The sequence below is a fragment of the Lacrimispora sp. genome (assembly GCF_031982545.1).
Taxonomy (GTDB): Bacteria; Bacillota; Clostridia; order Lachnospirales; family Lachnospiraceae; genus Lacrimispora.
Genome location: NZ_DALYXB010000007.1, coordinates 171,848 through 287,190, shown reverse-complemented (window position 1 = coordinate 287,190; position 115,343 = coordinate 171,848). Strand labels below are relative to the sequence as shown.

Annotated in this window: 99 protein-coding genes, 2 pseudogenes and 3 riboswitches (1 of these 104 cut by a window edge); of the genes and pseudogenes, 84 read left to right on the top strand and 17 right to left on the bottom strand. The window is 42.1% G+C overall.

Annotated elements, in window-relative coordinates:
• The 6 genes from ABS301_RS14000 to ABS301_RS13975 form a co-directional block, all read right to left on the bottom strand.
• Nucleotides 1-202, bottom strand: the beginning of a protein-coding gene (locus ABS301_RS14000; protein ID WP_349672794.1) for a potassium channel family protein. It extends 464 nt beyond the left edge of the window; only the first 202 of its 666 coding nucleotides appear in the window; its start codon is at nucleotides 200-202; the stop codon falls past the left edge of the window.
• Nucleotides 199-645 (bottom strand): potassium channel family protein, encoded by a 447-nt coding sequence (locus ABS301_RS13995; protein WP_349672793.1) that lies wholly within the window; start codon nucleotides 643-645, stop codon nucleotides 199-201. The genes ABS301_RS14000 and ABS301_RS13995 overlap by 4 nt, the downstream gene beginning before the upstream one ends.
• 12 nt (nucleotides 646-657) lie before the next feature.
• Nucleotides 658-999: a hypothetical protein gene (locus ABS301_RS13990; protein ID WP_349672792.1), complete on the bottom strand. Its 342-nt coding sequence runs from the start codon at nucleotides 997-999 to the stop codon at nucleotides 658-660.
• 161 nt (nucleotides 1,000-1,160) lie between these two features.
• A complete protein-coding gene (locus ABS301_RS13985) occupies nucleotides 1,161-1,859 on the bottom strand; it encodes a response regulator (protein ID WP_349672791.1) in 699 nt (232 codons plus the stop codon).
• On the bottom strand, nucleotides 1,843-3,375 hold the full coding sequence (locus tag ABS301_RS13980; protein WP_349672790.1) for a sensor histidine kinase: 1,533 nt from the start codon (nucleotides 3,373-3,375) through the stop codon (nucleotides 1,843-1,845). Before ABS301_RS13980 ends, ABS301_RS13985 begins: the two co-directional genes overlap by 17 nt.
• A 17-nt stretch (nucleotides 3,376-3,392) precedes the next feature.
• Complete coding sequence (locus ABS301_RS13975) at nucleotides 3,393-3,806, bottom strand: GNAT family N-acetyltransferase (RefSeq protein ID WP_349672789.1); 414 nt, start codon at nucleotides 3,804-3,806, stop codon at nucleotides 3,393-3,395.
• 148 nt (nucleotides 3,807-3,954) lie between these two features.
• A riboswitch (Fluoride riboswitch) is annotated at nucleotides 3,955-4,028 on the top strand.
• A 52-nt stretch (nucleotides 4,029-4,080) separates the two neighbouring features.
• Between ABS301_RS13975 and ABS301_RS13970 the strand changes: the two genes are divergently transcribed.
• The 9 genes from ABS301_RS13970 to ABS301_RS13930 all read left to right on the top strand — a co-directional run bounded on the left by ABS301_RS13970 (nucleotide 4,081) and on the right by ABS301_RS13930 (nucleotide 15,875).
• Complete coding sequence (locus ABS301_RS13970; protein WP_349672788.1) at nucleotides 4,081-5,295, top strand: chloride channel protein; 1,215 nt, start codon at nucleotides 4,081-4,083, stop codon at nucleotides 5,293-5,295.
• Nucleotides 5,296-5,565: 270 nt separating this feature from the next.
• Nucleotides 5,566-7,251, top strand: coding sequence for a potassium-transporting ATPase subunit KdpA (kdpA, locus tag ABS301_RS13965; RefSeq protein WP_349672787.1), 1,686 nt, complete (start codon nucleotides 5,566-5,568; stop codon nucleotides 7,249-7,251).
• Between the two features lie 15 nt (nucleotides 7,252-7,266).
• On the top strand, nucleotides 7,267-9,324 hold the full coding sequence (gene kdpB / locus ABS301_RS13960) for a potassium-transporting ATPase subunit KdpB (protein WP_349672786.1): 2,058 nt from the start codon (nucleotides 7,267-7,269) through the stop codon (nucleotides 9,322-9,324).
• A gap of 12 nt (nucleotides 9,325-9,336) precedes the next feature.
• Nucleotides 9,337-9,894 carry a K(+)-transporting ATPase subunit C gene (kdpC, locus tag ABS301_RS13955; protein WP_349672785.1) on the top strand — a complete coding sequence of 186 codons (558 nt, stop codon included), beginning with the start codon at nucleotides 9,337-9,339 and terminating at the stop codon, nucleotides 9,892-9,894.
• A 67-nt stretch (nucleotides 9,895-9,961) separates the two neighbouring features.
• The gene (locus ABS301_RS13950; RefSeq protein ID WP_349672784.1) at nucleotides 9,962-12,667 is read left to right on the top strand and encodes a DUF4118 domain-containing protein; all 2,706 of its coding nucleotides are present in this window, start codon (nucleotides 9,962-9,964) and stop codon (nucleotides 12,665-12,667) included.
• Nucleotides 12,657-13,361: a response regulator gene (locus ABS301_RS13945; protein WP_349672783.1), complete on the top strand. Its 705-nt coding sequence runs from the start codon at nucleotides 12,657-12,659 to the stop codon at nucleotides 13,359-13,361. The genes ABS301_RS13950 and ABS301_RS13945 overlap by 11 nt, the downstream gene beginning before the upstream one ends.
• A gap of 23 nt (nucleotides 13,362-13,384) precedes the next feature.
• The gene (locus ABS301_RS13940) at nucleotides 13,385-13,972 is read left to right on the top strand and encodes a P-loop nucleotide/nucleoside kinase family protein (RefSeq protein ID WP_349672782.1); all 588 of its coding nucleotides are present in this window, start codon (nucleotides 13,385-13,387) and stop codon (nucleotides 13,970-13,972) included.
• Between the two features lie 201 nt (nucleotides 13,973-14,173).
• The gene (locus tag ABS301_RS13935; protein WP_349672781.1) at nucleotides 14,174-14,884 is read left to right on the top strand and encodes a 4Fe-4S binding protein; all 711 of its coding nucleotides are present in this window, start codon (nucleotides 14,174-14,176) and stop codon (nucleotides 14,882-14,884) included.
• Nucleotides 14,885-14,978: 94 nt separating this feature from the next.
• Complete coding sequence (locus ABS301_RS13930) at nucleotides 14,979-15,875, top strand: metallophosphoesterase (RefSeq protein ID WP_349672780.1); 897 nt, start codon at nucleotides 14,979-14,981, stop codon at nucleotides 15,873-15,875.
• A 10-nt stretch (nucleotides 15,876-15,885) separates the two neighbouring features.
• Here the strand turns inward: ABS301_RS13930 and ABS301_RS13925 are convergent, their stop codons facing one another.
• Together ABS301_RS13925 and ABS301_RS13920 are read right to left on the bottom strand one after the other, a co-directional pair.
• Nucleotides 15,886-17,277: a sensor histidine kinase gene (locus ABS301_RS13925; protein ID WP_349672779.1), complete on the bottom strand. Its 1,392-nt coding sequence runs from the start codon at nucleotides 17,275-17,277 to the stop codon at nucleotides 15,886-15,888.
• A complete protein-coding gene (locus tag ABS301_RS13920; RefSeq protein WP_349672778.1) occupies nucleotides 17,258-17,971 on the bottom strand; it encodes a response regulator transcription factor in 714 nt (237 codons plus the stop codon). The genes ABS301_RS13925 and ABS301_RS13920 overlap by 20 nt, the downstream gene beginning before the upstream one ends.
• 169 nt (nucleotides 17,972-18,140) lie before the next feature.
• On the opposite strand from ABS301_RS13920, the gene ABS301_RS13915 reads away from it, so the two are divergent.
• The 3 genes from ABS301_RS13915 to ABS301_RS13905 all read left to right on the top strand — a co-directional run bounded on the left by ABS301_RS13915 (nucleotide 18,141) and on the right by ABS301_RS13905 (nucleotide 20,261).
• The gene (locus tag ABS301_RS13915) at nucleotides 18,141-18,599 is read left to right on the top strand and encodes a hypothetical protein (protein WP_349672777.1); all 459 of its coding nucleotides are present in this window, start codon (nucleotides 18,141-18,143) and stop codon (nucleotides 18,597-18,599) included.
• Between the two features lie 327 nt (nucleotides 18,600-18,926).
• Entirely contained in the window at nucleotides 18,927-19,763 is an 837-nt protein-coding gene (locus ABS301_RS13910; protein ID WP_349672776.1) for a PRD domain-containing protein, read from the top strand.
• 9 nt (nucleotides 19,764-19,772) lie between these two features.
• Nucleotides 19,773-20,261 (top strand): PTS sugar transporter subunit IIA, encoded by a 489-nt coding sequence (locus tag ABS301_RS13905; RefSeq protein WP_349672775.1) that lies wholly within the window; start codon nucleotides 19,773-19,775, stop codon nucleotides 20,259-20,261.
• Between the two features lie 60 nt (nucleotides 20,262-20,321).
• On the opposite strand, the gene ABS301_RS13900 is transcribed toward ABS301_RS13905, so the two are convergent.
• Nucleotides 20,322-22,871: a cation-translocating P-type ATPase gene (locus ABS301_RS13900; RefSeq protein ID WP_349672774.1), complete on the bottom strand. Its 2,550-nt coding sequence runs from the start codon at nucleotides 22,869-22,871 to the stop codon at nucleotides 20,322-20,324.
• Between the two features lie 116 nt (nucleotides 22,872-22,987).
• A riboswitch (NiCo riboswitch) is annotated at nucleotides 22,988-23,085 on the bottom strand.
• 214 nt (nucleotides 23,086-23,299) lie between these two features.
• Between ABS301_RS13900 and ABS301_RS13895 the strand changes: the two genes are divergently transcribed.
• The 18 genes and pseudogenes from ABS301_RS13895 to ABS301_RS13810 all read left to right on the top strand — a co-directional run bounded on the left by ABS301_RS13895 (nucleotide 23,300) and on the right by ABS301_RS13810 (nucleotide 41,177).
• Nucleotides 23,300-25,219 (top strand): BglG family transcription antiterminator, encoded by a 1,920-nt coding sequence (locus tag ABS301_RS13895; RefSeq protein ID WP_349672773.1) that lies wholly within the window; start codon nucleotides 23,300-23,302, stop codon nucleotides 25,217-25,219.
• Nucleotides 25,220-25,236: 17 nt separating this feature from the next.
• Nucleotides 25,237-25,566 (top strand): PTS sugar transporter subunit IIA, encoded by a 330-nt coding sequence (locus ABS301_RS13890; protein ID WP_349672772.1) that lies wholly within the window; start codon nucleotides 25,237-25,239, stop codon nucleotides 25,564-25,566.
• Nucleotides 25,567-25,594: 28 nt separating this feature from the next.
• Nucleotides 25,595-25,900, top strand: a complete 306-nt coding sequence (locus ABS301_RS13885; RefSeq protein WP_349672771.1) for a PTS sugar transporter subunit IIB — start codon at nucleotides 25,595-25,597, stop codon at nucleotides 25,898-25,900.
• A 45-nt stretch (nucleotides 25,901-25,945) separates the two neighbouring features.
• A complete protein-coding gene (locus ABS301_RS13880) occupies nucleotides 25,946-27,259 on the top strand; it encodes a PTS sugar transporter subunit IIC (protein ID WP_349672770.1) in 1,314 nt (437 codons plus the stop codon).
• A gap of 23 nt (nucleotides 27,260-27,282) precedes the next feature.
• A complete protein-coding gene (locus tag ABS301_RS13875; RefSeq protein ID WP_349672769.1) occupies nucleotides 27,283-28,761 on the top strand; it encodes a sulfatase family protein in 1,479 nt (492 codons plus the stop codon).
• Between the two features lie 135 nt (nucleotides 28,762-28,896).
• Nucleotides 28,897-29,259, top strand: a complete 363-nt coding sequence (locus ABS301_RS13870; protein ID WP_277407076.1) for an ArsR/SmtB family transcription factor — start codon at nucleotides 28,897-28,899, stop codon at nucleotides 29,257-29,259.
• 51 nt (nucleotides 29,260-29,310) lie between these two features.
• Nucleotides 29,311-29,703: pseudogene (locus ABS301_RS13865) on the top strand (C40 family peptidase); the annotation flags it as partial.
• 7 nt (nucleotides 29,704-29,710) lie between these two features.
• Nucleotides 29,711-29,974: pseudogene (locus ABS301_RS13860) on the top strand (family 1 glycosylhydrolase); the annotation flags it as partial.
• Nucleotides 29,975-30,123: 149 nt separating this feature from the next.
• On the top strand, nucleotides 30,124-30,405 hold the full coding sequence (locus ABS301_RS13855) for an autorepressor SdpR family transcription factor (RefSeq protein ID WP_349672768.1): 282 nt from the start codon (nucleotides 30,124-30,126) through the stop codon (nucleotides 30,403-30,405).
• Nucleotides 30,395-31,042 (top strand): SdpI family protein, encoded by a 648-nt coding sequence (locus ABS301_RS13850; RefSeq protein ID WP_349672767.1) that lies wholly within the window; start codon nucleotides 30,395-30,397, stop codon nucleotides 31,040-31,042. Before ABS301_RS13855 ends, ABS301_RS13850 begins: the two co-directional genes overlap by 11 nt.
• 66 nt (nucleotides 31,043-31,108) lie before the next feature.
• On the top strand, nucleotides 31,109-31,783 hold the full coding sequence (locus ABS301_RS13845) for a response regulator transcription factor (protein WP_349672766.1): 675 nt from the start codon (nucleotides 31,109-31,111) through the stop codon (nucleotides 31,781-31,783).
• On the top strand, nucleotides 31,773-32,813 hold the full coding sequence (locus tag ABS301_RS13840) for a HAMP domain-containing sensor histidine kinase (RefSeq protein ID WP_349672765.1): 1,041 nt from the start codon (nucleotides 31,773-31,775) through the stop codon (nucleotides 32,811-32,813). The genes ABS301_RS13845 and ABS301_RS13840 overlap by 11 nt, the downstream gene beginning before the upstream one ends.
• Before the next feature lie 153 nt (nucleotides 32,814-32,966).
• The gene (locus ABS301_RS13835; protein WP_349672764.1) at nucleotides 32,967-33,767 is read left to right on the top strand and encodes an SDR family NAD(P)-dependent oxidoreductase; all 801 of its coding nucleotides are present in this window, start codon (nucleotides 32,967-32,969) and stop codon (nucleotides 33,765-33,767) included.
• A 23-nt stretch (nucleotides 33,768-33,790) separates the two neighbouring features.
• Nucleotides 33,791-34,621, top strand: coding sequence for an SDR family oxidoreductase (locus ABS301_RS13830; RefSeq protein ID WP_349672763.1), 831 nt, complete (start codon nucleotides 33,791-33,793; stop codon nucleotides 34,619-34,621).
• Between the two features lie 64 nt (nucleotides 34,622-34,685).
• Nucleotides 34,686-35,765: an efflux RND transporter periplasmic adaptor subunit gene (locus tag ABS301_RS13825; protein WP_349672762.1), complete on the top strand. Its 1,080-nt coding sequence runs from the start codon at nucleotides 34,686-34,688 to the stop codon at nucleotides 35,763-35,765.
• A complete protein-coding gene (locus ABS301_RS13820) occupies nucleotides 35,762-38,824 on the top strand; it encodes an efflux RND transporter permease subunit (protein ID WP_349672761.1) in 3,063 nt (1,020 codons plus the stop codon). Before ABS301_RS13825 ends, ABS301_RS13820 begins: the two co-directional genes overlap by 4 nt.
• 3 nt (nucleotides 38,825-38,827) lie before the next feature.
• Nucleotides 38,828-39,976, top strand: a complete 1,149-nt coding sequence (locus ABS301_RS13815; protein WP_349672760.1) for a TolC family protein — start codon at nucleotides 38,828-38,830, stop codon at nucleotides 39,974-39,976.
• A 4-nt stretch (nucleotides 39,977-39,980) separates the two neighbouring features.
• Nucleotides 39,981-41,177: a TolC family protein gene (locus ABS301_RS13810; RefSeq protein WP_349672759.1), complete on the top strand. Its 1,197-nt coding sequence runs from the start codon at nucleotides 39,981-39,983 to the stop codon at nucleotides 41,175-41,177.
• Nucleotides 41,178-41,253: 76 nt separating this feature from the next.
• On the opposite strand, the gene ABS301_RS13805 is transcribed toward ABS301_RS13810, so the two are convergent.
• Nucleotides 41,254-42,156, bottom strand: coding sequence for a LysR family transcriptional regulator (locus ABS301_RS13805; protein ID WP_349672758.1), 903 nt, complete (start codon nucleotides 42,154-42,156; stop codon nucleotides 41,254-41,256).
• 204 nt (nucleotides 42,157-42,360) lie between these two features.
• Between ABS301_RS13805 and ABS301_RS13800 the strand changes: the two genes are divergently transcribed.
• The 5 genes from ABS301_RS13800 to ABS301_RS13780 all read left to right on the top strand — a co-directional run bounded on the left by ABS301_RS13800 (nucleotide 42,361) and on the right by ABS301_RS13780 (nucleotide 46,769).
• A complete protein-coding gene (locus tag ABS301_RS13800) occupies nucleotides 42,361-42,822 on the top strand; it encodes a RidA family protein (RefSeq protein ID WP_349672757.1) in 462 nt (153 codons plus the stop codon).
• A gap of 36 nt (nucleotides 42,823-42,858) precedes the next feature.
• A complete protein-coding gene (locus tag ABS301_RS13795; RefSeq protein ID WP_349672756.1) occupies nucleotides 42,859-43,833 on the top strand; it encodes an aminopeptidase in 975 nt (324 codons plus the stop codon).
• Nucleotides 43,834-43,948: 115 nt separating this feature from the next.
• On the top strand, nucleotides 43,949-44,959 hold the full coding sequence (gene dctP, locus ABS301_RS13790) for a TRAP transporter substrate-binding protein DctP (protein WP_349672755.1): 1,011 nt from the start codon (nucleotides 43,949-43,951) through the stop codon (nucleotides 44,957-44,959).
• Nucleotides 44,960-44,962: 3 nt separating this feature from the next.
• Entirely contained in the window at nucleotides 44,963-45,457 is a 495-nt protein-coding gene (locus tag ABS301_RS13785) for a TRAP transporter small permease (RefSeq protein ID WP_349672754.1), read from the top strand.
• A gap of 4 nt (nucleotides 45,458-45,461) precedes the next feature.
• Nucleotides 45,462-46,769: a TRAP transporter large permease gene (locus ABS301_RS13780; RefSeq protein ID WP_349672753.1), complete on the top strand. Its 1,308-nt coding sequence runs from the start codon at nucleotides 45,462-45,464 to the stop codon at nucleotides 46,767-46,769.
• Between the two features lie 87 nt (nucleotides 46,770-46,856).
• On the opposite strand, the gene ABS301_RS13775 is transcribed toward ABS301_RS13780, so the two are convergent.
• Nucleotides 46,857-48,203 carry an FAD-binding oxidoreductase gene (locus ABS301_RS13775; RefSeq protein WP_349672752.1) on the bottom strand — a complete coding sequence of 449 codons (1,347 nt, stop codon included), beginning with the start codon at nucleotides 48,201-48,203 and terminating at the stop codon, nucleotides 46,857-46,859.
• Between the two features lie 213 nt (nucleotides 48,204-48,416).
• Between ABS301_RS13775 and ABS301_RS13770 the strand changes: the two genes are divergently transcribed.
• Both ABS301_RS13770 and hcp read left to right on the top strand, forming a co-directional pair.
• Nucleotides 48,417-49,070, top strand: a complete 654-nt coding sequence (locus ABS301_RS13770) for a Crp/Fnr family transcriptional regulator (RefSeq protein WP_349672751.1) — start codon at nucleotides 48,417-48,419, stop codon at nucleotides 49,068-49,070.
• Between the two features lie 153 nt (nucleotides 49,071-49,223).
• The gene (gene hcp / locus ABS301_RS13765; protein ID WP_349672750.1) at nucleotides 49,224-50,855 is read left to right on the top strand and encodes a hydroxylamine reductase; all 1,632 of its coding nucleotides are present in this window, start codon (nucleotides 49,224-49,226) and stop codon (nucleotides 50,853-50,855) included.
• A 98-nt stretch (nucleotides 50,856-50,953) separates the two neighbouring features.
• On the opposite strand, the gene ABS301_RS13760 is transcribed toward hcp, so the two are convergent.
• Nucleotides 50,954-52,543 (bottom strand): N-acetylmuramoyl-L-alanine amidase family protein, encoded by a 1,590-nt coding sequence (locus ABS301_RS13760; protein ID WP_349672749.1) that lies wholly within the window; start codon nucleotides 52,541-52,543, stop codon nucleotides 50,954-50,956.
• Between the two features lie 549 nt (nucleotides 52,544-53,092).
• Here ABS301_RS13760 and ABS301_RS13755 point away from each other — a divergent pair.
• The 6 genes from ABS301_RS13755 to ABS301_RS13730 all read left to right on the top strand — a co-directional run bounded on the left by ABS301_RS13755 (nucleotide 53,093) and on the right by ABS301_RS13730 (nucleotide 60,053).
• Entirely contained in the window at nucleotides 53,093-54,427 is a 1,335-nt protein-coding gene (locus ABS301_RS13755; protein WP_349672748.1) for a phosphoglucose isomerase-related protein, read from the top strand.
• Nucleotides 54,428-54,485: 58 nt separating this feature from the next.
• The gene (locus tag ABS301_RS13750; RefSeq protein WP_349672747.1) at nucleotides 54,486-56,126 is read left to right on the top strand and encodes an ABC transporter substrate-binding protein; all 1,641 of its coding nucleotides are present in this window, start codon (nucleotides 54,486-54,488) and stop codon (nucleotides 56,124-56,126) included.
• A gap of 100 nt (nucleotides 56,127-56,226) precedes the next feature.
• On the top strand, nucleotides 56,227-57,204 hold the full coding sequence (locus ABS301_RS13745) for an ABC transporter permease (protein WP_349672746.1): 978 nt from the start codon (nucleotides 56,227-56,229) through the stop codon (nucleotides 57,202-57,204).
• Complete coding sequence (locus tag ABS301_RS13740) at nucleotides 57,197-58,066, top strand: ABC transporter permease (protein ID WP_349672745.1); 870 nt, start codon at nucleotides 57,197-57,199, stop codon at nucleotides 58,064-58,066. The genes ABS301_RS13745 and ABS301_RS13740 overlap by 8 nt, the downstream gene beginning before the upstream one ends.
• Before the next feature lie 16 nt (nucleotides 58,067-58,082).
• Nucleotides 58,083-59,090, top strand: a complete 1,008-nt coding sequence (locus tag ABS301_RS13735; protein ID WP_502877966.1) for an ABC transporter ATP-binding protein — start codon at nucleotides 58,083-58,085, stop codon at nucleotides 59,088-59,090.
• Nucleotides 59,091-60,053: an ABC transporter ATP-binding protein gene (locus ABS301_RS13730; RefSeq protein ID WP_349672744.1), complete on the top strand. Its 963-nt coding sequence runs from the start codon at nucleotides 59,091-59,093 to the stop codon at nucleotides 60,051-60,053.
• A gap of 60 nt (nucleotides 60,054-60,113) precedes the next feature.
• Here ABS301_RS13730 and ABS301_RS13725 read toward each other — a convergent pair whose 3' ends face one another.
• On the bottom strand, nucleotides 60,114-60,602 hold the full coding sequence (locus ABS301_RS13725) for a hypothetical protein (protein WP_349672743.1): 489 nt from the start codon (nucleotides 60,600-60,602) through the stop codon (nucleotides 60,114-60,116).
• A gap of 121 nt (nucleotides 60,603-60,723) precedes the next feature.
• On the opposite strand from ABS301_RS13725, the gene ABS301_RS13720 reads away from it, so the two are divergent.
• The 3 genes from ABS301_RS13720 (at nucleotide 60,724) to ABS301_RS13710 (ending at nucleotide 66,254) form a co-directional block, all read left to right on the top strand.
• On the top strand, nucleotides 60,724-63,159 hold the full coding sequence (locus tag ABS301_RS13720) for a glycoside hydrolase family 3 N-terminal domain-containing protein (RefSeq protein WP_349672742.1): 2,436 nt from the start codon (nucleotides 60,724-60,726) through the stop codon (nucleotides 63,157-63,159).
• A 19-nt stretch (nucleotides 63,160-63,178) separates the two neighbouring features.
• Nucleotides 63,179-64,789 carry a sulfatase family protein gene (locus tag ABS301_RS13715; RefSeq protein ID WP_349672741.1) on the top strand — a complete coding sequence of 537 codons (1,611 nt, stop codon included), beginning with the start codon at nucleotides 63,179-63,181 and terminating at the stop codon, nucleotides 64,787-64,789.
• Between the two features lie 88 nt (nucleotides 64,790-64,877).
• A complete protein-coding gene (locus tag ABS301_RS13710) occupies nucleotides 64,878-66,254 on the top strand; it encodes an MATE family efflux transporter (protein WP_349672740.1) in 1,377 nt (458 codons plus the stop codon).
• On the opposite strand, the gene ABS301_RS13705 is transcribed toward ABS301_RS13710, so the two are convergent.
• On the bottom strand, nucleotides 66,244-67,473 hold the full coding sequence (locus tag ABS301_RS13705) for an ROK family transcriptional regulator (protein WP_349672739.1): 1,230 nt from the start codon (nucleotides 67,471-67,473) through the stop codon (nucleotides 66,244-66,246). The two genes, ABS301_RS13710 and ABS301_RS13705, sit on opposite strands and share 11 nt — an antisense overlap.
• 41 nt (nucleotides 67,474-67,514) lie before the next feature.
• A complete protein-coding gene (locus ABS301_RS13700) occupies nucleotides 67,515-68,363 on the bottom strand; it encodes a creatininase family protein (RefSeq protein WP_349672738.1) in 849 nt (282 codons plus the stop codon).
• Between the two features lie 177 nt (nucleotides 68,364-68,540).
• Here ABS301_RS13700 and ABS301_RS13695 point away from each other — a divergent pair, with 177 nt between their 5' ends.
• From ABS301_RS13695 to ABS301_RS13670, 6 genes are all read left to right on the top strand, one after another.
• Nucleotides 68,541-70,028, top strand: a complete 1,488-nt coding sequence (locus ABS301_RS13695; RefSeq protein ID WP_349672737.1) for a sulfatase-like hydrolase/transferase — start codon at nucleotides 68,541-68,543, stop codon at nucleotides 70,026-70,028.
• 26 nt (nucleotides 70,029-70,054) lie between these two features.
• On the top strand, nucleotides 70,055-70,291 hold the full coding sequence (locus tag ABS301_RS13690) for a polya polymerase (protein WP_349669356.1): 237 nt from the start codon (nucleotides 70,055-70,057) through the stop codon (nucleotides 70,289-70,291).
• A 125-nt stretch (nucleotides 70,292-70,416) separates the two neighbouring features.
• A complete protein-coding gene (locus ABS301_RS13685; protein ID WP_349672736.1) occupies nucleotides 70,417-71,565 on the top strand; it encodes a class II fructose-bisphosphate aldolase in 1,149 nt (382 codons plus the stop codon).
• A 15-nt stretch (nucleotides 71,566-71,580) separates the two neighbouring features.
• Nucleotides 71,581-72,414: a triose-phosphate isomerase family protein gene (locus ABS301_RS13680; protein ID WP_349672735.1), complete on the top strand. Its 834-nt coding sequence runs from the start codon at nucleotides 71,581-71,583 to the stop codon at nucleotides 72,412-72,414.
• A gap of 19 nt (nucleotides 72,415-72,433) precedes the next feature.
• Entirely contained in the window at nucleotides 72,434-73,906 is a 1,473-nt protein-coding gene (locus ABS301_RS13675) for a lactate racemase domain-containing protein (RefSeq protein WP_349672734.1), read from the top strand.
• Between the two features lie 34 nt (nucleotides 73,907-73,940).
• On the top strand, nucleotides 73,941-75,059 hold the full coding sequence (locus ABS301_RS13670; protein ID WP_349672733.1) for a PfkB family carbohydrate kinase: 1,119 nt from the start codon (nucleotides 73,941-73,943) through the stop codon (nucleotides 75,057-75,059).
• A gap of 67 nt (nucleotides 75,060-75,126) precedes the next feature.
• Here the strand turns inward: ABS301_RS13670 and ABS301_RS13665 are convergent, their stop codons facing one another.
• Nucleotides 75,127-76,170 (bottom strand): LacI family DNA-binding transcriptional regulator, encoded by a 1,044-nt coding sequence (locus tag ABS301_RS13665; protein WP_349672732.1) that lies wholly within the window; start codon nucleotides 76,168-76,170, stop codon nucleotides 75,127-75,129.
• Nucleotides 76,171-76,312: 142 nt separating this feature from the next.
• Between ABS301_RS13665 and larC the strand changes: the two genes are divergently transcribed.
• The 26 genes from larC (at nucleotide 76,313) to ABS301_RS13535 (ending at nucleotide 107,214) form a co-directional block, all read left to right on the top strand.
• Nucleotides 76,313-77,119: a nickel pincer cofactor biosynthesis protein LarC gene (gene larC, locus ABS301_RS13660; RefSeq protein ID WP_349672731.1), complete on the top strand. Its 807-nt coding sequence runs from the start codon at nucleotides 76,313-76,315 to the stop codon at nucleotides 77,117-77,119.
• 68 nt (nucleotides 77,120-77,187) lie between these two features.
• Nucleotides 77,188-77,982: a sulfite exporter TauE/SafE family protein gene (locus ABS301_RS13655; RefSeq protein ID WP_349672730.1), complete on the top strand. Its 795-nt coding sequence runs from the start codon at nucleotides 77,188-77,190 to the stop codon at nucleotides 77,980-77,982.
• A gap of 22 nt (nucleotides 77,983-78,004) precedes the next feature.
• Entirely contained in the window at nucleotides 78,005-79,114 is a 1,110-nt protein-coding gene (locus ABS301_RS13650; RefSeq protein WP_349672729.1) for an anaerobic sulfatase maturase, read from the top strand.
• Nucleotides 79,115-79,230: 116 nt separating this feature from the next.
• Nucleotides 79,231-79,767, top strand: a complete 537-nt coding sequence (locus tag ABS301_RS13645; RefSeq protein ID WP_349672728.1) for a flavin reductase family protein — start codon at nucleotides 79,231-79,233, stop codon at nucleotides 79,765-79,767.
• Nucleotides 79,768-79,830: 63 nt separating this feature from the next.
• Nucleotides 79,831-80,043, top strand: coding sequence for a hypothetical protein (locus tag ABS301_RS13640; RefSeq protein ID WP_349672727.1), 213 nt, complete (start codon nucleotides 79,831-79,833; stop codon nucleotides 80,041-80,043).
• Between the two features lie 199 nt (nucleotides 80,044-80,242).
• Nucleotides 80,243-81,250 (top strand): LacI family DNA-binding transcriptional regulator, encoded by a 1,008-nt coding sequence (locus tag ABS301_RS13635; RefSeq protein WP_349672726.1) that lies wholly within the window; start codon nucleotides 80,243-80,245, stop codon nucleotides 81,248-81,250.
• Nucleotides 81,251-81,520: 270 nt separating this feature from the next.
• Nucleotides 81,521-82,834, top strand: a complete 1,314-nt coding sequence (locus ABS301_RS13630; RefSeq protein ID WP_349672725.1) for an ABC transporter substrate-binding protein — start codon at nucleotides 81,521-81,523, stop codon at nucleotides 82,832-82,834.
• 90 nt (nucleotides 82,835-82,924) lie between these two features.
• The gene (locus ABS301_RS13625) at nucleotides 82,925-83,797 is read left to right on the top strand and encodes a carbohydrate ABC transporter permease (RefSeq protein ID WP_349672724.1); all 873 of its coding nucleotides are present in this window, start codon (nucleotides 82,925-82,927) and stop codon (nucleotides 83,795-83,797) included.
• Nucleotides 83,798-83,808: 11 nt separating this feature from the next.
• Nucleotides 83,809-84,648 carry a carbohydrate ABC transporter permease gene (locus ABS301_RS13620; protein ID WP_349672723.1) on the top strand — a complete coding sequence of 280 codons (840 nt, stop codon included), beginning with the start codon at nucleotides 83,809-83,811 and terminating at the stop codon, nucleotides 84,646-84,648.
• An 18-nt stretch (nucleotides 84,649-84,666) separates the two neighbouring features.
• Nucleotides 84,667-86,202 carry a DUF5605 domain-containing protein gene (locus ABS301_RS13615; RefSeq protein ID WP_349672722.1) on the top strand — a complete coding sequence of 512 codons (1,536 nt, stop codon included), beginning with the start codon at nucleotides 84,667-84,669 and terminating at the stop codon, nucleotides 86,200-86,202.
• A 117-nt stretch (nucleotides 86,203-86,319) separates the two neighbouring features.
• On the top strand, nucleotides 86,320-87,297 hold the full coding sequence (locus ABS301_RS13610; RefSeq protein ID WP_349672721.1) for a LacI family DNA-binding transcriptional regulator: 978 nt from the start codon (nucleotides 86,320-86,322) through the stop codon (nucleotides 87,295-87,297).
• A 312-nt stretch (nucleotides 87,298-87,609) separates the two neighbouring features.
• The gene (locus tag ABS301_RS13605; RefSeq protein ID WP_349672720.1) at nucleotides 87,610-88,971 is read left to right on the top strand and encodes an ABC transporter substrate-binding protein; all 1,362 of its coding nucleotides are present in this window, start codon (nucleotides 87,610-87,612) and stop codon (nucleotides 88,969-88,971) included.
• A 22-nt stretch (nucleotides 88,972-88,993) separates the two neighbouring features.
• Nucleotides 88,994-89,875: a carbohydrate ABC transporter permease gene (locus ABS301_RS13600; protein ID WP_349672719.1), complete on the top strand. Its 882-nt coding sequence runs from the start codon at nucleotides 88,994-88,996 to the stop codon at nucleotides 89,873-89,875.
• Nucleotides 89,875-90,741, top strand: a complete 867-nt coding sequence (locus tag ABS301_RS13595; protein ID WP_349672718.1) for a carbohydrate ABC transporter permease — start codon at nucleotides 89,875-89,877, stop codon at nucleotides 90,739-90,741. Before ABS301_RS13600 ends, ABS301_RS13595 begins: the two co-directional genes overlap by 1 nt.
• Before the next feature lie 78 nt (nucleotides 90,742-90,819).
• Entirely contained in the window at nucleotides 90,820-92,466 is a 1,647-nt protein-coding gene (locus ABS301_RS13590; RefSeq protein WP_349672717.1) for a glycoside hydrolase family 32 protein, read from the top strand.
• A 15-nt stretch (nucleotides 92,467-92,481) separates the two neighbouring features.
• On the top strand, nucleotides 92,482-93,900 hold the full coding sequence (gene gtfA / locus ABS301_RS13585; RefSeq protein ID WP_349672716.1) for a sucrose phosphorylase: 1,419 nt from the start codon (nucleotides 92,482-92,484) through the stop codon (nucleotides 93,898-93,900).
• Between the two features lie 84 nt (nucleotides 93,901-93,984).
• Nucleotides 93,985-94,473 (top strand): HD domain-containing protein, encoded by a 489-nt coding sequence (locus tag ABS301_RS13580; protein ID WP_349672715.1) that lies wholly within the window; start codon nucleotides 93,985-93,987, stop codon nucleotides 94,471-94,473.
• A gap of 20 nt (nucleotides 94,474-94,493) precedes the next feature.
• Entirely contained in the window at nucleotides 94,494-96,803 is a 2,310-nt protein-coding gene (locus ABS301_RS13575) for a glycoside hydrolase family 95 protein (RefSeq protein WP_349672714.1), read from the top strand.
• A 148-nt stretch (nucleotides 96,804-96,951) separates the two neighbouring features.
• Nucleotides 96,952-97,111: riboswitch (M-box (ykoK) riboswitch) on the top strand.
• 133 nt (nucleotides 97,112-97,244) lie between these two features.
• Nucleotides 97,245-97,520 carry a hypothetical protein gene (locus ABS301_RS13570; RefSeq protein ID WP_349672713.1) on the top strand — a complete coding sequence of 92 codons (276 nt, stop codon included), beginning with the start codon at nucleotides 97,245-97,247 and terminating at the stop codon, nucleotides 97,518-97,520.
• 68 nt (nucleotides 97,521-97,588) lie between these two features.
• Complete coding sequence (gene mgtA, locus ABS301_RS13565; RefSeq protein ID WP_349672712.1) at nucleotides 97,589-100,297, top strand: magnesium-translocating P-type ATPase; 2,709 nt, start codon at nucleotides 97,589-97,591, stop codon at nucleotides 100,295-100,297.
• Nucleotides 100,298-100,380: 83 nt separating this feature from the next.
• Nucleotides 100,381-100,689 (top strand): hypothetical protein, encoded by a 309-nt coding sequence (locus ABS301_RS13560; protein ID WP_349672711.1) that lies wholly within the window; start codon nucleotides 100,381-100,383, stop codon nucleotides 100,687-100,689.
• A gap of 26 nt (nucleotides 100,690-100,715) precedes the next feature.
• On the top strand, nucleotides 100,716-101,225 hold the full coding sequence (locus tag ABS301_RS13555; protein WP_349672710.1) for a flavin reductase family protein: 510 nt from the start codon (nucleotides 100,716-100,718) through the stop codon (nucleotides 101,223-101,225).
• Between the two features lie 69 nt (nucleotides 101,226-101,294).
• Nucleotides 101,295-101,429, top strand: a complete 135-nt coding sequence (locus ABS301_RS13550; RefSeq protein WP_277407106.1) for a hypothetical protein — start codon at nucleotides 101,295-101,297, stop codon at nucleotides 101,427-101,429.
• 141 nt (nucleotides 101,430-101,570) lie between these two features.
• On the top strand, nucleotides 101,571-102,017 hold the full coding sequence (locus tag ABS301_RS13545) for a staygreen family protein (protein ID WP_349672709.1): 447 nt from the start codon (nucleotides 101,571-101,573) through the stop codon (nucleotides 102,015-102,017).
• A gap of 158 nt (nucleotides 102,018-102,175) precedes the next feature.
• Nucleotides 102,176-106,303, top strand: a complete 4,128-nt coding sequence (locus ABS301_RS13540; RefSeq protein WP_349672828.1) for a DEAD/DEAH box helicase — start codon at nucleotides 102,176-102,178, stop codon at nucleotides 106,301-106,303.
• Between the two features lie 62 nt (nucleotides 106,304-106,365).
• Nucleotides 106,366-107,214 (top strand): glycosyltransferase family 8 protein, encoded by an 849-nt coding sequence (locus ABS301_RS13535; protein ID WP_349672708.1) that lies wholly within the window; start codon nucleotides 106,366-106,368, stop codon nucleotides 107,212-107,214.
• On the opposite strand, the gene ABS301_RS13530 is transcribed toward ABS301_RS13535, so the two are convergent.
• On the bottom strand, nucleotides 107,187-107,378 hold the full coding sequence (locus tag ABS301_RS13530) for a hypothetical protein (protein WP_349672707.1): 192 nt from the start codon (nucleotides 107,376-107,378) through the stop codon (nucleotides 107,187-107,189). The two genes, ABS301_RS13535 and ABS301_RS13530, sit on opposite strands and share 28 nt — an antisense overlap.
• Nucleotides 107,379-107,530: 152 nt before the next feature.
• Between ABS301_RS13530 and ABS301_RS13525 the strand changes: the two genes are divergently transcribed.
• The 6 genes from ABS301_RS13525 (at nucleotide 107,531) to ABS301_RS13500 (ending at nucleotide 115,343) form a co-directional block, all read left to right on the top strand.
• Entirely contained in the window at nucleotides 107,531-107,899 is a 369-nt protein-coding gene (locus ABS301_RS13525) for an HsmA family protein (protein ID WP_349672706.1), read from the top strand.
• 16 nt (nucleotides 107,900-107,915) lie between these two features.
• Nucleotides 107,916-108,863, top strand: a complete 948-nt coding sequence (locus tag ABS301_RS13520; protein WP_349672705.1) for a DUF1848 domain-containing protein — start codon at nucleotides 107,916-107,918, stop codon at nucleotides 108,861-108,863.
• Nucleotides 108,864-109,078: 215 nt separating this feature from the next.
• Nucleotides 109,079-110,881 carry a sensor histidine kinase gene (locus ABS301_RS13515; RefSeq protein ID WP_349672704.1) on the top strand — a complete coding sequence of 601 codons (1,803 nt, stop codon included), beginning with the start codon at nucleotides 109,079-109,081 and terminating at the stop codon, nucleotides 110,879-110,881.
• Complete coding sequence (locus tag ABS301_RS13510; protein ID WP_349672703.1) at nucleotides 110,878-112,347, top strand: response regulator transcription factor; 1,470 nt, start codon at nucleotides 110,878-110,880, stop codon at nucleotides 112,345-112,347. The genes ABS301_RS13515 and ABS301_RS13510 overlap by 4 nt, the downstream gene beginning before the upstream one ends.
• An 88-nt stretch (nucleotides 112,348-112,435) precedes the next feature.
• Complete coding sequence (locus tag ABS301_RS13505; RefSeq protein WP_349672702.1) at nucleotides 112,436-114,313, top strand: ABC transporter substrate-binding protein; 1,878 nt, start codon at nucleotides 112,436-112,438, stop codon at nucleotides 114,311-114,313.
• 28 nt (nucleotides 114,314-114,341) lie between these two features.
• Nucleotides 114,342-115,343, top strand: coding sequence for an ABC transporter permease (locus ABS301_RS13500; protein ID WP_349672701.1), 1,002 nt, complete (start codon nucleotides 114,342-114,344; stop codon nucleotides 115,341-115,343).

The following is a 115,343-nucleotide window of genomic DNA, read 5'->3' as shown; positions in this document are numbered from 1 at the left end:
CATCCTGGGCGCTTGCATCTTCTAAAACAAAGGGACGTGTTCCATCTCCGTGAATCACAGTAAGTCTGTCGATTTCAGACAGTTTCACACAGTCTTCCAATGTATCATTAATGACGGTTACCTGATACCCTTTATTAATTAGTGAGGTGGAAAGAGATTTTGCCTTGCTTCTCCCTCCAACCAGCAATACCTTTGTTTTCATGATTCTGCCTCCTGTTTGTATAATATTTTATCTATTTCTTTTACAGACAAGATGGCAGGGCATATGGTGTCGATTCCAAACTCATGATAAACGTATTCTCTTTCCGGATCATACAGCCTTGCAATAACCCGCTCAATGTGGAATATTTCTCGTGCAACCTGAGCGACCAGTATATTTGCGTTATCGTTATTGGTAACAGCGATTACGGTAGTTGCATTGTTTATCTGCGCTTCCTGCAAAATGTCCAGGTCTGTAGCATCGCCATTTAAGGAAAGACCGCCAAAAGCAGGGGACAATTTTCGAAAAGCCTCTTTGTTTTTGTCAATGATCAGAACATCTTCCCCGTTGTCGGAAAGGGTATTGGCCAGGTTCGCACCTAATCTGCCGCACCCGATGATAATTGTGTAATTTTCATTTTTCTGTTTATTTATCTGAATTTTCATATTCAACTCCTCCTAATGGCCATTGCCATCGGTTATACAATCATTTTCGTCATAAGCGCACCTGCCATTTGAGAAGAAAGTGCCGTAGCATTCCAGATTCTGCCGTGCAGGCAGATATGTGGGGTCAAGTGCCCAGGCTGCTCGAAAGTGCTTCATGGCAGCGGGGTGATCCCCCGTTTTTTCAAGCAGGATTCCAATCAGATTATGGGGCTCCGGCGCATGAGGATATGCTCCAATTGCCTGGCAGATCATGGTTTCACACGTCCGATAGTCCTGCATACTGATTAAATCCCGTATTGTTTCACAGAGGGCTGTAAGAGTTTCTTTATTTTCGTTTAATTCTTTGCTTGCCATTGATGGGAACCTCCTTTGCAGATTTCTTACACAGTTATCCTATCAAAAAAGCTGTGAGCATGGTGTGAGAGACCAGTAATTCCTGTGAGAAAGCTGTGAGGATGAAAAAAAGACCATTTCCGGGTTATGGAAATAGTCTGATATGAAAAATAAAATTGTGTTTATACGTCGGAAAGCCGGTATCCTACCCCGATTTCTGTCAGGATATAGCGTGGCTTCGCCGGGTTTTTTTCGATTTTTCGTCTTAGACCCGCCATCAGTTTTCTAAGAGCCTGAGTGTCAGATCCATACCCTGCCCCGTAGATTTCTTTAATAATATAGTTTGTAGTCAGTACTTTTCCAATATTTCTGAAAAACAAAGAAAGCAGGCTGTATTCCAGAGGGGTGGTGTGCAGTTCGCTGTCCTCAAGATACACCAGACGTTTATCCAGATCAATTTTAAGTTCGCCTACAGTTAAAGTGGCCTGTAACCGGGTACCTCCTGCTTTGTACAGATGGCGGATGGCAACCCGGATGCGAGCCATGAGTTCCATGGAAGAAAACGGCTTTGTAAGATAATCATCCGCTCCATTGTCCAGTGCAGATGCTTTTTCCTTATCCTGATCCCGTGCGGATACCACGATAATAGGCATTTCCGACCATTCACGAACCTTTTTTATCACTTCCATTCCATCAAAATCAGGAAGTCCAAGGTCAAGAAGCATAAGATCAACCTGCTCCGTTACCAGAGTTGACAGCGCACCCTGTGCAGTTCCTGCAGTGATATAAGAAAAACCTTCCTGTTTCAGTGAATAGCAGATAAAATTACGAATCTGTGAATCATCTTCTACAATCAGGATTAGTTCATTCCGGTTTTGCATGATTGTGTTCCTCCTTTGGCAGGGTGAATATAAATTCAGCACCCATCTGGTCAGTTCGGTTATGACCTTCTATGGTACCATCATGAGCTTTGATAATTGCTTCACAGATCGGCAGCCCAAGACCAACACTTCTTTGGGAATCCACTTTTCCGGTGTGAGTGGTATAAAACATCTGGAAAATATTGGGCAGGTCTGATACTGCTATGCCGCACCCGGAATCAGCCACGGAGAAGACGGCGAAATGGTTTTCCTGACTCACTGTAATTTTAATCTCACCAGAGGGAGGTGTTTGTTTAATGGCATTATCAAGTAGATTAATCAGCACCTGCTCAATCAATTTTGCATCCATGGGGACAAGCAGAACTTCTTCAGGGACATCTACCGTAATTTCGTATTCCGGATGGCGCTTTAGGATATGCCCCACAGCTCCGCCAACAACTTCTTCTGCGGCTTCCAGCTGTTTTGTAATGGTAAGACGCCCATCCTGCAGCCGGGTCAGACTTAAAATATTTTCAACCAGTGAATGCAGCCAGTCCGCATCTTTATGAATCCCATCTGCCAGATCATATCTTGGATCCTGTGGTTCGGTCATGTCCATAAGTATCTCTGATGTGCCCATGATTCCGGAAAGAGGTGTGCGAAGGTCATGAGAAATAGCCCGCAGGAGATTACTGCGGTATCGCTCCTGGATTGTTTCCTCTCGTGACTCCTGCTGTTGTCTGGCGCTTCGGAAACGATCCATGGCAAGCGCCGTGCTTTCAATCATGGAACGAAGCAGACGTTTTTGAGGTTCCCCCATGGAAACTGCATGTTCTTTCGGTATTCTAAGAATTCCAAGTACGGATTCTCTGCCGTAAATTGGCCAGTCGTAAAATTCGCTCCCTATGGAATAACCGCTTCTCAAACCTTCTATCCGGTGCTTTACTTCAGCCGTATCATCCACTTTTCTTCGCACCTGCTGATTGCTGTTTAATTGCTGAATAAAGCTCTGCTCTGGCTGACCGCATTCGTCAAAGCACAAACAGGCAGCACGGCAGTTGATAATACCACTGATGGTTCCTGTTGTGATACTTGCAATATCGGCTATATCAGCGGCATCCGTTAATCGGTTGGTAAGGTGAAACAATGCACTTGTTTCCGCTTCTTTTTCCTGTGACTCCAAAGCATTTTGTTTAACTTTCGAAGTAAGGGTGCTTGTGATAATTGCTGTGATTGTCATAATACCAAATGTTATGAAATAAGTTGGATCACTGACAGAAAGAGTATAGTAGGGCTCTGTAAAAAAATAGTTAAAGGTAAAGGTAGCTACTACAGCAGCCACAAGACCGTAAGTATATCCCCTTGTAAAGCGGGCAGTAATTAAAATAGAAAGAAGATAAACAATAACGATGTTTGTTTCAGGGAAGCCAATCATTAAAAAAATCCAGCCGACGCAAGTGGCAGCGGCAATGATTACCGTTGTTATTATTATATATCTTATTATTTCTTTAAAATCTTTATTTTTAAAGAATTTCACGATTCCTGCCTCCGAATTTAAAGCGTTTTGGTAAAGTAATAGCGCTTTCCCGTTACTGGATAGTTCTCTAATGTGAAGACTTCCCTGTATCCATGTTTCTTATAAAACTGAGGCGCCTGAAAACTAAAAGTATCTAAAAATGAATACTTACAACCACGTTCTTTTGCGGTTTCTTCTGCCTGTTTTAAAATATCACTTCCGATCTGCTTTCCCCGTAACTCTTCGCTTACCCAGAGATACTTTACAAACAGCCAGTTTCCATGGGTGCTGCCGATTAACCCTGCAATTTTTCTGCCTGTTTCATCCGGAAGATAGATCCCCAGATCCCTGGGATTTTTGTCTTCAATTCTTTCTAAATTATAGTCCAGCAGGCCGTCGAAAATATATTTTTCATCGGTTTCATGAATGGTATCTGTTATCTCGAAAATCATTAACTTTACTCTCCTTTATACTCAGGCGGTTTAATTTTTACTTGATCAGAGCATATCACATTTACAAACAGGATTCTACCGTTTTTATGCAGTTATTTATAGGAGCGTACTTGACAAGGTCTGAAAAAGAAAGTAAACTTAATACTATTATTGTACTGGGAATGAGGCTCTCCCTGGATCGTTGGATTCAAACCGCACTTTGCTGATGGCTTCTGTATATTTTTTTGAATATACGGAAGTGATCAGTTATTTTTTTGTTAAGGAGTAAAATACAATGTTTTTAGAAAAGTTAAAAAATATAAGGCAGCTTTTTATATTAGGGATATGTGCAGTGGTAATTGGAGCTGTAGTAGGAGTACTTGATGCAGGTTTTGGTAAAATGCTGATTTTTTTAACCGGTGTCAGGGAACGCTATTTTTTCCCCCTTATATTATTCTTACCGGCAGCAGGAGTAATCATAGCAAAAGCATATTCTTTATTTGGGGGGAAATGCGTAAGAGGAATGGGGCTGATTTTTTTGGTAGGTCATGGAGAGGAGGATGTAATTCCGCTGCGGCTGATCCCCTTTACGGTAATCGGCACGTGGCTGACCCATCTTTTTGGGGGCAGTGCCGGACGTGAAGGTGTGGCGGTACAGATTGGTGCAACAGTTTCTCACTGGGTTGGCCGTAGACTGAACATGGTTTCCCATTCAAAGGTATTTCTGATCACAGGTATGGCGGCTGGATTCTCCGGATTGTTTCAGACACCCATTGCCGCGTGCTTCTTTGCACTTGAAGTTTTAATCGCGGGTTCTTTGCAGTATACGGCTTTATTTCCTGCAGTAATTGCAGCTTTTGTGGCCACTTGGGTTTCCGGCAGCCTGGGTCTGGAAAAATTTCATTATAATCTTCAGACACAGATACAGTTGGACCCTGTATTTATTATAAAATTGATTTTATCAGGGATTATATTTGGTTTGGTGGGTGCAATGTTTGCCCATGGCTTAAAACTGGTAAAGGACAAATTGAATAACCGGTTTAAGAGTCCCGTCAGTAAAATAGCCATAGTAGGAATGATCCTGGTGATTTTACTGATTCTGTCAGGAATGGGGCGGTATTCCGGTCTTGGTACAAACTTGATTTCAGCAAGCTTTCATGGCGATAAGATATACCAGTTGGACTGGATTTTCAAATTTGTTTTAACAATTATTACATTGGCAGCCGGATTTCAGGGAGGAGAAGTTACCCCTCTGTTTTCCATTGGATCAAGTCTTGGAGCTGCCTTGGCGGTGATACTTGGCCTGCCCGTTGAATTTGCTGCAGCATTGGGATATACAGCAGTTTTCGGCAGTGCAACCAATACTCTTTTAGCTCCTGTTTTTATAGGAGCAGAGGTTTTTGGATATTCTTATGTACCGTATTTTTTCCTGGTATGCTGCGTGGCTTATGTCTTTAACGATAACAAGTCCATCTATTCGGCACAAAAAAATCTACAGGATATGCTATAATCCATATAGAAAAAACAGGCTGACTTCATTTCTTTTGAAGTCAGCCTGTTCACGTTTTTGTTCTGTTACCGGCACCATTTCTATCTTGACACTTTCTTGATACCGATCATGATGAATTGACACATTCTTGACATCTTTTCTGATATCATTATGATTGCAAATAACAAAAAAGGAGTTGAGAGTAATGGGAATCGTACTGGTAATATCAGGCTGTATTGGTTTGGCTTTGCTGATTTACTTATTCTATATTTTATTTCGAGGTGAGAATTTATGAAGATGATAATCCTTCAGGACATTTTATACGTTTCTCTTCTTATTGGATTGTCCATTCCACTGGGCATTTATATATATAAGGTGATGACTGGTCAGAACGTATTTCTGACCCGAATGCTTGCACCTGTGGAGTATGGGATCTATAAGCTCATGGGAGTGAAAAGTGACGAAGAAATGGGGGCAAAGAGATATGCCCTTTCTGTCCTTATATTCAGTGGAATCGGTTTTATCTTCCTCTGGCTGATGCAGATGCTCCAGGGCGTTCTGCCGTTTCATGAGGCAGGAATAAAAGGCACAAGCTGGCATCTGGCTTTTAATACAGCTGCAAGCTTTGTAAGCAATACCAACTGGCAGGCATATTCCGGTGAAACAGGTCTGACATATTTTACCCAGTTTACAGGGCTTACTGTTCAGAATTTTGTCTCAGCGGCAACGGGAATCGCGGTGGTATTTGCCCTGATCAGGGGTTTTGCTTCGAAAGAGAAAAAGACAATCGGAAGTTTTTGGGTGGATCTGACCAGAACTACGCTCTATGTACTGCTTCCATTGTCCATGATTCTTGCCATTGTGCTGGTTTCACAGGGAGTCGTTCAGACCTTTGGACCATATAAAGAGGTTGCCATGCTGGAAAATGGTGGGGTTCAGACCATTCCCCTGGGACCAGCGGCAAGCCAGATTGCCATTAAACAGCTTGGAACAAACGGCGGCGGATTTTTCGGAGCAAATTCGGCATTTCCTCTGGAGAATCCCACGGCATTATCAAACCTTCTGCAGGTGCTGTCCATTCTTCTGATTCCCGCATCGCTGTGCGTGTCTTTTGGAAAAGCGGTAAAGGACAGCACTCAGGGAAGAGTCATCTATTTTGTCATGATGTTTTTCTTTGCTGTTTCCCTGATTGCGGTAACAGCCAGTGAGCAGTTTACCGCTCCATACTTTGTGGGAGCAGCAGCTTCTGCCAGCATGGAAGGGAAAGAGGTGATTCATGGAGCAGGCGCATCGTCCTTATGGGCGGTGGCGACTACTGCAGCTTCAAATGGTTCAGTAAACTCCATGCACGACAGCTTCACGCCCCTTGGCGGCATGGTATTAATGTTTCTGATGCAGCTGGGAGAAATTGTTTTTGGCGGTGTGGGCAGCGGCCTTTATGGAATGCTGGCATTTGTCCTTCTCACCGTATTTATTGCAGGACTGATGGTGGGCAGGACTCCGGAATATTTAGGGAAAAAGGTGGAGCCGTATGATATGAAAATGGTTTGTCTGCTTGTGCTCGTTCCGCCCCTGGTAACGCTGATTGGTACTGCAGCAGCAGTTTCCATGCCTGCCGCTTCGTCATGGCTGACCAACTCAGGTGCTCATGGTTTTTCTGAGATTTTATATGCCTTCTCTTCAATGGGAAATAACAATGGCAGCGCCTTTGCCGGTTTTAACGCGAATACTGTTTTCACCAATTTAACCGGTGGTTTCATAATGCTGCTTGCCCGTTTTATACCCATGACTGCTGCAATTTACCTCGCCGGAAATATGGCCGGTAAGAAAACAGTTGCTGGCGGTGAAGGAACATTATCAACCAGCGATAGCATGTTTGCTGGGCTTTTAATCGGAGTAATCTTTATCATCGGAGCGCTGAGCTTTTTACCAGCCCTGGCCCTTGGTCCGATTGCAGATTATTTTACGATGCGATAGAATGAGGTGATCAATATGGAAAAGAAACGTGTAAATAAAAATATTTTTGCGGACGCGCTGAAACAATCCTTTATAAAGCTGGCTCCGGGCATACAAGTGAAAAATCCTGTCATGCTGGTAGTCTATATTGGAGCGATTCTGACAACTGCTCTTTATATCCTGTCATTTATGGGCGTTAAAGATGAGAACGGAGGCTATATCCTAGTCATATCACTCATTTTGTGGTTTACTGTTTTGTTTGCAAATTTTGCAGAATCCATTGCCGAAGGGCGTGGGCGGGCACAGGCCGATACTCTTCGTAAGGCGCGTAAGGATGTGAGGGCGAGGAAGCTTAAGTCGGCAGGAAATGTGGATGAATACACAGAAATATTATCGGCAGAGTTGAAAAGAGGAGATATCGTTTACGTGAAAGCCGGAGAACAGATTCCCATGGATGGAGAGGTAATCGACGGTGCAGCATCTGTGGATGAAAGTGCCATTACTGGTGAATCAGCTCCTGTTATCCGGGAATCAGGCGGGGATAGAAGCGCGGTGACAGGAGGAACCACTCTGGTATCTGACTGGCTTGTAATTGAGGTGACGGCGGAAGCTGGAGAGAGTTTTTTAGATAAGATGATTGCCATGGTGGAAGGCGCGTCCAGAAAAAAGACACCCAATGAGATTGCACTTCAGATCTTGCTGGTGACTTTAACCATTATTTTCCTGGTGGTAACAGCGGCTCTTTTGCCCTTTTCAGGATTTGCAAGCCTCCAGGCTGGCAGAGGTTCGGCCATTTCCATCACAAATGTGATCGCCCTTCTGGTCTGCCTTGCCCCCACTACCATCGGCGCGCTATTGTCCTCCATCGGCATAGCCGGTATGAGCCGTTTAAATCAGGCAAATGTACTGGCTATGAGCGGCCGGGCGATTGAAGCCGCAGGCGACGTGGATGTACTTTTGCTGGATAAGACCGGAACAATCACTTTGGGAAACCGTCAGGCAAGTGAATTTATTCCGGTAAATGGTGTGACGGAGCAGGAACTGGCAGACGCTGCCCAGCTTTCCTCTCTTGCCGATGAAACGGCAGAAGGCCGAAGCATTGTGGTTCTGGCTAAGGAGAGGTTTGGAATACGTGGGAGAGAACTTTCCCGGCTGAATGCAGAATTTGTGGAATTTACAGCAAAAACCAGGATGAGCGGCATTGACTATCAGGGAACACAGATCCGGAAAGGTGCGGCAGAATCAGTAAAGGCCTTTGTAACAGAACAGGGTGGTATCTATCCGGAGGAATGCCAGCAGATTGTGAAACGTGTTGCAGGTGCAGGAGGAACACCCCTTGTAGTTGCAAAAAACAGCCAGGTGATGGGTGTTATCTATCTGAAAGATATTGTCAAGAATGGCGTGAAGGAACGTTTTGAAGATTTACGTAAAATGGGAATCAGAACAATCATGATTACCGGCGATAATCCCATGACTGCTGCAGCAATCGCAGCAGAAGCAGGTGTGGATGATTTTCTGGCAGAGGCAACACCGGAAGCCAAGCTGGCACTCATCCGTGACTATCAGTTAAAAGGGCATCTGGTAGCCATGACCGGTGACGGAACCAACGATGCTCCGGCTCTGGCACAGGCAGATGTGGCTGTGGCAATGAATTCCGGTACCCAGGCGGCAAAGGAAGCTGGCAACATGGTGGATCTGGACTCAAGTCCGACGAAGCTGATTGATATTGTACGGATAGGCAAACAGCTGCTAATGACAAGAGGCTCTCTGACCACATTCAGTGTGGCAAATGATGTGGCGAAATATTTTGCCATAATTCCTGTTTTATTCTTTGGGATATATCCCCAGCTGACGGCCTTAAACTTTATGGGGCTGACCAGTTCAAAGACTGCCATTCTTTCGGCCATTATTTATAACGCGCTGATTATTATAGCGCTCATCCCTCTGGCACTGAAAGGTGTGAAATACCGGGAACTGCCTGCAGGAAAGCTGCTGAAAAGAAACATGCTGGTTTACGGTCTTGGCGGTATTGCAGCTCCGTTTATTGCAATAAAACTGATTGATATGCTGCTGACTGCCAGTAAAATTGTGTGAGGTGAAACGAGGATGGGAAAAACCAATATATTGAGACCCGCTTTTATCTGTTTCTTTGTAATGACAGTATTGTGCGGAATACTTTATACAGCAGCAATTACAGGGATTGCACAGATTATATTTCCAAAACAGGCAAACGGAAGTATGATTACAGTTACATTAAAGGATGGTTCGAAAAAGGAGTACGGATCTGAACTGATGGCCCAGGATTTTACAAAGCCGGAATATTTAATAGGAAGACCTATGGGTACGTCCAACTTATCGCCTGTAGGGAAAGAGCAAAAAGAACTGGTGGAGGAGCGGATTGACTGGTGGCATTCCATTGATCCGGAAAATACAGCAAAAATACCAATGGATCTGGTAACAGCTTCGGGAAGCGGTGTAGATCCCCATATTTCACCAGAAGCCGCGCAGTATCAGGCCTCACGGATTGCCAGGGAACGAAATATAAGTAAGGAAGCCGTGAAAGAATTGATTGAAAAATATACGACAGTACCATTTCTGGGTATCTGGGGTGAGCCGGCTGTTAATGTGCTGAAAGTAAATTTAGCCCTTGATGGATTGCTCTAATTCAAAGTGATTCAGCTTGTTTATTATAGAGAATAATGGTGATATAATAGGAGGGAGGTGAGAAATAATGGAAATAGAGGAAGCGCGTCCAGATCCCGATGTCATTTTAGATGAAATCAGGGCACATCAGGAAAAGGATTCCGGGAAGCTGAAAATTTTTTTCGGCTATGCGGCAGGAGTAGGCAAAACTTATGCCATGCTTGACGATGCACAGGAACAGTACCGGTGTGGCAGGAACGTACTGGTTGGCTATATTGAACCGCACACACGCCCGGATACCATGCAGTTTTTGCAGGGACTGCCTGCAATACCGCCCAGAAAGATATTATACCGCAATATAGCGCTTCAGGAATTTGATCTGGACGAAGCGTTAAGACGCAGACCGGAGCTGATTCTGGTAGATGAACTTGCCCATACAAATGCGGAAGGTGTCAGAAACAGGAAACGATTTCAGGATATAGAGGAGCTTTTAAATGCAGGAATTGACGTTTATACCACTGTCAATGTTCAGCACATGGAAAGTCTGAATGATGTGGTTGAGGACATAACAAAAGTAAGAGTAAAGGAAACGGTTCCTGACTATATCTTTGAACGTGCCGATATGATAAAGCTTGTTGATATTGAACCACAGGAGCTGCTGCGGCGCTTTGAAGAAGGTAAGATCTACAGGCCGGATCAGGCACAGACTGCCATGATCAATTTCTTCTCCCTTGCCAACTTAAAGCTGCTGCGCGAAATTGCCATGAGAAAAGCAGCCGACAGAATCAGCAATGAAAATCAGAATGAACGGCGGCTCTCTCAAAAACTGGCCAATACCAAGATGCTGGTTTGTATCGGACCGTCTCCCTCGTCAGCAAGATGTATCAGGTGGACGGCGCGGGCGGCTGATGCTTTTCATGCACATTGGGTGGCTCTCTATGTTGAGCGTATTGACAACAATGATCTGACGAAAGAGCAGCAAAAAACAATCCGTACAAACCTGGATCTGGCTGAAAAACTGGGCGCCGAAATTGTTACTCTCTCCGGTCATGATATTGCGGAAACGGTCTCCCAGTACGCAAAGCTGTCGGGAATCACCAACATAGTCGTAGGAAAAAGCCGGAATAAAAAATCCATCAGGAATCTGTTTGAATTGGACTTTGAGGATAAGCTGATTTCTCTTCTGCCCAATATTGAGATATACATTATACCTGGCAGCACAATCCGCCGGAATTATAAAAAGCCCCGCAGAACAATCCCCATTAAAAAATTCAACTTTACCTGGCTGGATTTTACCAAGACTATGGGGCTTTTAACAGCGGCAACTGTTCTGAGTCTGGGACTTCGAAGGCTGAATATCGGTGATCAGAATATTATAATGGCGTATATTCTCTCAGTCCTGATCATTTCAAGAGTTACCACAGGGCATGTATATGGAGTGATTGCGTCGGTTATAAGCGTATTGGCCTTTAATTTCTTTTTCACAGAACCCTACTACACTTTTAACACCATACAGGCTGGATATTCCGTTACATTTCTCATCATGCTGCTGGCAGCCCTGATTACAAGTACTCTGACGGTGAGGATTAAGACACAGGCAAGTCTGGCAGTACAAAGGGAACGTCGTACGGAGGTTCTTTATGAAATTAACAAAAAGCTTCTTATAACAAGAGGACTTGAACAGATCGTTGCCCTGACAAATGAATACATTGTTAATTTGTTTGGCCGTTCCGTTGTATTTTTTGCTGCTGACCCGGAACTGGGAGACGATGGAAGTATGGTACAGGGACCAGATGACGTAGATGGCTCTGTACTTAACTCAGCAGATGAGAAGGCTGTGGCTCACTGGGTTTTTCTTAATCAGAAACGGGCGGGAGCCGGAACGGATACACTTATGGGGGCCTCTGCATTTTATATGCCGGTTATTTCTCAGGGAAAGGTGCTTGCCGTTTTAGGTATTTCCTGCTTAAAAGGTACATTGGATCACAACACCCGGCTGTTTCTGCGCATGATAGCCTCTCAGGTGGCCATGTCCCTGGAACGCCAGCGCCTGTCAGATGAACAGAGGAGTATCATTGTCGAGGCGGAAAAAGAAAAAATGCGGAGCAATCTTCTGCGGGCAATCGCACATGATCTTCGTACACCTCTTGCCGGGATTCTTGGTGCCAGCTCTGCCATTCGTGAAAATAAGAATACTCTTGATGAGAAAACCTGTGAGAAGTTGAATGGAGATATTCAGGAGGAGGCACAGTGGCTCCTGCGTATGGTTGAAAATCTTTTGTCTGTGACTCGTATTAATGAGAGTGCCTCCAAAGTAACAAAAAGTCCCGAAGCCGCTGAGGAAGTGATCGCTGAAGCCGTTGGACGTATTAAAAAGAGATTCCCCCAGCGTAAAATAATTGTCAGTGTGCCAGATGATCTGCTGGAAGTTCCTATGGATGGAACCCTGATTGCCCAGGTACTCATTAATTTACTGGAAAATGCCATTAAACATTCAACGGATGACTCTTTTGTAGAAGTCATTTTAAAAAAGACAGGAGAAAATGCCCTGTTTCAGGTGCTTGACCATGGGAAAGGAATCGCAGACGAGGATTATCCTTATCTTTTTACAAGTTATGTACCAAACGGAAACAAAAGCTCTGATTCCTCCAGGGGCATGGGGATCGGTCTTTCTATCTGTATGACAATTATAAAGGCACATAACGGTACGATGGAAGCGTATAACCGGTTAGAGGGAGGAGCAATCTTCCAATTCTCATTGCCGCTGGAAGGAAGTGATTCGTATGGAGATTAAACCGATGGTTCTGGTTATAGAGGATGAAAATGCCATCTGCAACTTTATAACAGCAATCTTAAATTCCAACGGGTATCGGGTGGCAAAATCAAACACCGGTAAGACAGGGCTTTCTATGGCAGCTTCTTATAATCCTGATGTGATTCTCCTTGATTTAGGGCTTCCGGATATGGACGGTGTGGAAGTGTTAAAGGGCATTAGGGAATGGGGCAGAATACCCGTGGTCGTAGTTTCTGCCCGGGGTCATGAAAGAGAGAAAGTAGAAGTACTTGATTTAGGTGCAGACGATTATATCGTAAAACCATTTGGTACATCGGAACTGCTTGCCCGCATACGGACAGCGCTTCGGCACAGCCCTCAAAGCATGGGAGGGGAATCAAATGAAACTGAGAAGATAATCATAGGTGATCTTGAAATTGATTTCGGAAAACGGCTGGTTCTTCTTGACGGAAATATGGTTCATCTGACGCCGGTAGAGTATAAAATCCTTGCTTTGCTGTCAAAAAACCCAGGAAAAGTGCTTACCCATGATTATATTATCAAGGAGATATGGGGAGCTTATGCCGATAACAGCCATACTCTGCGTGTTAATATGGCGAATATCCGGAGAAAAATTGAATCAAATCCAGGATTTCCTAAATATATTTTAACGGAAATGGGAGTAGGATACCGAATGGCAGAGGAAGTAAATTAAAAGTGGACAGGAGTGTGATAAATATGAAACGACTGATTTTAGTAACATCCCCTCCGGCAAGCGGAAAAACATATATATCCAAACAGCTTGCCAGGAATTTAAAGCATGTTGTTTATCTTGATAAGGATACTCTGATTGTTTTATCCAAGCAGATATTCGTGGTAGCTGGTCAGGAATACAACAGAAGTTCTGATTTTTTTGAGGCTAATATCCGAGATTATGAGTATATGGCAATCGTTGATCTTGCCATGGAGGCTTTGGACTATGATGACATTGTTCTGATTAATGCTCCATTTACAAGAGAAATAAGAGATACCGGGTATATGAATGGCCTGCGGGAAAGACTGGCAGAAAAAGATGCAAAGCTTACAGTAATATGGGTTCAGACGGATGTGGAAGTATGCAGGCAGAGAATGATAGAGCGAAACAGTGACCGGGATCAGTGGAAGCTGGATCATTGGGAAGAATATATTGCAGGTGTTAATTTTGAAATACCAGAAGAATTAGATGACCCCAATTGTAACGATGATCTGTTAATCTTTAAAAATTCATCAGATGCCGAATTTCAGACATCCATGAAAGAAATATTAGAAATTATTGAAAGCGAATAGCGTTTACTTTTATATGTAAAACAGGCTGACACCAGAATTAGATAGTCAGCCTGTTTTTTGTTGTTGAAAGTTTAAATAAGCTGTTAAAAATCTGTATTGACTAATATATCATGATGTTATATCATTAAAATACATTAAATAGATCCGGTAACTGCCATCATTGCAATAGCAGGCCGATTATTAAAAAAGGAGTATACGATAATGAGACAACGAGTTCGCAAAGGTATATTGGTTTTTTCTGCTTTAATGTTTCCAATGTCATTTTTTCTTTTATCCCCTTTTGTAATTGTTTTATCTGCCACACAGGGTGTTTTGAATGGAAGTGCCATGATTTTTGGGCTGCTACTGATGTTTTCATTAATTGGAAGCCGGCTTTTCTGCGGATGGCTTTGCCCTGGAGGTGCTGTACAGGATTTTATTTCCGGTGCTAACAGCCGACACTGGAACAGCCGGTGGAAAAATGTGACTAAGTATATGATCTGGCTGGTGTGGTTTTCATTCATCGTTTTTCTTTGGATACATAATCGTCCCCTAAAAGCAGATTTCCTGTATTTTATAGACATTAATACACAATACCTTATTATTTATGGAATTGTAATGTCCATTATATATTTGTTCACTTTAATGACTGGTAAACGTGGAATGTGCCACAGCCTTTGCTGGATGGCTCCGTTTATGGTAATTGGCGAAACAATTGCAGACGCACTTCATATACCAAGATTCCGGTTGAAGGCGAAACCTAATAACTGCGTCTCCTGTGGTAAATGCAGCAAAGTCTGTCCAATGGGGCTGAATATAGCTGAGATGGTTAAATCAGGTAGTGTAGAAAGTAAGGAATGTATTAACTGCCTGGAATGTGTGGATGGATGTCCAAAGAAAGCAATAGAATTTGGAATATGCAGGAAACCGTGATTCATATAAGGAACGGTATTTCTTTTCCTGGCTTTGAACAGTATAAAAGCTTAAATAAGTTTTATACTAATAAAAAAGACAAATTGGAGTTAATATGAAAGCAAATAAGAGACTGACAAAAACATTTAAACACGCCGAACCCGTAACCTTTGATAAAAATTCTAAATTTATATTTTTTAGTGACAGTCACCGTGGAGATGACAGTGTTTCAGATGAATTTATCCGGAACCAGAACATTTTTTTACATGCTCTTAATTATTATTACAAAGAAAACTATGTTTATGTAGAAGTTGGTGACGGTGATGAATTATGGGAATATAAAAATTTCAGTGTCATTCGGCTGGCCCATACGGATGTGTTTACTGCAATGAAGAAGTTTTATGATTCCGGACGGTTCATTATGTTATATGGGAATCATAATATTTATCTTAAGTCCAAACATTTTGTAAAATCCAATTATTATCAATTTTATGATTATTACAATCAAAAGACGGTAGATTTATTTAAGGGAATAAAACCAAAAGAGGCTTTGGTTTTACAATATAAAGAAAACGGGCAGAAGATCTTTGTACTTCATGGACATCAGGGAGATGTTATGAATGATCAGCTATGGGTTGTGTCCATGCTGCTGCTGCGTTATTTTTGGAGATATCTCCATCTTGTAGGTTTTGACAATCCCACAAGCCCTGCCCGTAATTTATTTAAGAGGCATAAGATAGAACGGATCTACGATGAATGGATTAAGAAAAAAAAGGTTATGCTGATTTGCGGTCATACCCACAGGCCTAAATTTCCAAAAGCAAATGATCTTCCCTATTTTAACACTGGCTGCTGCACCCGGACAAGAGGAATATCAGGTATTGAGATAATAGGGGGTGAAATCCTGATGGTTGACTGGAGGATCGCAGCCGATGAAGAAGGAGGGCTTAAAGTCCTCCGTACTGTAGTCAGAGGACCGGAGCCCATTGAAAAATACAACATCTGGAAATAAACCAGACTTTTTAAAAGGATATTTCAAAAACAGCTCCCTGGTCCCGGTTATATGCTTTAATTCTGCCGTTTAACAACTCTGCTGCAGATTTTGCGATGGCAAGCCCTAAACCGAAATTACCATTTTTCCCTTTATAGAAACGGTCGAAGATAAAGGGAATGTCGTTTTGGGGAATTCCATCTCCATCATCTGATATAATTAAAGATACAATTCTGCCTCTTTTTTCCAGGGAGATGGTGACTTTCTGCCTTGCATAGCGCATGCAGTTGGACACGATGTTAATAACTGCCTGGGAGAGAATTACATCGTCAGTCTGAATCATTACGTCATATTCGGGCAGAAGCAGTTCTAACTGTTTCGCTGATTTAGCCGCCAGTCCCATAAGACGCTGAGTATAATCTTTTAATAAATGACACAGGTTGACCTCTTCCCACTGTGGTTTGTACGTTCCGCTTTCGTAGCGGGAGAGTGTGAGCAGTTCGCTCACAAGTTCGTTTAAGCGTATGCTTTCACGTTTGATAATCTGAGCTGCTTCTTTTGTATCAGGGAATATGCCGCTTTCAATTCCTTCGGCATACCCCTGAATGGACATGAGTGGGGTTCGAAGTTCATGAGAAGCATTTTGCAGAAATGTCTTCTGATTTTTGTCATAGGTCTCCAGCCTTCCCACCATGATACTGATGTTATCATAAAGCTGCTTAAACTCCAGTGTATCCTGGGGAATGTTAAAATGGCTCACATCAAAATCCCCCTGTCCGATCTGCAGGGAAAGAACACCAAGCCTGGTGATGGGCACTGTAATATGTGCCGCAATTCTCTCTGAAAAATAGATGGCGATCAGGATACCAAGAAGCATGATGGCAAAAAGAATAAGATTGACTGCTCCCAGATATTTATTCATTCGGTCTGCCGGAAGGACAAATACGGCAGTAAGATTACTTAAATCGTCATTGTTCATGGAATAGGCGATGGTGAAGTACTTTTTACCGTTTACAGGAATGGTATAAACGGTGCCCTGGTTCATCTTAAGATACTGGTCCTTTATGACATCTAAATATGCAATCTGGGAGGGGGCAAGCTTTATCTGTGATGGAAATACAGGTTTTGCATCCCGATCCAGGAGATAGAAATCCATACCTTGTGAAAAATGAGAGGATTTAAGTGCCATGAGGATATTCCTTGCCATACTCAATGCTTTCTTCTCTGAGGGCTGGCCTCCGTCTGTTTCCAGTTCACTTTTTATTTCCTTTTCCACTGCACGAATTGTAGTTTTTAATTCATTTTTGGCAGTAGCATTGCTGTAGATCCGAAAGGAAAGATTAAATAAGATAAGGGTGGCCAGGGGAATCAGTATGAGTAGAGTTAAAAATGGTTTCTGGATTTTATTTTTTATACTCTTCATGGGTATCTCCTAATTCCAGGCGGAAACCAAAACCCCAGACAGACTGTATTTTTACATCTGCTTCTGCAGCTGCCAGTTTTTTTCGCAGCCTTTTAATTACATCATCGGTTGCTCTGGTATCTGCTTCAAAATCAAATTTCCAGACATGCTTTAGCAACTCTTCCCTGGACACTGCCTGTTCCTTTTTTTCCAGCAAATAGACCATAAGAGCAAATTCCGTGGGGGTAACATCAAGTGTCTTTCCGTTAACGGAAAAATCTCTTTTATTTACATCAGCTTTTATATTTCCAAAAAGACAGATTTCTCCCTTGTAGCTGCCTAAGTCTAACTCCATTCTCCGAAATAATGCTTTTACTCTGGTTACAAGCTCCATGGGAGAAAAAGGCTTTGTTAAGTAATCGTCAGACCCTAAGGTGATTCCGGCTATGCGGTCTGCTTCGCTGTCTCTGGCAGAAACAATTACAATCAGTGCATTACTTCTTTTCCTGATCTCCCGGCACAACACCAGTCCGTCCGTACCAGGCATCATAACATCTAAGATTACCATATCTGAAGGATATTTATCAAAGGCGGCATACAATTGGTCTCCGTCTGGAAATGTCTGTACCTCAAACCCCTCAGCAGCCAGAAAAAGCTGTATTAAATCCCTGATGGGCTGTTCGTCATCTGCAAGGTAAATTCGTTTCTTTTCCATTTATCTAACCCTTCCTTTCGGCTGTTTCGTATATTTTATCATTTTCTATTTCGAATTCATAGAGCTGCCACAATTTTGCCACAGTTTCACCTTTGAAATGCGTCAGGTAATGGTAGTATGATTTCAAACAGAAAAGAAAAAATTCCCCCCAATGAAAGGAGTAACAATTATGAAGAAATCAATAAAATCAATTACATCTCTTTTAACAACCGCTATGCTTATCACAGGAACAGTAGCCATCCCAGCTCAGGCAGCAACAACAGCAGTAAATCCTACGAAAGCAGCAGCAACAACACAGGCAAGTAAGGCAGGCACAGCAGCCAAGACAACAGAAGCAGCCAAGACAACAGAAGCAGCCAAGACAACAGAAGCAGCAAAAACAACAGAGGCAGCTAAGACAACAGAGGCAGCAAAAGCAGCAGCTGTAAAAACAGATAAGAAAGCCGTTACAAAAAAGGCAGCCAAAGTAAAGAAACATAAAAAAGCAGTTGCAAAGAAGACCAGCAAGGCTAAAAAACATAAAAAAGCAGCTGTAAAAAAGACAAAAGCAGTAAAAAATCAGAAAAAAGCAGCAAAGGTAAATAATACAGCAGCAAAGACAGCAAAGACAGCAACTACAAAAAAGTAATACATAGGAATATATAAATAAATATTTTTTCATCATCGACTGCACTATTTATAAAATTGAGACCGGATTTTTCTGGCTCTCATATAAATTAAATAGTGCAGTATTTTTAAACGTTTCTCTAATCTTCAATAAAAAATCCATCTTGTGTATAATGCACAAATAATAACTGCTATTTTAATTAGATTTTACACGTTGACATAACGCTGTTTTTTCACTATACTTAATCCATTAAAAGGATTGTTACTCTTTGAGGCATTACCTGTTTTATTTGGTATGCTTTCAGGGAGTTTTTTTGTTTATTTACGTACTTTCAAGTGAGGAAATATTATGAAGGTTATAAAAAAGATTAACAATAATGTTGCATTATGTGTGGATAATCATAAAAAAGAGTTAATTGCTTTTGGCAAAGGAATCGGTTTTCCCGATATGCCTTATGAGATCAAGGATCTTAGTTCCATTTCAATGACCTTTTATCGAATGGACCAGAGCTTTTATAAATTACTAGAGGAAATACCAGAGGAAGTTTTTGAGGTATCGGCTATTATTGTCAAAAAAGCTCAAATGACACTGGATAGCAGTTTAAATCCCAATCTTTTGCCAGGACTTGCGGATCATATTCATTTTGCATTAAAGCGTATAGAAAAATACAAAGAGATGAAAATGCTTTTTTCCTATGACATTGAGCAATTGTATCCGGCAGAAACTACCTTGGCAAGATATGCAGTTGGGCTGATTGAAAGGAAGCTGTGCGTAAAGTTACCCGACAGCGAAATAACCAATATTGCAATGCATTTTGTAAATGCAGAAGAAGAAAACATGGGTGAAACCAACGGGGAGTTCCAAACTGATCAGCTGATTGATGAGGTCACTGGAATGATTGAGCAGACATTTGAAACAGAGATAGACAGGGAAGGGTTTAATTATAACAGGTTTATAATGCATTTCAGATATTTTTTGAAGCGAATTATAGAAAAAAAACAGTTTATAGATGACAATGGAGCTTTATTTGAAACACTCAAAGCTGAAAAGCCGGAGATCTACGATTGTGCCGTACGAATCAGCGACAGGGTGGTTGACCGGCTGCATGCAGAGATAACTCAGGATGAGATACTATATCTGATGATACACATTAATCGGATTATAAAAAATAATACAATCAATTAAGGAGATAAGATGGGATTATTTGATAAAATAGGACAGAAATTCAGCAGCAGAAAAATTGTTTATATGCCGATTAACGGTAAAGTAATTACTTTAAGTGAAATTAAGGACGGTGTGTTTTCGGAAGGCATTCTTGGAAAAGGAGTTGGTATTATACCTGAGGAAGGTATTGTATACGCGCCATTTGACGGAGAGGTTATTTTGATTGCAGACACAAAGCATGCCATTGGTTTAAAAAGTACACAGGGTGTTGAACTCATCATACATGTGGGAATGGACACAGTGGAAATGAATGGGAAAGGCTTTAGCCAGCAGGTAAAAGTCGGAGATTCAATAAAATGCGGACAGCAGATTATGACATTTTCTTTAGAGGAAATAAGTAAAAGCGGTTATGCGTCCACAACGGCAGTGATTGTAACCAATTCAGATAAGTTTAAAACAATTGAAGTTCTTTTAGAAGGTGATCAGGAAAAAAAGAAAGAACTGCTTAGTCTCTCTTAAATGATCAGCCCGGTTCCTATGAATGGAACCGGGCTGTTTCCTTTTTGGTTATTTTAATGATTATAAACTGGTTGACCTTTCTTCCGTCTTAATCGCTTTTTCATTAACCTTGGTCAGCTTTACCAGCTCATACCACAGAACCGATGCAGCTGCCAGCCCCAGTGCAGTTAACATCTGCAAAGCGGAGAGGGGAGCCAGCTTTAAAAGTCCTGCGAGAGGTGAATAGAGGATGACAGCAAGAAGAATAACGGTACCTGCGTTGACAGCCCACATAACCTTATCATTTAGAAGCTGTCTGATGGAACAAAAGATGTTGTCATAGTCTGAGCTGTTGACCTGCACTAAAAATAAATTTGCCAGCATGATTATGGAAAGCCCCATGGAACGGGCAGCAGGTGCATGGGCAGGGCTGTTTTTTACAGTGAAGTAATATGCTCCAAAGGAAGCTGCAAATACAAACAGACCCTGGAGAATACTTTTTGAAAGCAGTTTCCCAGTCAGCAGCTTTTCTTTTGGATTGCGGGGATTGCGTTTCATAATATTGGTTTCGGCTGGCTGACGCTCCAGTACAATGGAACAGGTGGGGTCAATCAGCACTTCCAAAAGCACCACATGAAGAGGCAGGAGTAAAAGAGAAGCAGGGGCAATGCCAAGGAATGGACCGAGCAGGGAGGAGAAAGCGATGGGAATGTGGATTGTAAACACGTAACCCACAGCTTTGCGGATGTTATCGTAGATGCGGCGCCCGTCCCTGATGGTTTCCACAATGGTGGTAAAGTTATCGTCCATTAAGATAAGGTCGGCGGCCTCTCTGGACACCTCGCTGCCCCGTTTCCCCATAGCAATCCCAATGTCGGCATATTTAAGGGCGGGAGCATCATTGACGCCGTCGCCGGTCATAGCCACAATATCTCCATTTTCCTTAAATGCTTTTACAATCCGCATCTTGTGCTCCGGGATAACACGGGAGAAGATGGAAACGTTTTTAACAGCCTCCTGCAGCTGGGTATTCGTCATGGATTCCAGCATTTCTCCAGTAATAATACGGTCGCTGCCGGGAATACCGATATTCCTTGCAATTGCGGAAGCAGTAATACCATTGTCACCGGTTATCATGACGACACGGATGCCAGCTTCCCTGCATACGGCTATATCGTTTTTCACACTTTCCCGGGGAGGGTCTGCCAGACCCACCAGACCCAGAAGCGTCAGGCGGCAGTCTGTAATAGAGGCAGGAATCGCCTCGTCATTCTCAGGGTTTGAGGTTGCAATTCCTATCACCCGTAATCCTTCGCTGGATAAATCGTTAATTTGTTTTTCAACAATCCCTCGTTCCTCATGGGTTAGTTCACAGATTGTCAGGATTCGTTCCGGGCTTCCTTTTGCTGCGATAACCAGCTGACCGTTTCGGCGCCAGACATGCCCCATCATTTTTAATTCATTGGTAAAGGCATATTCGGTCACAAATTCATTATGGAACAGACTTCCTTTTGATATACCATGCTCTTCACAGTAGGTGAGCATGGCTTTTTCCATAGGATCATAGGTATCTGTTTCACAGCCCAGTCCCATTGTTTCTATCAGTTTTTGTTCCTGTTGGTTTCCAGTCCACACTTTTTGAACCGTCATCTGATTCATGGTGATCGTGCCGGTTTTATCCACACACAGGACTGATACGGCACCAAGTGTCTCTACACTTGGCAATTTGCGCACCAGTGAATTCTTCTTAGCCAGTCTCCAGGCTCCCATAGAAAGAAAGACGGTGAGGATGACCGGAAACTCCTCCGGGATCATAGCCATGGCAAGAGTCACTCCGGAAAGGATACTTTCAATAAGCCGGTCACTGAAACGGTGATCAGGGATATTAAACCAGGTAAAGATTCCTACCATCAGGAAAAGAACACCTGCTATCACGGCACAGGTCTTCACCAGCTTTCCGGTCTGCTTTTGCAGCGGGGTATCTTCCTGGGGTGTAATGGCAACTCCCAGGCCGATTTTGCCGTATTCGGACTGTACTCCGATCTTCTCCACTTTAATGGCTCCGGTGCCCTGCATAACCAGTGTTCCGGCATAGCAGTAGTCCTTTCGCCAATAGTCTTTTTCAGGTACTTCATTTCCAGCAGGTATCTTAAAGACTCTTTCAGCCTCCCCGGTCAGAGAGGATTCATCAATACATAAATCGGCACAGCGAATCACCTCACCGTCAGCCGGAATCTTTACACCTTCGTGAATCATCATTAAATCACCAGGCACAAGATCCGCGCTGGCAATCAGTTTTTCAATTCCATCCCGTATTACCGGAATTGTCGGTGCAGAAAGGTCTTTCAGAGCGTTTAAGGTTTTATCTGTTTTCCATTCCTGAATTACATCAATGCTGATTATGCCAATTACAAAAATAAGCATAATGGCACCATCTCTGGGTTCTCCCAAAATAAAATAAATGACAGCTGCAATGATAAGTAAAAGGAACATGGGTTCGCAGATAATGTGAAAAACCTTCTTAAAAAAGCTTTCCTTCTTCTGCGGTATCAGTTCGTTTTTACCATACTGATGCTGTCTTAATCTGGCCTCCTCGCTGGATAGGCCATTGTAATTTGGGGTGTCTGTCATAAAAAAAAACCTCCATCTCTCGCCAATGCGGCGGTGTCATGATTTCTCCTATGGCACTCCATTTGAGTTCGTTGCTCCGTAAATGCATATAAAAAAAACACACCGGCGGAACATACTACTGTCCCGCAGATGTGCATAAATTGCAATCCGCTGCCGTTCGTTGGACGGCCCAGCCCCACGCCCATTCGGGCATCGCCTGCTCAGTTTGTACTGTTGATCTCGAATTCCATTGGAATATAATGCAGTGCAAAGAGATTTATATATTATATGAAGAGGGATAGAAAATGTCAACCGCTTTTTAATCTGCTATTAAAAGAATGTATAATCTAATTTAATTTAATTAAATTACCGTAATGAATACGGAAAATAACCTGGTTGAGTTTCATTATCCCGATGCTATAATGAAATTACCGAAAGGAGGTATTATCTTGATTGACAGAAGGCAGCAGCTTTTGTTCTCAAAACTTACCTGCAATCAATATATCACGGCAGCAGCACTTGCAAAACAGTTGGGACTCAGTGAGAAAACAGTCAGGACAAGAGTAAAGGAATTAGATCACGAGCTTTTGCCATGGGGAGCCCATATCTTATCCAAACAGGGATATGGATATTGCATTTCAATAACCAATCCAGCATTGTACCAGGAACTAATTAATTCTTTATCATCGGACAAAAGCACTTTGCCTGAATCTTCGCAGGAACGGATTTTGTATCTCCTTTCGTGTCTGCTTAACAGCAGGGACTATGTAAAACTGGATGATTTAAGTGCCTTTTTATTTGTATCAAGAAATGTACTGACAGGAGACTTAAAAAAGGCAGAGGACATGCTTTTGAAATACGGCGTCAGACTGGTACGCAAACCTCATTATGGCATAAGAGCGGAGGGGGCTGAATTTGACAAGAGACTGTGTATTTCCAATTATCTGATGAAACCGGATTTTATTTTACATGGGCACCGACGCAGAAGTACGGACGAAATGAAGACCATCGCAGACACACTTCTTACCTGCATCAGAGACCATAACATCAGATTGTCGGAGGTTTTGTTTCAAAATCTGATTATTCATATATACATCGCAGCAAAGCGGATGAGGGCTGGGCTATATATGACTGCAGAGGAGGCGGATTTTTTTCAGCCAGGTCTTGGCGAGAAAGAAATGGTTATTGCAGAAGATCTTGGGAAAGGGCTGGAGGCCAGTCTGGGGATTGCTTTTTCAGAGCCTGAAATAAAATATCTGGCAATTCATCTGGCTGGAAAAAGAAGTATTGGAGAAGACGACGGTGAAAGGCTGAAACCTGAAATTCCCAGGCGGCTTATGGATCTGATAACAGAAATGCTTCAATCAGTGTATGACAGTTTTAAAATAGATTTCAGACGAAACCAGGAGTTAATTCTATCGCTGTCTCAGCACATGGTACCTTTGGACATCAGAATCCGGTACGATATGGGAATTGACAATCCTCTGCTGGAAGAAACAAAAAAGAATTATTTCCTGGCCTATGCCATTTCCAGTCAGGCATGCATTGTTCTTAACGAACATTACCACAAGAGCCTGTCAGAGGATGAAGTGGGCTTTATAGCGCTTCTTTTCGCACTTACACTTGAGCAGGAAAAGGGAAATAACGGAAAGAAAAATATTCTGATTGTATGTGCATCAGGTAAGGGCAGTGCCCAGCTGTTAACCTATCGCTATAAAGAGGAGTTCGGCAATTATTTAAATCAGGTTTATACCTGCAATACACATGAACTGGATCATTTCGATTTAAGCAAAGTGGATTATATTTTCACCACGGTTCCTCTGGAGATTTCTGTTCCGGTTCCGGTTATTTCAGTAAAAGATTTTCTTGGAGACAGAGAAATCCTGTCGGTCAGAAAAATCCTGTTTATGGGGAATAAAAGTTTTCTCTATGAATTCTACGACAGGCGTCTGTTTTTTACAGATGTCCAGGGGGGAAGCAAAGAAGAAATAATTAGAGAGCTATGCAGACGGATCCGTACTGTAAGACAATTACCTGAAGGATTTTATGAAGCTGTTTTGAAACGGGAAAAGCTGGCTCAGACGGATTTTGGAAATCTTACGGCGCTTCCGCACCCATATATGACAATGACTGAAGAGAGTTTTGTTTGTGTGGGAGTTTTACGAAAACCCATTCTTTGGAACACAAACCAGGTGCAGGCAGTTTTTCTTGTGTCCATTGGTGAAGAGGAACAGGAACAGCTTCAGGCTTTTTACCAGCTTACCATGAATCTTCTGCTGAATCAGAGGAGCGTGTTAAAGCTTATTAAGGAATCGACTTTTGATACGCTGATGGGGCTTTTAATGGATGACAAAAATATCAGACAGTGATACGGGGGAGAATAAAAATGGACATAAAAATTGAAACAATTATGATGGAGCTGGTTGTAAACGGTGGAAATGCCAGGAGCTGTGCAATGCAGGCAATTGCTGCTGCGAGAGAAGGGAAGCCTGATCTGGCCAGGCAGCTTATGCAGGAAGCTGATGAGTCCATTGAGAAGGCCCATGAGTTTCAGACCGGAATATTACAGGCAGAAGCTTCCGGAGAACATCTTGATATGAGCCTTATCATGGTTCATGCACAGGATCATTTAATGAATGCCATGACGGTGAGGGATCTTGCAAAGGAATTTGTAAAGCTTTATCAAACAGAGCAATCTGCAGCCGTTATAGAGTAACTGTCAATAAGTGGAAAGGAGAGATCATATGATACACATTACGTTGATTTGTGCGGCTGGAATGTCCACCTCCATGCTGACGCAAAGAATGCAAAAAGCAGCTGAAAGTAAGAATCTGGAGGTTGAGATTGTGGCAATGCCTGAATCGAAATTCCGGAAATATAAGGGAGAGACGGAAGTTCTTCTTCTGGGGCCTCAGGTGCGTTATCTTTTTGAGGAAATCAAGGCCGAATTCCAGCCAAAGGGGATGAAAGTAGCAGTTATTGATATGAGAGATTATGGAATGATGAATGGGGAAAAAGTGTTGGAGGATGCATGTAAACTATTGGGGTAGAACCTGTACAGCAGATAAAAGGTATGTTAAAAAGGAGAGGGATATATGAATAACTTAACGGGATTAATTGAAAAATATTTCGTTCCAATGGCTGGGAAGCTTTCAAAGAACAAATTTTTAAAAGCAATTTCCAATGGATTTTCAGTACTTTTGCCAATTACAATGATAGGTGCAATCTTTACACTTCTTTCCAATCTGCAGATTGCGCCCTACCAGAGCCTTGTCAAAGCCGTTCACTTAAAAGAAATATTTGGATTTGCACCTAAGGTGACAACGGATATGCTGGCAGTATACGCAGTTTTTCTCATTGGAAAAGCGTTGGCAGAGCAATATGATTTTGATGATAATGTCTCCACGATAGTGGGAGCGCTGAGCTTGTTTTCTTTCCTGGTTTTAATTCCTCTGGGCGTTTCGGGAAAAGCGGAGAAAAGTCAGGAAATCGTCTCGATTGCCGGAGCAATGCCTACCACCTATCTGGGAGCTGCCGGTTTATTTACAGCTATGATTGTGGGATTGCTTGTACCATTTATCTATCAGATATTTATTAAACACAATATAGTCTTAAAGATGCCGGAGCAGGTTCCGCCTACAATTGCAAAATCCTTCAGCGCTTTAATTCCTGCATTCAGCATTGCATTTTTCTTTGGACTGATTCGATTTTTATTTTCCTTAACGCCTTTTGGAGATGCAAATAGTTTCGTATATACAATGCTGAAGGCACCGCTGGCCAATCTTGGAGCCAGCCCCGCAACCTTTATTCTGTTCATACTGGTCTGTTCCCTCATGTGGTTTTTTGGTCTTCATGGCGGAATGATTGTAATGCCTTTTATCAATGTTTTATATACGGCAGCAGGGCTTGAGAATCTGGAAGCATATGCAAACGGCGTGGCAGGCCCCAATCTGATTACCAATTCATCGTGGATAATTTTCGCCTCTCTTGGAGGTGCAGGCGGAACTCTTGGACTCTGTATTCTTATGGCTTTTATGGCAAAAAGCTCGAGGTATAAAACCCTTGGAAAACTGGCACTTCCCGCAGGGGCCTGCGGAATCAATGAGCCTATTACATTTGGTCTGCCAATGGTATTAAATACCATTATGATCATTCCGCTGATCATTACCCCCATTATCACGTTTCTTATTTCTTATTTCATGATTAAAATTGGAATCATTCCTCCGCTTAATGGTACAACCATTCCTCTTGGCACTCCGGTGGTGTTTGCCGGACTTGTCGCAGGAGGCTGGAAAACAGCAGTTTTACAGATTGTATTAATCGCAATTCAGACTTTGATCTATCTTCCGTTTTTTAAAGTTCTTGATAAACAGGCCGTGTTGGAAGAGAATCTGCCGAATGATCTTTAAACAGTCAGGAAAGGAGAGACGACGTGGAAAAGAAACCTAATATAGTATTGTTTGTAGCAGATCAGATGCGCAGTGATTCCCTGGGGCACCAGGGGAATCCGGCATCAATCACTCCCAACCTTGACAGGCTTGCAAAGGAGGGCGTGTCATTTCAGAATGCGTATTGCCAGAATCCTGTATGTGTTCCTTCCAGATGCAGTTTCCTTACTGGTTTATATCCACATACAAACGGACACCGCACCATGCATTTCCTTCAGAATCCGGATGAACCCAATCTATTAAAGGTTATGAAGCAGGCGGGCTATGAAGTGATCTGGGTTGGCAGAAACGACGTAATACCAGGAAACCGTACCAAGGAAGACTATTGCAGTGAGTATTATAATGGTGCGGACATGAACGATACAAAAGGGGAGATTAATGTTTTTGGCGTCAAGAAAAAAGGTGGGGTTCCTGCAGTCAGACCGGAAGAAGACGATAATTATTATTCTTTCTATACAGGAAAGCTGGATAAAGAAGTAGCGAAAGAGAGTTTTGACTGGAACTGTATGAATAGTGCATTGAATTATCTGGAAAGAAGAAGGAAAGAGGCAGATTCCCCGCCATTCTTTCTGTATGTGACGCTGACCTTTCCCCATCCGCCTTACGGGTGTGAGGAACCATGGTATTCCAGTATTGACAGGAAGAAGCTGCCACCAAGAAGACCTTGTGTGGGAACATTGAAAGATAAACCATCCATGCTATATGGGATTAATTCCAGACAGAACTTAAACGGATGGCCGGAGGATCGTTTTGATGAGCTGAGAGCCACTTACCTGGCTATGGTCTCACGATTTGATTATCAGTATGGTTTAATTTCGGATAAGCTGAAGGAAACAGGAGTATATGATGATACCAATATCATTGTATTCAGCGATCACGGCGATTACACCGGGGATTACACAATAACAGAAAAAGTGCAGAACTGTTTTGAGAACCCCATCAGCAATGTTCCCCTTTTAATAAAGCCCTCAAGAGAGCATGAATGCAGACCCCGGATAACCCAGGCCCTTGCAGAGCTGGTGGATATTCCGGAAACAGTTGCAGATATGGCTGGAATCAGTCTGCCGTATAAGCAGTTTGGAAAATCACTTCTGGGTGCAGTAAGCGGCATGGAGTTTCATAAGGATGCAGTATTCTGCGAAGGAGGCAGGCTTCATGGGGAGGAGCACTGTATGGAAAAGGGACACGGCCCATTATCACCATACTGGCCCAGACTGGATACTCAGTGCAGTGAGGGGCCAGAGCATACAAAGGCAGTTATGATAAGGATGGGGAATTTAAAATATGTCAGGCGTTTGTATGAGACAGATGAACTGTATGATCTTGAAAAAGATCCCATGGAGTTAAACAATGTAATCAGTGAAGAAAATTATCAGGATGAGATCTTAAAATTGAAAGAACGTATGCTTACCTTCTTTCTGGAAACAGGGGACTATGTTCCTGACCGAAAAGATATTCGATAAAGCATGAGGGGAATGGTTATCCATTCCCCTCCCTTTATGTTATAGAATTTCAATAAATTCTAATCTCCGTCTTGACGTGTGATGGGAGAATTACGTATAATTAATAAATTGAAGTTTAGAAGGGATACTGTGTGCATGGGAGATTCAATTAATAAATGTGACTGTCAGGCGATTAATGAGGAATTGGCAGAAAGAGTGAAATCAGAAATGGAAGACGACGGCTGTTTTTCCCTCCTCTCTGCATTTTTTAAAATAATCAGTGATGATACCAGAATAAAAATTATGTATGCGTTATCAAAAAGTGAATTATGTGTAAATGATCTGGCTGTAATTTTAGATATGACGAAATCTGCAATATCCCATCAATTGAGGCTTCTTAAGGGATCAGGCCAGGTGAAATCCAGAAAAGAGGGTAAATTTGTCTATTATTCTTTAGACGATGAACACGTATTTGAAATTATAGAGAATGCTTTAATCCATGTAAAGCACCAAAAATAGGATACCATACAGCGCCTGTGCTTTTGCATGAGGCGCTGTATTAAAATTTTATCCAATGGCGGCGGAGGCAAAACTGTAAATGGAAATATAAAAGCATTGATTGATGTTGCAGCATCAAAGGTGGGGTCAAAATATGTGTGGGGATCAAAAGGACCAAGTTCCTTTGACTGTTCCGGCTTTGTTTACTGGAGTCTGAATCAGGTTGGAGTAAGACAGAGCTACCTTACTTCAAGCGGGTGGAAAAGCATGGGAAAATATAAACGCATATCCAACTATGACGATATAAAGCCAGGTGATATTGTTGTGGAAAAGGGTCATATGGGAATTGCCGCAGAGGGAGGAACGGTGATTGATGCTTCCTCAGGCAACGGAAAAGTAGTTTACCGCCAGCGGTCTAACTGGTGGAGAAACAACTTTATTGTGGCGTGGAGAATATTCGAATAGGAAAATTAGAATTAACTATTTAAGGCAGCACATAACTGAAATGGAAAGTGCCATTAACAGTCATGTAAATCTCATGGGATATACCGTATGGTCAGCTCTTGATATCGTCAGCTCGGGCACTGGAGAAATGAAAAAGCGGTATGGTTTTATCTATGTGGATAAGGATGACCTGGGAAATGGAACAATGAAACGGGTCAGAAAAAAATCATTTTACTGGTACAAAAAAGTGATTGAAACCAATGGGGGAGATTTAACTGATATAGAACTATAATAACAGGGACATGCCGGAGGTGTTTTCTTCCGGTATGTCCCTGTTTTGTAATAAAAAGCCAGATAATAAATAGAAGCTGCTATTGACAGGAGCTGAAGCAGGGAGTAATATCTATTTAGAAAAACATCTAAATAGATTGGAGGATTATATTGGGCTTTCCTGATACGTTTAAGGCGCTCTCAGATCCGGCCAGGCGGGAAATCCTGCTGATGCTGAGAAATGGTCGTTTATCTGCCGGACAAATAGCAGAAAAATTTGATATGACCAATGCCACGATTTCATACCATCTTACACAGTTAAAGAAGGCAGATCTGGTTTCTGAATCGAGGCAGAAAAATTTTGTTTATTATGAATTGAATATATCTGTTTTTGAGGAGCTTATGCTTTGGCTGTCCCAATTTAAGGGAAAGGACGAAACTGATGAAGAATAAAAGAACAATGATTATAACTTCTGTTTTGTGTATACTTCCGGAGATTCTCTCTGTGATACTCTATCAGAGACTGCCGGAGCAAATCGCGGTACACTGGAACAGTGCAGGTGAGATTAACGGATATCTCCCCAAAGCCATGGCTGCATTTGGAATGCCAGTCGTATTTCTGTTTTTAAATATTTTCTCAAATATAAGCCTGCTATATGACCCCAGACGGAAGAATCAGCCGAGGGCACTCCGTGCAATCGGTATTTGGCTGGTACCTCTCATTTCCCTGATTCTGGTTCCTGCCACCCTTATTATGTCACTTGGTGTTAAATTTCCAATTACCACATTTTCATTTACCCTGACAGGGATTGTACTGATTGTAACTGGTAATTATTTACCCAAAAGCAGAAGAAATTACGTGATGGGGGTGAGACTTCCATGGACCTTTCATGATTCGGATAACTGGAATAAAACAAACAGGCTGGCCGGTCGTATTATGGTGGGTGGAGGTTTCGTCATCTTAGTAAGCGGATTTTTGCATGTGACTTCTGTTTTCCATGAAGTCTCTATCCTTATTTTAGTCGTGGTTTTAATCGTTGTTATTCCCTTTTTTTATTCTTTTGCCCTGTATAAAAGAGAGCAGTCTTAGCTTATTATAATTAAATTTATTACGATAATTATATTAGTTGATATAAATCGGATTTGGAGGTGTTATATGGCAACAATTCTTGTTGTTGAAGATGATAAACATACAAGACTGCTTACTTGTGCCAGATTAAAATCCCATTACGCAGTGGAAGAGGCGGAGAATGGGGAACAGGCGTTGAACATGTTGGATCAAAAACATATAGATCTCATTATTGCCGATATTCAGATGCCTGTTATGAATGGCTATGATATGGTAAGGGAAATGCGTGAATCAGGAATACAAATCCCAGTTATCATGTTGACTGCGATGCACACGTTTGATGATAAAAGAACAGGCTTTGCTTCCGGCACAGATGATTATATGACAAAGCCCATCGATTATGAAGAGCTTCTCTGGCGTATAAAAGCACTTCTAAGAAGGGCCAATATAGTCAGCCAAAGAAAAATTACAATTGGAGATATTACTCTTGATTCCGCTTCTTATACCATAATAAGAGAAGGAACAACCACAGAACTGGCAAAGAAGGAGTTCGATCTGCTTTATAAACTGCTTTCCTATCCTGGTATGATTTTTACGAAATCCCAGCTTCTTGATGAAATATGGGGTTATGATACCAATAGCGATGAGACAACGATAAAGACCCATATAAACAGACTGAGGAATAAATTTGCAGACTGTACCGAGTTCGAAATCATTACAATCAGGGGATTGGGATATAAGGCGGAGATCTATGAAAAATAGTTACAGGAAAGGGAAAAAACCACTTGCAATTCATTGGGCTGTTTGGTTTTATATTTTAATACTGATTAGTTCTGTCATGGCTTTCGGACTTATTGCGTATCTGGAATTGGATATGAATGGGAATGATGCGATTTACATGCTTGCCATGATGCCTTGTATGGGTATAATCGCAGGAGCAGCCTTACTAAAAATAATAAGTGCTCTGAAACTCCGGATGAAAAAAATTCTGAATGGAATTACCAGTGTGACGGAAGGTGATCTGGATGTTGTATTAGATTTAAATAATTCCGGTGAATACAGAGAAATGTACGAGAATTTTAACCGTATGGTACGGGAACTTAAAAATACAAAAGTAGAAATGCAGAATTTCATCAATGATTTCTCCCATGAATTTAAAACCCCCATAACTTCCATTCATGGTTTTGCGGAACTGCTGTTAGAAGAAAATATAAGCGCAGAGGATAGAAAACAATACCTTCAGATTATATTGGAGGAATCCCAGCGACTGGCATCACTTTCTCAAAACACGCTGTTACTTTCAAAACTGGATGCACAGGAGGTTTTAACGGATAAAAAGGAATTTCAATTAGACGAACAGATTAAAAAATGTGCAATTTTATTATTCCGGCAAATAGAAAAGAAACAAATCATATTAAACATGGAGCTGGCTCCCGTAACATACTATGGAAGCGCAGAACTGCTGCATCAGGTATGGATGAATTTAATTAGTAATGCGATTAAATTTACTCCCAATGGCGGAGAGATTACTATTATAATGATTGCTGTAGGAAACCAGATCACCATTAATATATCGGATACAGGGATCGGGATGGATGAGGAAACTGCCAGGCTTATATTTAACAAATACTATCAGGGAGATTCTTCTCATGCTACCGCAGGGTTTGGCCTTGGGCTTTCTATCGTGAAGCGTATTGTAGATTTGTGCAAGGGTGAAATCATTGTATCCAGTGTTCCCGGCAAAGGAAGCACATTTTCAGTAGTATTACTAAATCAAAATAAAAACAAATAAAAAGAAAGAGGCTTTACATGGACGTTGATCGTGTAAATGCCTCTTTTTGTTGTATTATAAAAACTTTGTTGTTTTTATTTTAGTTTACGTTCAGTTTACAAACGCTTATTACAATTCAGAAGTAGTCATTCATCAGGCTTGAGAGGAGATTCAATGAAAGCAGATCATAAAAACATAATAGTAACCGGAGGCGGTAATGGAGTTGGCAGACAATTGGTACTTGAACTGCTGGCAAGAGGAGCTGTAGTAATTGCAGTCGATAAAAGTCAGGCAGCGCTGAACGAGACCATATTAATATCAGGAAATAACAGCCGGTTATATACGCATACTGTTGATATTTCCAATCGAGAGGAAGTAACTGCATTTACATCTGAGGCAGTTTTAAAATATAGAAATATTGACGGCCTTATTAACTGTGCAGGAATCATACAGCCATTTATAAACCTGGATGAACTGGATCTGGCAGCGATTGACCGGGTGATGAATGTGAATTTTTACGGAACACTCTATATGACAAAATCATTTCTGCCTTATTTGAAAATACGTCCGGAAGCACATTTAGTTAATATATCCAGTATGGGGGGCTTTCTACCGGTTCCAGGTCAGGGAATCTATGGTGCTTCAAAAGCTGCCGTAAAAGTAATGACAGAAGCTCTTCATTCAGAACTTTCAAATACAGCGGTAAAGGTTACGGTTGTATTTCCCGGTGGTGTAGCAACTGACATCAAAGTGAATTCTGATATTAAGGGAAGTAAATCAGTAACAGAAGACATTAGGGCAAAGAAAATGCTGTCTCCGGAACTGGCAGCTAAACAGATTATAGAAGCGATGGAAAAGAATCGTTTCCAGGTATTTATAGGTAAGGATTGCAGGATAATGAATGTATTGTATCGTTTAAGACCGGAATCAGCGATGAAATTAATTCAAAAGGTGATGGCAGCCAACAGTCATTGACGGTAAAAAGGAGAAAACCAATAATGCGAAAAATTTGTGTGATAACGGGCGGCGGCAGCGGTATGGGGTTTGCTGCTGCAAAGATAATGGGGAAAAATTATTATATTATCATCTGCGGAAGGAACACAGAGAAGCTGGAAGCAGCAGTAAAAGAATTGAAAGCGGAAGGAATACAGGCGGAAGCATATTCCTGTGATGTCTCTGATCTGGCCAGTGCAGAGAAGCTGGCAACTTATTCGAAAGCCAAGGGTACTGTGGCAGCAGTGATTCATGCGGCCGGTATGTCACCTCATATGGGAGATGCAAAAACTATTATGGAGGTAAATGCGCTTGGCACCATTTATATTAATAATGCTTTTTACAAGGTGATGGAAGAGGGAGGCTGTTTGATTGATGTGTCATCTATGTCTGCATATTTAACTCCCAAAATGGTAATGCCGGTCGGAATATATAAGTACAGCCGAAACGACCCGGAAAAATTTATGAGAAAAATGATGCGTCGCATCAGGTTCTATCCTGAAAAATATCAATCCGGTATTGCATATGGAATTTCAAAAAACTTTGTTATCTGGTATGCGAAACAGGATGCCGCCAGATTTGGAGAGATCGGAGCCAGAGTACTTTCGGTGTCACCCGGCAATTTCGACACGCCTATGGGAGAAATTGAAAAGGAAGAAGCCTCCGCTTACGTAAAATACTGTGCTGTGAAAAGAGTTGGAAAAGTGGAAGAAATAGCCGGTCTGTTTGCATACTGCGTCAGTGAAAGTGCCGGTTATCTGACCGGTGTGGATATTTTATGTGACGGAGGTTTGGTAGCATCGGGTCTCAATGTGCTGCAAAAAAAGGTTGTGTGATGAAAGGAAGGGTCCCTGTAAATAAAACAGGATCTTATAAAAATTATTTTTTAAGGAGCAGAAAATGAAAAAAAAATTACTATTACTTGGAGTGATCGCAGTGATATTGGTTGCGGTGATATTGGTTCGGATGAATGGAATGAAGGTTCCAGTCAAGGCAGATACTCTGCCTGTTGTGGAAACCGTTAATCCGGAAGTTGGCACAATTGAGTTGTACACCAGTCTGATTGGAACCATAGAACCTGAGACAGTTGTCAGAATCTCCCCTGAAGCATCAGGAACAGTTACCCAGGTGGCAGCAAAGGCAGGTGATATGGTGCAGCAGGGACAGCTTCTGTGCGTAATTGATACAAATAAAGTGCAGAATGCAAAGAATACCATGGACAATGCCCAAGTTACTTATAAGGAAACACATGATACCCTGGGGCGCATGTCAGTTCTTTTTCAAAGCGGAGCTGTTTCAGAGCAAGACTATCAGGGATATGTAAATTCTGCCAAAAAGTCGGAGATTGCATACAAACAGGCAAAGGAGGAGTACGAAAACCAGGTTTCTTACAGTAATATCAAGTCTCCCATCAGCGGAAAGATAGAAAGCTGCAGCATTGAGCAATTTGATAAGGTGTCAACCAGCGATCAGATCTTTGTCATTTCCGGAGAGGGGAATAAAATTATCTCTACAAGCTTAACAGAGAAATTAAAACGCCGGGTAAAGCCTGGTGATCCGGTTACTGTTGAGGAAGACGGGAACGATCTGCAGGGAACTATTTCTGAAATAAGCGGGATGGCAGATGAAAAGACCGGATTGTTTCAGATTAAGATACAGCTTGCCGATGCAAACGATTTATCTACCGGAACCAGTGTTAAATTGTCTTTGTGCTCTGAGAGGGCAGACCAGGTTATTACAGTACCTGTAGATTCTGTTTACTATGAGAACAGTAAACCATATGTGTATACGTATGACAACGGAACCGTACATAAAATTTTTATTGAAGCTGGTATCTACGATTCAAGCCGTTTGGAGGTAAAGGAAGGAATACAGCAAAATATGGAGGTCATTACCACCTGGAGTCCTGAGCTTTATGAAGGGGCAAAAGCGTCGGTAATGAATTCAGGAGAAGAAATAAAAGGAGAATCCAAGGCATGAATCAATTAACAAAAATCGTCTTAAGACGGCCGGTTACCGTTATTATGTGTCTCCTATGCCTGGTGGTATTTGGTTTTTCTTCTGTAATCAACTCCAGGCAGGAGCTGACTCCGGAGATGAGTATGCCCATGCTTATGGTCGTGACTGCATATCCCGGAGCACAGCCAAAGGATGTAGATGAATTAATCAGCAAAAAGATTGAAGATGCAGTTGGTTCACTCAGCGGTATAAAAAAGGTAACGTCCAAATCCTCAGAAAACCGCTCTACAGTAACAATTCAGTATGAATATGGCACAGATTTAGATAAGTCCTATAATGATTTGAAAAAGAAAATAGACGAAGTTTCTTCAGAACTGCCGGGTGAGGCTAAAACGCCGATCGTAATGGAACTGGATACGGGATCTTCCGCTGATATGAAATTAGTTGTTACAGGGGCAGAGACGTCAAATCAGTATGACTATGTGAAACAGGAGATTGTACCGGAATTTGAAAAGCTGTCCAATGCAGCCGAAGTCTCCATAGCCGGAGGCAGTGAGGATTATATTAAAGTAGAACTGAATCCGGAAAAAATGCAGCAGTATAAGATTTCCATGTCCTCCATCGCAAATGATATCTCAGCATCGGATGTAAAGATGCCTGGCGGTACAATCGAAGTGGGCAGAAAAAAAGCGGCCATATCATCACGGCTGAAGTTTGATACAGAAGATTCTCTGCAGAATGTACCGCTTACAGTACCAGGTAATAATATTGTTTATCTTGGAGATATAGCAGATATTTATACAACAAGTGAAACAGAAGGAAGTGTAGCCCATTATAATGGGAATAATACCGTTTCCCTATCAATCAGCAAGCAGCAGAGTTCCACTGCAGCAGAGCTTTCAAAAGAAGTGAATCAGACAATAAAGATACTTGAGGCATCAAAACCTGGTCTGGATATTCAGATAGTCAATGACAGCGCTAAAGATATTATGGCTTCTCTGAAGTCCATTGCAGAAACCGTTATTCTTGCAATCCTGATTTCCATGGCGGTTATCTGGCTTTTCTTTGGAGATTTGAAGGCTTCCCTAATCGTTGGAAGCTCCATACCAGTTTCCATTCTAACCGCGCTTATTTTGATGAAGTTTATGGATTTTTCACTGAATATGCTCACGCTGGCAGCACTGTCCATGGGTGTCGGAATGATGGTGGATAATTCAATTGTCGTGATGGAAAGCTGTTTCCGGGTGACGTCACAGGAAAAAAAGGAATTCATTGATTATTTTCAAGACGCCTTAAAGGGAACCGGAATTGTGGCAGCTTCCGTTTTGGGCTCGACACTGACTACCTGTGTTGTTTTCCTCCCGCTGGCTTTTTTGAACGGCATGGCGGGACAGATGTTTATGCCTTTGGGATTTACCATCGTATTCTGTATGGGGGCTTCCCTGATATCATCAATTACAGTGGTACCTTTATGCTATCTGATGTATAAGCCGGAGGAGACCCCGGCACCCTTATCGACGCCGGTTTACAAGCTTCAGAATGCTTATAGAAAAGTGATGCGTCATATCCTTCCTAAAAAGAAAACAGTCATGGGGGTATCGGTCCTTCTTCTTCTGGTATCGTTTCTTATGGCAGGTCAGCTTAAATTAAGCCTGATCACTGCAGACGACCAGGGGCAGATTGCTATTACAGTGGATATGGCTCCCGGACTCAAGACGAGAGATGCGGATGAATTGCTGAAAAAGGTTGAAGAGTCCTTTTCCGATTATGAGGAAATGGGGTCCTATGTTACAAGCTATGGAGGAAGTGGTGTAAGCGCAGGAAACTCCGCATCAATTATTGTATATTTAAAAGAAAACAGAAAGATACCCACAAATCAGGCGGTGGATATTTTTAAAGAAAAGCTTAGCCGGGTGACGGATTGCAAGATTACTGTAAAAGAAAATTCCTATGCAAACATGATGAGTTCAGAAGATTCTTACGAGCTGATCCTGAAAAGTACAGACTACGATCAGTTAAAAAACTCATCCCAACAGATTGTATCAAAATTAATGGAAAGGCCTGAGCTCACAAGGATCCATTCCTCCCTTGAAAACGCGGCACCTGTTGTGGAGGTAGGGGTCGATTCGGTAAAGGCAAAAGCAAAAGGGATCAGTCCTTCCTCAATCGGACACAGTGTATACCAGGCTATTAATGGAGTGACCGCAAAAACCATAGAAGTAAACGGAGATGATGTGGATGTAAAAGTCCAGTATCCGGATAATGAATTTAAGTCTGTGGACCAGATCCGGAATATGACGCTGTCTCTTTCAAACGGAGGGTTTGCCGCCGTTAATGATGTTGCAGAAATAAGCTTCCAGGACAGTCCGGCAAGTATCACCAGAGAGAATAAGCAATATGTGGTTACCATAACTGGAGATTATACCTCATCAGCAGATAAAAACACAAATTCCTTGATTAACAGGGAGATTGTGATACCAAATTTAAATTCTTACGTAAGCTTAGGCTCCAGTGCAATGGATGATCAGACGACAGACGAACTCACCTCTCTTCTGTATGCAATTATTCTGGCAGTTTTTCTGGTATTTGTAGTAATGGCAGCTCAGTTTGAATCACCAAGGTTTTCTCTTATGGTCATGACAACCATTCCATTCAGCCTGATAGGAGCCTTTGGATTGATGTTCTTTGCAGGCTGTGAATTGAGTATGGTTGCCATGCTTGGATTTTTAATGTTAATCGGTACAGTTGTAAACAGTGGTATTCTTTATGTGGATACGGTCAATCAGTATAAAGAAGAAATGTCTCCTGAGGAGGCAATGATTGAAGCTGGAGCGACCAGACTCCGCCCGATATTAATGACAACCTTAACTACAGTACTTTCCATGATCCCTATGGCGCTTGCATTGGGGCATTCCGGTGAAATGATGCAGGGACTTGCAGTTGTCAACATCGGAGGATTGACGGCTTCCACCGTTTTAAGTCTTCTTATGCTTCCGGTATACTACAATCTTATGAGCAAAAAAGAGGGAACAAAAGAGAAAAAGAAGAGAAAGAAAGTTTCAATGACAGGAAAGGAATAAAAAATGAGAAATATAAAACAGATTGCCGCATTCAGTCTTGCTGCAGTGCTCTCCGTTTCCGGCCCGGCGTTAAATGTCTGGGCCGGCAGCCCGGAGTTTGCCAGGACACAGGAGGAATGGACGAAGCTTAGGGATAATGTGGTGGAATATGAGGAGCTGGCTGATCTGATACATGAATACAATGTGACCGTTCAAAAGAACCAGCTGGATTTAAATGATAAGAAAAAAGATGATCTGATTACCAGAGACCAGTATGCCCAAAATTACAGGGATGCAGCAAATGATGCAAGAAGTGCCATAACAGGAGATGATCCGGTTACAGATGCAAAAAGCGCAGTGAGCGCTGCAAAGGCGGATAAAGCTGCAGATGATAATACAGAGGATCTGGAGGTATACAGACTCACCTATGACCAGACTGAGGCAAATTTAGCAGCCCAGGCTCAGACCTTAATGATCACCTATTCTCAACAGAAAAATCAACTGGAAAGTGCACAATTAGAATTGGAGCGTTCAGAGGCAGATTATCAGACAACACTGGCAAAACAAGGCGCAGGTATGGCCACCCAGGCTGAGATACTGGCGGCAAAGGAAACGATGCTAAATGCCACTGTCGCGATGGAGAAACTTCATGGGTCGTTGGAAGAAACAAGACAAAAGCTTTGTGTAATGCTGGGCTGGAATTACAACGATTTTCCAGAAGTCCGGGATGTTCCGGCGACGGACTCAGGACATATTCAATCATTGAACCCGGAGGAAGATAAGGAAAAAGCTCTGCAGAATAATTATACTTTAAATATTAATAAGCGAAAGCTGGAAAATGCCAGTGCAGATATTACAAAAGAGACGTTAAAAAGGACCATATCAAGCAATGAGCAGAACATCAGCACAGCGCTTGTAAAAGCTTATCAGGCAGTTTTGCAGGCAAATGCCAGCTATGAACAGGCAGTAACGGAATATAATCTGGAAAGTAAAACCATGGATATCATAAAACAAAAATACCAGCTTGGTATGGTCAGCCCTCTGCTGTATCAAAAGCAGGAGAATGCATACAAAACAAAAAGTATTGCGGTAAAATCCGCAGAGCTTACGCTTTTCTCCGCTGTCCAGACCTATGATAATACAGTAAATGGTCTTGCTTCTGCAGGAGGATGATGAGATGAAAAAGAAAGCTGTTTTATCTTTCTGTATGGCAGCAGGACTTGCGGTTTCTTTCATTATTCCTGTTTACGGTTCAGCCGGACCCGGTCAGAAGGAGAATCCCATTCCAAATGGAATAACAAAAGAGCAGTGGGATAAATTAAATGATCAGGCAATTGAATTTGATGAACTATCAGATCTGGTACGTTATTTTAATCCCGGTATTCAAAATACAACAGATACTATTTATGACTCTCTGGATAATCAGCGATATATACAAAATGAAATGAAACGTTACATTATGGATTTAAATGATGAAGCGGATGAATTAAAGAATTCGGGTGCAGCAGACACTGCCCATGGAATGGAACAGTATATGATCCTAAATCAGACGGTAAAGAGCATGAAAACGTCGGTAGAAAAAATGGGAAGATCACTGGACTATATGGATCGGTCCAATTCATCGGTTCAATCAAACATTACACAGGCAGTAAAGTCGAATACATATTATGCGAATCAGGTTATGATCAGTTATAACAATGCACTGGCGAACCGAAATACACTTATAAAGGCAGCAGAATTAAGCAATGCCGTCCTGGAAAATCAAAAACTGAGCATAAAGCAGGGGATTTCAACGGAAACAGATGTATTGTCTGCTCAAAAGGAAGTTCTGTCAGCCCAGAGTTCTCTTCTAAAGCTTGATCAAACCATTGACAGCTTACGGAGTTCCCTTTGTCTTATGACTGGATATTCAAAGGATACATCCCCAGTAATTGGTGATCTTCCAACCCTCAGTTCCGATACGATTTCTGCCATCAGTTTAGAAACTGATACAGCAAAGGCGATAGGAAATAATTACAATCTTATATCGCAACGTCATACAGCATCCAATCACTCCACAGCCGGAATGAATAACAAGAAAGCCATTGTTTCAGAAGGAGAACAGAATGTTGCAATTGCTATGCAATCCTATTATCAGGTACTGATGCAGGAAAAAAATGCATATGAAGCTTCCTGCACTTCTTATGAAAAGGCAGTCTTGGAAAAAGAAAAGGCAGATTGTTCCTATCAGATTGGGATTTTAAGCAGAATCGATTATTTACAGGCTCAGTTGTCATATTTAAAAGCAGAAAGTGCAAAACAAAATGCCTATGGCTCTCTTTATCAGGCCTATGATACCTACCAGTGGGCGGTGAACGGAGTCATAATGAAATAAAATAAAACGAGGACATTGGTTTTAATCATGTCCTCGTTTTTCGTTATTAGCACACCGCCGGATCTTGGATTTTTATTTATTGCTTTGTCCGTATATAGTTTTGTTTAATAAAGTCATAAAAAAGTTTCACACAATTTGGCATTGGGCGATTGTTTGCAATAGCCAGATAAATATTTCTATGAGCATCCTTATGATTTATATTCAGTTTTTTAATTTTAAATCCATCAAGGATCTCCAGATTAGGAACTATGGCAATACACTGGTCTATTCCGGTAGAAATAAATCCTGCTATTGTAATTTCTTCATTTAAGTATTCATGAGTCTGCGGATAACTGCTGCAGTCTGTAAACAATCTATCTATGACATCCTGGATTTCTCCTACAGTATCCGTATATCTGATTAAAGGAAATTGAATTAATTGTTCCATTTCCACAAAATCATATCCGGACAAAGGATGTTGATCTGACACAATGCAGATCAGTTCCTGCCTCAGGACTGGAAGGAATGTAACTGTTGGTTCATTTGGAACCAGTGCACATAGACTTATATCGATACTGCCGTTTTTTAATCCGGCAATACTGTCCTGTGAATTACATTGTTTTAGATTAATGGTAATATTTTTATAACTTTCATTCTGATTAAAAATTTTAATTAATTCAGGGACATATTGATAACCCAGTACAAACAAAAAACTTAAGTCTACGTAACCAGCGTCTTTATATGCAAATTGTTTCAGTATCCGATTACCATGTTCTATTTCTTCAAATCCCTTTGAAATATATGAATTTAACAGTTCTCCGTATTTACTGAGTTTGACATTGCGTCCGTCTTTCTCAAAAAGTTTTACTCCATATTCCTTTTCCAGCGAAGCAATTGCATGGCTAAGGCTAGGCTGTGTTATGCAGAGAGATTCAGAAGCTTTCGTATAATGCTGGAAACTAGCCAATACAGTAAAGTAATAAAGATTATTAAAATTCAAGTGCTCGCCCTCTGCTTTCATTATTTTATTTAGTATACCAAAAAAAACAGGAAAAACCAAATTTAAAATAGAATTAATTACGGTAAAAATTCAAACCAGGTTAGAAATCTATAGACAGTATCAATAAATTATGTGCGTAATCGGCATTGGTTTTGCAAAAAAAAATATGTTATATTGATTTCAGGAGGGAAAGGAGACAAAAGAATGAATTATGAAGAAAAATTAAAAAAAGCAGGATTTACACTTTCCGTTAACACAGTACCAAATATCCGGCCTTTTGAAAGTGCAGTTCAAGCCGGAAATCTGGTTTTTGTTTCAGGGCATGCGGCAAGAGTGAACGGCGAACTGATACACAAAGGAATTGTAGGTGGAAACGTTACCGTTCAACAAGCACAGGAAGCTTCCAGGGCAGCTTTAATCAATTGCCTGAAATCTGTTAAAGAGTTAATTGGAGATTTAGACAAGATAGTCAGATTTGTCAACATTAAGGGGTACGTTGCAAGCACACCCGAATTTACTGAGCAGCCTCAGGTTATGAATGCAGTTTCAGATCTTGTAAACCAGGTGTTCGGTGAAGCAGGAAAACATAGCCGGGTAGCTGTGGGGGCAGCATCACTGCCAGGTGGAACTTCTGTCGAAGTAGAACTTATTGTAGAAGTAAAATAGCAGGTGCAGACTGCAGATAATGAGGAGAGAATAGAAATGAAAGAAATGTCTAAGGATATGCCATTGGGTGTAAAACAGTTATTAACCAGTGTCACACATTTGAAAGAAAATGAGAAGGTTCTTGTAATAACTGATGATAATAAACGTGAAATTGGTGAATTGGTTTATAAATATGCAAAAGAATATTTTGAGACAACCATGGTTGTAATGCCCCCTACAGCGGGACATGGTGCAGAGCCGACAGATGTAATTACATCCGCTCTGAAAAATGTGGATGTGGCTTTTGGCTGTACAACTATGTCACTGATGCACAGCAAGGCCAGAATCGAAGCCTGTAAGGCAGGACGGCTTCGCTGGGTGGGAGTACAGGATTATACACTTGATATGTTTGAGACAGGTGGATTAACCGCAGATTTTGATGAGGTTGCAAAAGTCATTGACCGCGTAGCGGAAAAATTCCACGGGGAAACATTTACCCTTACCTCAGAAGGTGGAACCAATCTGGTCTGCAGTGTCAAGGGGCGTAATGTAGTGATTGATTATGGAACCTCCGTTCATCCGGGATCTGCTGCATTTCCGCCTAATGCTGAGGTTGCTTTAGGGCCTGTGGAAGGAACTGCAAATGGTGTTATAGTTATAGACGGCAGTATCCCCCATCCCCAGCTTAACTTGATTCAGGAACCGATTTACCTGGATGTGAAAGATGGTATGATTGTTGATATAAGAGGTGGAAGAGAAGCGGATATCTTACGTAAAATTTTAGCCGACTATAATGATCCTACAGTATACAATGTGGGTGAACTTGGTCTTGGACTTAACGAAAAAAATGTTCTTTGCGGGCATATGGCGCCTGATGAAGGATCTTTTGGTAATCTTCATATTGGAATTGGAAAGAACTTAATGTTTGGCGGTCACACCGATTCCCCATTACATATGGACCTGGTAATGAAAAAAATAACCTGTGAGATAGACGGACTGGTAATTATGAAAGATGGAAATCTTCTGGTGTAGGATTTAAGATATGCGAGCCTGTGCGGTATGCACAGGCTCGTGAAATAAAAATGGGGGTTGCAATGAGTATGCAGTTTTCGAATGGAGTTTATTAATTTTCAGAGGGGTATTATGCATGAAAAAAACATTGGTAATATTATTAGGCTTCTTCATGATGGTTTGCCTGAATGCCTGTTCAAAAAATGCGGATGAGCAGGCGGATAAGCAAAAACGTATCATAAGCATTGCAACCGTACAGCCTGAAGATCATCCCATCAGCGTTGGTCTGCGGGCTATGAAAAGCTATATGAAAGAACAACTTGGTGATGCAGTAGATGTAAAGATTTATTATAACGGAATAATGGGAGGCAATAGTGAAGCCCTGGAGCTTTTGCAAATGGGGACTTTAAACCTTGTGGCCACCAGTGGCAGCAATCTGGAGTCATTTGACAATACTTATAAAATATTTGGGCTTCCATATCTGTTTAAAGATGAAAAAAGTTTTCGTAAATGTATGAATAATGATGAATTTAAGAATCAGATTTATAACTGTACATCGAATAAGGGAATTCGAGGAGTTGCATGGTTTGCCAATGGCGTAAATAATATCTATGCTTCAAAACCCATATATACGCCAGATGACATTAAAGGACTTAAACTTAGAATTCAATCCAGTGAGGCAAACGTAAAACTGGCACAGGGGTTTGGCGCGGCAGCAGTAGTTATGGCTTATGGAGAAGTGTATACAGCTCTCCAGAATCATGTGATTGACGCTGCAATGAATCCGGAAATGGCTTTGATCAGCATGAAGCATGGTGAGGTTGCTAAATATTATACACGCACTGAGCATCAGATTTTTACAGATATGCTGGTTGGAAATGCAGAATTTCTGGATTCGTTATCAGATAAAGAGAAAACAGTATTAGATGAGTCTTTTGAAATTGCGACCAGAGTGGAATGTGAGGAATGGGACAAGCAAATAAATGAATGTATAGCAGAAGCTGAGAATATGGGAGTGCAGTTTATTGATGTGGATAAGGCTCCATTTGAAAAGTTACAAACGAAAGTAAGGGAAGAGTTACTTGCTGCGACGCCGTCATTGCAGCCGCTTTATGACAAAGTACAGGAAATACAGAAGGAGGAATAAGGGATGCGCACGATATTAATATTAAAGACATGGTTAAATAAAATTCTCAGTGGTGCAGCAGCATTATTACTTGCCTTTATGTCCCTGCTTGCTGTTTATCAGGTATTTATGCGATATGTTTTAAAGAACCCCTCTACAATGTCAGAAGATATACTCAGCTATTCATTTGTATGGCTTTCTTTGATTGCTACAGCCCTGGTATTTGGAGAACGTGATCATATGAATCTCACTTTTTTTCTGGACAAGGGTTCTCCATATGTAAAATTATTACTTTCTCTTATTTCTGAAATTTTAGTAATGATCATTGCTTTTGTGGTATTTATTGTAGGCGGGAAAAAGTTTATGAATGTAGGTGCCATTCAGGTATCGCCGACACTGGGGATAACGATGGATATGGTTTATCTCATACTGCCTGTCACTGGTGTATTGATACTTTTGTTCAGTATCATCAATATTGCAGAGCTGGTTGAAGATTTTAAGTTAAAGGAGGAGAAGTAATATTATGGGAACGGCCGCCGCAGCAAGTATAATGATATTTTCAATTCTTGTTATTCTGTTATTGGCAGGAGTACCGATTGGTATATCGTTATGCGTTGCCTCATTAGCAGTTATTGTACAGTCTTTAGGTTTCATTGGAGCCGCCCCTGCTTCCGCGTTAAAGATGTTTCAGGGGATTAACATTTTTACCTTACTGGCAATTCCATTTTTTATACTGGCAGGTAATATTATGAATAAAGGTGGAATTGCAATTCGCCTTATTAATTTCGCAACAGCCCTGACTGGAAGGATTCCGGGTTCACTGGCTCATACCAATATTGTTGCCAATATGTTATTTGGTGCAATTTCCGGCTCAGGAACTGCAGCCGCTTCTGCGATGGGATCAATTATCGGACCTATTGAAAAGAAAGAGGGTTATGATGAAGATTTTTCAGCAGCGGTTAATGTAGCAACTGCCCCAACCGGACTGCTAATCCCCCCCAGTACTGGTCTGATCACGTACGGCCTTGCCAGCGGAGGAACCTCCATAGCAGCTTTGTTTCTTGGGGGGTATATTCCTGGTATTCTTTGGGGGCTTAGCTGTATGGTAATTGCTTATATCTATGCGAAGAAGCAAAACTTTGTCAGTCAAAAGAAGATAACAGTAAAAGATTTTTTTAATTATACCTTTGAAGCAATTCCAAGTCTATTATTGATTTTTATTGTTATCGGAGGGATATGCGCAGGTGTTTTCACAGCTACCGAGGCCTCCGCAGTGGCAGTGCTGTATAGTTTGATATTATCTATTATTTTTTATAAAACAATTGGTATCAGAGATCTTTATGCCATATTAGTCAGCAGTGCTAAAATGTCAGGTATTATTATGTTTCTGGTAGGCTGTTCCAACATAATGGCATGGGTTATGTCATTTACAGGAATACCGGATGCAATTGCCGGTGGTGTGTTATCAATATCTGACAATAAAATTATAATTCTATTTGCAATTAATATGCTTCTATTGTTTGTAGGTACTTTTATGGACCTCACGCCTGCAATACTGATTTTTACACCTATTTTATTGCCTGTATGCCAGCAGTTAGGAATGTCCGCATTACATTTTGGCATTATGCTTGTATTTAACCTCAGTATTGGTTGTATTACCCCTCCGGTTGGAAACATACTGTTTGTTGGAATAAAAGTAGCCGGAAGAAAATTAGAAAATGTAATGCCTATATTAATAAAATTTTATTTGGCAATATTTATTATTTTGATGTTAGTAACATATGTTCCCTCTTTGTCGACGCTGATTCCACAGATGGCAGGTTATAAGTAATAATAGGGGCAATTTGCAGAAAAAGCCGCATGGGTTTCGTTTTTGAGCGAACGCCATTCGGCTTTTTTCCATGTACTCCACATTATTTTAGCAGTTCATGGAAGGAGGAATACTTTGAGGATAATGAAAGATATCTTCAGGATCGTATTTGGCCTTCACTTCCGTCAGCCTTTCAAAATTTCTTCCATAATAGGCTTTTGGCCAGTTTCTTATGGACAAGTCAGGAGTATTGACATATACACCTTTTGTAAAGGGTTCCATCTCCTTTCGGAAATCTTTCACCCACTGGATACCCGGATCTGCCCCCTCTGGTGTATTCCAGGTGGAGAAATAGGAGATGTTCGAAAGTGCTTTGCGGTAGAAATATGCCGTAGCGTCATTTGGAACTTCTGCGACTGCCCCTCCCAATCCGTGGAAAAATACAGAGGCTGAATAGGTGGGAGGATGGTTAATATAGCGTTCAATGATATTGATTGCTTCATCAGGCAGCAGTTCATATAAAAAGGGTCCCACGCTTTTAAATGGCTCTGGTGAATCTGGCTGAGTGGCTGCTATTTTTGCAGCTGCCTCCACCCAGGGAATTTCTTCAACGTACACGTTCTGAGGCGAACCAGTTTCAATCAGAGGATTTAAAAGAGATCGAAGCTCTGTTGATGTACCGAGAAAAACCCCCTGCATCATAAGCAGGGTATTCTCCCCGGATGCCATGGTAAGCAGCGGAGTGAGTCTGTTGTCTGAACAGGGGAGTGTATATTTCTGCCACATCTTAAGCACTGGTCTTAAGTCGGAAAGCGGCCAGGTAATTTGCGCATATGCAACCGTGTCAATTCTGTGGGTGCGGAAACGAAATGAGGTACAGGCTCCGAAATTACCGCCTCCGCCTCCCCGCAGAGCCCAGAACAGATCCGGATTCTCCTTAGCACTGGCATGAATCAGGCAGCCCTCAGCATTTACGATTTCCGCCTCTAACAGGTTATCAATGATAAGACCCCAGGGGCGGGACAGACTGCTTTGCCCGCCGCCCTGTGTAAATCCGGCGATTCCCGTAGTCGGGCAGAGACCTGGCGGTACCACCAGACCCTGCTCACCAAGAAGGATAGCCAGCTCATAATCCCGAATGCCAGTCTGGACTGTGGCAGTTTCGCATTTCCTATTTATTTCTGCCTGCTTCATTTCGCTGACATCAATGACCAGTCCCCCATTCATAACTGATAATCCTTCGTAATTATGACGGCCGGAGCGCAGCCTTATGGGAATATCCCGGCAACGTGCCCACTTGATTGCATTGCTTACATCTCTGGCATTCTGCGCAAAAACGATGATAAGCGGATATTTATTAAAAAAGGTGTTAAATACCTGACGTGCAGGTTCATACTGAGGATCTTCCGGTAAAACCACACGTCCAGTCAGTCTGGGACATTTTTCAAAATACATCTCAATACCTCCTCATAGTTTGTCTGTATTACTCTTTATTATATGAATGCAATGCACAGGTTGTCAGCCAGGCTGTATCCACTTAATCTACGATTGTCAATTTTCTTATGTTCAGAACTAATCCAGTCAATAAGTTGTAAGTACAACGTTTTTGTAATCGTTCCTGTGATATGATTCAATAGTAAAAATAACAAATTTTAAATGGAGCCAGAGATGAATGATTATAGTCATGTCCTGTTATTTTCCGGAATCAGCAATCAGGAACTGCTCCCTATGCTGGACTGCCTTGGGAGCTACAAAAAAAACTACAAAAGTGGTGAGATCATTATTCTCACTGAGGATGCTGTAAAAAGTCTGGGCATTATTCTTGGCGGATCCGTAAAAATGATTAAGGAAGATATATGGGGAAATAAAACACTGCTGGCAGTGATGGAAGAGGGGGGACTGTTTGGGGAAATTTTCACCTGCAGCCATGCACAGACGGCAACGGTGACCTTCGTTGCCGGGAAGGAGGCAAAGATTTTGTTTCTTCCCTTTGAAAAAATCTGGAACTCCTGTTCCACATCCTGCACCTGCCATCATAAGCTCATGGGAAATTTGATTTCCCTTCTTGCGGATAAGAATGTTCAGCTGATTGAAAAGCTGGAGGTGACCACAAAGAAATCAGTTCGGGAAAAGATAAGCTGCTTTCTTTCCATACAGGCGCAAAAGAATAACAGCAGATATTTTACTGTGAATATGGGGAGAATGGAGCTCTCGGAATTCCTTTGTGTAAACAGAAGTGCGCTGACAAGAGAGCTGAATCTGATGAGGTCAGAAGGGCTGATCGATTTTTACAGAAACACGTTTAAAATAATAAAAAATTAAAAAAATTAAAATTGATCCTGTTGTGTTGTAATAACAACCGACACAAATCAGGTTCGATGATATTCTTAATGAGCAACAGCAATAACACAAATATGAAACGCGCACAAACTCCCAAATGGGGTGTGTATAAATTTACTTTAGGAGGTAAGGAATATGAGCATGTTTTGCTATCAGTGTCAGGAGACAGCAAAGAACACAGGATGTACAGTGAAGGGTGTATGCGGCAAGACAGAAGAGGTTGCCAAGCTGCAGGATCTGCTTATCTATGCAGCAAAAGGAATTTCTGAAGTAGTCGTAAAGACAGGAACAAACGCAGCTGATATCGCTGAAATCAATCATGAGGTGGTAAAGAGCCTTTTTATTACCATTACCAATGCAAACTTCGATGCAGCAGCAATTGAAGCACAGATTTTAAAGGTACTTGGCTTAAGAGATGAGCTGGCATCTAAAAAAGGTTATACAGGCAATAACGATGCAGCAACTTTCCATGTAACAACCAGAGAAGCAATGCTTGATAAGGCAGCAACAGTAGGCGTTCTTTCCACAGAGAATGAGGATGTACGTTCTTTAAGAGAGCTGATTATCTATGGTATTAAAGGTATGGCTGCTTATGTAGAGCACGCAATTAACCTTGGCAAAGAAAACACTGACGTCTATGGATTTATGTACAAAGGTCTGTCAGCAACCCTTGACAATACCCTTTCTGCAGATGATCTGGTTGCTTTAACCTTACAGACAGGTGAAGTTGGCGTAACAGCTATGGCTCTTCTTGATGAAGCCAACACTTCCCGATACGGCAATCCGGAGATCACTTCCGTTAACATCGGTGTAAGAAAGAACCCGGCTATCTTAATTTCCGGTCATGATTTAGCAGATATGGAACAGCTTTTAGAGCAGACAGCCGGAACAGGCGTAGACGTTTATACCCACGGCGAGATGCTTCCAGCTCATTATTATCCTGCATTTAAGAAATATGATCATTTCGCAGGTAACTATGGAAATGCTTGGTGGAAACAGTTAGAAGAATTTGAATCCTTCCATGGTCCGGTTCTCTTTACAACCAACTGTATCGTTCCTCCAAGAACTCCGGAAGCAGCAGCTAAAATCTTCACCACAGGCGCTACCGGTTTCCCAGGATGCACACATATTGAAGCAGATGAGAATGGAAAGAAAGATTTCTCAGCGATCATCGAGCTTGCAAAGACACTTCCAAGTCCGGAAGAAATTGAGACTGGCTCCATCGTAGGCGGATTCGCACATAATCAGGTATTTGCACTGGCTGACCAGGTGGTTGATGCTGTAAAATCCGGCGCCATCAAGAAATTCTTTGTAATGGCAGGCTGCGACGGCAGAGCAAAATCAAGAAACTACTATACAGAGTTTGCAGAGAAGCTTCCAAAGGATACTGTAATCCTGACAGCAGGCTGTGCAAAATATAAATACAATAAGCTGAATTTAGGCGATATCAATGGTATCCCCAGAGTCCTTGATGCAGGTCAGTGTAACGATTCCTATTCTCTTGCAGTCATTGCAATGAAGTTAAAGGAAATCTTTGGTCTGGCTGATATCAATGAGCTTCCGATCGCTTACAACATCGCCTGGTATGAGCAGAAAGCAGTTATCGTGCTTCTTGCACTCCTTCACCTTGGCGTAAAGAACATTCACTTAGGACCGACATTACCAGGATTTTTATCTCCTAATGTTGCAAATGTGCTTGTAGATACCTTCGGTATTGCAGGTATCGGTGAAGTGGATGATGATATCGCATTATTCATGAATGCATAATTAATTTATTTAAAATTCCATGGGTCCTGTTGCTGATGCAGCAGCCCATGGAATTTTTTATGGTTTTCCTTCCTTACGGAAGAACAGAAGATATTCTTTTATAAAATGAGCTCAGGTTCGGAAATATCCAGTGTCAGATCAGCATCCTCCTGAGAGAGCTTATCTTCCTCCATACCTTTTTCCACACGGTATATATGAAAACCTGAACTGCTATTGTTAGTATCTTTTATAATTCGATACTGATATCCAGCTTCTGTTTCAGACGTTAAGCCCCCGGTTTTTACTTTCCCGTTTTTATCTACGATAAACAGGCCTGTTCCATGTTCTCCTGAGAATTCAGGAATATAAACCAATTTGAATTTCATCTCTTCCTCTGCTGTGACGGCAAGTCCTTTATAGTATAACTTTCCATTCAATATTCCGGAGACTCCCTGCCCTTGTGAATAACCATTTTCTCTCTTTTTTGAGAAATAATATTCATATTCCGTCCCGTCATTTTTTAATATCACTTTTCCTGTGGATTTAGCAGATTTTGATCCAAAATAATAATAGCCTTCTTTTAATGGGAAGGATCCATCTTTGTTATAGATATAAATCAAACCATCAACAAGCGTTCCTTTGGAATTAAAAAGATAATACTCGTTTTTAATCGTTACAAGCTGGACATGAATCAGATCATCATCTCCTCCGGATAATCCGTATTTGCCCGTTGTATCAACGGCTCTGACTTCTGTGGCACGGCTGGCATTAGACTGTGAGGCTAATGATACAGAACTTTTTGAGGCAGTCGTTATTCTTCCTTTTTTATTAAAGTAGTACCAGCATTCATCTTCATCCGGGTCTCCATTTAATCCTGGTGGAACAATAGAAAGCCATAGTTCCTTCTGGATAACCCCTATATTCTCTGCACCACAATAAAGATACTTGCTGGCATCTTCATTATATTTATCTAACAATTCCCTGTCAGTCTGGTCGTCTACCTTTACGTATTCATCACCCGTATTATAAACCCATCCATCCATCATTCTGCCCTCTGTATCAAAGCAGTATTCATAATCACCAATCGTTACCGTTGTATTTCTCCGTATCTGACCATCGCTCCGAAAATGATACCAGTATTCTGCCCCGGTACTTTCCTCATCAGAAGGGGGCGCCAGCTTAAGCCAGCCACTGGCTCTTGTTCCGTCTTCAAGGCAATAATATGTATTATTACTGCTGATATCATCTGTCAGTTCAGCCGCTTCTCCATCTGTATATGTAATCCAGCCGGTAAGCATCTCCCCGGTGTCAGAAAAGAAATATTTTTTATCACCGATTTGCTGTTTACCAGTCATCATTTCACCATTTCGGTCAAAATAATACCAATATTGATTTTTATCAGAGAAATCATCCCAGCCCTCCGTATTGATCCATGTATTTTTCACCCGAAGACCATCGGAATCCACATAGTATTTTTCATCTCCATCGGAGACCCAGGAAGCAGTGGAAAGCTTTCCGCTTTCACCAAGATAATAATAACCGCTTTCTCCCTTTTTCCATGCGGATTTTATATATTCCCCATTTTCTTCATAATGCCAGCCATATTCTGTCTCCGTCCAGCCATCTGCTCTTGATACCATTGGAGTATCTAAAAATACAATAGCTGCCGTTAAAATAATGAACGTATTTTTTGTCCGGTTTATCTTCAAGTGTTACCTCCCTGGTTATATTATCTGCAATTAGGTTTTTTAAATTGCGGACTATTTATCTCACAATAATCACCTCCTGTTCACCGTGTTTTAATTTATAAACATATTACGCCTATATGGTATAGTACATATTAAAATTTGTAAAGCATAATTTGTACATAAAAGATACAAAACAGGTGTTAATGATAGATTATTATTAGTAACGAATTACAAAATAACGAATTTATTGGTAATTGATACTATTTATTAATAAAAAATATTAAAATTTGAATTAACACGATAAATTAGTATAGTCACTCATACAGCAACTGGATTCCAGATATTTCCAGACCATCATTGTTAACAATAAAAAGTATTGTACCGAAAACATTTCATAGAATGGTTATCTAATGCAATTTGTCGAGAAAAGTAAATGATTGTAAAAAATGCACAAAATACATGCCATAAATTTATGAAAATTCACATCTTGAATAATGATTGGATGTAAAGTAATATTAGTATAAATTAAATTAATTAATTAATTGCTTTTACATTTATTCGAGGTGAAATATGAAAGAATTAAGTATGGAATTAATAGACGGTTCCTCATGGCTATCGCCGGAGGAAATTGCCAGTGGTGTGGAAGAATATGCCTCTTACCTTGAAGAAGTAAAGTATGGGGAAGAACAGTATGAAGAAAATCTTGGCTGGCTTGATGTAGAGGAGTGGGCTGGAGAAAAGTGGATCACGTATTACCAGGAATTAGCAGCAGATGTCAGGAAGAATGCAGATGCATTCGTAGTTATTGGTATCGGCGGATCCAATCAGGCAGCGCGTGCCGTGGTTGATGCCATAGGAGAGACAGGCCCGGTTACAATTGTATGGGCAGGGAACAGCATTTCCGCAGACAGCATACGAAGTGTGTTGCAGGAATTAAAAGGAAAGAGTGTATACATAAACGTAATTGCAAAGAATTTCGAAACACTGGAACCTGGCATTGGATTTCGAGCTCTGCGCAGTTTCATGAAAAAAGAATACGGTGAAGAATATGTAAAACGGGTGATCTGTACTGGCTCAGAGGGAAGTCATTTAGAAAAGCTCTGTAAGGTGAACGGATTTCACTTCCTTCCGTTTCCTGCTAACATTGGAGGGCGCTTTACGGCTCTCTCCCCGGTAGGACTATTCCCCATGGCTGTGGCTGGAATTGATATTGGTGCAATTGCCAGAGGTGCACAGCTCATGCGTCAGCGTCTTCTTAAGGAAAGCGCCACTGAAAGTATGGCTCTGGAATATGCGGTTATAAGAAATCTGCTCTATCAAAAGGGGTTCAGCATGGAGATGCTTTCTTACTTCGAACCGCGGTATTTTCGCTTTGCAAAGTGGTGGATGCAGCTGTTTGGCGAAAGCGAAGGAAAAGACAACAAAGGCTTATATCCTCTGTTTGGAAACTTTTCTGAGGATTTGCATTCCATCGGTCAGTTTTTACAGGATGGATCCAATGTGATTTTTGAAACATTCCTGGAAGTTCAGGATACAGGGTCATCTTATGTTCTGCACAATGATAATGTGGATGATCTGTTTGATTATTTAGACGGTAAGGATTTTGATGAAATAAACCGGGCAGCATTTGAGGCAACAATAACAGCACACAGTAAAAAGTTCCCGTGTTTGAAAATAAGCGTCCCTGCTGTTGATGAGGAAACGTTTGGCCAGCTGTTTTATTTCTTTGAGTTTGTATGTTATTTGTCAGCAAAGATTCTTGGGGTTAACCCGTTTGACCAGCCAGGTGTGGAAGCGTATAAACAGTATATGTTTCAGGCCCTGGGAAAAAATGAAAATAAGATTCAGGCAAACGGTTATGGGGCAGCTGTCGGTGGCAGAAGTGCCAGTGGTATCTCTTTTTAAGATCAGGTGCTTAAAAAACACTTGAAATAATAAGGCATCAGAGAAGGAGGAATTTTTTATGAAAAAAGGTTTTAAGAAAATTTGTTCGCTTGCCCTGGCTGTGGTAATGACAGCTTCTACGCTGGCAGGCTGCGGCGGATCTAAGTCAGAAACGACTGAAAGCAGTGCAGGCAGCAGCGCCGCAGCTGAAAGTACAACAGCAGGCACTGGGGGTACTCAGGCAGCAGCTACAGGCGGCGATGGTGTATTGGATATCGGTTATAACCAAATGGTGGAAAGTTTAACACCTTTCAGAGGCAATACTTTAAGAAATGCTCCGTTTATGACCCAGTTGTATGAATCTCTGGCAGTTGTAAATGAAATCCGGGAAATGGAGCCTCTGATTGCAAAATCATGGAAGACAGATGATGACGGATTTACATATAATATTGAAATCTGGGACAGAGTAAGTGATTCTGCAGGAAATAAAATCGATGCATCTGATATTGTATGGTTTATGCAGGAATCCATGAAACGGGCATTAAAGCCTGTATTTGCAAAGGTTGAAAGTGTGGAACAGACTGGCGACTATACATTGACAGTTAAGATGAAATCCAATATCGTGGGTACATTTGAATCTCTGTTAAGAGATACATACGCAATCTCTAAAAAAGCATTTGAAGCCAGCTCTGATGAATTCGGCGCATCACTGGTTTCCACATCACCTTACATGATCACGGAATATACAGCAAATTCCAAACTGTCTTTTGAAAAGAGAAGCGATTACTGGCAGGATGAAGCAAATATGCCAAAATGTGTACGTCCTTCTGTTAAGAAGCTCAGTTACCACTGTATTACAGAATCTTCCCAGATGGCAATTGCTCTGGAAACCGGTATTGTAGACATGGTAATGAATCTTGATCCGTCTTCTGTAAAACAGTTTGCTGACAACAAAGATTACACCGTTGAACTGGCAGATGGTTCTCAGGGATATCAGATGTTTTTCTCCGGCGCAGACAGCAGTGCAGTTGCAAATAATGTGAAACTGCGTCAGGCGATCTGCTACAGCGTAGATGAGAATGGTCTGATTGCTGGTCTGCTTCAGGGCTATGGTACACCGATGTATGATGTATGTCCTCCAATGTTTAACGGATTTAACCAGAAGTGGATGGAAGAAGACTATTACAATTACAATGTTGACAAGGCAAAACAGCTGCTTGCAGATTCCGGCTATAACGGGGAATCAATCAGCATCCTTACAACCAGTAACACGTTATCCCAGAGAATGGCGCAGATGCTTCAGAGTTACTTAATGGCAATCGGCATCAAGGTTGAATTAAAAATTGTTGATATGGCGTTATTTACTTCTATCCGTCTCGATGGTACTCAGTATGACATTGTACTTAATACAATCGGCGGAACATTCTTAAGTGACCACTGGTCTATCCGGTATGACCCTGCTGCTTATAAAACCGGAGATGCAACAAGCCGTCATGACAATACTCTGGCAGAACTTTTATATAAGACCTGGACACCAAGCGGCTATACAGAGGAAAACATTGACGCAGTTCATAAGTATATCAAGGATAATGCAATTGCTTATGGAATGTTTAATCCCCAGACGATTATAGTAATCAGAAAAGATGCAGGTCTGGAGAAAGAAGTACTTGAGTACCAGGGTTATATTGCTCCGGCATCCAGTACGTTTACCAATTATTAAAATTATCAGAAGCAGAACAGTTTTATACTAATTCTAAGCTGAGGTGCGCAGATAAGCACAACAAGGCTGCGCACCAGTCAGCTTCAATGGAGAATAATATATGTTAAAATATGTATTGAAACGATTGATCTGGATGATACCGATTGTTCTGGGAGTTGCAATTCTCGTTTTTATTATGATGACCTTCTGCCCAGGAAAGCCGGAGGAAATTATCCTTGGTCCTTCCGCGACGGAAACAGAACTTGCTGCGAAACGTCTGGAACTGGGACTGGATGATCCGATTGTGCTTCGTCTCGGCCGGTATATGAGTGATGTTTTTATCCATTTTGACCTTGGAAAGTCCTGGCTGACCAATGTGGATATTACCAGTTCTATTAAGGAACGTCTTCCAAGAACATTGATGCTGACTGTTACTACCTTATTAATATCCGTTGGTATTGGTATTCCATTGGGCGTGATAGCTGCAATCAAGCAGAATAAATGGCAGGATTCTCTTTGTATGGTGCTTGCGCTGATAGGTGTGGCAATCCCCAATTTCTGGCTTGCGTTGCTGCTGGTTTTGCAGTTTTCCGTAAAACTCAACTGGCTCCCTGCGTTGGGAATCGGAACCGGGCTGGCTGGAATTAAATTTTACATTCTGCCTGCAATTTCCGGAAGTACAGGAGGTCTTGCAAGCTGCGCCAGACAAACCCGGTCTGCCATGTTAGATGTAATCCGTGCCGATTATATCACAACTGCCCGTTCAAAAGGTGTACCGGAACGGGATGTAATTATGAAACATGCCTTAAAAAACAGTTTAATCCCTATTATAACTGTTATGGGAACCATGTTCGGTCATTTTCTTGGAGGAGCGATGATTATTGAAACCATTTTCGCAATTCCGGGTATGGGTACCTATATCATCGGTGCTGTAAACAGCCGTGATTATCCCATTGTGCAGGGCGGCTCCATTTTCCTTGCAATCACATTCAGCTTCTGTATGCTTATTGTAGATTTACTTTATGCACTGGTAGATCCGAGAATCAAAGCCCAGTATGCATCAGGCAGGAAGAAAAGGAAGGTGAAAGCAAATGCCTAAGACGACCGGACATGCCAAGAATCAGGGTGGTTTTACAGCTGTTATGAGACAGATGAGTAAGAATAAAGCTGCAATGCTTGGCCTTTTAATTCTCTCAGCTGAAATCATTCTGGCAATCCTGGCACCTTACATTATACCTTATGACTATTCCTTTATGGACATGGCAAACATGTTTGCCACACCATCATTTTCCCATCTGTTTGGATGCGATGATATGGGAAGAGATATATTCAGCCGTGTGCTCTTTGGCGCAAGGTATTCCATTTCCATCGGTATTATAGCGGTTGCCATTGGTTCCGTTATTGGCTGTACCATTGGTGCAATTGCCGGTTACTTCGGCGGGCAGGTGGACAATCTCATCATGCGTTTTTTGGATATTATTCAGGCGATTCCCGGAATGCTTTTAATGATCGTTATTTCTGCCGTACTGGGTCCTGGTTATTTTAATACAATCGTCGCATTATCCATAGGAAGTATTTCCGGTATGGCCAGAATGCTGCGTGCCCAGATGCTGAAGGAGCGGGAAAACGAATACATTGAAGCTGCCCAGTCCATTAACTGCAGCAAATTCCGGATTATTACAAGTCATCTGCTTCCCAACTGTATTTCACCCATGATTGTATCTGCCACGATGGGAGTGGCGCAGACCATAACCATGGCCGCTGGTTTAAGCTTTATCGGTCTTGGTGTTCAGCCTCCTATTCCTGAATGGGGTGCCATGTTATCAGCAGCCCGCCAGTTTATTCGTCAGGCTCCTCATCTGGTTTATTTCCCAGGGCTTGCGATTGCAGTGACAGTACTTGCATTGAATTTACTGGGAGACGGCTTAAGAGATGCTCTCGATCCCAAATTGAAGAATTAAGGAAGGAGGAACAGCTGTGCATCAGAAAGAAATCAATACAGATATGCCGTTCCTTTCTATAAAGGACTTAAAGGTGGAATACAAATCGGATGGCCAGATTGTCCATGCCGTAAATGACGTAAGCCTTCAGCTTGAGAGGGGAAAAACCCTGGGACTGGTCGGTGAGACCGGTGCAGGGAAAACTACGATTGCAAAATCAATCCTTAGGATTTTACCCGATGTTGGCAGTCATATTGCAAATGGTGAGATTTACCTGGAAGGGGAAAATCTCTTGAAATTATCAGAAACTGACATGAGAAAGATCCGCGGAAACAAGGTATCCATGATATTTCAGGATCCCATGACAGCGCTAAACCCTGTTCTTCGTGTCGGCGATCAGATCGCAGAAGTAGTGAGTCTGCATAGTGACAGCAACAATCGGTCAGAACATGAAAAACGGGCAAAGGAAATGCTTGAAATTGTAGGGATCCCTGCAGAGCGTTATTATTCATACCCCCACCAGTTTTCCGGCGGTATGAAGCAGAGAGTTGTCATTGCCATCGCTTTGGCATGCAATCCCGACCTACTTCTGGCAGATGAACCAACGACGGCTCTCGATGTGACCATACAGGCTCAGGTGCTTGATCTGATCGCAGAGTTAAGAAACAAATATAACACTGCCATGCTGTTAATTACCCATGATATGGGTGTGGTTGCGCAGGTTTGCGATACTGTGGCAGTCATCTATGCAGGCAGCATTATTGAGTATGGAACAAAGCAGCAGATTTTTAAACACCCCTCCCATCCGTATACCATCGGTCTGTTCGGCGCAATCCCCGACATGAATGAGGATGAAGAATGGCTGCATCCAATTGACGGACTGCCGCCGGATCCAACCAACCTGCCTCAGGGCTGCTCCTTTGCACCAAGATGCAAATTTGCAACAGATGCATGCCGGAAGGAACCAATCAGCATGAACAAGACTCAGGATGGACACGATTGCCGCTGCTGCCGAATCGAAGCCGTTATGAAGGGGGAGGATTAAATGAATCCGGTTATTGAAGTAAAGAATTTAAAAAAATATTTTACAACTCCCCGCGGTATGCTTCACGCTGTTGATGATGTCAACTTTACCATTGAAAAAGGACGTACTCTGGGCGTTGTAGGAGAGTCAGGCTGCGGAAAATCCACCCTGGGAAGAACCATTATCCATCTCCATGAAAGTACAGAAGGACAGATTTTATTAAACGGAAAAGATGTCACCAACTTAAAGGGGAAGGATTTACGACAGGCCCGTGAAAAAATGCAGATTATTTTCCAGGATCCATATTCCTCTCTTGATCCACGTAAAACCATAGACAGCACAATCCGGGAACCCCTGATTGTATCAAGGCGTTTTACAAAAAGCCAGATTGATCAGAAAACACAGGAATTAATGGATCTGGTTGGTATAGATGAACGGTTGAGAAAAGCATACCCCCATGAACTTGACGGCGGACGCAGACAGCGGGTGGGAATTGCCCGTGCGCTTGCATTAGAACCTGAGTTTGTGGTATGTGATGAGCCGGTATCCGCTCTTGATGTATCAATCCAGGCACAGGTACTTAACCTTTTAAAAAAGCTCCAGAAGGAAAAGGGTCTGACCTATATGTTTGTTACTCATGACATGTCAGTGGTACGCCATATTTCCGATGATATTTGTGTTATGTACTTAGGACAGGTTGTTGAAAAATGCTCTTCAAAGGAACTGTTTCAAAACCCGCTTCATCCTTATACAAGAGCATTGCTTTCTGCAATCCCATCCACAGATATTGATAAACCCAATAAGCGTGAGATTCTCCGCGGTGAAATCACATCGCCGGTCAATCCAAAACCAGGCTGCCGCTTTGCGGCCCGCTGTCCCTATGCGAAAGAGGAATGCTCAAAGCAGCAGAAACAGGAAGAAGTATCCCCTGGACATTTCGTGACATGCTGCCGCCTGGAGGAAATAAGTTCCTCGTATAATTAAGGAAAAAGACTCCAAAAACGCTAAGGAAGAATCAGTGTTTTTGGAGTCTTTCTGGCAGGATCAGAAATGAAGGTCGCCTGCGTTATAGGTCTGGATCTTATTGCTGAACCGCATCTGTATTTCATCTAAGCGCTGTTTGGAATAGGTGAGATAAATCAGGTCCTTTGGCGGCCAGTGAAGCATCATGTCAAACCGGTCTTCGTCTGTTAAAGCTGTTTTTGAAATGTAAATATAGAGTGATCCGGTATTCTTGGAATCTTTTCTGGTAAAAAGCTTCGTTCCTGCCACACCCACTTCCCCAACTTCACCCCAGGTGTAGGATTGAAGCCTTTTCCAGGGGAGAAAGCAGCGAACGCCTGTCTGGTCCACACAAACGGAAGCAGCGTAGGTGAGCATTGGCTTCACAAAGAGAAGTCCGATCAGAAAAAATACGGCAGCTGAACCCAGACGCGAAAGGATGATCAGGCTGATAACAATCATAAGAGAAAACAGGACGGTGGCAATGCTTACTGCAGCCTTAAAGGTATCGACAAGGTATGTTTTTTTCATGTGGTAATAGTCCTCTCATTAAATTAAACAATTTAAATAATTAATACCATTATAACCAATGAACCGTATTGTGTCAAATTGCAAAGAGATAAAAAAATATAAATAAATGGAGGTATTTGATATGGAATTGTACAAGGACCCACACCAACCCATAGAAGCGAGAGTGGAGGATCTTCTTTCCAGAATGACTCTAGAAGAGAAGGTTGCCCAATTATGCGGTGATTTGCCGGCTTCATTTATTGAAGATGGAAAAGTAAATACAGAGCTTTTAAAAGAGAAGTTCCCTGACGGTCATGGACGTTTTACTCAGTATTCCATTGTTGGTCTGGTAAGTCCGGAGCAGATATCCAGAATCAGCAACCAGATTCAGCGTTATTTTGTGGAAGAGACCAGACTGGGAATACCAGTTGCGTTACAGGCAGAGAATCTTTGCGGTTATCCTGCAGCAGGGGGCACCCTTTTCCCTGCAATGATCAATATGGGATGTACCTGGGAGCCAGAGCTTGCCAGTAAGATGAGTGAAATTATCGGACAGGAGAGCCGCAGTGTGGGAATTACCTCCGCCATGAGCCCGGTAATCGATATCGTTCAGGATCCCAGGTGGGGAAGAACTTATGAGACCTTTGGAGAAGATCCTTATCTGACCAGTCAGTTCGGCGTTCACTATGTAAAAGGAATGCAGGAGCAGGGCGTCAGCTGTATTGCAAAGCATTTCCTGGGATATTCCTCAACACAGGGCGGTTTAAATACTTCAGCATGCCGTATGGGAAAACGGGAGCTTTATGAGATATTTGCAACACCTTTTGAAGCAGCGGATAAGCTGGCAGGACTGGATGCCATGATGGCAAATTATGGAGAGATCGATGGGCTTCCTGTGATTGTGAACAAGGATATTATTGAAAATCTGCTTCGTAAGACTATGGGCTTTGATGGAGTTTTAACGTCTGATGGTGCGGCGGTACTGAAAACCCATCAATACTTCAAGGTAGCGAAAACCTATGAAGAGGCAGGATATCTGGCAAAAAAAGCGGGTACGGACACAGAGATTCCTGTAGGAGCAGCCTTCCGTCAGCTGCCAGGGTATGTACGGTCTGGCGAACTCAGTGAAGAATGCATTGATGCATCTGTCCGCCGTGTGCTTACGGTAAAATTCAAACACGGCCTGTTTGAGAATCCATATTGCGAAGCAGAGAAGGTTACCATGGCATTATGCAATGATTCAAAGAATGAACTGAGTGAAGAAATTGCAGCCAAATCAATGGTTCTGTTAAAAAATGACGGCGTACTCCCCCTTAAAAAAGGAACAAAGGTAGCGCTAATTGGCCCCCATGGGGATTCACTGCGGTATCCGGTGAGCGGTTACACCTATCCGGCATATGTTGAAATGATGAAGGCAGGTGCCAGCGGCCAGTCAACTGGTTTTAACGGTCTGGCTGATGAGCAGGAAAAAGCACAGAGCAGTGAAAAGAAATACAAAGGACCTTTTGCAGTCATGTTTGATATGTTCTCAAAGGAAGAACAGGACGCCATGAACGATATGGAATCAGCGTTAAGAAGGACAGGAACACGCAGTTTAAAAGAAGTTCTTACAGAGCGCTTCACGGTATCCTATGCACAGGGCTGCAGCATTATCGGAGAAGAGACAGATGGTTTTGCCGAAGCAGTGGAAGCAGCCAGAGAGTCAGATGTGATTGTGATGGCATGCGGCGGAAACTCAGGCTGGGTCAATGTAACCGGAGGTGAGGGGAAAGACCGTCAGTTCCTTGACCTGCCAGGTGTTCAGCAGAAGCTTCTGGAAGCAGTTGCAGCAACAGGCAAACCAGTAGTTCTGGTGCTTTATGGACCAGGTGTATTTGCTGTTAACTGGGCACAGGAAAACTGCGGAGCAATTCTGCAGGCATTTATGCCCGGTCCGTTTGCAGGTAAGGTTATTACCGATGTGTTAGACGGAACAACAAATCCCGGAGGAAAGATGACAATGACTGTACCCAGATCAACGGGACAAATCCCCATCTATTATAACCACCGCATCGGATCCGGTTATAACAGCGGAGGAGATATCACCGCTTCTTCCATCTTTTCCGGAGGATATGTGGATGGTCCTGCCGACCCGCTCTACTGTTTTGGACATGGTCTCAGCTATACCACATTTGAGCTTTCTGATCTGGGATTATCTTCAGCTGAAATTCCCACAGACGGAAAACTGGAAATCAGCTGTAACGTAAAAAATACCGGTAATGTTGCCGGCGATGAAGTGGTACAGCTTTATACCAGTTTTACTGAGGCTCATGTAACACGTCCAAGCAAGCAGCTTTCCGGATTCCTCCGTGTGTCCCTGAAGCCAGGAGAGGTAAAACAGGTTGTATTCCATCTGGATATGGCACAATTAGGCTATTACAACGAATGTATGGAGTTTGTGGTTGAGCCGGGAAATATGCACCTTATGGTGGGAACAAGTTCAGCAAATCTTACGTTAAACAGCCGTGTGCTGATGACTGGAAAACCCGCAGATATGATGGGCAGACGCTCTTATGTATGCCATACAGAAGTTCATTAGTTAAGAAGGAATAAAACTTATGGAGAAGAGACCTCATATTATTATCTTCAATCCCGATGAAATGCGTTCTGACTGCCTTGCTCATCTGGAGCAGAATAAGGCAGCCAGGACTCCGTTCTTAGATGAATTTGCCGGGTCGGAAGCTGTATCGTTTCGTAATGCCTTCTGCCAGAATACGGTATGTGTTCCCAGCCGGTGCAGCTTTTTTACCGGTCTCTACCCCCATGTGGGCGGGCATCGTACCATGCAGCATTTGCTGCGCAGCCATGAATCAAGCCTGTTTTCCGAATTGAAAGATGCAGGTTATTATGTCTGGATGAACACCCGGAATGATTTAATTGCAGGGCAGATACCAGGGCTTATGGAAGAGCATGCAACTGAGATCTACTATGGGGAGGAATGTCCCAAGCCGCCGGGGCCGGAAAAAAAAGATTTTCGGGGGCAGATGGGAGATAAGAACTATTACTCTCATTACGAAGGCAGGCTGTTGACCGATGAGAACGGAATCCATTATTCCAATGATGACGGAGTGGTGGATGCAGCGATTGACCGGATATTTCACCGGGTCAATGACCAGCCGTTATGTATGTTTCTTGGCTTAATGTATCCCCATACCCCCTATGCGGTGGAAGAACCCTATTTTTCAGCCATTGACCGAAGTTTGCTGCCCAGACGTGCGGCAGCAGGAAGAGACAAGCCGGAGATGGAGTCAGCCCTGAAAGATCTCATGGCTATGGATTCCTATACGGAGCAGGACTGGGATGAGCTGCGTGCCTGTTACTTAGGGATGTGCATGAAGGTGGATGAACAGTTCAGACGCTTATGCGGTGCACTGAAGGAAGCTGGAATCTACGACGATTGTGCTATCTTTTTCCTGAGCGATCACGGTGATTATGCAGGTGACTTTGATTTACCGGAAAAATCCCAGAATACGTTTGAAGATTGTCTCACTAAGGTTCCGCTGCTTATAAAACCGCCTAAGGGAGAGCCGGTTGATGCTGGAATTTCTGATTCCCTGGTAGAACTGGTGGATTTTTATGCAACTGTGATGGATTATACCAATACAAACCCCAGTCATGATCACTTTGGAAAGTCTCTTAAGCCTGTTCTCATGGACCGGAGTGTACAGCTGCGTGATACCGTTTTTTGTGAGGGCGGCAGAATGCCATGGGAAACACAGGCCGATGAATACCATCCGGCAGCCGGCAGTTCCGGTGTAATTCCAAAAACCAGCATGTACTGGCCAAGGCAGACAGCCCAGCTGGACGCAGATGCCCATTGTAAAGGAACCATGATACGGGATCATTTTTATAAATATGTTCACCGGTCAAACGGCCGCCATGAATTTTATGACCTTCAGTCTGATCCTCTTGAAGAAAATAATGTTTATGGTGAATCTGTACATGAAACAAAAACAATGGAACTGAAGCTTCGTCTTCTGGACTGGTATCAGCAGACCTGCGATGTAGTTCCAAGGGATTGTGACAGGCGTCTAAGCGATCGAATGATGTGGGCGAAAATAAAGCAGTATTGTCCGCCGCACCTTGAAAAAAAAGTGTGGGAAATGATCCGGGATGGTAAGGGGATGGCCTATATCATGGCGCAATTGACGGCGGGAACTGATGAGTAAAAAAGTATAATTAATTTTATGAGATAGAACTGCATAACAGAATTATGCAGTTCTATTTGCTCATTTTAGTGGTACGAAAGGTAGAAAAATGGATAATAGTATAAATTTAGGAGAAGAAAGAGTAGGAAAGCTGCTCTTGAAGCTTGCAATACCTTCTGTCATAGCGCAGCTGGTCAGTATGTTATACAATGTGGTTGACAGAATTTATATCGGACACATGCCCGAAACAGGAGACATCGCTTTAACCGGTCTGGGATTGTGCTTCCCAGTCATTATGATTATTTCGGCTTTTGCAGGTATGATTGGCCAGGGAGGTGCACCGAGAATTGCTATATTTATGGGAAAAGGACAGCAGGAGGCTGCGGAAGAGGTGCTTGGGAATTGTGTGACGGTTTTAATCATTTTATCACTGTTACTTACAATTATTTTAGAACTATCATTGGAGCCAGTTTTACGGTTATTTGGGGCAAGTGACAACAGCCTGACATATGCCCTTCCCTATTTGCGTGTTTATATCCTGGGAACTGTTTTTGTTATGCTGACAATGGGATTAAATGCTCTCATCATCACCCAGGGCTATTCAGGGATCGGCATGGCGACTGTTATGATTGGTGCAATTTTAAATATCCTGTTAGATCCGCTTTTTATCTTTGTATTTAAAATGGGTGTTGCGGGGGCAGCTGTTGCAACTGTTATTTCACAGATGGTATCAGCATTATGGGTCTTACATATTCTGATTTCGTGTAAGACAAATCTAAAAATAAGATCTAATTGCCTGATGATCAGGCCAGCTGTAATAATACCGGTATTATCTTTGGGCTTTTCTACTTTTATTATGACAGCTACGGAAAGCGCTTTGAGTATTGTATTTAATATATCACTTGCAAAGTATGGAGGTGATCTGGCAGTTGGTGCAATGACGATTATCGCAAGTCTTATGCAATTTCAGACGCTTCCCGCTCAGGGGATTGCACAGGGCGCACAACCTATTATAAGTTTTAATTATGGGGCGGGTAAAGTAAAACGAGTTCGGAAAACATGTCAGTTGCTGTTTTTGTTGGATTTTGGTTACACATTCATCTTTTGGATTTTGCTTTATTGTTTCTCTGAATCTTTTGTAAAAATATTTAATAACAGTTCTCAGGAATTAATAACCATATCTGTGGAAGCAATCTATGTTTATTTTGCAGTTTCCGGTATATTTGGAATCTTAATAGCAATTCAGAGAATATTTAATGCTCTTGGTCAGGCGAAACTGTCTCTTATTATTGCATGTTTAAGAAAACTTATTTTGCTTATTCCCCTGATTTATCTTTTACCCATGTTTTTTGATGATAAGCTGTTTGCTGTGCTTCTGGCAGAGCCAGTTTCGGATTTTTTGTCGATTAGTATTGCGATTGTATTATTTGCATTGAATATCAAAAAAATTCTAATACGAGGCTGCTCTCATGAAGCTATTCAATGAAAGTTTTTAAATCATTTTGTACCGCGGCAGCAGCAGCTCCTAAAGCACCGCTATAGGTATCAGGCTCAACAAACATAAAGTTGGTATCAATATCAGTGGCTGTATATAAATTCCGATGAATAACATCCATGAGCTGATCTTTGTTCTTCTGATTCTGGAAGATGTTTCCGTCAATCAGAATACATTTGGGTCTTACGAAATTATCAATATTGGCAATTCCAATTCCCATGTGATAAACCGCATCTTCCAGGATCTCAATCACACTCTGGTCTCCTTCAGACTGGGCTTTAATTATCTCATATATGGTTGGAGATTCAGGATTCGCGCAGATGCCGCGAAGAATATCTGCCTTGCCGTTACTCAGTTTGCTGATGCAATTGGAAATGATCGCCCGTTCACTTGAAAATGCCTCAAGGCAGCCGTGGTTACCACATCTGCAGAGAGGACCGTGAGAGTCAACCACCATATGTCCCACTTCGCCCTGGCCGATGATAGATTCCCGAAAACGATCATGAGTATACATCAAAGGACAGGCAATACCTGTTGAAACCATAAAGTATGCAAAGGAGTGATAGTGGTCCATTCGTTCATGATCAAATAAATAGGAGCCATAGGCTCTTGCGCAGGCATTGTTTTCGATTGAGACAGGTCCGTCGTAGTTAAGCAGCCTGGACAAATCGCCTTTCAGATCTTTGTTTTTCCATTCGTAGCCTGGAAGGACAATGAGTTTTCCCTTGCTGCGGTCGACGAGTCCCGGTATGCAAAGTCCAATACCAGCGATTTTCGCCTTTGGTATTTTACTGGACCGAAGCAGCTTTTTAACCAGTTCTGAAGTTTCTGACATGATTTCATCATAATCACTGTAGGCCGTATCATCTGCAATTGCTTTTATCAGTTTACCACGGTAATCCGTGATACAGGCACGGCGCATAGTACCGCGTGTTTCAATTCCAATAAAATATCCGCCATCGTCTGAAATATCAATGAGAGATGCCTTTCGCCCAAGGGTTTTTCCGGAAGCTTTTGTGTTTTCCACCTCTTTAATCAGTCCTTTGGAAAGTAGAAAATTCACAGTGGTAGTAATTGTAGGGAGGGTAAGTGAAAGCTTTTCTGATATTTCAATTCTGGAAATGGGGCCATCGTGATAAATCATCTGGCGAATCGCGGACTGATTCGTGACCTTAACTCTTGATAAATTATTTCCATTGGCAATCTGCATGTTATTTGGATCCTTTCTGTATATGTATCAAATATTTTTTCTTATTTTAAATGAGGATAACGGGGAATGATACGCTTCTCAGTTGCAAGATCAATCTGGTTTAAGTCGTCGATTACCTGTTGGGGATTGAAGAAGCGGACAAAGTCATCAATCATTTTGGTTCCCTTAAGAGCGAGTTCATCACGTTCGGCAATGGATCGGCAGCCTTCCCCGCCGCCATGGTCTGAAAATTCTTCATAGAAAAATCCTACATTACCAGGTGAGGTAGCAACGGCATTTAGTCTTTGAACCGCTGATTTCAGGGGATTTTCGGAAGCGGCATGAAACGGTTCTTCCTCCTGCCCTGCATCAGGATCAACAAAGAGGTAATCCAGCTGGTTCATCTGTTTATAAGCGCCGTACATAAGCTCTTTGAAAGGTATGTCTGTTACCTGCCAGCCGTTATCTTTTGCAATTTGTATCGCCTGCAGCAGGCTGATATGAACGAACGGGACTTTTTTGTCATGAAATGCATCCATAATAAAACTGTTGATTGTTAAATAGGCAGGGCCATGACCGGAGACATAAATCTGCTTACGAAAGCCCTGCTTTAACAGGCTGTCAGACAGCTGCCTCAAATAAGAAGCACCTTCTGCAATGCTTAAGTATACCGTACCCCGTCCTGTCCGTGTCGCACCCGGATAAAAGAAGGGAAGACCGGTTAATGACAGGCTGTCGGTGGCTTCGGCCATCTTTTCCGCAATTGCTTCCACATAAATGGTTTCACAATCAAGTGGTAAATCACCATGAAGCTCCACAGTTCCCACAGGAATAAAGATAACATCTCTGCCACGGTCTAAATACTTTTCAACTTCAACATTTCTCATTTTATTTAAAATATGTGTTTTCATATTTCCTCCAGGGCTGTTTTGCAATAATTAAATGATTTAATATTCATAATAGCAGAATAATTAAGAAAATACAAGTTTTAGAAAATATTTGTTGACAGTAGATATTGAAATTATTTCGTTGTAATGATATAATAAATTAAATTAATTAAAAAATAGAACGGAAGGAAAATAAACGTTATGATGGACGTTTTACTCTACATGTCAGATCAGCATTCCTACAATTTGCAGGGGTATGCCGGAAACAAGATAGTAAGAACTCCCAACTTAGATCGCATAGCCAGGGAAGGGACAGCACTTACCAATGCATATACGGCATGTCCACTGTGTGTACCAGCCCGGGCCTCCATGATTTCAGGACAGCTTCCCAGTAATAATGGTGTTTTGTTTAATTTTAACTCCATTCATTCTGACAGTGCTACCTTTCTTCACAGCCTGACGGTATCCGGTTATGAAACGGTACTTTGCGGCCGCATGCATTTTGTCGGACCCGATCAGCGTCATGGTTATGCAAAGCGCATTGCAAAGGAGAGGACTCCCGTATTTCACAACAATGCTCCAAAAACAAAAGAGGAGATGGAAAACAAATCAAAAGTAACGGGATTTGATGAGAACAGCTCGCTTTACTATATCGGCGGCGGGGATTCTCCAGTTCTTGCATATGACCGCTATGTTGTAGATGGAGCACTGGATTACTTAAGCAGGGAACATGAAAGACCGCAGTTTATTACAGTAGGAACCTATGGACCCCATTTCCCTTATGTGGCTCCGGAAGAACTCTATGAGTATTATTATGACAAAGTCTGCCTGGAGGATGTTTCAGAGACCTATGAGGGGCATCCCGCTCTTGATGGTAAATTTACTGAAGCAGATCCGGAAGTGGCCAGAGCAGCACGTGCGGCTTATTACGGTCTGGTTGAGCAGCAGGACCGGCATATCGGAACAGTATATGAGGCATTTCAGCAATATTTAAAACGGACTGGTCATGAGGGGATATTTATTTATGTTTCCGATCATGGTGATATGAATGGCACACATGGATATTACGGCAAGCAGGTATTTTATGAACCGTCAGCCCACATTCCTTTCTTAATTCAGGGGAGTAATATTCCAGCCGGGCGAAGGATTGACAGCCCCACCAGCCTTTTAGATATGGGGCCTACCATCTGCGGATTGACCGGAGCGGAGATTTTAGAAGGGGATGGGAAAGATATTTCTGCCCAGATCAGGGAGAACAGCCAGGATGAAGACCGGATGGTAGTCAGTGAACTGTATACATATTTAAGCAATGGAGAGACCTCCCTTGGAAGGCTGGTTCGTTATCAGCAGTGGAAGTATATTACTTATTCAGGATTTCCAGAGGATGACGTGCTCTATGATTTAGAACAGGATTTAAATGAAGAGCATAATGTAATTGCCCGGTTTCCTGAGATTGCAGAAAAACTCAGGCAAAAGGCTGATTCCTATAAAAGTTATGATCAGGTGATGGAACACGAAAACTGGGTGATGAAGCAGCTTCGAATCCTGATGAAATGCGATTATGATAATCCCGATGAAAGATGGATTCCGTCTGGTCTTAAGGAACTTGAGAATCCGGTTAAAAGCAAGAAACCATTTCAGCCCACACCATGGGCAGTACTGATGAGAAAACGGCTGAATGAACAATAAATCATAAAACCAGGGAGGAAATAACAATGAGAGTGAAACAGATTAAAGACATCGATGCTTTTTTCAGGGCGCTGGCAACCTGCCAGGGAAGAGTGGAACTGATTACAGATGATAAGGATGTACTGAACTTAGCATCAAAGCTGACCCAGTTTATCGGTCTTACCAGAGTTTTCAGTAATCCTGAAATAGAATCCTATGAAATCGTCTGCTATAACGGAGAAGATTATCAGAAGATTAAAGAATATCTGGTTCCAGCAGAATAGATCAATCATTACAGTTACGAAAAAAGGTTTACGAAAACGTTTGACTAAAGAGTTATAGAAATGGAATTTTTAATCAACTATAATTTGATAAAGATCAGAGTGTACAGTCGAAAGGGGAAAAAACTATGCCAATTATACCATTAAGACCTCTCTTGGAGGCAACCGACAAATATCAGTTCGCACAAGGCGCATTCAATGTAAATGCAGTATCCCAGATTAAAGCAGCAATTGAGGTTCATGAAATGTTAAGAAGTCCGGTCATATTACAGGGAGCAGATTTAGCCAACGGTTTTATGGGCGGAAGAACAGATTTTTTAAACTCAACCATTGAGGACAAACGCATTGGTGCAAAGAACATCGGAGCAGCCGTCTATAAATATGGTGCTTATTCACCCGTTCCCATTGTTCTTCATTTAGACCACGGAAAAGATTTTGATTCAGTAAAAGCAGCAATTGACGGCGGTTATACTTCGGTAATGATTGATGGTTCATCACTTCCCTTTGATGAGAACGTGGAACTGACTCGTGAGGTTGTTAAATATGCACATGAACGGGGCGTATCAGTAGAGGGGGAACTGGGAGTTCTGGCCGGAGTGGAAGATCATGTGTTTTCTGATGCTTCCACTTACACCAATCCCATGAAGGCAATTGAATTTTTCAAAAAAACAGAGGTTGACTGTCTTGCAATTTCCTACGGAACCATGCATGGAGCGGTAAAAGGCAAGAACGTAAAACTCCGCAAAGAAATCGTCATTGCAATCAAAGAATGCTTAAGACATGAAAAAATATTTGGAGTATTAGTATCCCATGGCTCCTCAACTGTTCCCAAATATATTGTTGACGGGATCAATTCTCTTGGCGGTGAGATTACCAATGCAGATGGCATATCAGTAAATGAAATCAAACAGGCAATTGCATGCGGGATAGGAAAAATCAATGTTGATACCGATTTGCGTCTGGCAGTAACAAGGAATTTACGGGAATATTTCTATCAGCATCCGGATAAGAAAAACAGCCCATCCGTTGGGAAAATATATGAACTGATGGAAGAAAAGAAATCTGCATTTGATCCCAGGGTATTCCTTACCCCTATTATGGATACGGTGATGAAGGGGATTGAAACGGATGATGACATCCGAACACTGGGAGAGTGTATCGAACAGGGCGTAAAGGAAGTTGTCGGAACTTTAATTGTGGAATTCGGCTCTGTTGGCAAAGCGTCTTTGGTGGAACAACTGACTACCGATGATATGATCCGTAAATATAGAAAGTAACCGGAAAGGAATGCCATGAAGCATATATTTTTAAATTTAAAACGATTTGATATTCCAAGGGAATACAGCGGAGTTAACAGCATAGCCAGCCCAAAGGAGTGGGGCGCATATATTGTTGGTAAAGTCCAGGAAGAGTTGAAAGAGTATAACGCCGATGACGTGGAGTTTGTAATGTATATGCCGGAAGCGCATATTATCAATGCGGTTCAGGAACGGAAAGAAGATTCAAACCTTAAGATCGGCTGTCAGAGTGTATTTCGTGAGGATACGGCCAAAGGAGCGAACTTTGGTGCCTTTACCACCCAGAGAACCGGCAATTCCATGAAAGCAATTGGCTGTGACAGCACAATTATCGGTCATTTTGAGGAAAGAAAGGACAAGTCAGGTATTTTGTCCGAAGCGGGAGTAACCGACTCTGATGCAGTGAACCGTATTTTAAACAAGGAGATTAAGGCAGCAATCCAGGCGGGGCTTTCCGTGCTTTACTGCATTGGTGAAACAGCTGACCAGCAGGAGAACTGGAAGGAAGTTTTAAAAAGTCAGCTGACCATCGGGTTAGATGGGGTGGACATCAGTAAAGTGGCAGTCGCCTATGAGCCAGTATGGGCCATCGGACCTGGAAAAACACCGCCTGACAGGGAATACATAAGAAAAATAGCCTGTTTCATCAAAGAAGTAAAAAGCGGGATTGCGGTAACCTATGGCGGGGGACTAAAAACGGACAACGCCGGCATGCTCGCCTCCATCCCTGAAATTGACGGAGGCCTCATCGCACTTACGAGATTTTCGGGAGACATTGGTTTTTACCCGGAGGAGTATCTGGAAATTATACGTACATATTTAGGATAGAGAAAGAGGGGTGCTTAAAATGAAATTACAATTTGAATATGGACATGGTTTTGTCAATGCCGAACTACCGGATGACACCGATGTATTTATACCTGGAGAAACCATTGCGGATCCGCCTTATATACCGGAGGACCAGCTGGAAGCCAGGACCCTTGAATCCATTCGTAATCCAATCGGAATGGAACCGTTAACCAAACTTGGAAAAAAGGGATCAAAAGTAACAATTATTTTTCCAGACAGGGTAAAGGGCGGAGAACAGGCTACGGCTCACCGTAAAATTTCCATAAAATTAATTCTTCAGGAATTATACAGTGCAGGAGTGGAAAAGAAGGACATTCTTTTAATCTGTTCCAATGGTCTCCACAGGAAGAATACAAAGGAAGAGATTTTTAATATCCTGGGAAAGGATTTATTCCATGAATTCTGGTTCACCCATCAGATTATTAATCACGACAGTGAAGATTATGATCACCTGGTTGATTTAGGAGTTACAGACCGGGGCGATCCGGTCATCATGAATAAATATGTATATGACAGTGATGTTGCCATCCTGATCGGACATACCCAGGGCAACCCCTACGGTGGCTATTCCGGCGGCTATAAGCATTGTTCTACCGGAATTACCCACTGGAAGTCCATTGGTTCTCATCATGTTCCTGAAGTTATGCACCGGGCTGATTTTGTTCCGGTCAGCGGAAAATCATTAATGAGATCAAAATTCGATGAAATCGGCGAGTATATGGAAACCTGCATGGGCAAGAAGTTTTTCTGTTGTGATGCCGTGCTTGATACCAACTCCAGGCAGATTGAAATTAACAGCGGTTATGCAAAAGAGATGCAGCCTGTTTCCTGGAAAACAGCGGATAAGAGAACTTACGTGCCATTTGCTGAAAAGAAATATGACGTTATGATTTTCGGAATGCCTCAATTCTTTCATTATGGAGACGGAATGGGAACCAATCCGATTATGCTGATGCAGGCTCTTTCTGCACAGGTGATCCGTCATAAGAGAGTGATGAGCGACAACTGTGTCATTATCTGTGCTTCCACCTGCAACGGCTATTTCCATGAAGAGTTATGGCCATATACCAGACAGATGTATGAGATGTTCCAGACGGATCACATGAATACACTTCCTGATATGAACCGCCTTGGAGAATATTTTGCCACAAACGAAGAGTATATCAGAAAATACCGTTATACCAATGCATTTCACCCGTTCCACGGCTTTTCCATGATTTCCTGCGGACATCTGGCTGAGAAAAATACTTCGGCCATCTACATTGTGGGAGCAGAACAGCCAGGTTATGCCAGAGGAATGGGATTAAAAACAAGAGCAACCATTGAAGAAGCACTGGCTGATGCAAAACTCAAATATGTGGGATCAAATCCGAATATCCTGGCACTTCCAAAGGCTTTTAAAACAGCAGCTGTTCATCTTATGATGAAGGACGAGGTATACAGCGGAGACAACATGTATCATCATCATTAATATTTTAAAACATGGAATAAGGACTGGTGGATTAATGCAGCATAGTAAATGGGTTACGATGGAAGAAGGAATTTTAGAAGCGTATATAAGGAACCTAAGCGGGGAAATTGTTCTTGGAATTGATGGTTTCATTGATCAGGTATGGCAGGTTGTGGAGACAAGAACCCAGGATAACAACTACATTCTCATTGATAAAATGCAGGAGTTTGGAAATCTCATTGTAAACCGCAGGGAAGGCGGTATGGCAAATGAGCTGATTAAAAAGAGAAGAAGCTATGGCGGGTTTACCGCCAATACCGGAAAAACTCTTGGAAATATGAATTTGCCCACAACCCTGATTGGAATGTATGGAAAAGAAGAAATTGATAAGATCTTTCATGATCTGCAGGAGAAATGCAATCTGATCTCCGTTGGGGATCCAGTCGTCAGTACAATCCTTGAATTTACCGACGGAAAAATAATGATGCCCAACTTAGACGAACTGTTAAACTTTACATGGCAGGACTTCTTACGCATGATCGGGCATGAGCAATTACAAAAGATTTTATTAAATGCGGATATTGTATCCCTGGGTTACTGGTCTAACATGCCTGATTTTGACACCTTTATGACGGAACTTACCGAGAACTATTTTCATACAAACCGGCCCAGAAGATTATTCTTCGATTTTGCAAATATTAAGAAGCGGAGCAAAGAGGCGATTCATGGAACCTTCCGCGTTTTAGAGAGAATTAACCATAAAATTCCGGTGAGTCTCAGCTTAAATGAGCACGAAGCTGTTATATTATTTTCCTATTATGACCGGAAATTCTCTGAGAACAGTGAAGAGTTTGCCGGGGATACCGAGTTCATCAGGAACATAATCGGGCTTGATGAGCTGATTGTACATACCCCTCAATATGCAGTGATGTCATCGAAATCAGAGGGAGTGGAATTACTGGAACAGGATTACTGCGATGCACCAGCTATAACCACAGGAGCCGGGGATACGTTTAATGGCGGATACATTGCCGCCTGTCTTGGCGATTTAAAGGCAGTGGAACGTCTTGCCATTGCCAATGCAGCAACCAGGTTTTATATCAGCAACAGCCATACACCCGACAGGCAGGAACTGATCTCAGAGATAAAGCGGATTAAAAAAGTTTTAAGCTGAAGCCTGAAATGAAAAAAGGAATCGGAACGCAATTACGTTCCGATTCCTTGTGAAAAAACTGGCATGGTTATGTTCTTCGGATCCTGCTTAATTTGCAGCAGCTTTCTCTTGTGATAATCTGAAACGGGAGTTCTATAGTGGCATGAATACCTTTTCCATTCTCAATCCGGTCAATCAGGATCTTAGCCGCCATCTTTCCCAATTCCTCCATTGGAATACGGATTGTGGTAAGCATGGGAGACAGGTACTGGGCAGTATCAATATCATCTATACTGATGATTGAAAAATCCTGTGGTACGCGAAAACCACAGTCTTTAATGGCTTTCATTGCACCGATTGCAGTGGAATCATTGGCACAAAATAACGCGGTGACAGTTTTTTCCTCATGTTTCTGGAGAAATGCTTTTACACCGTTATATCCCCCCTCCGGGGACATGGGGGCTGCTATGATATGTTCCCTTAAAACAGGCAGCTTTAAGTCTTTCATGGCATCCAGATACCCCTGGTATCTTAATTCTTTCTGCTTTTCTCCCACATAAGCAATGGAACTGTGACCCAGCTTATGAAGGTATTGAATTGCCGCCATAGATGCCTGATATCCGTCGCTTACGATCTGATCAAACTCGGTATCGATTTTATTCAGTCCCACATAAACAACGTGTTTATACTGCTTTTTGATGAATTCCAGCAGATCCTTATCGAACCGGCCCAGAACTGCGATGCCATTTACCCGGTTGTTTGTTATGACCTGATAAGTGGCGGCATCGTTTATATCATAAGCGGAGAAGGAATATTTCATAATATATCCCTGTCTGTAAACCTCCTGTTCAATGGATCTTGCTATCTTTGAAAAGAAGGGATCATCAGTGGTGCTGTTTGACCGTGCAAAGATACAGCCAATTGTTTTCACAGGGGCCGAAAGGCCATCGGGATCTCTGTTCAGCTTTAAATTACGTGCTGCCGTATTGGGCGTGTAATTGGTTTCCCGGACAATGCGCCATATGGTATCCTGTACTTCTTTGCTGGCGGCTTTGGAATTGTTATTATTTATTACACGGGAAACAGTCGATACCGACACACCCGCTAAATTTGCTATTTCTTTCAATGTCATGGAAGCTCCTCCTGTAATGCAATTATACAGGATTTAGTATAACATTTCGATTACTGTCTATGCAAACGTTTGAGTAAAATTGTCACATATATTTGTGTAAAAATGTTAGAATGAATCTCACAAACAACAGGAGGCAGCAGATATGAACAATACATTATATTTGGATTGCAGTTATGGGATCAGCGGAGATATGTTTGTCGCTTCCATGCTGGATTTGGGAGCTGACAGGGCTGTTATGTTAAAAGCATTAGAAAGTCTTCTGGTTCAGGGATTTGAAGTGAAAATAAGCAGAGTGGAAAAGTCCGGACACAATGCCTGTGATTTTAATGTAATCTTAGATGAAAAACATGAAAACCACGATCATGATATGGAGTATCTTCATGGTGCAGAAAAGGGGAATTCTCATGACGAAGCCCATCATTATGACCATGAGTGCAGAGGAATTGTGGAAATAAGAGAAATGATACAAAGGGCAGATATGACCCCGGGTGCAAGAGCACTGGCAGTAAAGATATTTACAATTCTTGCACATGCAGAAGCGAAAGCCCATGAAGTTCCGGTAGAACAAGTCCACTTTCATGAAGTGGGAGCGGTAGATTCCATTGCAGATATCGTTGCAGCGGCAGTCTGCTTTGACAATCTGGGTATCAGCAGAACCATCATTCCGGAGATTTGCGATGGGACTGGAACCATCCGCTGCCGCCACGGTCTGTTGTCTGTTCCAGTGCCTGCAGTGAAAAATATTGACCTGGCACATAAGCTGAATCTTCACACGACTGAAGTGGAAGGGGAACTGGTTACTCCTACTGGAGCCGCAATTGCCGCTGCGATCCGTACGGATGAGCAGCTTCCCGGTCATTACACCACGTGCAGAACCGGTTTGGGTGCTGGAAAGAGAGCTTACAAATGTCCGGGTATTTTAAGCGCTGTTCTGATAAAGGAAGATTAACAGCTGTCTTGGCAGGTTACCCGGTTTAGAGAAAATTCATCATAAAATAAATGGAGTCGGTGAAAATTATGAAGCTGCATGAATATATATTGTTTGGACTGATTGGTTTAAGTGCTTCCACGGCAGGGGCGGTTTGCGGTATTGGAGGCGGGGTGATCATAAAGCCTCTTTTAGATGCATTTGGTTTGCTGAGTGTGGAAGCCATAAGTTTTCTATCCGGCTGCACAGTGCTTGCCATGGCCTGCTTTTCTGTGTTAAAATCAATTTCAGGCGGAGATTCTTCTGTTGACAAAACAACTGGTACCCCTCTGGCAATCGGTGCAGCAGCTGGGGGCGTGGCAGGAAAAGTAATGTTTCATATGGTAGCCAGCAGCTTTCCTGACCGGGATCAGGTTGGTTCTGTACAGGCGGTGTGCCTTTTACTTATTACTATGGGAACATTACTTTATACGATTAAGAAAGACAGAATTAAAACCCACCATATCACGAATAAAGTAGTTTGTATTATTATCGGTTTTGTTTTGGGAATTCTGTCCTCTTTTCTTGGAATTGGGGGAGGCCCCATTAATCTGGTGGTCCTGTTTTATTTCTTTTCTATGGACACGAAAACCGCTGGGCAAAATTCTCTGTACATTATTCTGTTCTCCCAGGCAGCCAGTCTGATTCAATCCATTGCAGCCAGCCAGATACCGGAATTCAGTTTTCTGATCCTTGCGGTTATGGTACTTAGCGGCATTGCAGGAGGGGCGATTGGCAGAAAGGTCTGTAAACGGCTCCGTGAGATTACAGTGAACAAACTTTTTATTGTACTGATGGCGGAAATTATGATGATTTGCTGCTATAATATTTATCAGTTATCTTAAAAGGCAAGGAGGAAACGGTTGTATGCCGCCGGTGAATTTATTGATAAAACCAGCTTCCGGGCTGTGCAATATGGAATGCGATTACTGTTTTTATTGTGATGAGACACAAAAAAGGAAGCAGGCCTCTTACGGTTTGATGTCAAAAGAGACCTTGGCCAATGTGATTCGCAAAGCACTTTCTTATGGAGAGCAGAGTGTTGGAATCGCTTTCCAGGGTGGTGAACCAACACTTTGTGGAATTGATTTTTATGAAGAGGCAGTGGAATTAGTAAAACAGTATAACGTTAATAATTTAAAAATTGAATTTGCCATTCAGACCAATGGATATGCGATTACCGAGGAATGGTGTGAATTCTTTAAAAAAAATCACTTTCTGGTGGGTTTATCCGTCGATGGAACGGAAGGCACACATGATAAGTACAGGCATGACCAAAAGGGAGAAGGAACATACCAGAAGGTTCTCCATGCAGCCAGGCTGATGAAGAAAAGCGGTGTGGATTTCAATATACTTACAGTAGTCAATAAAGATACGGCAGAAAATATTGTCTCCATTTATAAGGAATACAAGAGGAATGGCTGGGAATATTTACAGTTTATTGCCTGCCTGGACCCTCTTGGGGAGATTCGTGGACAAAGAACATACTCCCTTACCCCAAAGGCGTATGGTGAGTTCTTGGTTAAGCTTTTTCACCTATGGTATAAGGACTGGAAACGGGGAAAACAGCCCTATATCAGGCAGTTTGAAAACTATATCGGAATCCTCTTAAAATATGAACCGGAATCCTGTGAACAACGAGGGGTATGCGGGATTCAGAATGTGGTAGAGGCAGACGGCGGAGTCTATCCCTGTGATTTTTATGTGCTGGATGAGTTTAAGCTGGGAAATCTAAACCAGGATACAATGGTAAAAATCCAGGAACGAAGATCAGAGATTGGCTTTATTGAGCGGTCCCAGAATCATTCCGAAGACTGCAGACAGTGCCGCTGGTTTTCGCTCTGCCGCGGCGGCTGCTATCGCTGCAGAGATGGAGTGGAGGACAATTATTTCTGCGAAAGCTACCGGATGCTATTTGAAAACTGCTTTGCGCAGATGGAGGAAATAAGCCGTTTTCTGTTTACAACCAGGTATTAAGTGACAGGTTCCACCCAGGATGTTGCGTGTGCAACATCCTGGGTGGATTTTTTTTGCTATGATGGAAAAGTAAGAGCTGACTTACTAAAATGATATAAATTGATATGGAGGCAGACATGAACAAGGTATATGTAAATTATGAAAAGCTGTATTATGGATTTCCTGTTGTACTTGTAAGCTATTACGATACAGATGGGACTCCCAATGTGACAACTGTGTCTTCATCCTACACCTTAAAGGATATGATGGCGCTGGGTTTTTCTTCAAAAGGATATGGCATAAAGCGGATTAAAGAAGTATCGGATTTTGTGGTAAATATTGCAGACAGCAGCATGGAAGAGGCAGTAAATTTTTGCGGCAGCAAAACAGGAGCAGAGTGCAAAAAATTTGACAGCATCGGTCTTACACCGGTTGCATCTGAGGTGATTCATGCTCCAGTAATAAAAGAATGCCCAATTTCCATTGAATGCAGCCTGACGGAAGTAATTGAAAGCGAAAATCATATAGGAATTACAAATATTCTGGCTAAAATAAAGGGCCGTCTTGTAGCGGAAGAATACTTAAACAGGGAAGGAAGACTGAACGTATCCGCTTTTGATGATATTTTATACATCGGAGACGGAGCCAGCCGCGGATTCCGTAATATGAAATAAAAATTTTTTTCTGTATATTTTCCTGATGACTACAGAAACTAATGTCACACAGGAGGTAAGAAAATGGCAAAAGCAGGAATGAGAAGACCAAGTCCCTATGATCCCAAAAATCATGGAACGGAAAATCACGAAAAAATGCATCACCCAAAGAATGAACAGGCCATGGTTCCTGAGATTCAGGGAGCTGCAAAAAACAGCAGTGAAAAAGCAGGTCCCGTCAATGCTCCAAGCTGGGCGAGAGATGATTACAAAACTGGAAATAAAAACGAGGACTGATGTGGAATACATTACTGATCTGTTATAGTTATAAAAACACAGCCGCCATATGACGGCTGTGTTTTTATATACATAAGGTGTATTTAGCTTCTGGACTTGAAAAATATTAAACAAATATATTGACTGAAATGTTGAAAACGTTTAAACTTGATAAGTAGATTTATGCTATGACTATATCTACCAGGAGGAGACCATAAGAATGAAAGTAAAAGCAGCGGATATTGCCAGAGAACTTCAGATATCTAAAGCAACTGTTTCACTGGCCTTAAATGGAAAGCCTGGTGTCAGTGAGCAGACGAGACAGGAAATTCTTGCTTATAAAACGCATCTGGAAAATAAAATGGCGGAAACAGCCTCTGCGATAGGAAAGGAAAAGCAGGTCATAAAAGTTATATTTATGCACCGGGATTTAAAGGTAGCTTATAATTCTTTGTGGACAGAGGTCCTGGCAGTCTTTGACCGGGAAATTAAGAAAATGGATTATTCTCTGGGAGTTACCTATGTTAATGTTTTGACTGATTCTGTGGAAGCTGTGGTCAATGATTGTAATATGAGCAGCGTTGCAGGAGTCATTTTGTGTGCAACGGAAATGCAGAAACAGGATTATGAACTGCTGAAAAACATTCAAAAACCCATGATAATAACTGACAATGACTTTGAAGATAATTTTCATCACCGGGTATGCATTGATAATATTTCTGCAGTCAGGCTGGCTGTTGAATATCTGCTGAAAAGAAAATGCAGGAAAATAGTATATCTGGCGAATGAAACTGAAATTTTTAACTTTTTACAGAGAAGAGAAGGCTTTCTGTCAGCACTGGCTGCTCATAATCTGACATATAATCCGGACATGATGGTTCCCCTCGGAAATACGATTGAAGATGTTTGCGAGAGAATGAAACGGTATCTGCAAAAAAATCCACTGCCGGATGCGTTCGTTATGGAAAATTATCAGGTGTCCATCGGAGTTATAAAAGCGATGAATTCGCTGGGAATCTCCATACCGGAGGATATTTCTCTGATCGGAGTGGATGAGGTACCTGACTATGCCACATATGACAGTAAGCTGACTGTTATAAAGATTGATCATATAAACAGAGCTCATATGGCAACGTTTCTACTGCAAAAGGAGATAACAGAGAATATTCCTGTGAAATTTAAATTAATGTCTGACTGCAGGCTTATAGAGGGAAACAGCGTAAAATAATTAAATAACATATTAAGATAGCGCCAGGTGTAAATAAAAGCACCTGGCGTTTATAATTTTTAAATAGAAGTTTAAAAGAAAAACTATATAATGTTGTGTTTCATATATGATATGTGCCAAAACAAATCTAATAAAGTCTCTTATAATATACAAATAATACAAAAAGTTATTGAAAAATGGTTTTGGATATGTTAAAGTAAGTTTAGAATTAATTTAAAGAATTAATTTAGAAGTTTAAAAAACCACGCATTCAATGAAGAGGAGGTATTTATGAAAGGGAAAAGGGGTATTGCATTCCTGCTGGTGGCGGCAACCGTGATTTCCGGGGTAATTGGCGGATGCACAGGCAAAAAAGGATTGCAGGAATCGGAGTCAGAAACAGAACAAACAAAAAGCCAGTCAGGAGGTTCGAAGGAAGGAGTAACAGAGGTTTCATTCTGGACACTGAATACAAGGCAGAATGCGGTCGAGTCAATTGCAGAGGCCTTTAATGCTGCCAATAAGGATATTAAAGTAACTGTTTCCTACTATGATACAGATGGAATCAAGGATGCATGTAAGGTGGCGGCTTCTTCCGGAACGCTACCTAATATGTGGTTTAACTGGGGCGGAAGTCTGGGGGGATTTTACGCGGAAAACGGTCTTTCCTATGATTTGACAGAGTATGCAAAAAACAATGGCTGGGCAGATCGTTTTAGTTCCGGTGTATTAAATCTTTGCCAGTTAAGCGGACAATTGTCAGGCTATCCCACAAGCTATAATGTATTGGATGTTTATTATCGAAAAGATATTTTTGAAAAATATGGTATTAAGGTACCGGCAACCTTTGAAGAATTTGAGACGGCCTGTGCAAAATTAAAAGAAAATGGTATTACGCCCATATCTACAGCGGGCCTTAACGGCTGGCATGTAATGAGATTCGTGGAGTTATTAATTGAGCATTACGCAGGGAGTGAACTTCATGATTCATTGAATACATTCAGCACCAGTTATAATTGTGAGGCTGTCATTTCAGCTTTAACAAAGTACAAAGAGTTCTGTGAGAAAGGTTATTTCCCAGAAGGCTTTGTTACAACAGACCCCAATGACACAAAGATGGCTTTGTTTTCAGGGAGTGCGGCTATGGATATACAGGGGCAGTGGTACGATGGAGTGATTGTTCAGGATGAACAGGACATGAATTTGTACGGAACATTTGCATTTCCATCCGGCGGTTCTGACAGGTTATCTGCATTTGCTGAGATGACTCAGTTTAATGCAAAAAATACAGATACTCAGTTAGACGCATGTATGAAATTTATGGATTATTACTATAATGAGGAAAATGTAAAAAAATATGCTGAGTACTATAATCTGCCCCTTCCCAACAAGGAAGCAAAGATGCCGGAGGGTCAGCCGAATGTTGCGGATATGCTGGCAGCAGCAGAAGCCAATGGAACCTTCACTATTACAGATCAGGCATTTCCAACAGAAGTAGCGGATGCTTTATTTAATGTTCAGGATGCGATTGCCAATGGTCAGATGGAACCTGCAGACGGAGCCTCCAAAATTCAGGAGGCAATAGAGGCTTATCGGGCGAAATAATAAGTTCATAAGATGAAAACGGGCAGTTTTAAGACAAGCTGTCCGTTTTCAGTAAAACGTTGTACGCACGGGATTCGAGGAGAGATTATTATGGGAGATAGTAAAAAAAGGGATTGGAGCGCATATTTATTTATTCTGCCTGCTGGTATTATTTATTTATCGGTTATTGTTGTTCCGGTTTTTTATTCCTTCTTTATCAGTTTGTTTAAGTGGAACGGAATAGGAAAAAAAGAGTTTATTGGATTTTTCAATTACATACATTTATTTCAGTCAGATCCAATCTTTTTGATTTCAATTAAAAATAATCTTATTTGGATTATACTGACGATTTTAATTACTATGACAGTTTCATTGGAATTTGCAGTCATTTTAAATAAACAGTTCCGGGGACGTACTTTTTTTCGTGGATTCTTCTATTTCCCTTGTGTAATTGCTCCAATTGCGGTATCTATTATATGGAGATGGATATACAATCCGAATTTTGGCTTCATTAATCAACTTATGAAGGTTTTAGAAATAGATTTTTCCCAAAGCTGGATTTCCGATCCGAAAGTCAGTCTTTATGCCATATTTGTTGCTGCTTTGTGGCAGGCTGTTGGTCAGCCCATGATTCTTTTTTTAGCAGGGCTGCAGGCAATCTCATCAGATGTATTGGAAGCCTCAAGAATTGACGGAGCCTCCGGTATGAAGCAATTTTTCGATATTACGGTGCCGCTGTTAAAAGAGAGCTTTGTAATCGTAATCGCAACGTTAATTGTCTCAGCTTTAAAAGTGTTCGATGTGATTCAGGGCCTGACAGGCGGTGGGCCAAACAATGCTACCCAGATGCTTTCAACCTATATGTATTCCCAGACTTTTCAGTATAATAATGTAGGGGTTGGGACAACCATCGCATGCGTAATGGTATTTATAATGATGATAGTAATAATACCGTATGTGGTGTTTACAGCAAAAGAAGACTAGGGGGAATTAATATGGAGGGAAAGTCACGAAAAGTGGGAAAGAAAATCTGGCTCTATGGAATTCTTACAATTTTAGCATTCATCTGGATTGTACCAATGTTAACCTTATTTCTAACCGCAATGAAAGCCAAAAAAGATTTTTACAGCGGATTAAGCCTGTTTCGCCTTCCGGCTGAGATCGCATGGAATAATTTTACAAATGCATTAATTAAAGGGCGCCTGCTTGTTTATATGAAAAATGATTTCATCGTCTCAGGGTTAAAGGTGCCTCTCGGCATTTTTGTAGAAGCTATGGCGGCATTTGCAATAACGAGGCTGAACATCAGGCATAAAACCGGAATTTTTATATTTTTTTTAATCGGTATGATGCTGCCGATGCAGACGGCGTTAGTTCCGATTAATGTAATTTACAGCAAACTTAAACTACTGAATACTTATTTTGGACTGTTTTATGTGTACATAGGATTTGGTATTTCTTATGGAATTCTGATCTTAAGGGGGTTTTTTAAAGGGATTCCAAAGGATATTGACGAGGCAGCCTTTCTTGACGGGTGCAATAAATGGCAGCTGTTTATAAAGGTGATTCTGCCTATTTCCAAACCGGCAGTCGCAACTCTTGTTATCACAGATTTCCTGGCAACCTGGAACGAATATTTACTTGCCAGTGTTATTATAAATGATAATGCAAAAAAAACTGTTCCAGTGGGAATTATGACGTTTGTTGGAGAGCATGGAACAGATTATGGTTATCTGTGTGCTGGTGTCCTGGTTTCGGTGATTCCGGTATTGGTGGTATATCTGGTTTTTCAGCGCCATTTTGTAGAAGGAATGGCGGGAGCGGTAAAATCATAAAAAATATAGGAGATTGATATGACAGAATTTATTCAGAAACTTGAAAAATGGGATACCTGGGAAATTACCTGCCCCGGTCACACTGATAAGAATCCGTTTATGGATTATAAGATCCAGGGAACCTTTACCGGCGATCATGAATGCAAAACAGTGGATGGTTTTTACAATGGAGAGGGAGATTATGTGGTCCGCTTCATGCCTTCCTTTGAAGGAATTTATAAATTTTTGATTAGCGGAAGTTTTTCTGAAAAAACATGGGAAGGAACCTTTTTGGTACTTCCTGCTTCAGGCAGTAATCATGGACCTGTTCATGTAGCAAATACCTATCATTTTGCCTATGAAGACGGAGCTCCCTATTATTCCATAGGAACGACCTGTTATGTTTGGGAACTGCAATCGGAAGAATTACAAAAACAGACTCTTGAAACGCTTAAGAATAGTGCGTTTAACAAAATTCGTTTCTGTATTTTACCAAAACATTATGATTATAACTTAAATGAACCGATCTCTTATCCGTACATAGGAACTCCCTGCGACAGTACAAAATTAACCAGTGATAATTTTATGCAGTTTAATGGAAGGGCAGAAGGAAACCAGTGGGATTATTCTCGTTTTAATCCGGATCATTTCCGGCATATTGAACAATGTATCAGACAGCTGAGAGAGTTGTCCATTGAAGCGGATTTAATCGTTATGCATCCTTACGATCGGTGGGGATTCAGTCTTATGGACAGAGAGCAGGACGAACAATACTGGAATTACGTAATTGCCAGATTTTCTGCATACAGGAATGTCTGGTGGTCACTTGCCAATGAATATGATCTTATGCCTCAAAAGTCTGTTGAGGACTGGGAATATTATGCAGGGATCATTTGCAGGAAAGACAAATACAATCATTTGAGATCCATTCATAACTGCAGGCCTTTTTATGATTATACCAGACCATGGATTACCCACTGCAGCATACAGAGGCAGGATGTTTATAAGACGGCGGAGTATGTAGATGAATGGAGAGAGAGGTATCAAAAGCCGGTAGTGCTGGATGAGATAGCCTATGAAGGAAACATCCAACATGGCTGGGGAAATATAAGTGGTAAGGAACTGGTTCGAAGATTCTGGGAAGCCAGCTTAAGAGGGGGATACGCCGGACATGGAGAAACTTATACAAATCCAAAAGACATCCTGTGGTGGTCCCACGGCGGTGTCTTACACGGAGAAAGCCCTGACAGGCTGAAGTTTCTCCGCCAGATCTTATCAGAAACGCCGGGGTATGGGCTGACGCCGTTAAAACAGGCCTGGGACGAGGTGTGTGCAACTGTGGAAAGTGTCAGCTCCATGGTACTTAAAGTTAAAAGTTATTATCTGTATTACTATGGTTTTAACAGACCTTCCTTCCGGGAATTTTATTTTGATGACACAACGGAATTTGATGTAGAAGTCATTGATACATGGGATATGGAAATTGAGAACAGGGGCATATTTAAGGGGAAATTTAAAGTAGATCTGCCAGGGAAGGAATATATGGCGATACGCATCAGAAAACATCAGGCGTAGAGACAACAGAGGCAGAATTGAGTTTTCCGGGATTGTACTAGACCATAGCCGGGCAATATGGTATACTGAATCCAAAATTTATTTTCAGAATAAAAGACGGCGGAAGGAGATTGACCAATGGCAACCCTTAAAGATGTGGCAGAACGGGCAGAAGTTACGGTCACCACTGTCTCAAGAGTCATTAATAACCGGGGCTATATCAGTGAACAGACGAGAAAAAAAGTTTACGATGTTATGAAGGAACTTAATTATCAGCCCAATGAACTGGCACGGTCTCTTTCCATGCAAAGAACCAATACCATCGGAATTATTGTTCCTCACATAGTCCACCCGTATTTTGCCAAGCTCATCAGCAACTTAGAAAACGCAGCTGCCAACAAAGGCTACAAAATATTGCTGTGCAATTCCAAAGCAAAGAATGAAAAGGAACTGGAATACATCCAGATGTGTAAGAGCAACCGGGTTTCCGGGATTGTACTGTGTAGCCGAAACGTGGATATTGAAGAGATGAAGAATTTAGACATTCCAGTCATTACCATAGAGCGTAACTTAGAAGCAGGAACTGTGGGTATTCAGTGTGACAACTATCAGGGTGGCTGTCTGGCGACAGAACATTTAATATCCTTAGGATGTAAAAATCTGCTTCATTTAAGCGGTATTAAAAATGAAAACATGCCGGCGGATGCCAGATCGGAAGGATTTATTGCTGTTTGTGAGAAACACGGAGTGCGTCACCGGGAAGTGATGGCCACCAGCACCATTTACAATACTCTGGATTATCATGAGCACATCAGGAAAGCCATTGAGGAAGATCCTGGCGTAGACGGTATCTTTGCCAGCAGTGATCTGATTGCTGCCCAGACCATTCAGATCTGCGCTGAGATGAATATTTCCATACCCGGACAGATCCGGCTGGTTGGTTTTGACGATGTGGATATTGCCAGACTGACAACTCCCACGATTACCACCATCAGACAGCCGGTCAGAGAGATGGCGGAATGGGCCATCGAATTTATACAGAGAAGTCTGGATCATGAAGCAGTTCCGGAACAGTTTAAGCTGCCGGTTACTCTTGTAAAAAGAAATTCCACTTAAATAAAAATGACACTGGAACGTTAAAGCCAGTGTCATTTTTTATTGTCGAATGCAGAATAAAATATTATAAGCGATTGATCTGTGAAAAAGGCGTTATAAATTGAATAATAAAATATATAGTATAGATAATACAATGAATATTTGGGTAATATGCACAAAAAATAAGATAAAAAATTTGTAGATAAGACGAAAATATGTCAAGCGGTTGACATGAGACACAGAGAGGAATATACTCAGGTTACAGCATACGTAAATAAGCTTCCATCAGGAAGCATTTATTGCGGAAAATCAAAATATCAGGGAGGTATTGGAATGAAACGAAATCAGGTTCTTTCATTGGGATTGGCAGCTGTTATGATGCTTACTGCAGCAGGATGTAACAGCGGAAGCAAGACGCTTGAGGGGGACGCAGGCACAACGGCAGCAGGAAGTACAGAAGGGAACAAAGCAGAATCATCTCAGAGTGCAGGAGCTGCGGCAAATGGAGTCACTATCACCATTTTAAACACGAAAGCAGGCATGGAGAAATTTTTTGAACCGGCGTTTGAGGATTATAAGAAAAAGACCGGTGTTACTGTGGAGATGACTTCTATTTCAGAGGGAGATTCTCCCTATGAGGCAATTCAGAAAAGATATGCAGCAGGAGATGCTCCTACACTTGCCATTATGGACTGCAATGATATTGTTGCTCTTGCAGAACAAAAGGCTCTCCCGTTAGATGGGGAAAAATGGGTGGCCGACGGCGGAGATAAATATGGTGTAAAGGTAGGCGGAAAGCTGTATGGATTCCCATTCAGTCTGGAAGGCAGAGGACTTTTATTTAACAGAACCGCCATCGAAAAGACGCTGGGAAAGGATTTTGATGAGAAATCCATAAAAAATCTTGATGATTTTAAAGCAATCTGCGATGAACTGGTTGCTGCGGGAATGGAAAAACCGGTTTGTATCTCCAAAGAGGACTGGTCACTGGGAGCTCATTATCTGGGACTTATGTATGAAGAGCAGGATGGAACTTCCAAAGGAGCAGAAGATCTCATCGGTTCGTTAAAGGACGGATCTGCAAAACTGGCTGACAACGCAAGATTCAACAGCCTGCTTGATACCTTTGATGTGCTTATGAAATATAACATCAATGGAAAAGATCCTCTTGCGGCAGATTACGATACGGATAATGCCTATTTTGCAGAAGGCGACGTTGCATTCTGGTTTAACGGTAACTGGGTATGGGAAGTTGTATCCGGATTTGCGGATTCCAGCTCTGAATTTGGCATGCTTCCGGTTGTTCAGAATACAAAGGATGATAAATTCAATACTCTGGTCAATGCGGTTGGTTCCAAACAGATCATGATTGATAAAAGCGCTTCTCCGGAACAGATTCAGGCTGCAAAAGACTTTTTAAACTGGCTGGTCTATGATAAGACAGCTCAGGATATTGTGGCAAACCAGATTCTTGCAGTACCATGCTTTAGTACCTTCAACGCTTCTCCTGAAAATAAGCTGGGGCAGGCATTAAAGGCTTACGCAGATGCTGGGCTGACGTTTGACCAGTATAACGGACTGCCTGGAGATCACTGGTCTGTATGCGGTGGTTTTGTGCAGAAATATCTGGGAGGAAAAACAGACCGTGCCGGTCTTGCAGCTGACTTAGAAGGCTATTGGAAATCCAAGAAATAGGGGATAGGGAAGGAACGCTTTTATGGAAAAAAATGCGATGTCCAATAAAATAAAAACATATATGATGTTTGCTGGTCCGGCAATGTTTTTCTTCTTTGCAGTAGTCATCATTCCATTTATCTATGGTGTGTATTTAACCTTTACCAACTGGGATGGGATTTCAGAGAAAAAGCATCTGATCGGAATCACCAACTACATAGCAGTATTTCAGGATGGGGGATTTTGGAATGCACTGTTACTGACCCTGTCTTACGTGGCAATCAGTACGATCCTGGTACAGGTGATTGCATTTGCACTGGCATATTTACTGACTGGCGGGCTGAAAGGTCAGAACTTTTTCCGGGCAGGATTTTTTACACCAAACTTAATCGGCGGGATTGTTTTAGGATTTATCTGGAAGTTTGTGTTTTCCAAAGCATTTACTGCTTTTGGAGCGATGATTTCAGCGCCGCTGTTTGAAAGTTCCTGGTTATCGGATCCCATAAAAGCGTTCTTTGCTTTAATTCTGGTTACCGTATGGCAGTATTCTGGATATATGATGCTGATCTACGTTGCAGGCTTTGTCGGAGTGCCAAAGGATTTAATAGAAGCGGCCAGTATTGACGGATGTACCAATACACAGAGGACCAGACACATCGTGATACCCATGATGGCTCAGTCGTTTTCCATCTGTACATTTTTAACACTGACCAGATGCTTTATGGTATATGATTTAAACGTCTCCTTAACAGGAGGAGAACCATATGGAAGTACGATTATGGCTGCTCTCCTTGTGTATCAGAAGGCGTTTAAATCCAAACAGTACGGGTTAGGTCAGGCAGAGGCGCTGGTGCTTTTCGCAGTGGTAGCAGTTGTGGCTGTCACCCAGTATTACTTAAGCAGGAAGAAGGAGGTGGAAGCGTAATGGCGAAAGGGAGAACTGTGGTAGGAGGAAGAAAAGCAGTTTTTATGAACCTTATGAAGCTGGTTTTATTAACGGCGGTGCTGGTTTTATACATGATTCCATTTTTCTTAATTCTGATCAATTCGTTTAAAAGAAAGATTACGATTATAAAGAATCCACTTATGCTGGTAGATCCCAAAGGTTTTTCCTTTGATAACTATAGTTCGGCGTTTCGGGAGATGAACTATGTAAGGGCGTTTGGAAACTCCTTGCTAATTACCTTTGTCAGTGTGGCTTTCATTGTCCTGTTTGCTTCCATGGCAGCCTACTTCTTTGCAAGAACCAAAACCTTTGCAGCGAAATTCAGTTTTTCACTGATTGTGGCAGCTATGGTAATTCCCTTTCAGACGATTATGATTCCCCTCATATCCATTTATGGGAATATGTTTGGAATGCTGAATATGAGGTCGACTTTAATATTTATGAATATCGGATTTGGTATGGGCCTGGCGATATTTATCTATTATGGGTTTATCCGCTCCGGGGTTCCCATTTCCCTGGAGGAAGCGGCTATTATTGATGGCTGCACCCCTTACCAGCTGTTTTTTAAGATTGTTTTTCCACTTTTAAAGCCCACTACTGCAACATTGATTGTCCTTGATGTCTTATGGCTGTGGAATGATTATCTTCTTCCCAGCCTGATTCTTGGAAAAAAGAAATTATATACGCTGCCCTTATCAACTTATACTTTTTATGGTACGTATTCCAGCGATCTGGGGAAAATCATGGCAGGTCTGGTGCTGACCATTCTGCCAGTCATTGTGATCTATCTGATTTTGCAGAAGCAGATTATCAGCGGTGTTGTAGCGGGAGCGGTAAAGGCATAGGAGACAGCCCTGTGATTCCATATTTGGTGACGCAGGGCTTTTTTAACAGAGAAAATGACAAAAAGAGAGGGCAGCAGGTTGGAAAATACAATTCGTATGACTGGGAAATATTTGTGGATTCCCATCACACCGGGAGTGGAAGATTCCATTGTATCTTTTTATACAAATGGCGTAAAGATTCAGGAGATGTGTATTGAAACCGGAGAAGATAAACCGCATTTTTATGCATGGTTTGATGCATCGGCGTATCTGGGCGCTATCATGACAATACAAGGGAATTACAAAGAAAAATGGTTTGAGAACATTCTGGTGAGAGATGAAAAACCAGTAAATCCAGGACCCAAAAGACCTCTGATTCATTATGCGCCTGAATTTGGGTGGCTCAATGATCCCAATGGTCTGATTTATGACAATGGAGTGTTTCACATTTACCATCAGCATAATCCTTATGGAGTCAGATGGGAGAACATGCACTGGGCACATACCAGTACTGGTGATTTTCTGTCTTATACACAGACGGAGGATGTTCTGTATCCGGATGAAGAGGGACCGGCGTTTTCCGGGACAGCTATTTTGGATCAGAACAATTGTCTGGGACTGGGGGCGGATGCAATTGCATATTATTATACTTCAGCGGGTGGACGCAGCCACTGGTCTAAGGAACATAGGTTCACTCAGAAAGTAGCAGTCAGCACGGATCATGGAAAAACTCTTAAAAAGCTGGAAGAATCTGTTGTGCCTCATATCAATGAGGAAAACAGAGATCCAAAGGTGTTCTATCACGAAGAAAGCGGCTCTTATATTATGGTGCTTTATATCTCTGATGATACCTTCTATTTCTTTCGATCCAAAGATTTGATCCATTGGGAGAAGATGCAGGAAATTATCATACCGGGTATGTGGGAATGTCCGGACTTTTTTTCGATCACCTGTGAAGAGGATGGGGTGAAGAAGTGGGCTTTGTGGTCTGCAGACGGATATTACTGCCTGGGAGATTTTGATGGGAAGTATTTTCAGGCAGAAAAGAATAAAGAGGGAGACGCCATTGCCAGATATCAGCTTTATAACATAATTACAGATGGGGAGAACAAGGTTGACCGAAACTTTGTCAGGCCATATGCTGCACAGATTTTTAAAGGGACAGGTGAGCGCATTTTACAGCTTAGCTGGATAACCAGCGTGAAGAAAGACAGGAATTACGCCGGTATTTTATCCTTGCCTGGAGAGCTGGAGCTTAGTAAAACGACTGAGGGGTACCGGATCTGTATCAATCCTGCAAAGGAACTGGCAAATCTGAGAAGTGAGTCATTCAGTGAAGTTCTGGATAAGAAGGAAGAGGCTTTTGCACCGTGTTTTGCCAGACTTTATTCTGGTGAGGGTCAGGCGCTTGAGATAGAACTGACATTTAGTGATGCCAGACAGATAAAGGGGAAAGGTGAATCGTATATAAAGCTGACTGTATTTGAAACCCTGTTTTCGATTGATCTTTTCAGCCGTGAAATAAAAGTGGGACCACACAGAATACCATTAAAAGAAGAAAAAGAACATCATTTAAGAATTTATGCAGATTTGGATGTGTTTGAATTGTTTGCCTGCAAAGGATTGACATATGCTGTGACGGATAATGAAAGTGACAGCGTTTCAGGATCTGTGGAGATAGAGTATTCCGGGATCATGGGAAACATAAAAATTCATGCTTTAAGGGGAATCAGGATAAGTGAATAGATAGGAGTTGGATGAATGGAACTGAATAATAAAATCATGTTAATTACATATGCGGACAGTCTGGGCAGGAATTTAAAAGAACTGGATACAGTTCTGCACACGTATCTGGAGAATGAAGTAGGAGGGGTTCATATTCTGCCTTTTTTTCCCTCTTCCGCAGACAGAGGTTTTGCTCCTCTGTGTTATGATCAGGTGGATGCAGAATTCGGAACATTTGAAGATATAAAAAGAATCAGCAGAGATTATTATCTGATGTTTGATTTTATGGTAAATCATATTTCCAGAAATTCTGATTATTTTAAGGATTTTGAGGAAAAGAAGGAGCTTTCCGATTACAAGGAAATGTTTATCCGATATAAAGAGTTCTGGGATCAGGGAGAACCAACCAAAAAAGAGGTGGATTTAATCTACAAACGAAAGCCACGGGCACCCTATACCGAGGTTGCATTTAAAAATGGGGATGTGGAAAAGGTTTGGTGTACCTTTTGTGAGGAACAGATTGACCTGGATGTAAGGACTGAGACGACGAAGAAATTCATACGTAAATCCTTAACCGACATGTGCGAGAATGGAGCCTCCATAATTCGGCTGGATGCATTTGCCTATGCTGTAAAAAAGAAAAATAGCAATTGCTTTTTTGTGGAGCCGGATATATGGGAGCTGCTTCATGAGATTCAGGATGTTGTGTCCTCAAAGGGTGTGGATATATTACCGGAGATCCATGAGCATTATACCATCCAGATGAAAATTGCAAAGCAGGGATTCTGGATCTATGATTTCGCACTTCCCGTTCTGGTTTTAAATGCGCTTTATACAGGAAACGGGATGTATTTGAAACGATGGCTTGAGATGTCTCCGAAAAAGCAGTTTACCACGCTGGATACCCATGATGGAATCGGAATTGTGGATGCCAGAGACTTAATGCCTGATGAGGCAATTGAGGAGACGAAAGAAAAAATGTTTACCAAGGGAGCCAATGTAAAAAAGATATACAATACGGCGGCTTACAACAATCTGGATATTTATCAGGTGAACACCACCTATTATTCTGCACTTGGTGACAGGGATGATGCATATCTGCTGGCGAGAGCCATTCAGTTTTTTGCACCGGGAATTCCCCAGGTATATTATGTGGGCCTGCTTGCCGGATCCAATGATATTAAGCTGATGGAAAAGACAAAAAATGGAAGAGACATTAATCGTCACTACTACAGCCTGGAAGAAATAGCAAAAGAGACGGATCGGCCAGTTGTGAAACGACTTTTTGAGCTGATGCGTTTTAGAAACACCCACCCGGCGTTTGCTTTGGAGGGAACTATGGAAGTGAAGCTTAAAAAGGATCATCAGCTGACTGTCATCCGTACCTGGGGCACCTATTATGCTGCGCTTACGGCTGATTTAAAAAGTTATGAATTTGACATCAGTCATAATTAAAAGATGAAGCTGGTTCTCTGCGTTGACAAATGCCCTCCGTCTCAGTAAGATAAATACAGAATAAATAAGGAGGGCTCTCAACGGATGAATACCATAAACAGTGTGATTGAAAAGATGATGAATTATTATAAAGGCGATCCAAAGAGGATTCAGCATTTTATTAAAGTATACCAGTTTGGTAAGCTGATTGGAGAAAAAGAGGGGCTTGATGCCAGGAAGCAGCGGATACTGGAAACAGCCTGCGTGGTTCATGATATCGGCATTAAGGCAAGCGAAGAAAAATATCACAGCAGCGCAGGCAATTACCAGGAGCTGGAGGGACCGCCTATTGCAAGAAATCTTCTTCTGTCTCTTGATTATTCTCCGGAAGAGACTGAGCGGATCTGCTGGCTGGTAGGTCACCATCATACATACAAAAATATAGAAGGGGAGGATTATCAGATTCTTGTGGAAGCTGATTTTCTTGTCAATGCATGGGAAGACGGGATGTCCCGGGAGGCAGTTGAGAATGTCAGGAAGAAGATATTTGCAACAGCATCAGGAATCCGAATGCTTGAAACCATGTATTTGTAAAGAAAAGAAGAGGGGGCCTTATGAAGAATCGTTTGCTATATGACAGACCGGTTCCGTACCAAAGATTCAGACCTGACAGTGAAGAAATTTGGAATGAAGCAGCACCCATTGGCAACGGGAACATGGGAGCTATGGTTTTTGGCGGAGTGCAGATCGATAAATTGCAGCTGAATGAGGATACCATCTGGTATGGGAACGGAGGCAGAAACCGTGTAAATCCAGAAGCGAAAGACAATTATCTTAAGATTCGTCAGTTACTTTCAGACGGCATGGTCTCAGATGCTCAGAAGCTTGCCGCTGATACCATGATGCCAATTCCTGACCAGCAGAGAAATTACAGTACCGCTGGTGAAATCTTTTTTGAATTTCATGAAGAGAACCAGGCGTATAAGAATTACATAAGGTGTCTTGACTTAGATCAGGCAATTGTGACCATGAAATATGAGATTGGCGGGAGGGATTACCAAAGGGAATATTTTGCCAGTGCCGTTCATCAGGTAATTGCCTTCCATCAGGAGAGTAAAAGTAAAGAAAAGGTAAATGGCTGCCTGACTCTGACATTTTTCCGCAGTAATGTAGAAAAAATTGAAAAAATATCCGACCACATCCTATCCATGACTGTAAAGGAAGGCGGGGAGGGCTGCTGTTATTGTGTCATGGCTGCAATTAAGAATGAAGGCGGTACCGTGGAGATTCACAGAGACCAGATCCGCGTAAATGAAGCAGATTCCTTTACTGTCTATCTGTCAATTCGAAGTGATTTCTATCAAGAAGAACCGGCCGGATGGTGCAGAGAAAAGCTGGAGTCTGTACTGAAACTGCCTTATGAGCTTGTGAAGTCGGAGCATAGAAAGGAGTACCAGAGCTACTTTAATCGCGTTCAATTTTCGCTGGGTCAGGATACTGAAAAAGCGGAAAGGACGATTCCTGAAAGACTGAAAGCCATGCAGCAGGGAGAACAGGATCTGGAGCTGATTGCAGCGTATTACCAGTTTGGCAGATATTTGTTAATTTCAAGCAGCAGACCGGGGTCACAGCCGGCAAATTTACAGGGCATCTGGAACCGCAATGAGCATCCGGCCTGGGGCAGTAAATATACAATTAACATTAATACGGAAATGAATTACTGGCCGGCAGAAAGCTGCAATTTATCGGAATGCCACCTTCCGCTTTTCCAGTTAATCCGCAGAATGCTTCCCTATGGTCAGAAGGTTGCAAGGGATATGTACGGCCTGCCCGGTTTTGTTGCTCACCATAATACGGATTTGTTCGGAGACTGCGCGCCCCAGGATGCAGTCATGTCGTCTACGATCTGGCCTATGGGTGCAGCCTGGCTTTGCATTCATATCTGGAATCATTATGAATATACCCTGGATCAGGAATTTCTGAGAATGAATATGGATTTGATGAAGGAAGCCAGTCTTTTTATATCGGAGTATCTCTTTGAAAACCATCAGGGGAAACTGATAACAGGGCCTTCCATTTCACCCGAAAACACCTATCTCCATCAGAGCAGTCAGACGGGTCAGCTTTGTATCGGGCCAACTATGGATACCGAGATTATCAGGGATCTGTTTGAGGCTTGTATCAAAGGGGCAGAGATCACTGGCTGCGAGGATGAATTGACAAATAGGCTAAAAACAATTTTACCCCGTCTGCCGGAGTTGTCTGTTGGTAAATACGGACAGTTAATGGAATGGGCGGAAGACTATGAGGAAATGGAACCTGGCCACCGACATATCTCACATCTGTATGCTCTGTATCCTTCTGAGCAGATCACTTATGAAAGAACTCCGGAATTAATGGAGGCTGCAAGGGTGTCCTTGGAAAGACGTCTTAAGAACGGCGGCGGTCATACCGGATGGTCAAGAGCCTGGATTATTACCATGTGGGCCAGACTCAGGGATGGTGAAAAAGCAGGTGAGAATATCAGGGATCTATTGATAAAATCAACCTATCCCAATCTATTTGACTGTCATCCTCCGTTTCAAATTGACGGAAATTTCGGCGGGACAGCGGGAATTGTGGAAATGTTACTGCAATGCTTAAACAGTGAGCTTACATTTCTGCCCGCACTGCCAAAAACCTGGGACTTCGGACATATAAGCGGAATAAAAACCAAAGGTGCCCTAACCGTTTCCTTTACCTGGAAGGACGGAGAGGTTATTTCAGGCAGAATTCTTGCAGAAAAAGGCGGCAGATGCTGTTTTATAAAGCCTGACAGAATTACAAAGATCGTTTCCGGGGAAAAGGTAAGCATTACCTATAACGGGCAGAAGGTAGTCTGTTTCGGTGAGGGTGTATATGAAATACAACTCTTCTGTCAGTAAGGAGATCAGAGATGGAATATTATGTAGAACTGAAACTGAGAAAAGATGCTCATAACGGAGGATTGGTGATTTTACTGCTAAGGCATGGCTTATAGGTTAAAAAGCAAATTAGGGGTTGACAAATGAGGCAAATTGAACTAGTATAAAGACGAATATTCGGTAGGTGAGGCTACTACAGGGATACGGGCTGTTGCCGCAAAGTTGTGGAGACACAATGAGATGGTTTGAACAGGCTGCATCGACATTAAGGTGCAGCATAATACAGTTACATTGCCCTGTAAAGCTAAAACTCATACGAAAATATAAGAAAATGTAATTACATTCTCGTATATTCTTTCCGAATATGCGGGAATTTTTTATTTTAAATTTTAAAAAGAAAGGATGTGCCTGTTTTGGATAGTGGTAATTGTCACAGTTGTATAAAACGGATGATGGCAGTATATGATATCGGTGACAGGCAGTCTTTGCCTGTTACTTAGTTGTGCTGTTCAGCCAGATATTACGGCCATCATTCTCAAAAACACGTTTTTTGATAATGGTGGTTTTTTTGTGCCCATTTTTGGTCTATTTAATATCAGGCTTTATAATAAAAAGGATTATTTTGAAAGTGAGGTGAGGAGAATGGATGCAGACGGAAGTAGCGGCGCGGCCCCCGGGAAGCGAAGCAGCAGGAGTGATTTGGATGGAGACGTACACTTGTCTGCTCCAGGCTCCTGAACCCAATACGCTTCTCTTGGCCGCCATAATTTTTGAAATTACAAACTATAATTATGGAGGTAGAAACCATGAAGAAGATTTTTTTAAACAGAAAAAGGAATGGAAGGCTTTTGGCCGATCATTCCCGCTACAATGAAACAAAACAGAGACTGATTCAGGCTGCTGATGGAAATTCAAAACAGGTATTGAATGCATTGGGAACCTTTGAGGACGGACTCACAGAGGAAATGGCAGAGGAATCCAGAGAAACCTATGGAAACAATGTGATCACACATGGAAAAAAAGACTCCATATGGAAACGGATCTGGGCTGCATTTGTCAATCCATTTACTTCAATCCTGTTCCTCCTGACTGTGGTCTCTGTATTTACCGATATTATTTATGCAGAACCCCAGAATAAAAGCTATACAACCGTTATCATTATCACTACCATGGTAATGATCTCCGGGATACTCCGTTTTGTACAGGAAACAAGAAGCGGCAATGCTGCAGCCAAACTTTCACAGATGATTCACACCACCACCTGTGTGGAGCGAAAGGAAGCAGGCAGGCAGGAGATCCCCTTAGAGGATGTAGTTGTGGGTGATATCTTACATCTCTCAGCAGGGGATATGGTGCCTGCAGATGTACGGATTCTCAACTCCAAGGACTTATTTGTGAGTCAGTCTGCGCTGACTGGTGAAAGTGAGCCGGTGGAAAAGCTTGCTGTAAATCATACAGATACCAAGGTGCTCACTGAGATTACGGACCTGGCATTTATGGGAACCAATGTGATCAGTGGAAGCGCAAAAGCAGTTGCAGTTGCAGTGGGAAATGATACCGTGCTTGGAACGGTTGCTAAGGAATTGACGGTAAAACCGCCGATGACCGGTTTTGAGCGGGGAGTGAATTCAGTCTCCTGGGTACTGATCCGTTTCATGCTCATTATGGTACCCATAGTACTTTTTATTAATGGATTTACCAAAGGTGACTGGCTGGATGCCACGCTCTTTGCAATCTCCATAGCAGTGGGGCTGACCCCTGAAATGCTTCCTATGATTGTAACCACTTCTCTTGCCCGTGGAGCGGTTGCCATGAGTAGAAAAAAGGTTATTATTAAAAACTTGAACGCAATCCAGAATTTAGGCTCCATAGACATCCTCTGCACGGATAAAACCGGAACACTGACTCAGGATAAGGTGGTTTTGGAATATCATCTTGATATTCATGGAAATGAGGATGACAGAGTTCTCCGTCATGCATTCTTAAACAGCTATTATCAGACGGGGCTTAAAAATCTTATTGATCTGGCAATTATTTCAAAGAACCGTGAGCTTGAAAATAGCCATCTTGAAACTGGATATACAAAGGTGGATGAGATTCCCTTTGATTTTAACCGCCGCCGTATGAGTGTAGTGGTATCTGATTTAAACGGTAAGACTCAGCTGATCACAAAAGGAGCGGTGGAAGAAATGCTCAAATGCTGCTCCTATGCAGAATATAATGGTAATGTTGAGCCGCTTACAGAAGAGATTCGTGAATTTATTTTATCCAAATCCAATGAGCTCAATGCCGACGGAATGCGTGTAATTGCCGTGGCTCACAAGACAAATCCGGCACCGGAAGGTCAGTTTTCTGTCTCCGATGAGACGGATATGGTGCTGATCGGATATCTGGCTTTTTTAGATCCGCCCAAAGAAACCACTGCCCAGGCAATCAAAGCACTTTATGAGCATGGTGTGGATGTTAAAATACTGACTGGTGATAATGAGAAGGTTACCTGCTGTATCTGCAGACAGGTTGGTCTTCCGGTCAATGAGCTTCTTCTTGGCTCTGAGATTGATGACCTTGATGACAAAACACTGGCAGAAAAAGCCGAGAGCATGACTGTTTTTGCCAAACTATCACCTGCCCAGAAAGCAAGAGTGGTAAGAGTTCTAAGAGAACATGGTCATATGGTGGGTTACATGGGGGATGGAATTAATGACGCTTCCGCCATGAAAGCATCGGATGTGGGCATCTCGGTTGATACTGCAGTGGATATTGCCAAAGAATCGGCAGATGTGATTCTTCTTGATAAGGATTTAATGGTACTGGAATCGGGAATTATAGAAGGCAGAAAGACCTATGCCAATATGATAAAGTATATAAAGATGACGGCTTCTTCCAACTTCGGAAATATGTTTTCCGTGCTGGCAGCCAGTGCATTCCTTCCCTTTCTTCCTATGGCATCCATTCATCTGATTTTATTAAATCTGATTTATGATGTTTCCTGCACGGCGATTCCGTGGGATAATGTTGACAGAGAATATTTATTAAAGCCAAGAAAATGGGATGCATCGTCTGTGGGACGTTTTATGGTCTGGTTAGGACCTGCCAGTTCTGTTTTTGACATAGCCACATATTTACTAATGTATTTTGTCATCTGTCCGGCAGTATGCGGCGGGCTTATGTTCCATCAGATTACGGATCCGGCAATGCAGGCTCTCTTTATTGCAACGTTTCAGGCGGGATGGTTTATTGAATCCATGTGGAGCCAGTCATTGGTCATTCATATGATCAGAACACCTAAAATACCATTTATTCAGAGCTGGGCGTCCAGACAGGTAGTATGCCTTTCCTTTGCAGGGATTGCAGTTCTAACCATGATCCCATTCACTCCTGTGGCACAGGCATTAAAGCTGGCAGGACTGCCCGGAATCTATTTTGCATGGCTGGCACTGATTGTAGTCTGCTATATGGTGCTTGCCACTGTTTTAAAAACAGTTTATATTAAACGGTACGGAGAATTGTTGTAAAAAAATAAGAAAAGAAACCAGATTATATGATATACTGATCTCATCAAATACGATGACTGCATGATATAGAAAGGGAGATCCAGATGAAAATCATTATGTATGGGGCAGAAATCTGTCCGGATTGTGTAGCAGCAAAGGCTCAGTTGGGAGAATTTACCGCAGCCCAGCTGGATTACAGGAATATCACAGAGAATACTGCAACATTAAAAGAATTTCTCCGCCACCGGGATCATGATGAGATGTTTAAACCGGTTGTGGAAGAGGGCAGAATCGGAATTCCTCTCTTTATTCTGGAAGATGGGACACAAACCTTTGATATCGCTGATTTTATGGATGATGTCAAATCCCAACCGGTTCAGAATGCCTGTTCCATTGATGGAAAAGGGTGCTGATTAACAATTATAACAGGAGGTAATTTATGAACACGTTTCAAACCATTACTGCAAAAGAGTTTCATTACAATCCATTTCAGTTAATTGGGGATGAATGGATGCTGATTACTGCTGAAAAAGACGGGAAGGTAAATACCATGACTGCTTCCTGGGGCGGGCTTGGGATTTTATGGAACAGAAGTGTTGCCTATGCTGTGATCAGACAGAGCCGTTTTACAAAAGAATTTGTTGATGATGCCGATCATTTTTCCCTCTCGTTTCTGGATCATAAAGCATATGCAAAAGAACTGGGGTATTTAGGCAGCGTATCAGGAAGAGATGAAGATAAGATAAAAAAGGCCGGAGTAACGGTAAATCATGAAGACGGTGTGCCGTTTATTGATGAAGCGTCCAAAGTTTTAATCTGTGAGAAACTCTTTGTAACTGACATGAAACCGGAGAACTTTATAATTCCGGAAATAGACACCAAATTTTATGCAGATAAAGATTATCATCATCTGTATATTGGAGGCATCACAAAGATACTGACCAGATAAATGACCGGCAGGCATACATAGGATTCCGAAAATGACACATCCTAATAAAAAAATGAAAGGAGCCTGTTTATGCCAAAAGACAGTCAGCCGGATAATAAGGAAGCCAGAATGGAAAAATGCAATGGTCAGACGCCTCTAACAAGAGAAAATCAGAATAAGAATAAAAATGCCAAGCGTAAGTCCATTAAGCATAATGATGTCTAGCCACTCATAGTAAAAACAGTAAGAAGCAAGCCCCGGAGCTCACACCTCTGGGGCTTTCGTTATGCGCTGACTGATATTTATCACAAATTAATGTGTTTAAGCGTACCATAAATGAGACTGTTGATGAATGAGGTTTATAAGGTGAAAAAGCTTAATTATCAAAAGGTATTTGTACAATATCGGGATATAATGGAACCATACGGGCCTGTTAAGGGCAGATTATATACAATTACACATTCAGATATAACCGCAGAACTGTTTGTGTTTGTAGCCCCTGAGTATGCAGAGGATCAATTTACCAAAATGCATGACGAGGTGAAAATTGCCTGGGAATTATATAATGAAGGAATTGCTTTAATTGGCTATGTGACTGTTGATGGTGAGGGTGTAACCGGAGATGCATCCATAAGAAATAAGATATTCTATAACGAAATACCTGCAGCACTTCAGGCATTACGCCAGGCTGACAGATTTTTGTTTGAGAAAGAACCTGATCTGGATCAAGCACCAGTGTATATTCAATTTATCTCAGGCAATCCTGAATATAACAAAACATATGATTTTGGAGTTATTGGTATGTATAAGTGAAAATCAGCTGTGATGTCTGATCAATCGGCTAAAATAGGGGTTAATAATTATTTTTCTACTTTCTATTTGTAACTAACTATTTCATAAATTGACAGGTAACGTACCATTATCTATAATAAAGAGATACACTTGTGAAATATAAAAAAACGGAGGCGTCTATGTCAGATCATTCCATGGAATTTTTTCAAACAGATACCAGACACTGGTTTGAACGTGCTCTTGGTACCCCTACCCTGGTTCAGAAACAGGCATGGCCTGAAATTGCAGCAGGCAGGCACACCCTTGTTTCAGCCCCAACCGGAACGGGTAAGACACTGACGGCGTTTTTGATATTTCTTGACAGGCTTTTAAACGAAGCAGCAGACGGGCAGTTAAAACAGGAAGTGCAGCTGATTTATATCTCTCCTTTAAAATCCCTGGCTGGTGACATCAGGGAAAATCTCCGCCGGCCCCTGGAAGGAATTGTGGAGGAGAGAGAAAAATCAGGGAATTATAACGGTCAGGAACTTTCCGTGGGAATCCGAACCGGTGATACCACACAAAAAGAGCGGAATCAGATGATTAAAAGACCTCCCCACATTCTCATAACAACTCCGGAATCCTTCTATCTGATGCTGACCAGTAAATCAGGACAGAAAATCTTAAAGACAGCAAAAGCACTGATCATCGATGAGCTGCATGTGATGATTGATACCAAGAGAGGCGCCCATTTAATGCTTTCTGCAGCCAGACTGGACAAGCTTTGCGGTAAGCCTTTGCAGCGGATCGGATTGTCCGCTACCATTGAACCTCTTGATCTCGCAGCAAACTACCTGGCTCCCGGAGAGGTTTCCGTTGTCGCGCCTAAGATGAACAAGGAGATCCGGATTGAAATAAAAAGTCCAATTTCAGACGGTGGCATTCAGGGTAAGGACTCTGTGTGGAAAGACATAGCAAAAACCATATACTCTTATATAGGAGGAACAGGCAGTTCTCTGGCATTTGTGGAAGGACGGGCATATGCAGAAAAGCTTGCCCACTTTATTAACGAGTTAGGAGGAGAAGGATTTGCCCGCACCCATCACGGGAGCTTATCCAAGGATCAGCGTTTTGAAGTGGAGCAGGCACTGCGTGATGGTTCTTTGAAACTTCTTTGCACTACTTCCTCCATGGAACTTGGAATTGACGTAGGGGAAATCAAACAGGTATTTCAGGTTGGCTGCCCCCGTTCTGTCTCCAGCACCATGCAGCGGCTGGGCCGTGCCGGGCATAATCCCGGGCGTGTCAGCGTTATGTATATGTTTCCCAGAGAGGCTTCAGAAAGCTTATTTTGCGGATTTACTGCAGAAGCGGCGAGAAACGGGAAGATAGAATATGCCAGACCGCCCAGACTATGCCTGGATGTACTTGCCCAGCATCTGGTATCCATGGCATGTACCCAGGAATTCGGTGTGGAAGATGTGATGAATATTTTAGCCGGAGCCTATCCGTTTTATGAGGTAACGGCAGAGGATGTAAAAGGTATTTTGCGAATGCTTGCAGGTGATTATGAGCATGAACGGGATATTCCGGTAAGACCCCGAATTATATACGACCGGATTCATGACCGGATAAACGGAGATGCTTACAGCCGTATGCTGGCGGTCAGTGCAGGTGGAACCATTCCTGACAGAGGCCTTTATACAGTCCGGTCAGAAAGCGGAGTCAGGCTGGGAGAGCTTGATGAGGAGTTTGTCTTTGAAAGCAGAGTCGGGGACCGGTTTTTACTTGGTACTTTCGCATGGCAGATTGTCAATATCATGCGGGATACAGTGATCGTATCACAGGCAAATCCTTCCGGCGCCAGGCTTCCCTTCTGGCATGGAGATATTAAGGGGCGAAAACTTGGAACCGGACTTGTATTCGGGGAGATTTTCCGCAGGTTTAATGAGTCTGGCAGTACAGAAGCTTTATATAAAGAATTAACAAAGCTTGGCTTAGATGAAGTGACTGGAGAGCGTGCCCTTGATTTCCTGCTCAGTCAGCAAAAAAGCACGGGAATCCTTCCAGATGACAGAACCATACTGATGGAGCACTTTATGGATGAAAACAGCAGTCATCAGATGATGGTTCACTCTGTATTTGGACGTCAGATCAATGAACCCCTGTCCCTTCTTGTGACTGAAGCAGCAAAACTTCATATGGATACTACCATTAACTGTACGGCAGATGACGATGGTTTTTTATTGTTTCCTTATGATGGAACCCCTTTGCCTGATGGACTTATTTATGAAGTATCTCCTCAAAAAGCAGATGCCATTGTCGCTGCATTACTTCCGGCCACCCCTTTATTTAACATGAATTTCCGTTACAATGCAGCCAGGGCGCTGCTAATGGGAGTAAGAAATCAAAAGCGTCAGCCCCTCTGGATTCAGCGAATGAAAAGTGCACAGATGCTGACTGGCCTGGTAAAAGAGGAGACCCATCCCATACTAAGGGAGACAAAACGGGAATGTCTGGAGGACTTTTGGGATTTAAAGGGACTGCAGTCTGTTTTATATGAGATACAATCAGGAAACATCCAGATACGGGAAATGTACTTGGAGACACCTTCCCCCATGTCACTGCCTTTAAGGCGCCAGACAGAAGCTTCCATGATGTATGATTATGCTCCCACGCCCCAGAGCATCCATGAGACGGTAAAGGAGGCGGTTCATGAGGCAGCAAAAATCACCCCAGAGCCTGAGCATCTGGCCCGTGTTTCCCAGAGAATGCATCTTCCGGAAGATGAGGAACAGCTTCATACACTTCTTATGATAGAAGGGGATATGGAAGCAGGAGAACTGGATATTCCCATTGAATGGCTGGAGTCACTGGCTTTTAAGGGAAGGGCACTCTACGTAGAACCCGGCTTATGGATTGCGGCAGAGCATGCCGATGAATATGAAAATGCTCTGATTAAGGGGCAGAAAAATGCGGGGAAACGTCTTGTTCAAAGAATGCTTAAGTATCGGGGAGCAAAATCTTTGGAACAGACAGCCGAACGGTATTTGTGGTCAGAGGAAAAAGCCCTTGATATTTTAACATCTCTGTGTGACCAGAGGAAAGTGATTTTACAGGATGGAGTTTATTATCACGCAGACCTTTATGACAGAGCCAGAAATGAGACAATTAAAAGCAGAAGAAGGCAGATTACCACCATCCCTTCCGGATGCTATGCCGCTCTTATGGCAATGCGCCTTCGGATATCCGCATCCCCTCTTGAGCAGCTTCAGACTGCTTTGGAAGGATTACTGGATCAGCCTTTTCAGGTAGAACTGTGGGAGAATGTACTTTTGCCTGCACGGGTGGGAAACTATCGACCGGAACTTATGGATTCCCTGTTATCAGCGGGTAAAGTATACTGGCAGCTGGAAAACGGTTCTGACCTTACGTTCCATCGGACTGCTGATATTGACTGGAGTGCAGATTTATGGGAAGTCCATGAACAGCTGGAGGGAGAGGAAAAGGCCGTATATGGCGCCCTGTTGAAGCATGGGGCAAGCTTCATGCAGAGATTGGAAGAAATCATAGGGGGATCGCCTTATGAAGCCTTGTTTTCACTGGCAGAAAAGGGGCTTGTAAGTGCGGACAGCCTGATTCCCGTCAGGCAGCTTATGAACCGGGATAAACTGAATAAGGGAACCGTTCGCCAGCGGGTAAATGCCAGAACAAAAATTTTATTAACCGGCAGATGGGAAATAATTCGTCCGCGGAAGGAAGCTACCGTTGAACAACTGCTTGACCGCAGCTTTGATAAAACCGTGATTGTGTGCAGGGAGACAATGAAAGGCCTGACCTGGAGTGAGGCACTGGAGACGCTGCGGATCTGGGAATATACTGGCAGGGTGCGGAGGGGCTATTTTATTGAAGGCCTGTCAGGAATTCAGTTTATCCGGGATAAAAATTTTGCAGGAACCATGGCAGGTCTTTCAAATCCCGGTAAAGAGATAATATGGTTAAACGGAGCTGATCCCGTCCAGCTTTGGGGGAAAGTGCTAAAGCATCAGGAAGGAAAATCATTTCTAAATGTGCAGGGAACTGCAGTTGCACTATGCAAAGGAATACCGGCAGCCATTTTTGAACGCCAGGGAAAAGTCTTAAAGATATTTGATATGAATTGTGCAGAGGCTGCGCTTAAGGTGTTTGTTAAGGAATTTATGGGACATAGGATCTACCCTTCACGAAACAGAATAGTAATAAAAGAATATCCCAAGGAAGCAGAAGATTTGCTTCGTCTGGCAGGTTTTCGCCGTGAACTGCAGGATTATGTACTGTATTGCCTTTAGAGACATGGAAGGCATAAGGGGATCATAGAATTAAAAATGATTGTGTGATTGAGGAGGAGAGTATGAATCTGTTAATTTCAATTTGTGAAAATTTTCTAACACCGGCTAAGGTGATGCTGTATTCCCTTTCCAGATTTCATGAAGATGCTGATATTTATTTATTATACAGTTCATTGTCCAAAGAAGATATCAATGATTTGGAACTTTTTCTGATTAATAAGTGTAAAGCAAGGCTTCATCCGGTCTGTGCCTCTGGATTTTTTACCAATGTTCCGCTTTCCAGCAGGTATAAAAAGCCCGAATTATATTACCGTATACTGGCACCATATCTGCTTCCCGCAGAACTGGACAGGGTTTTGTATCTGGATGCGGATATTATTATCAATGGATCGCTGAATGAGTTTTACAATCAGTGCTTTGAAGACAATTATGCCTCTGCTGTCAGAGACCGGTTTGAAAATATCGATAAAGTGGTTAGGCTTAAAGAAAAGCTTGGATTAAATAAAGAAGATTCATATTTTAATTCAGGAGTCATGCTGTTTAATCTGGCACTGTTTCGAAAAGAGATTAAGCTTGAAGATATTATGGCTCTGATAGAAGAGAAGAGAGAAGCTTTGCGTTATTTTGATCAGGATGTATTAAACTGCCTTTTAAAGAATCATTTAAAGCTTTGCAGCCAGGAATATAATACCCAGACTTATCCCTTTGACCAATGTAGTCTCTCCGATATAAAAGATACTGCAGTTGTCATTCATTATACCGGACTCCCTAAACCATGGAGTCCGGATTATAACGGTACACTGGACTATTTATATTGGAAAAATGCATTGAATGCCGGATTTACCCAAGATTATCAGGAATATTGGGAGAAAAAATTTGGCAGTCAGGATCCTGAATTCACAATTGTTTGAACGTAAGCCAGCATTTCCTGTTTTGACTGGATCGTTTCCGCATGGTCAACCATATGCTTCTGTTCTTTTTCCGGCAGGGAAAAAAAGTAATTCATTGCCTGAAATTCTTCCAGTGCCAGCCCGAAGCCTACAGGCAAATCAATACCCTGAGTGTATTTTTTCATAGAGACCTCCTTGTATTATATAAAACAGATTATTTGTTATTATTGTATTTTTTAAAGTAACTATTCGGGAATAAGAAATAATTATAAAACCGGTTCATTTGAGGAATCATTATATACAAATACCAATCTCATATGAATCAGGAGGAGCTGAAATGTTATTTTTCGCTGTGCTTTTTATTACGTTAGCTTTAATCTTTTATACACTGGGAGTGTTCGGTGAAAAACTGCAAAAGATTTTAAAACCATGGCATCTTGTCGCTTTCTGGGCTGGATTTGTCTGTGATACTACGGGAACATCATTAATGAGCCGTCTTGCAGTTGGACAGAGTGCCATTAATTTTCATTCAGTAACCGGAATTGCCGCAATTTTACTTATGCTCATCCATGCAGTCTGGGCAACGGTAGTTCTAATACGGAACAATAAGGGTATGATGGCTGGATTTCATAAATTCAGCCTGTTTGTATGGCTGATCTGGCTGATACCTTATTTCTCCGGTATGTTTGCCCATATGATCAGGTAACAGAAAAGGAGGTACAATGATACTCAGTGCCAGCCGCCGGACTGATATTCCGGCTTTTTATTCTGACTGGCTGTTAAATCGTTTAAAAGAAGGGTATGTACTGGTTCCCAACCCAAGAAATCCTTCTCATTACAGCCGGATACAGCTAAGCCCGCATACCGTGGACTGTATCGTATTCTGGACTAAAAATCCCAAAGAAATGATATCTAAGCTTGACGTGATATCCGCTTTGGGATATGATTTTTATATCCAGTTTACTCTTACTCCTTATGGAAGAGATGTGGAGGAATATTTACCGGATAAAAAAGAATTGATTGAGGTATTTTTAAAGTTAAGTGCAAAAATCGGTTCCAATCGCGTTATCTGGCGCTATGATCCTGTGGTATTCACCGACAGGATGAATGTGGAGTACCATTTAGAGAGTTTTGAAAAAATGGCAGGTTTATTGGAAGGCAGCACAAACCGATGTATTTTCAGTTTCCTTGATTTTTATGCCAGGCTGAAATCCCAATTGCAAAATCTAGGAGTTCGTGACATACAGGAAGAGGACATGCTAAGGATTGGGGAAGGATTTTCAAAAAGTGCAAAAAAGCATGGAATCCAATTGTCCACATGCTGTGAATCTGTTGATTTAAGCCGATTTGGGATCGGTCATGCTTCCTGCATCGATGGGGACTTAATTCAAGAATTGACTGGCTGCAGCCTTCGTAAAAAGAAGGATAACGGACAGCGTCCCGGATGTGGATGTATGGAAAGTGTGGATATTGGCAGTTATGACAGCTGTGGGAATGGCTGCAAGTACTGCTATGGAGTTTATTCAAGAGAACGGGCCCGTGTAAACCGGGAGAATCATGATCCCCAATCCCCGGTTTTGTTTGGCTCTGTTCCTCAGGATGCAGTGATAACAGTAAGACCCGTAAAGTCCTTAAAGGATGGGCAGATGGATTTCTTTCATCTCATTTAACATTTAATTGACAGACATATCTATTACATTCGTTAAGTTAACAACTATCTGAAATTTTCTGACATTAAAATCATAAGACGAATGCAGCAAAACATATATTAAATAGGGCTGATTACCAGAAAGACAAGCTGGATCAGCCCGGGAACCTGAATTGAATTGGAAGGGGGGTTCAGATTCTGATCGACAGAAAACGAATAGCCGGAAAAAAATTCAGAATGCTGTCACTGAGCAGTAAATTTACATTGCTGATTCTTGGTGTTTTAATGGTACCCATTGGAATTTTTATTCTGCTGTTTTTTCATAATATGGAAGTGTCCTTATATAAGGATGGACAAACACAGATGATTTATGAACTGGATAAAAGCTGCCAGAATGCGGAGCAGATTGCAGTAAACTGTAAATTATCTTCTGAGATTATTGTAAATAATGAATCCATCAATGATTTCTTAAATCAGATTGCGTCCGATAAAAAATTTAGTTTTATGGACATTCTGGACTTTTATGGGAAAGAGATCAGCGGAGTGCAGAAGATTGTCAAAAGCAATCCTTATATATATAAGCTGAGAATTTTTGTCAACTCCAATACCGTGAAGGAGATTATTCCCCTTCTCTACAAAGAAGATAAAATTGCTGACTTAAAATGGGGCAAAGACGGGGTACCGCCTACAGGAACCTGGTGTTTTGATTATGAGGATGCTTTGATCCAGGCGGATGATTCGGACCATATTCCCAGAATCGCTTCCCTCATCACAAGACTCAATGATTACCGGTACGGACGGTATGGCATTGTGGAATCTGCGGTAACCATGGAAAATATGTTTCCCGATCTCTATCATTCAACCGTAACAGACAGAACCTGTTTTATTGATTCGGCCGGCATCCTATACAGCAGTCAACAGCTTTCCCCTCTGTGGGAAAAGCAAAAAGAAGATATGATGGATTTTATACATAGTCTGGAAGAATCAGATTCGCTTTCAGACGGTGCAGTCAGCAAAAGGACAAGAATTGGGGGAGAAGAGGTTTTATCCGGCTGCGTAAAAATTAAATCCATTGAGGGATACTTAATCCGGATTGTCTCCATGAAAAATGAAAAGATGGCACTTCGTACTTCGAAATTACAGTTTTCTCTTCTATGGATTATGATTCTCATCGTGCTGTTTTTATTTTCCAATAAGCAGGTAACTCATATATTAAGGCAGTTTTTTGAGATCTACGATACGGTTTATCAGGTACAGAAGGGGGATTTGAAGGTAAGAGTAAAGAATATGAGCCGGGATGAATTTGGAGAACTGGGAATTGAGCTGAATACCATGCTGGACCGGATACAGAAGCTGATGGATGAAACCCTGCACCGTGAGCTGCTTGTGAAAGATGCGCAGATTAAGGCATTGCAGAATCAGATCAATAATCATTTTATTTACAATGTATTGGAATCAATAAAAATGATGGCGGAAATCGATGAAAAATTTGAGATTGCAGATACTGTGGCTTCCTTTGGTGAGCTTTTGCGTTACAGCATGCGGTGGAAATCAGGCTACGTTATGGTGGAGGCAGAAATTGATCAGATCAGAAATTATCTGGCGCTGGTTAATTTGTGGTATGACGATGAAATCGGCTTAAGCATGGAGATTCCCCAGGAAATTCTGTGTCAGGAAATACCCAAGATGTCATTGCAGCCCATAGTTGAGAATGCAATCGGCCATGGGATGAGGGAATTTACAGAAGATACCTGCATCTATATGAAAGGAGAGATCATTGAAGATATCTGCTATATCCATATTACAGATTATGGGTGCGGGCTGGAAGAAGCAGAACTGGAAAAACTGCGCAAACGGCTGAGCGGAGAAATAGAAGATACATCCGGGCAGGAAAATGGAATTGGGTTAAAGAATGTTCATGACAGGTTACAAATTGGCTTTGGTCCGGATTATGGAATCGTTATTGATTCCAGGAAGCATGCTTTTACAGAGGTTACGGTAAAAATTCCATATCAGAAAAGAAAGAGGGGGATCACATGAATCATGTGCTGATTGCAGAAGATTGCAAAATTATAAGAAAAGGAATCTCTGCCATGATTGCGCGGTGCCAGGTTCCAATTGATCAGATAATCGAATGTAAAAATGGCCTGGAGGCACTGGAGATTATCCGGAACATGCCTATTGATGTTCTCATTACAGACATTCGAATGCCGGATATGGATGGAATTACATTGGTAAAAGAGCTGCAAAAAAGCCAGTACATACCAAGAATTGTTGCAATCAGTGGATATGATGATTTTTCCTGCGCTGTTGATTTGTTAAGATGCGGAGCCAGAGAATATCTGCTAAAGCCAGTAAAGCGGGAAGAGCTGAATTCAATTATGATGAAGCTGGAAGAGGAAATACAGAAGGAGCAGTCTGAAAAACGGGCAAAGAGGGCGCTGTGTTACAGTCAGATCAGGCGAATTCTTTTGTCTGAGAGCATTACCAGAGAGGAGATGAAAGAGGCAGAGCGGTTAAACTGGTTCAATGAGGAAACCTATTCAGTAGTAATAAGCAGCGGGACTCTTAAAGAGGCGGAAGATACACGGATATTTACATTCCCTGATGTGGAGGGATGTCAGGTGACATTAATGGCAGCAAAAGAAGTGAAGGATTATATTTTAAACTGGAGCAGCTGCTCAGACTATGGAGTCAGCGATCCCTTTCATGGACTTTTGAATTTAAGAAAAGCGTATGAAGAAGCCAGACAGCGGAGAATCCGTGGCTTTTGTATGCAGGAAAAAGAAGGGATAAGCAGTAAAAACTGTCTGATGCCCCAAAATGAAATGGAGTGTTTTGTTCAACGGATCGGAACCCAGAAAAACAGTAAAAACGAAGTGATTCTTCTGGAACTTGCAGAAAGTGTGAAAAAAGGAGAAGTGGAAGGATTACAGTTTCAGGATTTTATGAGTCACATTATTATGAGAGTCAGAGAATTTTACGGCAGAATCCTGGCAGAGGAAGAGATATCTCTGGAGAAACTCTGCCATATGCTGGAATTTAACAACATTGATGAGTACTGTACGGAAATCAGGCGGGTATTCTCCTGTATCAATGAGCGGGTGCTTTGTGAAAATGATGATTATAAAAGCCGCTTAAAAGTGGAGGAAGCACTGGCCTATATGAATGAAAATTATTCCAGAAATATTAACATGGCCATGGTCTCCAATTACGTAAACATGAATTACACCGTATTTTCCATTGCATTTAAGGAATACACCGGTGATAACTTTGTTAATTATTTACGAAAGATCCGGATGAATGAAGCAAAGCGGCTGCTGGCAGAAACTGATTGTAAGATCGGCGAAATCGGACAGATGACAGGGTATGAAGATCCCAAGCATTTCATGAAGACTTTTAAGTGGGTGGCTGGTATCACTCCCAGTGAATTCCGGAAAAATTTAAGAGTGAAAGATGGGAAAACTGAAAATATCACACCAAAAACGAAAATAGTAACATTTTAATCAAACCTTTTAACATCTACAATGGAATTGTAGCAGATAAATGCCCCAGGTCAGAAGATCTGGGAGAACATTGGGTGGAGGTTTATGAATGAGAAAGAGATTTAACAAGTGGTCTGCGCTGCTTACTGCTGGCGCTATGACAATGACCCTTCTTTCCGGCTGCCAGAAAGCAGCATCCACGGATGGAACCGGGCAGACAAGCAAGGCTGAGGAGACAACACAGACAACAGCACAGACGACAACGGCGGAAGAAAAAAAGGATTCGGCAGATGCCGGTTCCACACCAAGGAATGAGACTCTTTATTTCAACGGACAGCAGTGGGGGACAATTAATGACTGGAATCCGTTAAGCTCCAATTCAAACAATGCAATGGCAGTTACACAGCAGGATAATGCAAGGGTGATTGTATATGAGACACTTTTCATGTATAACATGCTGGATGGAAAACTCTACGGACTTCTGGGTAAGGATTATTCCTGGAATGATGGACAGACGGAGCTGACCATAACCTTAAACCCGGATGCCAAATGGAGTGATCAGACTCCGGTTACTGCACAGGATGTTGCGTACACCTTTGACTGCCATAAAAAATATGCCTCTGCACAGGGCAGTGATTATTCCAATTACATTGATTCAGTTGTAGCAAAGGATGATCACACTGTAATATTTAAGGCGAAGCTGGATGACAAAGGTCTTCCGGAGAATCCTTTAAAGGTTGTGGAATATGTTCCGAAAATTTATGTTATGCAGAAAGCTTATCTACAAAAAGTGGAGCAGCGTAATGGCAACGATGCAGACAAAATCAAACAGGATCGTATGGACGATTTCGTCGCTTCCGGACCTTATAAATCCTATTACAATGACGACCAGAAAGTTGTTTTTGTAAGAGATGATAATTATTGGGGAAAGGCCTTGTGGGGAAAGCTTCCCGCACCAAAATATATCACCCATGTAATCTATGAGAATAATGCCGCAGGAGATACTGCGTTTAAAGCCGGAGAGGTTGATGTTTCCCAGCAGTTCATCACCAATGTGCAGAAACTTTGGGAAGAAGATGGTCTGCCAATCTCCACCTATATTGATGAGGCACCTTACGGCGTCTGTGCCACCATGCCAACCGCTTTCTTTAACGTGGAGAAACCAGGACTTGACCGGAGAGAAGTAAGAAAAGCCATTGCCATGGCCGTTGATTATGATCAGATCATCGCTTCCGCCATGTCCAATCAGTCACCAAGCTTTAAAGATGTGCCCCGTTCCATTATGAATCCTACTTCCGGGGAACAGGCGCTGGTGAATCAGGATGCGTTAAAGGATTATCAGTTTACAGGCAATGATGTGGAAGGAGCGAAAGCTCTCTTAGACAAGGCTGGTATTGTAGATAAAGATGGAGACGGAATCCGTGAAATTGACGGCAAGAATCTTTCCTTTAAGGCCGAATGTCCGGATGGATGGACGGACTGGAATGCATCTTTGGAAATCGTTGCAGCAGCAGGAAGCAAAATAGGAATCGGAATTGAGACTTATTTCCCAGATGCCAATACCTTCTATGACGATATGACGACCAGGAAGTTTGATATCTGTATGTGGAGTCCGCCTGCAGCTTCTGTTGCAAACCCATGGGGCAGAGCTATGGCCTTTATGTCCACTGATTACGCCAATCTTAAGGTAAACTGGACTGGCAACTACGGCGGTTATATCAATGAGGATGCAAACAATCTGTTAAAGAAGATCCCGTTAGAGACCAATAAAGATACACTGAAAGAGTATTATACAGAACTGAGCAGAATTTACTTAGATGAGGTTCCTTCCTTCTCCCTGATGTACAGACCGATGGTGTTTCACGCAGTGAATGAAAGTGTATGGACCGGATTCCCACAGCTTGATGATGGTGATAACATTCCGCCAACAGACTGTACCGATGGTTACGGAATCGCAGCGCTTTATAATCTGGTGAATGTAAAATAAGAGGAATTACAAAAGGGGTGAGACTTTGATGGGATATAAAAAATATTATACCAATAAAATCATCTGGTATCTGATAACTCTGGTAATTGCTGTGGTGCTGAATTTTATTCTGCCCAGACTGATGCCAGGTGATCCGGTCTCAGCCATTGCAGCCAGGGCGGTAGACGGCATGACCGATTCTACCGCAATCCAGGCTGTATATGAGGACTATGCGGAGAAATTCGGTGTGAATCTGCCTATGAGCACTCAGTTTCTTATATTCATAAAGAATGCTTTAAGAGGTGATTTTGGAGTTTCCTTCAGCCAGTATCCCAGAACCGTTGGGAATATTATTGCTTCATCCGTATGGTGGACCGTCTGTCTTCAGCTTCCTGCAATTTTGCTTGGCTGGATTCTCGGTAATGTCCTTGGAGCGGTTTCTGCCTATAAAAAAGGTATATTTGATAAAGGAATTCTTCCTGCATTTTTATTTATGAGCAATGTACCGGCTTTTGGCATGGCAACCGTTCTTCTTTATGTATTTTCACTGAAGCTGGGTCTGGCTCCTTCCAGCGGAGGCTATGGTTTTGATTTGATTCCCAGTGCAAGCATTACATTTTTCCGCTCTGTTTTTGCTCATTACCAGCTTCCATTCTGGTCTGTTGTTCTCATAACGGTTGGAGGTCAGGCGATCGGAATGCGTTCCATGTCAATCTATGAATTAAATGCAGATTACGTAAAATACAGCCGCTTTATGGGTATTAAAGACAGAAAAATTGTGGGATATGTATTTCGTAATGCCATGCTTCCCCAGATCACAGGTCTTGCCATGTCCATCGGAACCATGATCGGAGGGGCGCTGGTTGCAGAAATCATCTTCAGTTATCCGGGTCTTGGAACCACACTGCTGGCGGCTGTCAAAGGAAGGGATTACCCCTTAATATCTGCCTGTACACTGATTATTACAATCATGGTATTACTGGCTAATTTAATTGTAGAACTGATTTACGGTGTCATTGATCCCAGGATCAAGGCAGCACAGCAGGATTAG

Excerpts from the sequence above, each read along its gene's own strand:
- ABS301_RS13995 (WP_349672793.1), bottom strand. The coding sequence starts at position 645 with ATGAAAATTCAGATAAATAAACAGAAAAATGAAAATTACACAATTATC.
- ABS301_RS13990 (WP_349672792.1), bottom strand. The coding sequence starts at position 999 with ATGGCAAGCAAAGAATTAAACGAAAATAAAGAAACTCTTACAGCCCTC.
- ABS301_RS13985 (WP_349672791.1), bottom strand. The coding sequence starts at position 1,859 with ATGCAAAACCGGAATGAACTAATCCTGATTGTAGAAGATGATTCACAG.
- ABS301_RS13975 (WP_349672789.1), bottom strand. The coding sequence starts at position 3,806 with ATGATTTTCGAGATAACAGATACCATTCATGAAACCGATGAAAAATAT.
- ABS301_RS13970 (WP_349672788.1), top strand. The coding sequence starts at position 4,081 with ATGTTTTTAGAAAAGTTAAAAAATATAAGGCAGCTTTTTATATTAGGG.
- kdpA (WP_349672787.1), top strand. The coding sequence starts at position 5,566 with ATGAAGATGATAATCCTTCAGGACATTTTATACGTTTCTCTTCTTATT.
- kdpB (WP_349672786.1), top strand. The coding sequence starts at position 7,267 with ATGGAAAAGAAACGTGTAAATAAAAATATTTTTGCGGACGCGCTGAAA.
- kdpC (WP_349672785.1), top strand. The coding sequence starts at position 9,337 with ATGGGAAAAACCAATATATTGAGACCCGCTTTTATCTGTTTCTTTGTA.
- ABS301_RS13950 (WP_349672784.1), top strand. The coding sequence starts at position 9,962 with ATGGAAATAGAGGAAGCGCGTCCAGATCCCGATGTCATTTTAGATGAA.
- ABS301_RS13945 (WP_349672783.1), top strand. The coding sequence starts at position 12,657 with ATGGAGATTAAACCGATGGTTCTGGTTATAGAGGATGAAAATGCCATC.
- ABS301_RS13940 (WP_349672782.1), top strand. The coding sequence starts at position 13,385 with ATGAAACGACTGATTTTAGTAACATCCCCTCCGGCAAGCGGAAAAACA.
- ABS301_RS13935 (WP_349672781.1), top strand. The coding sequence starts at position 14,174 with ATGAGACAACGAGTTCGCAAAGGTATATTGGTTTTTTCTGCTTTAATG.
- ABS301_RS13930 (WP_349672780.1), top strand. The coding sequence starts at position 14,979 with ATGAAAGCAAATAAGAGACTGACAAAAACATTTAAACACGCCGAACCC.
- ABS301_RS13925 (WP_349672779.1), bottom strand. The coding sequence starts at position 17,277 with ATGAAGAGTATAAAAAATAAAATCCAGAAACCATTTTTAACTCTACTC.
- ABS301_RS13920 (WP_349672778.1), bottom strand. The coding sequence starts at position 17,971 with ATGGAAAAGAAACGAATTTACCTTGCAGATGACGAACAGCCCATCAGG.
- ABS301_RS13915 (WP_349672777.1), top strand. The coding sequence starts at position 18,141 with ATGAAGAAATCAATAAAATCAATTACATCTCTTTTAACAACCGCTATG.
- ABS301_RS13910 (WP_349672776.1), top strand. The coding sequence starts at position 18,927 with ATGAAGGTTATAAAAAAGATTAACAATAATGTTGCATTATGTGTGGAT.
- ABS301_RS13905 (WP_349672775.1), top strand. The coding sequence starts at position 19,773 with ATGGGATTATTTGATAAAATAGGACAGAAATTCAGCAGCAGAAAAATT.
- ABS301_RS13900 (WP_349672774.1), bottom strand. The coding sequence starts at position 22,871 with ATGACAGACACCCCAAATTACAATGGCCTATCCAGCGAGGAGGCCAGA.
- ABS301_RS13890 (WP_349672772.1), top strand. The coding sequence starts at position 25,237 with ATGGACATAAAAATTGAAACAATTATGATGGAGCTGGTTGTAAACGGT.
- ABS301_RS13885 (WP_349672771.1), top strand. The coding sequence starts at position 25,595 with ATGATACACATTACGTTGATTTGTGCGGCTGGAATGTCCACCTCCATG.
- ABS301_RS13880 (WP_349672770.1), top strand. The coding sequence starts at position 25,946 with ATGAATAACTTAACGGGATTAATTGAAAAATATTTCGTTCCAATGGCT.
- ABS301_RS13870 (WP_277407076.1), top strand. The coding sequence starts at position 28,897 with ATGGGAGATTCAATTAATAAATGTGACTGTCAGGCGATTAATGAGGAA.
- ABS301_RS13850 (WP_349672767.1), top strand. The coding sequence starts at position 30,395 with ATGAAGAATAAAAGAACAATGATTATAACTTCTGTTTTGTGTATACTT.
- ABS301_RS13845 (WP_349672766.1), top strand. The coding sequence starts at position 31,109 with ATGGCAACAATTCTTGTTGTTGAAGATGATAAACATACAAGACTGCTT.
- ABS301_RS13840 (WP_349672765.1), top strand. The coding sequence starts at position 31,773 with ATGAAAAATAGTTACAGGAAAGGGAAAAAACCACTTGCAATTCATTGG.
- ABS301_RS13835 (WP_349672764.1), top strand. The coding sequence starts at position 32,967 with ATGAAAGCAGATCATAAAAACATAATAGTAACCGGAGGCGGTAATGGA.
- ABS301_RS13830 (WP_349672763.1), top strand. The coding sequence starts at position 33,791 with ATGCGAAAAATTTGTGTGATAACGGGCGGCGGCAGCGGTATGGGGTTT.
- ABS301_RS13825 (WP_349672762.1), top strand. The coding sequence starts at position 34,686 with ATGAAAAAAAAATTACTATTACTTGGAGTGATCGCAGTGATATTGGTT.
- ABS301_RS13820 (WP_349672761.1), top strand. The coding sequence starts at position 35,762 with ATGAATCAATTAACAAAAATCGTCTTAAGACGGCCGGTTACCGTTATT.
- ABS301_RS13815 (WP_349672760.1), top strand. The coding sequence starts at position 38,828 with ATGAGAAATATAAAACAGATTGCCGCATTCAGTCTTGCTGCAGTGCTC.
- ABS301_RS13810 (WP_349672759.1), top strand. The coding sequence starts at position 39,981 with ATGAAAAAGAAAGCTGTTTTATCTTTCTGTATGGCAGCAGGACTTGCG.
- ABS301_RS13800 (WP_349672757.1), top strand. The coding sequence starts at position 42,361 with ATGAATTATGAAGAAAAATTAAAAAAAGCAGGATTTACACTTTCCGTT.
- ABS301_RS13795 (WP_349672756.1), top strand. The coding sequence starts at position 42,859 with ATGAAAGAAATGTCTAAGGATATGCCATTGGGTGTAAAACAGTTATTA.
- dctP (WP_349672755.1), top strand. The coding sequence starts at position 43,949 with ATGAAAAAAACATTGGTAATATTATTAGGCTTCTTCATGATGGTTTGC.
- ABS301_RS13785 (WP_349672754.1), top strand. The coding sequence starts at position 44,963 with ATGCGCACGATATTAATATTAAAGACATGGTTAAATAAAATTCTCAGT.
- ABS301_RS13780 (WP_349672753.1), top strand. The coding sequence starts at position 45,462 with ATGGGAACGGCCGCCGCAGCAAGTATAATGATATTTTCAATTCTTGTT.
- ABS301_RS13775 (WP_349672752.1), bottom strand. The coding sequence starts at position 48,203 with ATGTATTTTGAAAAATGTCCCAGACTGACTGGACGTGTGGTTTTACCG.
- ABS301_RS13770 (WP_349672751.1), top strand. The coding sequence starts at position 48,417 with ATGAATGATTATAGTCATGTCCTGTTATTTTCCGGAATCAGCAATCAG.
- hcp (WP_349672750.1), top strand. The coding sequence starts at position 49,224 with ATGAGCATGTTTTGCTATCAGTGTCAGGAGACAGCAAAGAACACAGGA.
- ABS301_RS13755 (WP_349672748.1), top strand. The coding sequence starts at position 53,093 with ATGAAAGAATTAAGTATGGAATTAATAGACGGTTCCTCATGGCTATCG.
- ABS301_RS13750 (WP_349672747.1), top strand. The coding sequence starts at position 54,486 with ATGAAAAAAGGTTTTAAGAAAATTTGTTCGCTTGCCCTGGCTGTGGTA.
- ABS301_RS13745 (WP_349672746.1), top strand. The coding sequence starts at position 56,227 with ATGTTAAAATATGTATTGAAACGATTGATCTGGATGATACCGATTGTT.
- ABS301_RS13740 (WP_349672745.1), top strand. The coding sequence starts at position 57,197 with ATGCCTAAGACGACCGGACATGCCAAGAATCAGGGTGGTTTTACAGCT.
- ABS301_RS13730 (WP_349672744.1), top strand. The coding sequence starts at position 59,091 with ATGAATCCGGTTATTGAAGTAAAGAATTTAAAAAAATATTTTACAACT.
- ABS301_RS13725 (WP_349672743.1), bottom strand. The coding sequence starts at position 60,602 with ATGAAAAAAACATACCTTGTCGATACCTTTAAGGCTGCAGTAAGCATT.
- ABS301_RS13720 (WP_349672742.1), top strand. The coding sequence starts at position 60,724 with ATGGAATTGTACAAGGACCCACACCAACCCATAGAAGCGAGAGTGGAG.
- ABS301_RS13715 (WP_349672741.1), top strand. The coding sequence starts at position 63,179 with ATGGAGAAGAGACCTCATATTATTATCTTCAATCCCGATGAAATGCGT.
- ABS301_RS13710 (WP_349672740.1), top strand. The coding sequence starts at position 64,878 with ATGGATAATAGTATAAATTTAGGAGAAGAAAGAGTAGGAAAGCTGCTC.
- ABS301_RS13705 (WP_349672739.1), bottom strand. The coding sequence starts at position 67,473 with ATGCAGATTGCCAATGGAAATAATTTATCAAGAGTTAAGGTCACGAAT.
- ABS301_RS13700 (WP_349672738.1), bottom strand. The coding sequence starts at position 68,363 with ATGAAAACACATATTTTAAATAAAATGAGAAATGTTGAAGTTGAAAAG.
- ABS301_RS13695 (WP_349672737.1), top strand. The coding sequence starts at position 68,541 with ATGATGGACGTTTTACTCTACATGTCAGATCAGCATTCCTACAATTTG.
- ABS301_RS13690 (WP_349669356.1), top strand. The coding sequence starts at position 70,055 with ATGAGAGTGAAACAGATTAAAGACATCGATGCTTTTTTCAGGGCGCTG.
- ABS301_RS13685 (WP_349672736.1), top strand. The coding sequence starts at position 70,417 with ATGCCAATTATACCATTAAGACCTCTCTTGGAGGCAACCGACAAATAT.
- ABS301_RS13680 (WP_349672735.1), top strand. The coding sequence starts at position 71,581 with ATGAAGCATATATTTTTAAATTTAAAACGATTTGATATTCCAAGGGAA.
- ABS301_RS13675 (WP_349672734.1), top strand. The coding sequence starts at position 72,434 with ATGAAATTACAATTTGAATATGGACATGGTTTTGTCAATGCCGAACTA.
- ABS301_RS13670 (WP_349672733.1), top strand. The coding sequence starts at position 73,941 with ATGCAGCATAGTAAATGGGTTACGATGGAAGAAGGAATTTTAGAAGCG.
- ABS301_RS13665 (WP_349672732.1), bottom strand. The coding sequence starts at position 76,170 with ATGACATTGAAAGAAATAGCAAATTTAGCGGGTGTGTCGGTATCGACT.
- larC (WP_349672731.1), top strand. The coding sequence starts at position 76,313 with ATGAACAATACATTATATTTGGATTGCAGTTATGGGATCAGCGGAGAT.
- ABS301_RS13655 (WP_349672730.1), top strand. The coding sequence starts at position 77,188 with ATGAAGCTGCATGAATATATATTGTTTGGACTGATTGGTTTAAGTGCT.
- ABS301_RS13650 (WP_349672729.1), top strand. The coding sequence starts at position 78,005 with ATGCCGCCGGTGAATTTATTGATAAAACCAGCTTCCGGGCTGTGCAAT.
- ABS301_RS13645 (WP_349672728.1), top strand. The coding sequence starts at position 79,231 with ATGAACAAGGTATATGTAAATTATGAAAAGCTGTATTATGGATTTCCT.
- ABS301_RS13640 (WP_349672727.1), top strand. The coding sequence starts at position 79,831 with ATGGCAAAAGCAGGAATGAGAAGACCAAGTCCCTATGATCCCAAAAAT.
- ABS301_RS13635 (WP_349672726.1), top strand. The coding sequence starts at position 80,243 with ATGAAAGTAAAAGCAGCGGATATTGCCAGAGAACTTCAGATATCTAAA.
- ABS301_RS13630 (WP_349672725.1), top strand. The coding sequence starts at position 81,521 with ATGAAAGGGAAAAGGGGTATTGCATTCCTGCTGGTGGCGGCAACCGTG.
- ABS301_RS13625 (WP_349672724.1), top strand. The coding sequence starts at position 82,925 with ATGGGAGATAGTAAAAAAAGGGATTGGAGCGCATATTTATTTATTCTG.
- ABS301_RS13620 (WP_349672723.1), top strand. The coding sequence starts at position 83,809 with ATGGAGGGAAAGTCACGAAAAGTGGGAAAGAAAATCTGGCTCTATGGA.
- ABS301_RS13615 (WP_349672722.1), top strand. The coding sequence starts at position 84,667 with ATGACAGAATTTATTCAGAAACTTGAAAAATGGGATACCTGGGAAATT.
- ABS301_RS13610 (WP_349672721.1), top strand. The coding sequence starts at position 86,320 with ATGGCAACCCTTAAAGATGTGGCAGAACGGGCAGAAGTTACGGTCACC.
- ABS301_RS13605 (WP_349672720.1), top strand. The coding sequence starts at position 87,610 with ATGAAACGAAATCAGGTTCTTTCATTGGGATTGGCAGCTGTTATGATG.
- ABS301_RS13600 (WP_349672719.1), top strand. The coding sequence starts at position 88,994 with ATGGAAAAAAATGCGATGTCCAATAAAATAAAAACATATATGATGTTT.
- ABS301_RS13595 (WP_349672718.1), top strand. The coding sequence starts at position 89,875 with ATGGCGAAAGGGAGAACTGTGGTAGGAGGAAGAAAAGCAGTTTTTATG.
- gtfA (WP_349672716.1), top strand. The coding sequence starts at position 92,482 with ATGGAACTGAATAATAAAATCATGTTAATTACATATGCGGACAGTCTG.
- ABS301_RS13580 (WP_349672715.1), top strand. The coding sequence starts at position 93,985 with ATGAATACCATAAACAGTGTGATTGAAAAGATGATGAATTATTATAAA.
- ABS301_RS13575 (WP_349672714.1), top strand. The coding sequence starts at position 94,494 with ATGAAGAATCGTTTGCTATATGACAGACCGGTTCCGTACCAAAGATTC.
- ABS301_RS13570 (WP_349672713.1), top strand. The coding sequence starts at position 97,245 with ATGATATCGGTGACAGGCAGTCTTTGCCTGTTACTTAGTTGTGCTGTT.
- mgtA (WP_349672712.1), top strand. The coding sequence starts at position 97,589 with ATGAAGAAGATTTTTTTAAACAGAAAAAGGAATGGAAGGCTTTTGGCC.
- ABS301_RS13560 (WP_349672711.1), top strand. The coding sequence starts at position 100,381 with ATGAAAATCATTATGTATGGGGCAGAAATCTGTCCGGATTGTGTAGCA.
- ABS301_RS13555 (WP_349672710.1), top strand. The coding sequence starts at position 100,716 with ATGAACACGTTTCAAACCATTACTGCAAAAGAGTTTCATTACAATCCA.
- ABS301_RS13550 (WP_277407106.1), top strand. The coding sequence starts at position 101,295 with ATGCCAAAAGACAGTCAGCCGGATAATAAGGAAGCCAGAATGGAAAAA.
- ABS301_RS13540 (WP_349672828.1), top strand. The coding sequence starts at position 102,176 with ATGTCAGATCATTCCATGGAATTTTTTCAAACAGATACCAGACACTGG.
- ABS301_RS13535 (WP_349672708.1), top strand. The coding sequence starts at position 106,366 with ATGAATCTGTTAATTTCAATTTGTGAAAATTTTCTAACACCGGCTAAG.
- ABS301_RS13530 (WP_349672707.1), bottom strand. The coding sequence starts at position 107,378 with ATGAAAAAATACACTCAGGGTATTGATTTGCCTGTAGGCTTCGGGCTG.
- ABS301_RS13525 (WP_349672706.1), top strand. The coding sequence starts at position 107,531 with ATGTTATTTTTCGCTGTGCTTTTTATTACGTTAGCTTTAATCTTTTAT.
- ABS301_RS13520 (WP_349672705.1), top strand. The coding sequence starts at position 107,916 with ATGATACTCAGTGCCAGCCGCCGGACTGATATTCCGGCTTTTTATTCT.
- ABS301_RS13515 (WP_349672704.1), top strand. The coding sequence starts at position 109,079 with ATGCTGTCACTGAGCAGTAAATTTACATTGCTGATTCTTGGTGTTTTA.
- ABS301_RS13510 (WP_349672703.1), top strand. The coding sequence starts at position 110,878 with ATGAATCATGTGCTGATTGCAGAAGATTGCAAAATTATAAGAAAAGGA.
- ABS301_RS13505 (WP_349672702.1), top strand. The coding sequence starts at position 112,436 with ATGAGAAAGAGATTTAACAAGTGGTCTGCGCTGCTTACTGCTGGCGCT.
- ABS301_RS13500 (WP_349672701.1), top strand. The coding sequence starts at position 114,342 with ATGGGATATAAAAAATATTATACCAATAAAATCATCTGGTATCTGATA.